Below are 113,587 nucleotides of genomic sequence, written 5' to 3'. Positions count from 1 at the left end.
ATCATGGCGATCCGCGACGGCGTCATCGTCTTCGCCCAGCCGGGCGCGCTTCCCGAGTCCGCGCTGGAGAACCTGATCGAGCAGGTCGAGGCGCTGGACATGGACGACGTCCGCAAGCAGCTGGCCGAGCACAACCACTGAGCCGTCCCCGCGACGGCGCGCGAGGGCCGGGCCCGGTTCGGGTCCGGCCCTTCGTCGTACCCGGGCACCCGCGCATGATCACCGACCTGGGCAGGCGGAACTGACCGTCGGTGGGACCCGGCACGGCCGGTACATCCCGTATCGTCACCACCCGATGGAGACCCTGACCACCCGCGGGCGTGCGACCCGGCTGGGCGCGACCGCCCTCGGTCTCGTCCTGCTGCTGCTCGGCACCTTCTGGGGCAGCGACGACGACTTCCCGTTCGGCCCGTTCCGGATGTACGCCACCTCCAACCCGCCGAACGCCCCCGCCCCGGACACCCGGGTGGAGGGAGTGAACAGCACAGGTGTCGTGGTCGACCTCGACCAGAACGCGACAGGCATCCGCCGCGCCGAGATCGAGGGCCAGCAGGGCCGGTACGCCGCCGACCCGACGCTGCTCGCCGAGGTCGCCGACGCGTACGCCGAACGCCACCCGGACGCCCCGGCGCTGGTCGAGGTCCGCATCGTCATCCGCTGGCAGGGCATCCGCGCCGGCCGGCCCACCGGAAAGCACACCGACGAGACGGTGGTCCGCTGGCAGGTCTCCCGATGAGCGGCTGGCTGACCGAGGCGGTCCCGCGCGGCCGGATCGCCGCCTTCCGCACCCTGATCTACCTCTTCGTCGCCGCCGACCTGGTGGTCTTCACCCCGTGGGTACGCACCAGGGCCAGCGTGCCCGGTGAGCTGTACCAGCCCCTGCTCGTCGGCCGGCTCCTCCCGCTGCCGACGCCGACGCCGACGGTGGTGGCGGTGATCTTCTGGGCGTTGCTGCTGCTCGCCCTGCTCGCCGCGACCGGCCGGGCGCCCCGGCTGCTCGGCTGGGCGGTCTGCGCGCTCTACCTCGAGTGGATGATCATCGCGATGAGCTACGGGAAGGTCGACCACGACCGGTTCGGGCTGCTCGTCGCACTGGCCGTGCTGCCCACCGCCGGCCGGGCCCGCCACGGCGACACCACCCGCACCGAGGCCGGTGGCTGGGCACTGCGGGTCACCCAGATCGCGGTGATCTGCACGTACTTCCTGGCGGCCTGGGCCAAGCTGCGCTTCGGCGGCCTGGACTGGCTGACCGGCTCGGTGCTGGCCCGGGCCATCATCCGACGCGGCACGGACCTGGCGGACCTCGTCGCCCAGGTGCCGTACCTGCTGATCGTCGCCCAGTTCGGCATCGTGGCCTTCGAACTGTTCAGCCCAGTGGTGTTCCTGCTGCCGGCCCGCTGGCGACTGGCCATGGTCGGCTTCTTCTACTCGTTCCACGTGGTGACCATCGCGACCATCACGATCTCGTTCGCGCCGCACCTCGCCGCGATGACGAGCTTCCTGCCGCTGGAGCGGGTCCGCCCGCTGGTCTGGGCCCGCCGGCTCGCCGGCCGCGACACCTCAGGACCGACCTCGGCGGACACCGACACCGCGCCGACGCCGCCAGATCAGGAGCCTGTCTGCGCCGACACTGCGCCGACGCCGCTCGACGATCAGGCCCCGGCGCTCGGGCGGCCGGTCGGCCCGTAGAGCCGCTCCCGGGCCTCCTGCGGCAGGGAGCACGCCGCCGTACCACCGGGAAGCCGGTGCCTGTTGCGCGCCACCCAGCGGTACGCGGGCCAGGCCACCGCGCGGGCCGGCGGAAACCGCAGCCCCGCTCCGGCAACCCGCCAGAGCGGGCCACTCGCGGCGAGCAGCTTCGCGATGGCGTCCGGCCCGGCGGCGCGTGAGCCGTCCGCGCCCACCCACTGCACGGCCTCCTCGCACTGGGTGGCCGTGAGACCGAGCGCGTCCAGGTCGGCGAACTGCCAGGGCACCACCCGGGCGGCGGTGGGGATGCGGCGTTCGATGAACTCCGCGCAGCTCGTGCAGAACGCGCAGTCCCCGTCGTAGACGAAGGTCGACCTCTCCATGGCGTCCATCCTCCCCCGCGGGACCGTCGAGTGGGCTCCGGTGTCCGGCGCGTCACTTGCGCGCAACTCGTACACGTGTTCGAATAGTGGCCATGCGCTGGGACAACCTCACCGCTCCCCCGGCTGAGGGAGACCCCGAGCGGGCAGCGCCAGCGACGCCACCCCTGCCGCTGGCGCTGCCCGGTGCCGTCGTGCGCACCTTCGACACCCCCGAGTTCGCCGGGATGACCTTCTACGAGGTGCAGGCCAAGTCCATCCTCAACCGGGTGCCCGGCCAGTCCCGCGTGCCCTTCGAGTGGACCATCAACCCGTACCGGGGCTGCTCTCATGCGTGTGTGTACTGCTTCGCGAGAAATACTCACACCTATCTCGATCTCGATGCCGGTGCGGACTTCGACAGGCAGGTGATCGTCAAGGTCAACGCCGGTGAGCTGGTCCGGCGGGAGCTGGCCGCGCCGCGCTGGCGGGGCGCGCACGTGGCGATGGGCACCAACGTGGACTGCTACCAGCGGGCCGAGGGGCGTTACCGGCTGATGCCGGAGATCATCGCCGCACTGCGGGACTTCGCCAACCCGTTCTCGATCCTGACCAAGGGCACGCTGATCCTGCGGGATCTGCCGTTGCTACGCGAGGCCGCCAAGGTGACAAGGGTCGGCATCTCCTACTCGGTGGGCTTCGTCGACGAGCAGCTCTGGCGGGGCGTCGAGCCGGGCACGCCGCATCCGAACCGTCGCCTGGACGCGGTCCGCCGGCTCACCGACGCCGGCTTCGAGGTCGGTGTGCTGATGGCGCCGATCCTGCCCGGGCTGAGCGACGGCGACGAGTCGATCGACGCGACCGTGGCGGCGATCGCTGCCGCCGGGGCGACAAGCGTGACCCCACTGGCGCTGCACCTGCGCCCGGGCGCCCGGGAGTGGTACGCGCAGTGGCTCGCTCGGGAGCACCCGCACCTCGCGCCCCGCTACCGCGAGCTGTACCGGGCCGGCGCGTACGCCCCGCAGGCGTACCAGCGGGAGCTGACGGCGCGGGTGCGGATCGCCGCCCGCCGGCACGGGCTGCACCGGGGCGAGCTGGGCGACAACCGTCGCCTGCCCGAGCCGCCCCCACCGCCGGCCGCCGAGCAGCTGACCCTGCTCTAGGGCCTGTCTCATAAGGGCGGTCGAGCCGAGGCGGAGTCCGGGCGGCGATCCGGCAAGGCGCGGATCGTCGTCCGGGCCCGCCGCAGGCCGGCCAGTTCTTATGAAACAGGCCCTATCTCGGCGGCGGCGCTACAGTCGGCGGGTGCGTACCGCTCAGCAGATCCTCGCCGACTCCGCAGTCATCGCCGTCGTGGGCGCGTCGCGCGACCCGCGCAAGGCCGCGCACGGTGTGCCGTTGCAGATGCAGCAGTACGGCTGGCGGATCATCCCGGTCAACCCGACAGTCGACGAACTGTTCGGCGAGCGGGCGTACCCGACGCTTGCCGACATCCCGCACCCGGTGGATCTGGTGGACGTGTTCCGGCCGGCGGCCGACGCCGTGCAGGTGGTCCGGGACGCGGCGGCGATCGGCGCACCGGCTGTCTGGCTGCAACTGGGCATCGTCTCGGCCGAGGCGCGACGGATCGCCGAGGAGGCCGGGATGGACTACGTCGAGGACCGCTGCCTCATCGTCGAGCGCGCCGCCGCCGGCCTGACCCGTCTGTCCTAGTTTCCCGCTGGTCGTACCCTGACCGCATGGTCTTCCTGCGGCTCGGTCGCCTGCCGTCGCTTGGCGATGGGCTCTGGCTGCGCCGAGGCGCGGCTCTGGCGACAGCGGTGGCGGTGACGGCGGGGGTCGCCGGTGGGCTGCTGCTGGTGCCTCCGATCAACTCCGCAATCGTGAGCCTGACGATCTGGCTGACCATCGGCGCCCGGCTGCTGAGCGGGCGGTGGTGGCCACGGCGGGACGGCCACCTGCGCTGGCGCGAGCGTGTCGCCGGCCTGGACAGGGTCGAACCGGGCCTGGTGGCACGTCGGTCGCTCGCCGGGTGGGTCGACCTGGTGGCGGGGGCGGTCCAGTTGCTCGTCATCGGCGGGTGCCTGCTCGCCAGCCTGCCCCCGCACGACCGCTGGGTCGACATTGTCCGGCCGGTGATCGTCGTCGGGTTCGCGGCCTGGACCGGTCGGACGGTCTACGAGGAGGTGCGGTTCACCGGCCGATTGGCGCTCACCGTCAGCGCGATCCGGCACGGACGCACAACTCTGGACTGGACGAACATCGACCGGGTCAGCCCGCACCGACGCAACGGCCGACTGAACGGCGTACGGCTGCGGCCGGCGGTCTGGCGGTCGCTGCGGCCCGCGCCGGTGGTCGGTGGCAGGGACACGGCGGTGCCGGAGGAGCGTCTGATCGCCGCCCTCGACGACTACCGGTTCCGACCGCAGGACCTGGCCAGTGAGCCACGGCAGGGATCGCTCAGAGCTTGTACTCCTTGAGCAGGCCGCGGGAGATGATTGTCTTCTGGATCTCCGAGGTGCCCTCCCCGATGAGCAGGAACGGGGCCTCGCGCATCAGCCGCTCGATCTCGTACTCCTTGGAGTAGCCGTAGCCGCCGTGGATGCGGAACGCCTCCTGGACGACCTCGGCGCAGTATTCCGAGGCGAGCAGCTTTGCCATCCCGGCCTCGACGTCGTTGCGCTGGCCGGCGTCCTTGAGGCGGGCGGCGTTGACCATGAGGGCGTGCGCGGCCTCGATCTTCGTGCCCATCTCGGCGAGCTTGAAGGCGATGGCCTGGTGCTTCGCGAGGGGCTGACCAAAGGTCCTGCGCTGCTGGGCGTACGCGACGGCCAGCTCGAAGGCGCGGATGGAGATGCCGCAGGCGCGGGCGGCCACGTTGACACGGCCCACCTCGATGCCGTCCATCATCTGGTAGAAGCCGCGGCCCACCCTGTCGGCGCCGCCGAGGATTGCCGAGTCGGGCACTGTCACCCCGTCGAGCACCATCTCGGTGGTCTCGACGCCCTTGTAACCCATCTTTTCGATCTTGCCGGGGATGGTGAGGCCGGGGGCGGTCTCGCCGAAGCCCGGCTCCTTCTCCAGCAGGAAGGTGCTCATGTTGCCGTACACCGACTCGGCCCCGGTGTCGGTCTTGACGAGGGTGGCAACCACCGAGGAGTACGCCCCGTTGGTCAGCCACATCTTCTGCCCGTTGAGCACGTAGCTGTCGCCGTCGCGAACGGCCCGGGACGTGATCGCCGAGACGTCCGAACCGCAACCGGGTTCTGACATCGAGAACGCGCCACGCACCTCGCCTGTCGCCATCCTCGGCAGCAGGCGGGACTTCTGCTCGGCGGAGCCGTGCTGGGAGATCAGGTACGCCACGATGAAGTGGGTGTTGACGATGCCGGAGATCGACATCCAGCCCCGGGACAGCTGCTCCACCACGAGGGCGTACGTGAGCAGCGACTCGCCGAGCCCGCCGTACTCCTCGTCGATGGTGAGGCCGAACAACCCCATCTCGCGCATCCCGTCGAGGATGTCGGTGGGGTACTCGTCGGCGTGCTCCAGCCGCTGGGCGTGCGGGATGATCTCCTTGTCGGCGAACTCCCGGACGGTCTCCAGGATCGATCGCTGCACATCGGTCAGGCCGGGCGTCTGGGCGAGTCGGGCCATCTCAGCCTCCGGGGATCCGCGCACTACTCATGGGTAACTGAACGCTCGGTCAGTATCGGCCTCCCGGTCGGCAAGGCCAAGGTGACCAGTCCACACAACACCTGTGAAAAGGTTCACCGCTGCGGGTACCGTCCGGCAAGAAGGACCTTTCCGGCACCGGCAGGAGGAGGACAGCCGTGAGCTACCCGCCACCGTCGGGCCCCCCGGGGGACGAGCCGCCGCCGTCACCCTACGAGCCACCCCGGGACCAGTCGCCGTACGCGCCACCGCCGGCCGGCCAGACGCCGTACCCGCCGCCGCCGGACCAGTCGTCGTACGGGCCGCCGGAACGCTCGCCGTACGGGCCTCCCGCGGACGAGTCGTCGCCGTACGAGCAGCAGAAACCGCACCAGCCGGCGCACTGGGGGCAGCAGCCGCCGTACCCGCCGCAGGGCCCCTACGGCCAGTACGGCCCGCCGCCGTCCGGGCCCGGCCGGGGCACAAACGTGCTGGCGATCCTGTCGCTTGTGTTCGCCTTCGTGTTTCCCCCGGCCGGCGCCGTCCTCGGTCACCTGGCCAAGCGACAGATCCGCACCAGCGGCGAGGAGGGCGACCAGCTCGCCACCTGGGGGCTGATCCTCGGTTACGCCTTCACCGCGCTGACCCTGCTGGCCTGCTGCGGCTGGCTGGCGCTTGTCATCTTCAGCAACAGCGGCGACAGCGGCAGCTACTGACCCGCCGGGCCGATCAGCGGAAGCGCGCCTCCCGGACGCTGTTGCCGCCGTCCACCACAAGCATCTGACCTGTGATGTACGAGGCGGCCGGCGAGCAGAGGAAACTGATGGCCGCGGCGACCTCGTCCGGGGTGCCCGGTCGACCGACAGGCGTGCCCAGACCCTGCTTGATCTCGGCCATCGTGGACGCCGCCGTGTAGATGGTGCCCGGCGCGACCGCGTTCACTGTCACCCCGTCGGCGATCATCTCCATGGCCAGCGCACGGGTCAGCCCGACGACGCCTGCTTTCGCGGCGGCGTACGCGGCCTCGGTGGGCAGGGCATTGACCGGCCCGGCGGTGGCCGCCAGGTTGACGATCCGCCCCCAGCCCCGCTCGGCCATCCCGCCGATGAACGCGCGACTGCAGAGGAACGCTGTGGACAGGTTGCGGTCGATCTCGCCGCGCCACTCGTCGTAGGTCAACTGCGCGACGGGACGCAGCACCCCCTGACTGGCCCGGCTCGCCAGACCGGCGTTGTTGACAAGCACCTCGACGTCACCCAACTGCTCGGCGACTGCGTCGGCCAACGCGCCGACCTCGGACTCGTCGGTCAGGTCCGCGACGAACCCGGTCGCCCCCAGCTCACCGGCCCGCTCGTGGATGCGCCGGGTGGTGCTGACGATGGCCACCCGCGCCCCCAGGTCGGCGAGCCGCCGGGCGGTGGCGTACCCAATGCCGTCCGGGCTGCCGGCCCCGGTCACCAGGGCGACCCGACCGTCGAGCCGCATGGTCACCGGGTCATCGAGGGCGACCGGCTCGTCGGGGCCGGGCGCACCGGCCGGCGTGGCGGCCCGACCGCGGCGGCCCGCACCCGGGCGGCTCACGTCCCGTCGCGGTCGACTGCCGGAACGGTCCGCGGCGCGCGCGTCTATTGCCATGACAGGGATCCTGCCCGTTACGACCGGCCCGAGCAACGCGGCACCCGGGAGCGGGGCCATCGGGTTTGGGTGCCCCTGGCTACTCTGACGGCGCACCCGAGCCGACGGAGAGTTCGCATGACCAATCCCCCACCCCCCGGCGGATGGACCGACCCCACCTGGTCGGCTCAGCCGTCGAGCGCGCCGCCGGACCCGACCCTGGTGGCCGGCCAGCCGATCCCGACCCAGCCCGGCCCCGGCAACCCGTACGCACCTGTCGACCCGTACGCGGGTGGGCAGATGCCGCCGGGGGCGTACGCGCCGCCCGGCTACCCGCCGCACCCCGGTTACGGCTACCCGCCACCGCCGAAGACCAACGGGCTGGCCATCGCGGCGCTCGTGCTGGCCCTGGCCGGCCTGACCACCTGCGGCATCACCGGGCCGATCGGGGCGATCCTCGGTCACGTGGCGCAGAAGCAGATCCGGGCCAGCGGCGAGGGCGGCGAGGGGATGGCGAAGGCCGGCATCATCGTCGGCTGGATCGTCACCGGGCTGATGGTGCTGGGGATCGCGTTCTACGTCGTCGCGATCGTCTTCGCGGTCACGACCGGCAACGACAGCGGCAGCAGCAGCTACTGACCCGGCCGGCGGGTCCGCGTACCGCCGGCTGGTGGGACGGGTCGGCAGCCGGCGGCGGCCGACCCGGCCCGAGGTGTCACTGCGCCGGCGGGGTGAACGACGAGGTACGGCTCATCCCGGCGGCACGGCCCTTGGCGGCGATCACCAGGGCCATCTTGCGGGACGCTTCGTCGATCATCTCGTCGCCGAGCATCACCGCGCCGAGCCTGCCGCCGGCCTCCGAGGTGTAGTGCTCGTAGGCGTCGAGGATCAGCTCGGCGTGGTCGTAGTCGGCCTGCGCGGGCTGGTAGACCTCGTTGGCGGCGTCGATCTGGCCCGGGTGCAGCACCCACTTGCCGTCGAAGCCAAGCGCCGCCGACCGCTTGGCCACCTCGCGGAACGCGTCGACGTCGCGGATCTGCAGGAACGGGCCGTCGATGGCCTGCTTGTCGTGCATCCGCGCGGCCATCAGGATGCGCATCAGGATGTAGTGGTACGGGTCGCCCGGGTAGTCCGGGATCAGTCCGCCGACCACGAGCGACCTCATATTGATCGACGCCATGAAGTCGGCCGGGCCGAAGATGATGGTCTCCACGCGCGGCGAGGCGGCCGCGATGGCGTCCACATTTACCAGACCCGCCGCGTTCTCGATCTGCGCCTCGATGCCGATCCGACCGACCTCGAGGCCGATCGCCTTCTCGATCTGGGTGAGCGTCAGGTCCAGCCACTGCACCTGGGCGGCGGTCTGCACCTTCGGCAGCATGATGCAGTCGAGGTTCGCGCCGGCGCCCTCGACCACCTCGATGACGTCCCGGTAGGTCCACGGGGTCGTCAGGTCGTTGACCCGGACCACACGGGTCTTGCCGGCCCAGTCACCGTCGTTGAGGGCGGCCACGATGTTCTTGCGCGCGTCCGGCTTGGCCAGCGGGGCGACGGCGTCCTCCAGATCGAGGAAGACCTGGTCGGCGGGGAGACCCTGCGCCTTGCCGAGCATCTTGACGCTGGAACCCGGCACGGCGAGGCAGGACCGGCGGGGACGACCGACTGCGGCCATGAGTGCGCTCCTTCCAGCGTCCGGCGGGCACGCCGACGCCACCTGACTTCCGAGGAAAACTTAACGATCCCAAAGGGCGTGGTGACGTCACGGTAACCTCGCGCCATGACCGGGGTGAATGGACCTGTGGAAGATCTCACTGGGCGTCGACTGGTGGTGGTGACCGGGGCCAGCTCCGGCATCGGGTTGGCCGCCGCGGTCGACTTCGCGTGCCGCGGAGACCAGGTGGCGCTGGTCGGGCGGGACCCGGCCCGCCTACAGGCCGCGGCCGAGCGGGTACGGGAGACCTCGGGCGCGCGCCCCGAGCTGTTCCGGGCCGACTTCGCGGTCCTCGACGACGTACGCGGGCTCGCCGAGCGGCTGCGCGACGCGTACGACCGGATCGACGTGCTGGCCAACAACGCGGGGGCCATCGCGCTCCAACCGCTCACCACAGTCGACGGCTTCGAGCTGTCGATCCAGGCCAACCACCTGGCACCCTTCCTGCTGACGAACCTGCTCGCCGACCGGGTGGGCCGGATCGTGGTGACCGCCTCGGGCGCGCACCGCTTCGGCGCGCTCGACCCGGACGACCTCAACAAGCCGCTGCGCGGTTACCGGGCGATGAACGCGTACGGCACCAGCAAGCAGGCCAACATCCTGTTCGCCGCCGAGGCTGCCCGCCGCTGGCCGCACATCCCCACGCACAGCTTCCACCCCGGGGTGGTGCGGACGAGGTTCGCCAACGACAGCCCGATTGTCGCGTTCGGCATGCGGTTCCTGCCGTTCCGCAGCCCGGAGAAGGGCGCGGAGACGCTGGTCTGGCTGGCCAACCAGGATCCGGCCCGGCTCGTCAACGGGGCGTACCACTACAACCGCCGACCACGCCGGCCGTACCGCAAGGCAGCCGACCCGCGGCTCGCGGCCCGGCTCTGGGAAGCCAGCGCCACGGCCGTCGGCATCGATGGGTAGCGTGGCCGTCATGCTGACGCTTGTCGCGATAGTCGAGTATCCGGCCGGGGCCGAGAGCGCCGGGCAGCGCTACGAGGACACCGTGCTGGCGCTGCTCGACCGGCACGGTGGGCGGCTCGAACGACGGCTGCGCGGCACCGACGGGCGGGCGGAGGTGCACGTGATCACCTTCGACGACCGGGCCGGCTACGAGTCGTTCCTCGTCGACCCGGAGCGAGCCGACCTGCGCGCCGCCCTGGGCGACACAGCCCCGAACACCCGGGTGATCGAGGCCCACGAGGTCTGACCGCCGACCGGCCCGCCCCCCTTTCCCTACTTCAGCACGTGGTGACGGCGAGAACAAGACTTGATCTTGGCCTGCTCGATGGTCAGGGTCGGTGGATGGAATTCGATGCGACAGCCACCGCGCGCCGGGCCCTCTGGATCGGTGGTGGGCAGTGGGCCGGCAAGTCCACGGTCGCCGTCAACCTGGCTCAACGCCACGGGCTGACCGCGTACCTCTATGACCGCCACGATGCCCGCGGCCACGACGATCGACGCATCGCCGACCGGGTCCGGCGGGGTGAACCGCCAGCCGGGCCCGATCCGGAAACCACCTGGGTCCGCACTGACCCGACGCGGATGGCGGCCGACACGCTGGCCGCCTTCCCCGGCCGCTTCGCCTGGGTCCTGGACGACCTCAGTGCGCTGGTGCCCGGCCGCCGGGTCGTGGCCGAAGGGTGGGGGCTGCGGCCGGAACTGGTGGCACCGGTCGTCGAATCGTTGCGGCAGTTGGTGGTGTTGGTGCCCACCGCCGAGTTCCGCGCCCGCCAGATCGCCCGACTGCCCCGGGCGCGCGTGGTCGCCGCCGGGGTCACCGACCCGGAGCGGGCACTGCACAACCGGTGGGCACGGGACGAGCTGGTGGCGGCGGACGCGGTGGTGCAGGCCGAACGACTGGGCGTACGGGTGATTCGGGTCGACGGCAGCCTCGACGGCGACCAGTTGACCGACTTGGTGGCGGAGCACTTCGCGGCGTACCTGTGAGAGCCGTCAGCCCTCAAGTGGGGCGGGGTCGGCCGGCAGAGCGGTCGGCGGCGTCGTACGGCGGCCGGCGCGGGCACCGCCAAGCACCACCACCACGACCCCGACCAGCAGCAACGCCATGCCCAGCAGCGCGTACGGGCGGGGCAGCTGACCCAGCCAGGCCCAGCCGAGCAGGGCCGCGCCGGGAGCCTCCAGCAGGATCAGCACACTCACCGTGGTCGCGGGGATCTTCTGCAGGGCGTAGTTGAACATCGAGTGACCGAGCAGTTGGGCGCCGGCCACCAGGGCCAGGATCGCCAGCCAGGTCCGCCCGTCGAAGCCTGTCATCCGGACCCCGCCAACCAGACAGACCACAAGCAGGATCAGGGCGCAGATGCCGTAACAGATGGTCGTGTAGGTGGTGGTGCTGATGCTGGCCCGGGCCCGTTCGCCGAAGGCGGTGTAGACGGCCGCGAACATGCCCCCGGTCACCGCGAGCAGATCCCCGACGACGGCCCGGCCGGAGATGCCCACGTCCGCGCCGGTGGCGATCACCGCTCCGCCGACGGCCACGGCGATGCCGATCCACACCACAGGCGGCAGCCGCCGGCCCTGGGCGCGGGCGATCAGACCCTGCCAGACCGGCTGGGTGGCGACCAGCGCGGTGGCCGCGGCAACGGAGGTGAGCTTGGCGCTCGGCACCCAGGTCGCGAAGTGCCCGGCCAACGCGACGCCGGAGAGGACGCAGAACAGGCCCTCCCGCCGACCCACGCCGACGGCCAGCCTGCGGAACTCCGCCCGGCGCCGGGCCAGCGAGAACGGGCTCAGCACGGCCACCGCGAGCACGTTGCGCCAGAAGGCGATGGCCAGGGCGGGAGCGGCGGCGTACGCGATCAGCGGCGCGGACGACGACACGGCGACGACGGCCAGGCCGACGGCGCCTGTGGTCAGCGGGTCCAGCGGCGGGCGGCGAGATCCAGGGGGCACGGGAAGCAATGGTCACACGATCACGGGCAGCACGGACCGTCAGCGCTCCGTTACGATCACGCGCGTTCGCGCCGACGACCCTCTACCGCCCGGAGGCGCTCCCCATGCCCGGCTACCAGGCGGTGCTGTTCGACTTCTTCGGCACGCTGACCCGTTCGGTCCAGCGCGGCGCCGCGCACCTCGGCACCGCGGAGCTGCTCGGCTGCCCCACCGAGACACTGACCGAGGTGCTGAATCGCACCTACTACGAGCGGGCCAGCGGCCGGCTCGGCAACGCGGAGGCGACCCTGCGGTGGGTGTGCGCCCAGGCCGGCGTACACCCGAGTGACAGTGCGGTGCGGGCGGCGGTGGCGTCCCGGCACCGGGCGATCCGCGCGGACACCCGGCTACGGGCCGACGCGGTGCCCGTGCTGGCGGCGCTGCGCCAGCGCGGCCTGCGCACCGGCGTGGTCAGCGACTGTACGCACGAACTGCCGGCCTTCCTGCCGCAGCTCGCGATCGCGCCCCTGCTCGACGTGCGGGTCTTCTCCGTGCAGGTGGGACGCTGCAAGCCCGACGCGGCGCTCTATCTGACCGCGTGCCGTCGGCTCGGGCTCACGCCGGACGACTGCCTGTACGTCGGCGACGGTGGCAGCCAGGAGCTGACCGGCGCCGAACGGGCCGGGATGACAGCCGTCCGGCTGGCCGCGCCCGACCTGGCCGAGCACATGGTGTTCAACGCGGACCGGGAATGGCGCGGCCGCACGCTCGTGGCCCTGCGCGAGGTGCTCGATCTCGTGGGCACCGCAGCCGAGACTGCCGGCGTGGGCACCTTCGGCGTCGGCTCGGGCGTCGGCGGCCCGGCGGCCTGACCACGACGCCGACCGCACGGGCCAGCGGGCCGGACGGGCCAGCAGGCCGCACGGGCCGCACGGGCCGGCGGGCCGCACGGGCCAGGGTCGCAGGGCCGTGGTGTGCCGGCAGGCCGGTGGATCAGCGGCGGCGGACGCGGTGCAGGCGGAACGGCTTGCGGGTGGCGCGGACCGCCGGAGTCTCCCGAGGCTCCTCGGCCTGCGCGTCGGACGGCAGGCCGACGCCGGTCAACGGCTCACCGGCCGGGGCGAGTCGGTTCACCGCGCAACCCTCGGCGGCCCAGCGGGCCACCAGATCGGCGGTGGGCCCGGGAGCGTTCAGGCGCTTGGCCGCCACCAGCGGCGCGGTGGTGTCCCACCCCTCGGTGCCCGGTGCCAGCCGGGTCACCCGGGCAGGCCAGGTGACGATCCGTCCTCCGTGGTCGCCGCGCAGGGTGACCTGCGCCTCGGTCGCGTCGGCCAGCCCAGGCGCGGCCTGCTCGCCAGGCCCGCTCACCACGAAGAGCGCACCCTCCAGCGGAGCGCACCAGAGCGCGAGCGCCGGCCCACCGGACACGCTGACCCAAGCCACCGCGGCCTTCTTCATCGCCTCGTCGACAAGCGGCGTGCCACCGGAGGCATCCTCGTCCGTCACACGGGCATTCTCCCGCATCGGCACCGTCGCTCAGCCCACGAACGGCGGCACGGCGATCTCGCCCCGGGCCACCGGCATCACCTGGCCGGCGACTGTCGCGCCGACGGCCACACCGTTCGCCGCGGTCACGGTGCAGGCCAGCGCGGACGGGCGGTTCATCTCGATGCCCTGGCGCACCGCGTAGTGCGCCAGGCCGTCGCCCGGAAGCAGGCCGGTCGCCACCAGCCACACCCCGAGCCCGAGCGCCGCCGAACCGGTCGCCGGGTCCTCCGGGACGCCGAGCCCCGGCACGAAGACCCGGGCGTGCGCGGTTTGCGTGCCAGCATCCCAGGAGAAGACGCTGACGTGCGCCACCCCGTACCGTTCCGCCGCCGCCGCGTTCACCCGCGCGCGGGCCACCGCGTCCGGGCGGACCGGCAGGTAGGGGAACTCCAGCCCGCAGCCGGCCACCCGGGGAGCGGGCCCGGCACGGTCGTGGTCGTCGGCGACCAACCCGGCGATCTCCAGCAACGGCTCCGGGTCCAACTCGGGGCCGAGGGTGGGGCTGCCTCCGGTGAGCGTCGCCCCGGACGCGGTCACCTCGATCGGCAGCACACCGGCGCCGCACTCCTGGGTGACCTGCCCCACACCGAACATTCCGCGTCGACTCGCGGTGACCGCCGCGCCGACACTCGGGTGCCCGGCGAACGGCAACTCCTCGGCAGGTGTGAAGATTCGGGCCCGGTAGGTGGCCCCCACCTGCGTGGGTGGCAGCACGAACACCGTCTCGGAGAGGTTGAACTCCAGCGCGAGCGCCTGCATCTGCTCCGTGGCCAGCGCCTCCGCGCCGAACACCACGGCCAGCGGGTTGCCGGCGAACGGGCGGTCGGTGAAGACGTCCACGATCTCGTAGGCCAAGGTCGACATGTTGATAAACACTAGGCGCTTAGGCTGGTGCCCGTGAGCACGCCGACCCGGGTCTACATCGCCCGTCTCGCCGGAGTCGCCGTCTTCGATCCGAACGGCGACCAGGTGGGGCGGGTCCGTGACGCCGTGGGGCGGCTGCGGGCGACCAAACGGCCCCCCGAGGTGGTGGGTCTGGTCGCCGAGATGCCGATGCGCCGACGGATCTTCCTGTCCATCAACCGGATCACCTCGATCGACGCGGACGCGGTGGTCCTCGGCTCCGGCACCCTCAACCTGCGCCGCTTCGAGAAGCGCCCGAACGAGCTGCTGGTGCTCCAGGAGCTGCTGGACCGGCGCGTACAGCTCGAACCGGGCGGCCAGCCCGGCGCGGTGGTGGACGTCGCGATGGAGTGCACGCGCGGCGGTGAGTGGTCGCTCAGCCGGGTCGCGGTCCGCGAGCAGACCGGCCGGCTCAGCCGCCGCGGCCACCTGCACCAGGTCGAGTGGGACCGGGTGCGCGGGCTCAGCGGCATCGCCGACAACCGGGGTACGGCGAACCTGCTCGCCGTCCTGGAGGACATGCGCCCGGCCGACCTTGCCAACGCCCTTCAGGACCTGCCCGACGCACGCCGCAACGAGGTCGCGGCGGCGTTGAACGACGAGCGGCTCGCCGACGTGCTCAGCGAACTGCCGGAGCACGACCAGGTGGAGATCCTCGCCGCGCTGGACCGGGAACGGGCCGCGGACGTGCTTGAGGAGATGGACCCGGACGACGCGGCGGACCTGCTCAACGAGCTGCCCCCACCGGAGCAGGACGTGCTGCTGGACCTGATGGAGCCGGACGAGGCCGACCCGGTACGACAGCTGCTCAAGTACACCCCCGGCACGGCGGGCAGCGTGATGACCTCGGAGCCGGTCATCCTGCCGCCGGACGCCACAGTCGCCGAGGCGCTGGCCCGGATCCGGGAGCCGCAGCTCTCCCCCGCCATCGCCGCGCAGGTCTTCGTGACCCGGGCTCCGCAGAACACCCCGACCGGCCGTTACCTGGGCATGGTGCACTTCCAGGCGTTGCTGCGGGAACCGCCGGCCGACCTGCTGGGCAAGGTGGTGGTCAACGACATCGACCCGCTGCGTCCCACCACCCCGCTGCCGGAGATCACCCGTCGGATGGCCACCTACGACCTGGTCGCCATGCCGGTGATCGACCGGAGCAACCGGCTGGTCGGCGCCGTGACTGTCGACGACGTGCTGGACCACTCCCTGCCCCGTGACTGGCGCGACCGGGACGCCCTGGGCGCCCCGGGCGCCTCCGACGCGGTGCTGGACGGCGACGGTGGCTGAGCAGCGGCGTACGGAGCGGCTCGACCAGCCCCGCGAGCCCCGGGGCATCAAGCTTCCCCGGTTCGACGCGGAGGCGTTCGGTCGCTGGTCGGAGGGCATCGCCCGGGGCATGGGCACCGCGAACTTCATAGTCGTCATGACTGTGGTGATCGCGATCTGGTTCGGCTGGAACACTCTCGCTCCGGCCGAGCTGCGCTTCGACCCGTACACCTTCACGTTTCTCACCTTGGTGTTGTCGTTGCAGGCCAGCTACGCCGCGCCGCTGATCCTGCTGGCCCAGAACCGGCAGGCCGACCGCGACCGGTTGGCGTTGGAGGAGGACCGGCGGCGGGCCACCGCCCAGAAGGCGGACACCGAGTACCTGGCACGGGAGATCGCCGCGCTGCGAATCGCGCTCGGCGAGGTGGCCACCCGTGACTTCCTCCGTTCCGAGCTGACCCGGCTGGCCGAGGAGCTGGACGAGGCGGGGCAGCGCCGGCAACGCCTGGAGCGCCGCCAGCAGGAGAAGGACGGCCAGCAGGAGCGGCGCGCCCAGCGGGCGACCGACGGCCTGGGCCTGGACGAGCCACGCGACGACCTGGACGGGGACTTCGCCCGCGACGCCCGGCCCGACCGCTGATCAACGGTCGGTACCGCTCATCGTTTGGCTCACACCACTCCCGGCCAGCGGTCGGAGCGGATGCCCCGCGACGTAGCATTGCGGGCATGTCAGCACCCGTGAGCACAGTCGAGGACGCGATCCAGGCCGCCCTGGCCACCGTCAACGACCCGGAGATCCGCCGGCCCATCACCGAGCTGGGCATGGTCCGCTCCGCCACGATCGGCGCCGACGGCGTCGTACGGGTCGAGTTGCTGCTCACCGTCGCCGGCTGCCCGCTCAAGGACAAGCTGCGTACGGACATCACAGTTGCCGTCGCGGCGGTGCCCGGTGTGACGGGCGTGGAGATCGACTTCGGTGTGATGAGTCCCGAGCAGCGGCAGTCGTTGCAGTCGCAGCTCCGCGGCGGTGGCGCCAGCGAGGAGCCGGTCATCCCGTTCGCCCAGCCCGGCTCGCGCACCCGGGTGTACGCGGTGGCCAGCGGCAAGGGCGGTGTCGGCAAGTCAAGCGTGACTGTCAACCTGGCGGCGGCGCTCGCCGCCCGCGGGCTGGCCGTGGGCGTTGTCGACGCGGACATCTACGGCCACTCGGTGCCCCGGATGCTCGGCACGGAGGCTCGCCCCACCCGCGTCGAAGACATGATCATGCCGCCGCAGGCGCACGGCGTGAAGGTGATCTCGATCGGCATGTTCACCTCGGGCAACGCCGCAGTGGTGTGGCGCGGCCCGATGCTGCACCGGGCGCTGCAGCAGTTCCTGGCCGACGTCTACTGGGGCGACCTGGACGTGCTCCTGCTCGACCTGCCGCCGGGCACCGGCGACGTGGCCATCTCGCTGGCCCAGCTCCTGCCCAACTCGGAGATCCTGATCGTCACCACCCCGCAGACCGCCGCCGCCGAGGTGGCGGAGCGAGCCGGGGCTATCGCCCTGCAGACTCACCAGCGGGTGGTCGGCGTCATCGAGAACATGTCCTGGCTGGAGCTGCCGGACGGCTCCCGGATGGAGATCTTCGGCGCGGGGGGCGGCACGGCCGTCGCCGAGTCGCTGAGCCGGACCATCGGCGCGCAGGTGCCGCTGCTCGGCCAGATCCCGCTGGACACCCGGGTCCGTGAGGCCGGTGACGCCGGCAACCCGATCGTGCTGGCCGAGCCGGAGTCCCCGGCCGCGCAGGCGCTCGGCAAGGTCGCCGACCGGCTGGCGCTGCGCCGCGAGTCGCTGCTCGGCAAGCCGCTCGGCCTCAAGCCCGCCGGGCGCTGAGCCCCCCGAACACCGTCAGCCCGTCGGCCGCTGCTGGCCGGCGGGCTGAGTCGTGTCGGTAGGTGACCCGGCCAGGCCGCCGCGGCCCGGCACAGCCGGCACGGCCACGGCACGGCCGGCATGGTCAACTCGGGTTTCTGGAAGTCGGGGCATCCGGCGCCGGTTGACACGCCGGCTTCCTGGAAGCCGAGTTGATCAAAGCAAAGGCCAGGCCCGGACGAGTACGAGCCCGGACGAGCCTAGGCCGCGCGGGCGCGAGTCCACGGGCGCGAGTCCAAGGCCGCGGGCGCAAGCCGGGACGAGCCCAGGCCGCGCGGGTCGGTCAGGTGGCGTCGTCGTAGCTGGCGCGGGGAGCCGGCGCCGGCGCGGAGCCGGTGGCCGTGCCGGACCGGGAGCCGTTCGACCGCGGGTCCACGGCGTTGGCCACGTCCTTCAGCTCGTTGTGCACGCCGCTGACGTCCGCGCGCAGGTTGTCGTAGACGCCCTGCATCGGCTTGCGGATCGCCGCCTCGTCCTCCTCGCTGAGGAGGTGCTTGCGAATGAAGGCCTTCGGGTGCAGATCCTCGAGCTGGATGTCGGTGCCCAGCTCGCGACTGAGGTCGCCGGTGGCGTTGCGGGCCATGTTGCGCAGATTGCGCACCATCCGCAGGCCATCGTTGATCACGGCAGGCAGCCGGTCACCAAAGATCAACAGCGCCAGGAGCAGCAGCGCCCCGACTTCCCACATGTTCAGGTTCTCGAACATCCCGCGGGCCTCCTCTCGGCGTCAGCAGCAAGACTACGCACGTCGGACGCCTTTCCGGCAGGGGGTGACGCGCTGTTCACTTGGCATCCGCGGCGAGCGTCACCGACGTGTTCTGCCGAGCGGCCCCCCGCCGGAACTCGACGGTCACCACCGAACCCGGAGCGAACTTGCGGACCAGGGCGATCAGGTCGGTCGGCTCGGTCATCGGCCGGCCGTTGAGCTTCAGGATCACGTCGCCGACCTTCAGCCCGGCCGCGGCCGCCGGCCCGGAGGGCTCCACGGCGGCCAGCCGTACGCCGCCGTTGGCGCCCGCGCCCGGGCCGCCGACCTGGGCGCCGATGACCGTACGCCGGGCCTTGCCGGTGCCGATGATGTCCTGGGTGACCCGCTTGGCCTGGTTGATCGGGATGGCGAAGGCGAGCCCGATGTTGCCGGCCTCCTGCCCCTCGGCCACCAGCGACTTGATCGTGGAGTTGACGCCGACCACCCGGCCGGCGCCGTCGACAAGCGGGCCGCCCGAGTTGCCGTGGTTGACGGCGGCGTCGGTCTGGATGGCCGCGTAGTAGCGCACCGGGCCACCCGGCTCACCGGCCTGCATCGTCCGGTCCAGGGCGCTCACGATGCCGGCGGTGACGGTGTTGGCAAGCGACAGGGGTGAGCCGACGGCGAGCACCGGGTCGCCGACGGCAAGCGCGTCGGAGTCGCCGAACTCCACCGGTCGCAGCCCCGTCCGGTTCACTTTGATCACCGCGATGTCGGACTCCGGGTCCTGACCGACGACTGTCGCCGGAGCGGAGGTGCCGTCGTTGAAGATCACCGAGGCCTTGCCGCTGCTGCCCGCCACCACGTGGTCGTTGGTGATCACGTGACCGTCGGCGCTGGCGATGAAGCCGGAGCCCTCGCTGGTTCCGCCGAGGCTGCTCACCCGGACGGTGACCACGCTGGGCAGGACCCGTTCGGCGACTCCGGCCAGCGACTCCGGCTTGCGCTGGGCCAGCGCCGGCGGGTCCACGGCCGGAGCGCCGAGCACCGTGCCGGCGGCGCCGCCGCGCACCGCGAAGGCGTAACCCAACGCGCCACCGAGCGTGCCCGCCAACAGTGCGGTGATCACCGGAATGAGCAGCAGATGGCGCAGCGTCGGTCGGCCCGGCGCGTCCGGGTCGGTGACCGGTTCGGGTTCGGTCCCGACCGCCACCACCCCGGGCACCACCACCGCGGCGGGCGCCGCCGGGTCGCGCCACGGATCGCCGAGCGCGTCGGACCACCAGGGCGAGGCGCCGGACGCAGCCGTGGGCGCGGTGTCGCTCCCCGGCGTGGTCGGCGACCCCGCCGGCGGGACCCCTGCCCCGGGCGGGCTCGCCGGAGCCGGAGTCTCACCGCCCCGGCGCCAATCCCAGCCGTCGGTCACGTCGGTGCCTCCCAGTCCGTCCCCGGATTCCGCGCGGCGTCGCCCGGCCACGGTTCGGCGCGGTCGAGGCTGACGGAATACCGCTTCCAGGATTGCACGGATGCGCGCGGTGGAGTCAGCGGTTGCGTCCGCCGATCGCGCGGGGACGGAGGCGCGGCTGCGCCTCCCGCCGGTCGCCTCTACGCTCACAGTGCCAACCCGCCCCCGCACCACGCACCGCCCGGAGGTGCCCCATCGCCACGGTCGCCGGTTCCGGCAGTTCGACGACCCAGGCTCAGCAGTTCGCCGAGTCGTACGTGACCGAGGATCTCGTCCTACGGACCGCCCGCAGCCTGGCCCACGAGGTGGGCCTCGACGCGGTCACCCCCGGAGCGGGAGCGGCCCTGCGGCTGCTGGCCGCGGCCGGCAACGCCCGCGCGGTGGTGGAGATCGGCACCGGCACGGGCGTGAGCGGTGTCTGGCTGCTGCGCGGCATGCGCGCCGACGGCGTGCTCACCACAATCGACGTGGAGGTGGAGCACCAGCGGATCGCCCGGCGGATCTTCACCGAGGCCGGCTTCGCCGCCGGCCGCACCCGGATCATCACCGGTCGCGCGCTGGACGTGCTGCCGCGGCTCGCCGACGGGGCGTACGACCTGGTCTTCGTCGACGCCGAGGCGACCGGGTTCCACGCCTGCGTGGAGGCGGCGCTGCGGCTGCTGCGCCCGGGTGGTGTGCTCGCGCTCAACGGCATGCTGGCGCACGGTCGCATCGCCGACCCGGCCGCCCGGGACGCGGAGACGGTGACGGTCCGCGAAGCGATCAAGGCCGTCCGGGAGTCGGAGCACTGGATTCCCGCGCTGCTCCCGGTCGGACACGGGGTGCTCGCCGCCGTGAAGTGCTGACGGTCAGTCGACGTCGGCCAGCCAGCGCAGCAGGGAGCGGACGCCCCAGCCCGTCGCACCGCGTGTGAGTTCGGCCTGGTCGCCGTCCGCCCAGGACGGGGCGGACATGTCCAGGTGCAGCCAGCGGTCCCGGAGTTCGCCTGTGAACTCGCGCAGGTAGAGCGCGGCCAGCACCGATCCGGCGCCCTGGGTGGGCGCGCTGTAGAGGTCGGCGATCTCGCTGCCCAGGTACTCGACGTAGTCGGTGTGCAGCGGCATCCGCCAGGCCGCCTCGCCGGCCGCCCCGATCGCGGCCAGCAGGTCGGCGGCCAGGTCGTCGTTCTCGCTGTAGAGGGCGGCGGTGCGCTTGCCCAGCGCCACGGCGTTCGCGCCGGTGAGGGTCGCCAGGTCGATCAGCAGATCGGGCTTGAGCTGCCGCACCGCGTACGCCAGCGCGTCGGCGAGGACCAGGCGGCCCTCGGCGTCGGAGTTGGTCGTCTCGCTTGTCGTCCCGCCGTAGTGCCGGATCACGTCGCCCGGGCGGAACGCCGAGCCGCTGACCATGTTCTCGGCGAGCGGGGCGAGGGTGGTGACGCGGACCGGCAGGCGCAGCGCCGCCGCGCCGAGGGTGGCGGCGACGACCGCCGCCGCACCGGCCATGTCCTTGCGCATCAGCTTCATCGCCGGCACCGGTTTGATCGAGAGGCCGCCGGTGTCGAAGGTGATGCCCTTGCCGATCAGCACCACGTGGGTGCGCGCGTTCGCGGGATGCCAGTCCATCTCGACCAGCCGCGGGCCGCTGGCCGAGCCGCCGCCCACGGCGAGGATTCCACCGAAGCCCTCCGCGGCCAGTTGGGCCGGGTCGCGCACCGTCAGGCGCAGGTCCGGCAGGTCGGCGGCGGCGGAGGCCACCTGGTCGGCGAACCACTGCGGGGTCTTCACCGAGGAGGGGGTGTTGGTCAGGTCGCGGGCGAGGCGGGTCATCGCGGCGGTGGTCCGCGCCGTGGCCACGGTGGTCTCGTACGCCTCCGGGTCGTCGAGCAGCAGGTCGACGCTGCCGAGCGCGGGAGTGTCGTCGGCCTCGGCCAGCCGGAACCGGTACGAGGCGAGCAGCAGCCCCTCGGTCAGCCCACGGACCGCGTCGGTGGTCACCTCGGCCGGTAGCGCGATAGTGATGTGCGTCTCATCTGCCGCGGAGCGGGCCAGGGCCGCGCCGGCAGCCCGCCAGGACGACTCTCCGCCGTCGCCGATACCGAGCAGCACCAGCCGACCGGGGCTGCGCCCGGGACGCAGGTGGGTGCGGATCTCGCCCGCCCGGCCGCTCAGTCGGGCGACCGGCACCAGCGCGGCAGCCTCGTCGGCGGTGCCGTCCGGCGGCGTCACGGCGACGGGCGCCGGCTCCGCCGAGGCGTCACCTCCGGCTGCACCTCCCGCCGCCTGATCGGTGGGTCGGACGGGCAGGACGAGGACGTCGAGCCGATCGGGCTCGGCGAGCGGACGGATGGCGAGCACGCGGAACCGTACCTCCCAGGAAATGTCGCAGAGTGGGACCGGGCCAGCGCCCGCCCACACCGATGAGACCCTGAGCCACCGGCGATCCCGGTGGCTCAGGGTCCAGGAAACGCTCCGGGCGGCGTACGCCGTCCGGGTCGTCCCTCACTCAGCCGGCGGCTGCCTTCAACGCGTCACCGAGCGCGTTGGCCTCGTCGGGAGTCATCTCGACGACGAGCCGGCCACCGCCCTCCAGCGGGACCCGCATGACGATGCCCCGACCCTCCTTGGTGACTTCCAGCGGACCGTCGCCCGTCCGCGGCTTCATCGCCGCCATGTTGTCTCCCCTCAGACCTACACCAGGGTCGGTGGGTTGCCCCACAGCCACTTCGTCACGACCACCCGCAACGGTCGCGGGGGTGTCGACAGACGATTTTCCCTGATGAACACCGCCGGACCCAAACCGGAGCAGCATTGATGTAACAGCATCTAGCTTATCTTGAGAAGGCCTGTCACAATGTGCGGTCATGCAGGCACGGTCGGCACTCTTCGACCTGTACGGCGACCACCTCCGACCGAGGGGTGGCCGGGCACCGGTCGCCGCCCTGGTCAAGCTACTGGCACCGTTGGGAATCGCGCCGCCCGCCGTTCGCACCGCCGTGTCCCGGATGGTGCGTCAAGGCTGGCTCGACCCGCTCCGGCTGGCCTCCGGACCGGGATATTCGATCACACCAAAAGCTGCCCGCCGACTGGACGAGGCGGCGGCCCGGATCTACCGGACCGGCCGGGTCACCTGGGACGGGCGGTTCGATCTGCTCGTGCTCGACGCCCCGGGTTCCCGGCGGGACCGGCAGCGACTCGCGGCCACCCTCAGCTTCCTCGGCTACGGCACGCTCGACGAGCAGACCTGGGTGGCGACCCGGCCCGCCGAGGACGTCGACCTGTTGCTGGCCGAGGCCGGCATCCGGTTCGAGCGGTTCACGGCCTCGCACTTCTCCGGCACCCCGGGGGCGATGGGCGTCGTCCGCCGCGCCTGGGACCTGGCCGAGATCGGCCGCGCCTACGAGCGGTTCGTCGCCGACCAGCGACCCCTCCTCGGCGCGGTCACCGTGCGCAGCAGCGACGAGGAGGCGTACGCGGCCCGGTTCCGGCTCGTGCACGCGTGGCGTACCTTCCTGTTCCGGGATCCACAGCTGCCCCCGGCGCTGCTCCCCGAGCGCTGGCCCGGTACCGCCGCCGCCAGCTTCTTCGACCGGCACGCGGCCCGCCTGCGTCCGGCCGCCGACCGGTACGTCGAGCAGTGCCTCGACGCCGGCAACCGCATCGTTCGACAGAAGGGTCGTTAGACACGTGACCGAGCCGTTGCTCGTCGACCGGACCGACGCCGTCGTCACCCTCACCCTGAACCGGCCGCAGGCGATGAACGCGCTCGACCTGGCGCTCAAGGAGGCGCTGCGGGACACGCTCGCCGAACTGGAGACCGACAGGTCCTGCCGGGCGGTCGTCCTGGCCGGGGCCGGTGGGGCGTTCAGCGCCGGGCAGGACCTGCGCGAGCACGTGGCCACCCTGGGCAACTCCTCCGGCAAGCCGCTGGACACCGTGCGGGCGCACTACAACCCGATCGCCGCCCGGCTGGCCAACCTGCCCAAGCCGGTGGTGGCAGCGGTCCGCGGCATGGCCGCCGGGGCAGGCGCGTCGCTGGCCTTCCTCGCCGACATCCGGATCGGCGGCCCGAGCACCAGCTTCCTGATGGCGTTCGCCAAGGTCGGTCTGGCCGCCGACACCGGCGCCTCCTGGACGCTGCCCCGGCTGGTCGGCCACGCCAAGGCCGTCGAGCTGCTGATGCTGGCCGAGCCGGTCCGCGCCGAGGAGGCCTGCCGGCTGGGGCTGATCACGCGCCTGACGGACGACGACGAGCAGGTGCTGCCGGTCGCGCAGGAGCTGGCCGCCCGGCTCGCCGCCGGCCCCACAGTGGCGTACGGGGCCATCAAGCGGCAGCTCTCGATCGCCGACGCCGGCACCCTCGCCGACGCCCTCTCGGCCGAGGCGCAGGCCCAGGCGATCTGCGGCGCCACCGCCGACCACCGGGCGGCCACGCTCGCGTTCGTCGCCAAGCAGAAACCGGTCTTCGAGGGACACTGAACGCGATTCGCACCCCGCCCTTACCGTCCTCGTACGCGGGCCGCCTAGCGTCGGACCACATGAGCGATCGTGAAGCGGTGGCGCACCTGCTGCGTCGGGCGACCTTCGGGCCGACCGCCGACGAGGTGGACGCGGCCGAGCGGGCCGGGCCGGCGGCGACCCTGGACAACCTGCTCGCCCCGGCTCGGGCCGACCGGGGCGCGGCGGCCACCCCGCCGCCGACGCTGCCCGCGGACCCGTACGCCGCGTTGACCAAGGAGTCCACCCGCGAGCAGCGGCAGAAGGCCAACGCCCAGCGCCGGGAGCAGCTCCAGCAGGTGACCCTCTGGTGGCTGGACCGGATGGTCGCCGCCGAGGACGGGCTGACCGAGAAGCTGCTCTTCTTCTGGCACGGGCACTGGGCCACGAGCGCGCAGAAGGTCAAGTCGGCGCGGATGATGCTCGGCCAGGTGGACACGCTGCGCCGCCACGGGCGCGGGCCGCTGGCCCCACTTGTCGCCGCGATGGTGCGCGACCCGGCTCTGATCGTCTGGCTGGACGGGCAGAAGAACACCCGCAAGGCGCCGAACGAGAACCTGGCGCGCGAGCTGATGGAGCTGTTCACGCTCGGCATCGGCGCCTACACGGAGGCCGACGTGAAGGCCGGCGCGCGGGCGCTGACCGGCTGGACTGTGGACCGGCGCACGGGCGTCGCCCGCTTCGAGGCCAAGCGGCACGACCCCGGGGAGAAGACGATCCTGGGGCAGACCGGCCGCTTCGACGCCGAGGCGTACGCCGGACTGCTGGCCGCCCAGCCGGCGGCGGCCACGTTCGTGGCCGGGCGGCTCTGGTTCCGCTACGCCGGCACCGACGTCCCGACGCCGGACGGCCTGGCCGGCGCGGACACCGTCGCGACCCTGCGCGCGCTGTTCTCGTCGCCGGCCTTCGCCCAGACCCGGGGCACTCTCGTGAAACAGCCGGTGGAGTGGCTGGTCGGCGCGCTGCGACAGCTCGGCGTCCGGCCCTCGGCTCTGCCGGAGCAGCAGCGCAAACAACTGCTCTCCGGCCTGAACGCGCTGGACCAGGTGCCGCTGCGGCCGCCCAGCGTGGGCGGCTGGCCGGCCGGCGCCGCGTGGCTGACCACCTCGTCGTTGCAGGCCCGGCTCCGGATGGCCGGGATGCTGGCCACCGCGGCCACCCCGGCGGTGCTGGCCCGGCTGACCGCCGCGCCCACCGCCGGCCGGCCGGACGCCCTGGCCCGACTGCTTGTCGTCGACGGCTGGGGCGCCCGCACCCGGGCCGCGCTCACACCGCTGGCCGGCGAGCCGCGCAAGCTGCTGGCAGCCGGCCTGGTCAGCCCCGAGTACACAGTCAGTTGAGCGGAGGAGTCGAGATATGGACGCCCTGACCCGACGCAGGTTCCTGCTCACCAGCGGGGTGGTGGGCGCGGGCGCGCTGGCCGCCGGCGCCGGCGCGTACGGCCTGCGGGACCTGCTGGACACCTCCGGAGACCGTGACCCGCAGTCGCGCACGCTTGTGCTTGTCACCCTGTACGGCGGAAACGACGGCCTGAACACCGTCATCCCGTACGGCGACCCGGCCTACCGGGCGGCCCGACCCGAACTGGCGTACCCCGACGGCGAGGTGCGGCGGCTGGACGACGACTTCGCCCTCAACCCGGCCCTGGAGGGCCTGCACCAGCGCTGGTCGAAGGGCGGGCTGGCGATCGTGCGCGGAATCGGCTACCCGAAGCCGGACCGCAGCCACTTCCGGTCGATGGACATCTGGCACACGGCGCAACCGGACCGGCCCGGCAACACCGGCTGGCTCGGCCGCTGGCTGGACGGGGCGGGCGGCGACCCCCGACTGGCGGTGTCGTTCGAGCCGGCGCTGCCGCCGCTGCTGGCCGGTGCGCACAGCGCGGGCGCCGCCGTACCGGTGACCGACCGCAAGGCCGCCAAGGGGCTCTCGGCGGAGACGCTCGCCGCGTTCGCCGCCGCCGAGGCGGGCGAATCGCCGGCTCAGGCCCGGGCCGCGGCCTGCTTCGGAGACATGCGGTCGGTGGACGAGATGATCCGCCAGGTACGCGACTCCACCGCCACGGAGGCGGACGACCCGGACGGTGAGCAGGCGCCCGCGACGGCCACCGGCGGGGCACGAACCCCGCTGGACGCGCAGCTGGACCTGGTCGCGCAGTGCGTGGAGGCGGAGGTGTCCACGCGGGTCTTCTCGGTGTCGCTGGGAGGCTTCGACACGCACGCCGACGAGAAGCAGTTGCAGGCCGTTCTGCTGGGCCAACTGGACCGGGCGTTGACCGGGTTCGCCGACCGGATGAGTCGCAGCGAGGCCGGCCGCAAGGTGGTGGTGGCGGTCTACTCCGAGTTCGGTCGCCGGGTCCGGGCCAACGCCTCGGACGGCACCGACCACGGCACGGCCTCCGACATGCTGCTGCTCGGCGCTGGGGTGCGCGGCGGCTGGCACGGGGACGCGCCCAGCCTCACCGACCTCGACGACGGCGACCTGAAATACACCACCGACTTCCGGGACGTCTACGCCACGCTGCTGGAGCGGGTGTTGGACACCGACCCCGGCCCGGTGCTCGCCGACTGGCGGGGACGACTCGACAAGCTGTTCTAAGCCGAGCCCGGCTGCTAGTCGTCCTCTTCCGGGTCCTGGTTGGCCGCCGCGCCCAGCACGAACGCCTGCATGGCCAGCTCGTCGCCGGCCGGTGACACGAAGGCGGGCAGCTCGCGCGGCCCCAGCTCCTGCACGTACGACCAGAACAGGCGCACCGCCTCGGCCGGCGTGCCGGCCTCGATCGGCAGGTCGAGGCTGACCAGCCAGGTGCGCCGCGCCGGGGGCGGGCCGAGCTGCTCGGCCAGCGCCCGGAACGCGGCCGGCTCCAGCGCGGTGACCGGCCCGTCGAGGGTGAGCGGGTCGGTCGGCACCGGCTCGTCGAAGGCCCGCCGGGTGTACGTCACGACGAGCGCCCCCGACTCGATGTCGGACTGCGGATCGTCCGGATCCTCGGAGTGCCGCCGCGTCGGCGTGGTGACCCGGCCGAGGGCCACCAGTCGCGGCGGCGCGTCGGCAAGCACCGCCACCCGATCGCCCAGGACGGGACGCCCGACGTCGGTCAGCCCGGTCAGCTCCAGGCTGTCGTGGTGCACGAGCCGCTCGGCCTCGTAACGCTCCGGGGGCAGCAGCACGGCCCAGGTGCCCGGCCCGTCGGCGGGGCCGGCCGCCCCGGCCCGGTACGCGGTCTCGGTCGTCATGCCTGCCATCCCATCACGCCGCCGGTCAGCGGGTGACGTGACAGCCGACGATGTGATCGTCGACCATCCCGGTGGCCTGCATGAGGGCGTACGCGGTGGTCGGCCCCACGAACCGGAAGCCGCGCTTCTTGAGCGCCTTGGCCATGGCTGTCGACTCCGGGGTGATCGGCGCCAGCTCGGCGAACGAGGCGGGGCGGGCCGGCCTGCGCTCCGGCGCGAACGACCAGAGCAGCGCGGACAGCCCGTCGGGCAGCTCCAGCGCGGCGCGGGCGTTGGCGATGGCGGCCTCGATCTTGGCCCGGTTGCGGACGATGCCGGCGTCGGCGAGCAGCCGGGTCACGTCGGCCTCGCCGTAGCCCGCCACTGTGGCGATGTGGAACTCGTCGAAGGCCAGCCGGAACGCCGGGCGTTTGCGCAGGATGGTCAGCCAGGACAGCCCCGACTGGAACGCCTCCAGGGTCATTCGTTCGTAGAGCGCGTCGTCGCCGCGCAGCGGCCGCCCCCACTCGGTGTCGTGGTAGACGGCGTAGTCGGGGGTGCTCGCCCCCCAGGCGCAGCGGGCCAGCCCGTCGGCGCCGATCACCAGGTCACTCACGTCGCACACGCTAGGCCATCGCACCGACAGCCCCGCACCGTCGGGCTCACCCGGCCGGCGGAACGGTCAGGGCAGTCGGCCCTGCTCGACCAGACGGCCGAACCTCTTGAGCGCCTGGGTGAGGCCCAGCTTGGAGCCGGGCCAGAGCACCGGCCACGCCAGTCGACCGGCCCGGCCGCCCGGCAGGTGGAACCACTCGTGCCAGACGACCTGGGTGCGGGTCTCGCCGAGTTGGGTGCAGCGCAGGACACCGGGGCCACGCAGCACCTGGCCGTGGTGCACCACGCCGATCTCGTACGGCTCGTCGACCCGGACCACCCGCATCTCGTCGCGGAGCGTCGCCCGGCCGAGCGCGGTCACCGCCTCGATCCGGCTGCCCTCGCGCCCGTCGCCCTCGACGACCCGGACCTGGGTGAACGGAATCCAGTCCGACTGCCGTTCCCAGGCGAGCAACGCGGCGAAGACCCGGGCCGCCGGGGCGTTGACGATGACCGTGGCGGTCACCTCGCCGGCGCCGGGTTGCGCCGCCTCCTGAAGATCATCAGCGCCCTCCGGGCCGGTCACGCCGACTCCGACCGGACCACCGCGCCGTGCTGCCCGGCATCACCGGCCGGCTCGTCCCCGGCCGGCTCGTCAGCGCTCGGCGTGCGGGCCGTGGGCGCGTCAGCGGCCGGCGCGTCGTCGGTCGGCTTGTGGGCGGCGGTCGGCTCGCTCTCGGCCGGCGCCACCCCGTCGGAGTCGGCCGCGGAGGAGGTGGCGGCGGGCAGGGCGTCCGCCTCGGCCGGCACCGTGCCGTCGTCAGCCGCCGTGCCCTCGGCCGGCGCCGCAGTTTCGTCCGGCTCCGCCGCGGTCGCGTCCGGCACCGCCCCGGCGGCCTGCTCCCGGGCCTGGCGCAGCGCGTCCGCGTCGTCGGTGCGGCCCTCGCGCAACGCGATGACCTCCGCCTCCAACACGCCGATCAGCTCGGACTTGTAGCCGATGTCGTAGGCCGCACGGCGCATCGCCTGGTCGACCTGGGCCATCCGGTACCCGCGCAACCCGGTGTCGAACCGGACCGCGCCCACATCGGATTCCCTCAGTGGCCGGGTGGCCGGCAGGGGGATGGCCTGCGAATCCGGTTCGGTCGACGCGAGACCGGGATCCCGGCCACTGACCAACACCGTCACGCCGAAAACCACCGCCGCGACAGTCAACGCCACGACCAGGAGGAGCAGAAGCTGACCCATGCACTGATCGTGGCACGACAGCCGGCTGGGAGCGACCCCACCACCCCGATCACCATCGACGTCCACGCCCGCCCGGCTCGGCGACCGACCGACCGGCTAGCGTCGGTGACGGCCGGAGCAGCGGCGACGGTGCGGACAGTCGGGAGGCGTCATGGCCGGGGCACTTCGGCTTGGTGGGCGGACGTTCGCCCCGGGTGAGCTGGTGGTGATGGCCATCGTCAACCGCACACCGGACTCGTTCTTCGACCGGGGCGCCACCTTCGGCGCCGACAGCGCGCTGCGCGCCGTCGAGCGGGCTGTCGACGAGGGCGCGGCGATCATCGACATCGGCGGGGTCAAGGCGGGGCCGGGCACCGAGGTGGACGTGGCCGAGGAGATCCGGCGCACGGTCGACACCATCGCCGCCGTACGGGCCGCGTTCCCGGAGGTGGTCATCTCCATCGACACCTGGCGGGCCGAAGTCGCGACGGAGGCGGTGGCGGCCGGCGCGGACCTGCTCAACGACACCTGGTCGGGCGCCGACCCGGCGCTCGCCCGGGTCGCGGCGGACACCGGCGCCGGCCTGGTCTGTTCGCACGCCGGCGGGCTGGTCCCCCGGACCCGGCCGCACCGGGCCGCCTTCGACGACGTGGTCGCCGACGTGGTCGAGACGGTGACCGGGCTCGCCGAGCGCGCGGTGGCGGCGGGGGTACGCCCCGACGGCATCCTCATCGACCCGGCGCACGACTTCGGCAAGAACACCAGGCACTCCCTGGAGATCACCCGGCGGCTTGACGAGCTGACCGCGACGGGTTGGCCGGTGCTGGTGGCGCTCTCCAACAAGGACTTCGTCGGCGAGACGCTGGACCTGCCGGTGGCCGAGCGGCTGGAGGGCACGCTGGCGGCGACGGCGGTCTCCGCCTGGTTGGGCGCTCGGGTGTTCCGGGCCCACCAGGTCGGGCCCACCCGTCGGGTGCTGGACATGGTCGCCTCGATCCGTGGCGACCGTCCGCCCGCGGCGACCCGGCGGGGTCTGGCCTGAGTCGTCCGGTCGGTGCGGCAACCGATGTGAACGGCCGGCGGAGCGGCACGATCGCCGGAGGCCCCGGCGCTCAGGTCCAGCGCAGGATGTTCCTACGCCAGGCGTAGAGGATGCCGAGGGCGAGCACCGCCACGAACACCGCCATCTCCACCACCGTGACCAGGCCGAAGCCGGGCCTGTCGAAGACCACCGCCCACGGGAAGAGGAACACCGCCTCGACCGCGAACAGCACGTACAGATAGGCGTAGACGTAGTAGCGGATCTGCATCTGCGCCCAGTCCGCGCCGACCGGGTCGAGCCCGCACTCGTAGCTGGTCCGCTTGCCGAACGGGTCGGCCGGACGGGCGGGACGTAACACCCGGTTGGCCGAGAACGCCGTCACAAAGAACAGGACACTGACGAGCAGCAAGAGCCCGAGCGTCGCGTACGAGCCCAGGTAACCGGTCACATCGGGAGCCTACCGCCCACCCGAACGGGCCGTCCCAAACACGTTACGGATTTGTTTCCGGGTGGGACTAGTGCACCGAGGCAACTGTTAACGAACATTGGACATCCACCCATGGCACCGGAGGACAGATGGCCCGCGTGAAGGTATCGCCCGAACGCCGGGCTGCGGGGCGACCTCCCGCGCCCCTGCTGGTGACCTCGCTCGCGCTCGGGCTGCTCGCGGCGCTCGCCGCAGCTCCGACCCTCGCCAGCGCGGCGGTGCCGCACACCCACCCGATCGCCGCCATGACGGAGTCGGCGCCCGAACCCGATCCGGACCCGGAGACCAGTCCGGCGGAGGAGCCCACCCCGACCGAGGATCCGGGCGGCGATCCCGCGCCTACCGACCCGGCCCCGGCGACCACCGCGCCACCACCGGAGACGACGCCGCCGGCGCCTCCGCAGACCACCGCGCCGAACGTGCCTTCGGCGCCGACAACCACCGCTCCCGCCCCGGGCGGCAGCACCAGGACGCCGACGCCCGGACCGCCGGCGCCCCCGGTGCCCCCGGTCAACCCGCCCGCGCAAGGTGGCACGCCGGCGCCGAGCCCACTGGGCGTGCAGGTGACCACCGAGGACGTCACCCTCCCCGAGGCGTACTGGAACGCGACAAGCACCACCACCACGCTGCGGGTCACCGTGGCGAACACAGGCACCGCCGCGCAGCGGGTCCGGCTGTCGTACACCCTGCCGGCGGGGCTCAGCGACGCCGGGACGAAGGGGTGCGTCGCCGCGGGCGGTGGCGCGTACCGCTGCGGGGCCTGGACGGCCGAGGCGGGCGTCCGGTTCAGCAGCCTGATCCGGCTGCGGGTCGCCGGCAACGCCTGGGAGCGGATGCCGCTCAGCGGCTCCGTGCAGGTCGTCGCGGACGCGCCGGGGGTGCCCGGCGAGGTGGCCGACGACCAGGGCTTCGCGGTGCTGTTCCCGCCCGGCCCGCCGGTGCCCGGGATCTCGCTGGCCGCGGACGAGGTCGCGTTCGACATCAGCGGCGCGGCGAGCACCCTCGCGGTGCGGCTGGTCAACACCGGCACGGTGGACGCCGCCGGCCTGGTGGAGGTGATCCTGCCGGCCGGGGTGAGCGTGCCGACCCCACCGGCGGGTTGCGTGGCGGTCGAGGCGTCCCGCACCCGGTGCGACGCGGGCCTGTTGGCGGCCGGCGAGACCCGCGAGCTGCGGCTGCCCGTGGAGGCGACCGCCCAGGCCCAGCGGGAGGCGCCGCTGTCCGGGGCGGTGATCGGTCAGCTCGACCCGCGCAACGGCGCGACCCGGCGGGTGCAGATGAGCTTCCGCATCACCGCGGCGGCAGCGCTGGCCACGCCTGTCGTCTCGCCGCCCGCGCCGACCGGCTCCCAGGGCGTACTCCCGGCGGGCGCCACCACCGACGACGACGGTGGCATGACCTCGGTGCAGCGCACCGCGGTCATCCTGATCGCGGTCTCCGCGCTGCTGGTGGTGCTGGCCCTCACGCTCGCGACCACCTCGCTGCGCCGCCGCCTCGGCGGGTCGGCGGCCGAGCCCACCGCTCCGCCCACCGACTGACCGATCGACGACCCGGGCCGTCCCCGGCCGGCGTCGCGGCCGGCCGGGGACGGTGATCTGAATTACGGCGGGCGGGGCGAAACACCGCAATATTGGGCATATTCGGCGTTGATCGGGTCTCAGTCGGCGGACCTCCGGGGAGGGACGGGGGTCCGTTCGACGTAGGCTCTCAGTGAGGAACGACAGCGGACCGGACCAGCCTGGGGCGGTGCGGTACAGCGTTGCGTCAGGGAGGTCCCGTGGCCGGGCAGGGCGAGGTCCCGCAGTCGCGAACGAAGGTGGCACAGTGACCAAGCAGATCCGTCAACTCGACCGAGTGGTCATCCGGTTCGCCGGTGACTCCGGCGACGGCATGCAGTTGACCGGCGACCGGTTCACCTCGGAGACGGCACAGCTCGGCAACGACATCTCCACGCTGCCGAACTTCCCCGCCGAGATCCGGGCTCCCGCCGGCACCCTGCCCGGCGTGTCGAGCTTCCAGGTGCACTTCGCCGACTACGACATCCTCACGCCTGGCGACTCCCCTCACGTGCTGGTGGCGATGAACCCGGCCGCCCTCAAGGCCAACCTGGCCGACCTGCCGCGCGGCGCGGACATCATCGTCAACACCGACGAGTTCACCAAGCGCAACCTGGCCAAGGTCGGCTACCAGAGCAGCCCGCTTGACGACGACTCGCTGGCCGGCTACGTCGTGCACCCGGTGGCCCTGACCTCGATGACTGTCGGGGCGCTTACCGAGTTGCAGGTGTCCAAGAAGGACGCCGAGCGGTCGAAGAACATGTTCGCCCTCGGCCTGCTCTCCTGGATGTACTCGCGACCGTACGAGTCGACCCTGCGGTTCCTGGAGCGTAAGTTCGCGGCCCGCCCCGAGCTGGTCGCCGCGAACGTTGCCGCCTTCCGGGCCGGCTGGAACTTCGGCGAGACCACCGAGGACTTCGCGGTCCGCTACGAGGTCAAGCCGGCCAAGATGCAGCCGGGCACCTACCGCAACATCACCGGCAACGCCGCGCTCTCGTTGGGCCTGGTCGCCGCCGGGGTCCGCTCCGGGCTGCCGGTCTTCCTCGGGGCGTATCCGATCACGCCGGCGTCGGACATCCTGCACGAGCTGAGCAAGCACAAGCGCTTCGGTGTGCTGACCATGCAGGCCGAGGACGAGATCGCTGCGGTCGGGGCGGCGTTGGGCGCGTCGTACGGCGGGGCCCTGGGGGTGACGACCACGTCCGGTCCGGGTGTGGCGCTCAAGAGCGAGACGATCTCGCTGGCGGTGGCGTTGGAGCTGCCGCTGGTGATCGTGGATGTGCAGCGGGCCGGCCCGTCGACGGGGATGCCGACCAAGACCGAGCAGGCCGACCTGAACATGGCGTTGTACGGGCGGCACGGCGAGGCGCCGGTCGCGGTGATCGCGCCGAAGTCGCCGTCGGACTGTTTCTTCGCGGCGTTGGAGGCGGCCCGGATCGCGTTGACGTATCGGACGCCTGTGATCCTGCTGTCGGACAACTACGTGGCGAACGGCTCGGAGCCGTGGCTGCTGCCCGACGTGGAGTCGCTGCCCGACCTGCGGGTCGAGTTCGCCACCGAGCCCAACGGCGACGACGGCACCACCTTCCTGCCGTACCTGCGCGATCCGGAGACCCTGGCCCGGCCGTGGGCGATTCCGGGCACGGCGGGGCTGGAGCACCGGATCGGTGGGCTGGAGAAGGCCGACAAGACCGGTGACATCTCGTACGACCCGGCGAACCACGACTTCATGGTGCGTACCCGGGCGGCCCGGATCGAGACGATTCCGGTGCCGGACATCGAGGTGGAGGACCCGGACGGCGACGCCCGGGTGCTGGTGCTGGGCTGGGGCTCCACGTACGGCCCGATCGGCGCGGCCTGCCGCGGGGTGCGCCAGCGCGGGCTGTCCATCGCCCAGGCGCACCTGCGGCACCTCGCCCCGATGCCGGCCAACCTCGGCGAGGTGCTGCGCTCCTACGACAAGGTGGTCATCCCGGAGATGAACCTGGGTCAGCTCGCCCACGTCATCCGGGCCCGCTACCTGGTCGACGCGATCAGCTACAACCAGGTCCGCGGTCTGCCGTTCACGGCCGCCGAGCTGGAGACGACGCTGGAAGAGGTCCTGAAGAATGTCTGAGCCTGTCGCTCTCAAGCTCACCGCGAAGGACTTCAAGTCCGACCAGGAGGTGCGGTGGTGCCCCGGGTGTGGTGACTACGCGATCCTGGCGGCGATCCAGCAGTTCATGCCGGAGTTGAACATTCCGCGGGAGCGGACGGTGTTCGTCTCCGGGATCGGCTGCTCGTCGCGTTTCCCGTACTACATGAACACGTACGGGATGCACTCGATCCACGGTCGTGCGCCGGCGATCGCGACGGGCCTGTCGGTGTCCCGGCCGGATCTGTCGGTGTGGGTGGTGACCGGTGACGGTGATGCGTTGTCGATCGGCGGTAACCACCTGATCCACGCGCTGCGGCGCAACGTCAACCTCAAGATCCTGTTGTTCAACAACCGGATCTACGGTTTGACCAAGGGTCAGTACTCGCCGACGTCCGAGGTCGGCAAGGTCACCAAGTCGACGCCTGCCGGCTCGGCCGACGCGCCGTTCAATCCGCTGTCGCTGGCCCTCGGCGCGGAGGCCAGCTTCGTCGGTCGGACCATCGACTCCGACCGCAAGCACCTGCAGTCGGTGCTGCGGGCGGCCGCCGAGCACGAGGGTTCGGCGTTCGTGGAGATCTACCAGAACTGCAACATCTTCAACGACGGGGCGTTCGAGCAGCTCAAGGACCCGTCCACCCGGGACGACTACCTGATCCGCCTGGAGCACGGGCAGCCGATCACCTTCGGTGCCGACGGGCAGTTCTGCGTGGTGCACCCGCCGGGCGCGTTCGGGCTGGAGGTCCGGGAGACCAGCTCGGTGCGCCCGGAGGAGATCGTCGTGCACGACGCGACGGTCACCGACCCGGCGTACGCGTTCGCGCTGTCCCGGCTGCCCGGCCTGGACCTGCGCAACACCCCGATCGGGGTGTTCCGGTCCGTGGACCGGCCGTCCTACGACAGTGTGGTCCAGGACCAGCTCGCGGCCGCCAGGGCGACTGTCACCGAGACCCCCGAGCAGCAGCTCGCCGGTCTGCTGGGCAGCGGCGACACGTGGACGATCCTCTGACCCGTCCGACCTGAACGACAGCGGCCGTCCCCGAATCCGGGGGCGGCCGCTGTCGTCGTGCCGTACTGCCTCAGCGCCTGGCGGAGACGGGGGTCCAGAGGTTGTCGATCTCCTTCTCGCTGGCCGCGAGGCTGGCCTCGTGCAGCGGGATCAGCCCGGCCATCGCCGGCACCGACGGCGCGAGGGTCAGCTCCGTGCTGATGAAGCGCGGTTGCAGGCCGGTCATCGACAGGCCGTGCGGAAGCCACTGCTCCGCGTGGTCCCAGCCGTGCCGCGGGGTGCCCTCGCCGTAGCCGCCACCCCGGGTCGCCAGCACCACGAACTCGCGGCCGCCGAGCAGACCCTCCTGGGTCGTCGGGTCGTGCGACAGGCCGGGGACGAGCAGATGGTCGACCCAGGACTTGACGCTGCTGGGGACGCCGAAGTTGTAGAGCGGCAGCCCGAGAAGCACCACGTCGGCCTGCTTCACCTCGTCGACGATTCGCTCGCTGAGCTCCCAGGACTCGCGCTGGGCCGGGGTGTGCTGGTCCGGCGGCGTCATCCGCGCCAGCCCGCCTTCCGAGTCCAGGTGCGGCAACGGCTCGGCGCCCAGGTCACGGTAGGTCACCGTGCCGTCGGGGTGTGCCGCGCGCCAGGCGGCGGCGGCGCGGGCGGTGAGTCGCCGGCTGACCGACCAGTCGCCCCGGATGCTCGAATCGATATGCAGCAGGTTCATGATTCCTCCTCCAAGGATCGTCTGTGTTGCACCAACTATTTATAGCAGGCAGATGTTCCAAGGCGTCGGTAGACTGGGTCACATGTCCGCGCTGCCGTTGAACCCCTCGGAGCACCGCTCAGGTGCCCTGTTGGATCACCTGGCCCGGCGGATGCGACTGCGGGCCGAGTCGGTGCTCGCGCCCCTGGGCCTGCGGCCCCGGCATCTGGTCGCGCTCACGGTGCTGCGCGCGGGCGGTGGCACCAGCCAGCAGGCGCTCGCCACCACCCTGGAGATGGACAGCACCAACATCGTCGGGCTGCTCAACGACCTCGAAGCGAAGGAACTTGTCGAGCGGCGGCGGTCACCCCAGGACCGTCGACGACACGTCGTCGAACTGACCGAAGATGGTGCAAAACGCCTCAAAGAGGCGGAATGTGCCCTCGCCGGTGCCGAGGACGAGGTGTTGGGGGCGCTGGAGCCGGCCGAGCGGGAGACGCTCTACGAGCTGCTCAGGCGTGCCGCCACCACGACACCGATCAGTTGCAGCGCGGCGATCGACGAGGAGCCCGACGCCTGCTGACGCGCGCCAGCGTCAGACAGTCGCCGTGGACTGCGGCCGGTCGTCGCGGACGTGCACAAGCATGTCGCCGGTCTCGATCACCGCACCGGCCCGGTCGGCGAGGGTGACCACCTTGCCCCGCCGGACCAGGGCGATCACCAGCGAGTCCAGCTCACGCGGCGAGCGACCCACCTCGTCCCGTTCGGCCGAACGCATCGCCAGCGCCATGCCCTGCCCCGGCGTGAGCAAGTCCTCCACCACGTCGATAAGCGGCGGTGCCGAGGTGGACAGGCCGAGCAGGCGGCCGGCGGTCGCCGAGGAGACGATCACGTGGTGCGCGCCGCTCTGCTTGAGCAGCGGGGCGTTCTCCGCCTCCCGCGCCGCCGCGATGATCCGGACCTGCCCGGCGGTGAGCTGCCGAACGGTAAGCGCCACCAGCACCGAGGCGTCGTCACTGTCAGTCGCGATGATCACGGCCTTCGCGTTCTTGACATGAGCCTCGTTCAGCACCGACGACCGCGTGGCCGAACCCTCGATGGCCACCAGCCCGGCCGACGTGGCCTGCCGCAGGGCGACGCTGCTGCGCTCCACCACGACGATCCTCGACCGGTCCAGGCCATTCTCCATCAGAGCGTTGACCGCGCTGCGTCCCTTGGTGCCGTAGCCGCAGATGATGACGTGGTCCTTCACGACTCTCCTCCACCGCGACAGGCGACGGCCGGTCCGGTACTGCTCGGTCAGGACTTCCAGGGTGGTGCCGACCAGGATGATCAGGAAGAGCACCCGGGCCGGGGTGACGAACAGGACGTTTACCAGCCGGGCCGACGGCGCCGCGGGGGTGATGTCCCCGTAGCCGGTCGTGGAGAGCGAGACGACCGCGTAGTAGAAGCAGTCGAGCAGGGTGAGGCCGTCCTCGTTGACGTCGCGGTAGCCGTCCCGATCCAGGTAGACCGCCGCCACCACGGCGAAGACCAGGCCCAGGGCGGCAGCGAGCCGGAGGCTCAGCGCGCTCAGCGGGCCCCGGCGCTGCGCGGGAAAATGGATCACCGTCGAACCTGTTCCGCCGCCGTCGCCTGCACGACCACAACATAGCGGGTACGTCGTGGACTGAGCGCCCGGGTCGCGCCGACGCACCACCGCCAACGGCCGACCCGATCCGCAGGGGTCGGTAGGCAGGGCCGACAACCGGCATGATGGGGGTGTTCCTCCGACGACCGCGAGAGCGAGGTCCGCATGTCGTTGCTGCGACGAGTTATCGGCGGGGTGCTGCGCCGGCTGCGCCAGAGCCAGGGCCGCACACTGCGCGAAGTGGCCGCGTCCGCCGGGGTCTCCGTGCCCTATCTGTCCGAGGTCGAGCGGGGCCGCAAGGAGGCCTCGTCGGAGGTGCTCGCGGCGATCTGCCGGGCACTCGGCATCCGCCTGTCCGACCTGCTCGAACAGGCCCGCGACGACCTGCGCCGGGTCGAACCGCGCATCCCCGCCGCGCCCCGGGCGGCGCTGGCCCGGCTGGAGCGGGTGCCGTCGGCGCGCACCGAGACCGGTTCGACCTTCCGGATCGGCTTCCAGCCGAGTGGCTCGACGCCACCCGTGGCCGCCGTCCCGGCCCCCGTCCGGCAGCCGGCCGGGCCGGTGCTGCGGCTGGGCGGGCCGATCCTGCACGTCGGCGGTCCGGCATCGGCGGTCGGGTCGACAGTCGGCGGGGCAGGGCTGCGGGTTCGGCTGATCGCCTCCGCGCCGGCCGGGCGCTCCGGCCCGCGTACCGCCAAGATGCTGGCCTGCCGTCGGGCCCGGGCGGGCCGGCGGCGGCTGACCCTGGTGTAGGCCGGCCGGGTTCTGCCCTGGGCGGATCTGCCGGCGGCAGAATCCCTGGCCGGCGGCCGGGCGTCGCCGCACGCTTGAGGGGCCGGTCCCCCGGGCGGTCCCCCGCCCGCCGGCACGGTGGAGGGCGGCGGCAGATGATCGGGTACGGCGTGCTGATGCGGGACGGCGGACAGCCGACCTTCGGTGATCAGGTGTTCGAGCGGCTGTTGCGGGAGCGGATCGTCTTCCTCGGCAGCGAGGTGACCGAGGAGTCGGCCAATCAGATCTGCGCGCAGATCCTGCTGCTCGCCGCGGAGGACGCCGACCGGGACATCTACCTCTACATCAACTCGCCGGGCGGCTCGGTGAGCGCCGGAATGGCGGTGTACGACACGATGCGCTACGTCCGCAACGACGTGGCCACCCTGGCGCTCGGGTTCGCCGGCTCGATGGGGCAGTTCCTGCTGTGCGCGGGCGCGGCCGGCAAGCGGTTCGCGCTGCCGCACTCGCGGATCATGATGCACCAGCCCTCCGGTGGGATGGGCGGCACCGCCGCGGACATCACCATTCAGGCGGAGAACATGCTGCACGTGAAGCGGACGATGCAGGAGCTGATAGCCCAACACAGTGGACGGACGCTCGACGAGATCCAGCGGGACTGGGACCGGGATCGCTGGTTCACCGCCGAGCAGGCCCAGGAGTACGGCCTCATCGACCGGGTGCTCGCCCGAGCCGAGCAGCTACCGGCAGACTGACCCGACGCGGCAGGCACCCCCGGGTGGTGCCCGTTGGTTAGGGTCACGTCTATGCGTCGACTGATCCCTACCCTTTCGATTGCCCTCGCCGCCGTCCTCGTGGCCGGCTGCGGCACCACCTCCGACGACACCGGAGGGTCCGGGCCCTCCGCCGCGCCCGCCACGACCAAACTCGAACCGGTCGCCGCCGTCCGGCAGGCCATGGACCGCAGCCTCGCCGGCACGGTCACCATGGACGCCTCGGTCAAGGCCGGCAACCAGTCGATCACCCTCAGCGGCAAGATGGACCCCGCCGCCAAGGCGATCCACGTCACCGGCAACGCTCCGGAGCCCATCGAGGCCCGGCTGATCGGCGACGCCGCCTACATCAAGTCGGACTCGCTCGACGGCGACAAGCCCTGGATGAAGATCGACCTCAACAAGCTCCGGCCGGCCAGCTCGCTGCGCCAGTCGTTCGACCTCAAGGCGCAGACCGGCATCATCGGCGGCATCGTGACCGCCCAGGAGGTGAGCCCCGGCCACTACAGCGGCACCGCCGACCTGAACAAGGCCGCCGAGGCCGCCGGCCCGGACGGCGGCATGCGCGACGGCCTGGAGTCCACTGCCAAGCTGGCGAAGGACCCGAAGGCGATCCCCTTCGAGGCGACCGTCGACGCCGACGGCCGGCTCACCGCGCTGTCGTACACGATCGCCACGAAGAGCGTCGGTGCTCTCGTCACGGACATGAAGATGAGCGGCTTCGGCGAGCAGGTCTCGGTGACCGCGCCGCCCGCCGGCGACACCGAGGCGGCCTCCGCGGAGATGTACAAATTCCTCTGACCCCACGACGACGCGGTGCCCTCCGGACGATCCGGAGGGCACCGCTGTTTTCTGGGGTCTGCTGTGGGCCTGCGCGGTAACGTTTCGCCGCGCTGTCCCGTCCTTGGGGTGACAACCACAAGGAGGATCCATGTTCGCCGCTTACGTGACAGTCACCATCATCGCTTCGGTCTTCACCGCCATCGCCGCGGTCACCTACCTGATCGGCCACGACTATCCCAAGGCCCAGGCGGACATGAAGCGGGTGCCTCATTCGTGGCTGCCGGTGCTGGGCCTGTTGCTGGCGGCGGGCTCGGCGGGACTGCTGGTCGGGTTCGCCGTGCCACTGCTGGGGACACTCGCGGCCGTGGGCCTCGTGCTGTATTTCGTCGGCGCGCTGATCGCGCACCTGCGGGTCGGGTCTCGCAAGCTCCTGGGCTGGGCGGTCTTCTTCGTCACCGTGCTGGCCGCGCTGGCCGTGAACCTGGCCTACCGCCTCTAGGTGGGCTTCCGAGCCGCCCTGCTCCGCTACGAGTACGAGCCGATCGGTGTGGCGTCGTCCCGGGTGGGGCCGACGGCCAGACGGTCCCCGATGGTGCGCTGGAACTCCTGGAAGGCGGTCAGGTCGGTGAGGCCGTCGCCGTCGACCACGTGAACGAAGGTGACCCCGTCGGCCAGCCGGAAGGCGCTGTACCGCAGGCCGGGCGGTGCCGTGGCCGCCAGTTCGGCGAAGACGTTCTCAATCAGACGCTGGTTCTCGTCTGCCGCGTCGGGCTTGGTCTCGTAGCGGATCACTGTTGCGCTCATCGGGCCCTCCCTGCTGGTTTCACTGTCACTGGTACTGACCGCGCGAAACCTGGAAACTCATCGCCACGACTACTCCGGCCCCTGGCGGCTGTGTGCTGGGCCTGACCCCCGGTGCGCGGCGTGCTGTCATTGCGGGGGAGCACTCCCCGGACTCGGCATCGCGTCGTAGGACGTGGTCCTGGGCCGGGGGCTCTGGTTGCCCGTCAGGAGCCGATCGAGGAGATGCCGTGAACCTGGAGGACGAGTTCGCGCAGTACCGGGGTGAGCTGGTCGCGCACTGCTACCGGATGCTCGGCTCGCTGCACGACGCGGAGGACGCGGTCCAGGAGGCGTACCTACGTGCGTGGCGGGGGTTCGCCGAGTTCGAGCAGCGCTCATCGGTGAAGACCTGGCTCTATCGGATCGCTACGCGGGTCTGTCTGAACGCGTTGCAGCACAGCAGCCGTCGGATGGTGCCGTCAGCGTTGGGGGCCCCTGGCACCGATCCCGACCACCTGGAGGCGCAGGCGCTGGAGGCGACCTGGCTGGAACCGTTCCCGGATCTCATGCTGAACGCCGACCCGGCCCTCGTCGTGGGGACCCGGCAGAGCCTCAGACTGGCGATGGTTGCCGCGCTGCAGCACCTGCCACCGCGGCAGAGAGCAGTACTGATTCTGCGGGAGGTCCTCGCGTGGCAGGCGTCCGAGGTGGCGGAGCTGCTCGATACGACGACAGCGGCGGTGAACAGTTCGCTCCAGCGGGCGCGTGCGGAGCTGGCCAAGCTGGCACCGGCCGAGGAGCAGTTCAGCGAACCGGACGAGCCCGCCCGCCGTGCGCTGCTCGACCAGTACGCCACGGCCTTCGAGAAGACCGATCTGGTCGCGTTGGAAGGTCTGCTGACCCAGGACACCCGGTGGGAGATGCCGCCGATCCCCACCTGGTTCGACGGTCGCAAGGACGTACTGCGCCTGCTGACGGCGAAGCTGCTGCCCGGGGACGGGCAGCGCATCATGGTGGAAACCTCAGCGAACGGTCAGCCCGCGTTCGCCTGCTACACCCGCGGACGAGACGGCACCTTCCACGCGCACACGCTGCAGGTGCTGACCCTGAGCAAGGCCGGCGTCTCCGCGGTGCTGGCGTTCCACCGAGCCGACCTGTTCCCCCTCTTCGGACTGCCGATCGACAGGCATTCGCAGGAGTGAAGGCGCCAGGCCAGCACCGGGCCGCACGGTCAATCACCCGGCAGGTGTCCACTCGCCTACTTGTCGCTGACGAAGGTCCCGCGTCCGGTGAACGTGACGACCAACCCGCGCTCCCGGAGCAGTCGCACTGCCGACCGGACCGTGCCGCGAGCGACGCCGTACTCCTGCTGGAGCGTGGACTCACTCGGAAGGGGCTGGCGCGGCTTGAGCTTCCCGCTCTCGATTTGCTTGGCGAGGGCATCCGCGAGCTGGACATAGAACGGCACCGGAGACATCTCGTCAACCATGATCCGCAGCCTATGGACGGGCCGCACAGGATGTGCGTCGGGTACAGGCTGCCCGTCCTAGACGTGGTATACAGGCTGTACAGGTTGGTCTACGGTGGGTTGCAGAGAAGCGACCGGCTGTGGGAGGTCAGGTGCGAATAGTCCGGTTCGACGATTACGTGCTGTCGGTGGCGATGACCCTCGCGCGCCGGCACCGGCCGGTCTGGTCGTGGAAGCGGTGGCGGAACGTCTGCCGATGCGGCGCCGAACTGCCCTGCCGCTCCCGTCACCGCATTCCGATCCACCGGGGGCACTGGCCGGGTGAGGGCCGATGACCCGGCACGGACCGATCCTGCCCCTCTGGCTGTGCGAGACGTGCGACAGGCCGTGGCCCTGCGCCATCCGCCGAGAGGAACTGTTGGGCGAGTACGCCGACTCGTCGTTCACGCTGGCCGTCTACATGGGCACGCTTCTGGTGTCCGCCGAGCGGGACATGAGCTGGGCTCCGCCGGGCGCGCTCCGCCTCCGCTTCCTCGCCTGGCTGCCGTGAACGCGCTCAACCCCGGCGACCTGCTGCTGATTGGGCCGGCATGCTCGCCGCAGTTCACCGGAGACCGTGCGCTGCGACTCCGGCTCGTGTCCGTCGGGGAGATCGACCCGTACAGCGGCTGGATGTGGTTGACGGGCTACGTCCTGGATGTCAGGGGTGACGCCACCGCCAAGCGGGAGCTGTACGTCCAGCGCGCCGGCATCGTGGTCGAGAGGAGGGCTCCGGCTCCAACGCTCGTGGGTCGGAAACCGTACGCCAAGCCTCGCCCCAGACCCGCCCGCGCACGAACCGCCTAGCACCACGAGAGTGCGATCCCCCATCGTTCCTCGTTGTCCGCCCTGATCGCCGCTCAGCTAGACGAGTAATTCCTGACCCTGGCTGGGGCGGTGGGCGCAGCTGGCGGCCGGCGGTGACCGTCTGTCACCTGCGTGGGGGCGGACGCGGTCGTCAGCGGTATACCTCAGAGTCATATTCATACCTCTGAGGTATACCGCTCAACAGCACATCGACACGGCCGGCAACCACAGCGGATCGCCAGCGCCCTCCGCCGCAGCCCCAGCCCCGTCTTGACCTAGGGCTTGGGTCCGCAGCTCCATCTCGTCGACGATGGCGCCGGCCTGGGCGCGGACGCCCGCCGCCGCGCCTCCGGTCGCCTCGTGCAGGGCGGCCAGCGCGTTGAGCGCGCGGGCCTGAACCAGACGTTGTCCCGATTCGTCGGCCAACCGGGCCGCCTCGCCGGCCGCCGCGAGCGCCTCGCCGAGTCGCTCCAGTCGGGCGAGCGCGCACGACTCAAGCAGGCGTACGCGGGGCAGATCGAGCGGGCTGGACGCGGTGGCCAGCTCGCCGGCCCGCTCGAGCCACGGCAACGCCGCACGGGGTCTGTCGTCGGTCAGGCGCACCGCTGCCTCGCCGATCAGCACCTGGGTCATCGACTCGGCGAGGCCGAGCCGGTCGGCTACCCGGTGCGCCGCGGCGAGCTGCGCCCTGGCTTCGGTGATCCGGCCGGCGGCCCGGTCCAGGTTGGCCAGTCCGACCAGGGAGGCCACCAGGCAGCTCTGGCTCTCGGCGCGCTCGGCCAGCTCGATCGACTCCGCGAAGGCCGATCGGGCGAGCGCGCTGCGACCGAGGTCGCTGTGTACGTGGCCGAAGACTTCCATGATCATCGCGCGGGCGTACATCGAGCCGGTCTCGGCGGCCACGAGCAGCGCTTCCTCCAGTAGCGACAGCGCGGGGGCGAACCGGGCCCGTTCCCGGTTCACCAGGGCGAGGTTGACCAGCACCAGGGAGCGCAGGTGCGGATCCACCCGACGGGCGAGCGGCAGCGCCGCCGTCAGCGCCTCGTCGGCTTCCGGCAGCCGGCCCAGGGTGATGTGGGCGGAGGCCAGGCTGTTGAGGCAGGCCGCCTCGCCTCGCACGTCGTCCAGTTCGCGATAGAGGGCCGCCGCCTGGCGGTAGTGGGCCTGTGCCTCCTTGAGGTGCCCCATCTGCTTGAGGACCAGCCCGACGCCCTGGACCGCCTGGGCCTGCCCCGCTCGCCACCGCGCGTAGGCGGCGACCCGACCCGCCTCGCTGAACTCGCTGAACGCGCCCGGCAGCTCGGCTATCCGCCATTTGGCCCGGCCGAGTGACACCCGCATCGCGGCCTGCCCCAACAGGTCACCGTCGAGCTCGGCGGCCAGCAGCGCCGTACCCGCCACGCGGATGTAGTCCGCCGCCGGGCGGCGATGCAGGAGGAAATCCCGCAGCGCGTCGACAAGCAGCCAGGCGTAGCGGCGTGGCCCGCTCTCCGCGACGTGGGCGATCACCACCGCCATGTCCTCCCACTCGCCGTCAAACCACGCCTGGGCCGTGGCCGGGTCGGAGAACCGCCGCGCCTCGACGATGGCGTCGACCGGTCCGAGCGGCGGCCGCGGCACGTACCACCCGCTCACCCGGGCCGCCGCGACCGCACTGCCGAGATAGTGGTCGAGCATCCGGCGAAGCCCGGCCAGTCGGTTCCCCTCGGTCTCCTCCAGACCGAGGCGCTGCGTGACGTACTCGTGAATCAGGTCGTGCCAGCCGAAGCGCCCGGCCCCCGTCTGACGGACGAGATGCAACCGAGCCGCGGCCCGTAACGCGTCTTCCACGGTTCCCGCGTCCAGACCGGAACCGGCCGCCACCGCGGCGACCGAGCGGGCAGTTCCGGGCGCCAGGCCGACGGCGCGCAGCACCGCCTTCTCGGCGTCGGACAACACGCTGTAGGACGCGTCGAGCGCCGAGCGGACGGCGGTCCCTTCAACCCCCTCGACCCGCAGCCGGGCGAGCCGTCCGCGCTCCACGAGTTCCGACACCAGCCGGCCGACGCTGCCCGGGCCGGCGTCCTCGGCGATGCGGGACGCGGCCACGCACAGCGCCAGCGGGAGCCGGTCACACAGCTCGACGAGCCGCGCGACGGCCTCCGGCTCGGCCGACGTCCGCGCCGCGCCGACCGCCCGGCCGATCAGGGCGACCGATTCCCCCGGCGCCAGCACATCGCAGCTGAGCACCCGGGCCCCGGTAGTGGCCGCCAGTCCGGTCAGCCGGTCGCGGCTGGTCACCAGGGTCGACGAGTGGGTGGTGCCGGGCAGCAGATCCCGGATCTGCCCCGCGTCGGCGACGTCATCGAGGACGAGGAGGATCTTCCGCTCCGAGAGAAGCGTGTGGTACTGCGCCGTCTGGCCGGCGAGGGTCGGCGGGATGTCCTGCGGACGGCAACCGAGACCCTGCAGGAGGAGCGGGAGCGCCTCGGCGACGCCCATGCGCTCGCCGCCGTCGAAGCCGCGCATGTCCAGAAAGAGCTGGCCGTCCGGGAAGTCGCCGGCCGAGGCGTGTGCCCAGCGCAACGCCAGAGTGGTCTTGCCGGCACCGGCCGGACCGGTGATCACGACGACCGGCTCGCCGGTGCGGTGGAGTTCGTCGAGCTGGCCGAGTTCTTCCGCGCGGCCGACGAAGAGGGTCGTCACGGCCGGCAGCTGCCGGGGCACGAGCGGGCCGCCGGGGCCGATGGTCGGTTCCGGCGCGGCGGCCCTCCCGGGAGCCAGGTCCGGCAGCGTTCCCGCCAACACCTGCAGCTGGAGCCCGGCAAGCCGGGTGGAGGGCTCGATACCCAGCGTCTCGACGAGCGCACCCCGGAAGGTCGAGAAGACCTCCAGCGCCTCGGCCGAGCGGCCGTCGCGGTAGAGCGCCTCCATGAGCAGGGCGTGCGGACGCTCCCGCAACGGATGGTCCCGGACGAGCCGGGTCAGTTCGGCGACGGATTCACCGTGCCGGCCCAGGGCTATCGTCGCCTCGAGCCGACCCTCGGTCGCCACGGCCCGCAGTTCCTCCAGCCGTTGCCGCTCCGGGGCCGCGGCCAGATCGGGAATCGGTGCCCCGCGCCACTCGCCGAGCGCCCGGTCGAAGCCGTCGAGCGCCTCGACCCAGTTCCGCAGCGCCGCCGCCTTCGTCGCCGCTTCCAGGGACTGCTCGAACTCCAGGATGTCGATCCGGGCCGGATCGACGCTGATCAGGTAACCGGGGCTTCGGGTGATGACGGCGCCGGCCGCATCCGGTCCCAGCAGCCGTCGGATCTCGGCGATCAGGGAACGCACCCGCGCGGCCGCCGCCACCGGCGGCCGGTCGCCCCAGAGCGCGTCCACCAACCGGCCGACGGAGACCACATGATTTGCGTCGAGCAACAGCGCCGTGCACAGCGTCCGCTGCTGGCTGGTCAGCGTCAGCAGGCGATCGCCGATGCTGACCTCGAGCGGGCCCAGCAGCCTAAAACTGAGCGCCTCTAAGGACATGGGCTGAAGATACGACCACCGAATCTTGGTGTCACTGTCCGCACCGTCACAACGCAACGGTCCGGATGGCCGCCGCCGGCCGGTCGGCCGACGGCGGCCTAACGGCCGGTGGTCGCATCGAAGGGCAGCCGGAGGGCGGTCATCGTGCCCAGGTCGGCGTTGGTCAGTCGGACGCCCTCGAGTTCGGCGTCGGTCAGCGACCGGCGAAAGATCCGGAACTCGTCCAGCGAGCCGCTGAGTGGTTCACCACCGCCGGGCTTGCCGCCGAGCTGGAAACCGTCCACCGCGAACGCGTCGCCGTAGGTCGGGGAGCCCACCGGGACGACGCTGCTGCCCCGGGTGACGCCGTCGATGATCAGCGACAGGGTGCCGGCCGAGCGCCGCAGGGCGACGTGGTGCCACCGGTTGTCGCCGAAGGCCGCGGCCGAGGAGGTGTCGGGTGCGGAGACCGTCGTCGTCGCGGTCTCGGTCTGGAGGAGGACGTACAACCGATCCTGGGCGGGCTGGGCGCGCAGCCAGAGCTGCCGTCGCGAAGCGCCCACGCCGTACGCCCAGAGCACCACCTGATCGGTCTTGGCGCTGGTCGGGGTGTACCTGAGCCAGGTGGAGACGGTGAAGTCACCCGAACCCAGCGCCGTGGCCGCAACGTATGGCAGTTGCACCGTGCCGCCGGTGCCGCCCACGGTCAGGGCGGCCCCGAACTTGCCGCCGGTCGTGGTGGTCGCCCCGGCGCGTAGGTAGGCGTCGCCACAGTGCACTGACGAGTCGGGGGTCGCCGGGCCGCTGGCCGGGGACGGCACCACCACGTTGTGGGCCTGGGTGTAGGCCGACTCGAAGGTCCACCGCACCGCCGGGTTGTCCTTCGGGTACCTGACGGCCGCCATGGAGCGCAGCTCCGCGGCGCTCAGCGCGCGGTGGTAGAGCCGGAACTCGTCGAGGTTGCCGGTCAGCACGTCGGCACCGTCCGGCCGGGAACCCAGGCGCAGCCCGTCGATCCCGGCCGCCGCGTTCGCGGTGACCGATCCGGTGAGCCCGGCGGCGCTGGCCGGTGTGCCACCGTCCACGCTCAACTGGACCTGTCCACCGGAGCGGGTCAGGGCGAGCAGGTGCCAACCCTGATCACCGAAGGCGGTCGCCGACGAGCCGTCTTTCAGCCCGACGCCGACCTGTCCGGCGTCGGTCTGCACCAGGGCGTACAGCCGATCCTGGGCGGGTTGGGCCCGCAACCAGACCTGCCGCTGCTCAGCACCCAGGCCGTACGCCCAGACCAACACCTGGTTGGGGCTGGCGCTGGACGCCGTGTACTGGAACCAGGTCGTGAAGGTGAAGTCACCGGAGCCGACGTCCAGGGTCGGCCGGAAGGGGGTCTGCACCCCGGGATGGGCACTGTTGACGGCAAGCGCCTTGCTGTCGATGCGGCCGGCCGCCAGGCTCGGCGCGCCGCCGAGCAGGGTGGCGCTCGCGCAGTGCCCGGACACATCGTCCTCGATGGCCACCCGGGTCCGGGTCGGCGGGGTCGCGGCGTCGATTACCTGGAACGGCAGGCGCAGCCCGAGCGCCTTGTTGACCGCGGCCTCGGGATCGTCGTCGAGCACGGCGGTGTTGGCGGCGTACAACTGGTCGAGCTGGTCGCCGGTCAGCGCCTGCCGGTAGAACCGGAAGTCGTCGAGGGCACCGGTGAACGGATCGGCGGCGGTAGCGTCCGGCCGGGCGCCCAGCCGTAACCCCTCGACGCCGTCCTGCGGGCTGCCGGTCACCGAGCCGGCGACACCGGTCGCGGAGCCGGAACGCGTGCCGTCCACGGTGAGGGTGACCTGGCCGCCCGAGCGGACCAGGGACAGGTGGTGCCAGGCCCCGTCGCCGAACCCGGTACCGACGGCATCGGTCACGGCGACAGTGGTCCGACCGCTGACGCCCTGCACCCAGGCGAAGAGCCGGTCCTGCGACGGCTGGGCGCGCAACCACAGCTGTGGCTTGTCGGCGCCGACCCCGTATCCCCAGAACAGCACCTGGTCAGGGCTGGTACTGCCGGCGTGGTAGCTGAACCAGGTGGAGTAGGTGAAGTCGCCGGCACCCGGGTCCACCGTCCTGGCGAACGGGACGTCCAGGTAGTCGCCGGTGCCGTCCAGCGACAGGCCCTGCCCGAACCGGCCGGCAGCCAGCGCCGCGTTGCCACTCAGGTACCCGTCGTTTGCCTCCGGCGTGGCGTCCGGGGTGGTCGGTGCCGCGGCCGGGGAGGTCTGCGGGGAGACCAGACCGGTGAAGGTGCCCGGCAGCCCGAGCTGACTCGGGGTGAGGCGGGTGAACCGGATCTCGTCAGCGGAGAACCCCGAATTTCCGAACTCGTCGGTGTTCGCCCCACCCTCGTAGAGCACGCCGATCTCGCCGTCGGACAGCTCGGCCAGGTCCGAATAACCCGAACGGTCATTGGTGATCAGTCCGTGGGACGGGGTCTTCCACGTCACGCCCTGGTCCGTGGAGTACCGGATCTGCAACAGCTTGCGGTCGGTCGGGTCGGCCGGACCGGAGTAGATCAGGGTGTCTCCGGGCTGGCTCTGGCGGACCGAGCGCAGGGTGAGCACGGCGCCCTGCACATCGGGTCCCACAAGCGAGGGGACCGCGGTGAAGGCGGGCATGGCAGCGTCGGTACTCACCGCCCTGGCGCGGTGGTTGCCGGAACCGCCGATCTGGTTGCGAGCCTCGGCGTAGATGCTCCCGCCGGGCAACTCGGCCACGGACACCTCGCCCGGATTCATCACCCCGGGGACGTACGAGTTGGCCGCCGGACCGGCGTGCCAGGTGGTGCCGTGATCGTCGCTGTAGAGCACACCGGCGTTCACTGTGGTCGAGTCGGGGACCTGGTGGGCACCGACGACGAGGCGGCCGGCGTGGGCGCCGTTCCTGAGCTGGATGCCGTGGGACGGCCCGGTCGCGAACCAACCGTCGGTGCTCCCGCTGAACGTCGTGCCCAGCGCTCTCGGCGCTGACCAGCTGATCCCGTCGTCGTCGCTCTCCTGAAGCCACGGGAGGCGGTCGCCGGTGATCGTCACCGGGTTGGAGGTGCTGATCAGGAAGATCTGGCCGGTGGTCTCGTCGACCACCGGTGCCGCGTTGCCCCGGGTGAACGGGGCGTCGGCGTCGGTGTCACTGCCCGTCAGGACGACTCGGATCGGCCCCCAGGTGCGACCGTTGTTGGTGGAGCGACGCACCACCAGGTCGATGTCGCCGCGGTCCGCACAGGACGGCGACTTGCGCGCCTCGGCGAACGCCAGCAGGCTGCCCGCCGCCGATTTGACCATGGCCGGGATCCGGTAGCAGCCGTAACCGCCGGTACCGCTGCGGAAGAGCACCTGCTGTACGCCGACGGCCGCGGTGGACAGGGTCACCGAGCCCAGCGCCGGGGCGGCGACCCCCGCGCCGGCCCCGAGGACCAGAACCGAGGTCAGCCCTGCGGCAAGCCGCGCCATCCGGCGACGGCGACTTTCACGTGACTTGGGCAAGGCTGATCCGCTCTCTTCGGCTGGTTCGACCACGATCGACGACCGGCGTGCCGTGACCTCGGCGGCCGAGGTCACGGCACGGTCGGCCCTACTGCGGGGTGTAGAAGTCCGGGGTGCCGTTGCGGTCCCGGCACACGATCAGCAGGTAGTCGTCGTTCACGTTGTGGTACGCCAGGATCGTCGGATCGGCGGACTCCGGAACGTCCCCCTGAACCGTCTTGATCCAGTCGCCCCAGACGTCGGTTCCCGTCGCGGTCTCCGTGACCTGGTAAAGCTGACTGTCGGTGCCGCGAACGACCACCGTGGCCCGGCCGGTGGTCGGGGCGATCACCGCGGCCGGCGCACCGGCGAACGCGGGGATCGGCGTCGCCGAGTCCGCGGCGATCGTGCCGGTCGTCTGCCAGTCCGCCGGCCAACCGCCGTTGATGTCCTGAAGCTTCGACACGATGGTGCCGGCGGACGAGCGGGCGAAGACCTGCAGTTGGAAGCCCGGCCGAGCCACCACGGCCGGGGTGCCGGCGAGCCCGTTACCGCCGAGGCTCGTCCAGGACGACAGGGAACCGTCGTCGTAGTACTCGATCGTCTTGACGGCGCCCTGGGTGTCGACTCCGAAGACCCGCAATCCGTTCTGCACCCGGATCGCCGTCAACGTGGCCGTGAGGTCCTGGTCGCCCAGGCTCCGCCAGTACGGCACGGTGCCGGTCTGCGCGTACGCCCACAACCGGCCGTCCACGTCGACGGCGAACTGCACGACCGTCCCGCCCGCCAGTTTCCCGGCGATCGGGGCGGCGGCCATCGAGCCGCCGAGGTTGCTCCACGGGTTCCAGGCCGGGCCGCCCGCAGTCGTCTCGGCGTCCGACCAGATGTTGCCGTCGCGGAACTGCGCCGACACCTGAATCCGACCGTCGGCCAGTGCCGCCAGCGCCGGCGGCCCGGAGAACCGCTCGCCACCGGAGATGACAGTCCACTTCGTGGAGTTGAAGCTGTCCAGATCCGACTGGTGCCCCCAGCGGACGTTGCCGCTGTTGTCGACGTAGGCGTACTCGAGCGCACCCACCCCGCCGGCGACGAGCGGCGGTCCCTGCAGCACCGCCACCGGGGTGTTCAGCGCCACCGGCGTGGCGGGCAGCGGGTCGGCGAACCAGCCCTGCAGGTCGACGACGATGTGGGCGGTGCCGGAGCTGCCGTTGCGGATCCGGATCTTGCCGTCGGTGCCCGGCTTGAGCACCATGGCGTTCTCCCGCCAGACGCCGGCCTTGAAGTCCATCACTGTCGTGCCAGGCTCGGTCTCGCCGACCGGCCACACCTTCAGGTAGCCGGCCGCCACCGGGGTCACCACGACGCTCAGCGCCGCACCGGCGATCCCCCGGGTCGGCAACCCCCAGGTGCCGCCCAGCTGGACGTCGATCGTGCCGTTCGCCGGGACCGGCAGGCCGGCCCCGACCGTACGGGTGTTGACCAGGCGACCGGCCACCGGGCGCAGGCCGGCACCGGCGGTCGGGCTGGCCGAGAAGTAGCCCGTCACGTTGACCATCACGTCGGCCGCGGCGGAACCCTTGTTGGTGATGACCACCTTGCCGGTGCTGGGGAGCGCGAGTACGGCGGCCGACTGGGTGGTGCCGGTCTCGTAGTTCAGCAGCGGGTGGGCACTGCCGCCGGACGGCCCGACCGACAGCCAACCGGCGGTGGTGGCGCCCAGCACGGACACGTTGGCCACGGCGGCGGCGGCACCCGCCGGTACCGGGGTGCCGGTGATCGTCACGGTTCGGCTGCCCCCGGCGGGAATCTTGCCGGCGGTTGTGCCCAGCCCGCTGCGGGTGTCGATCAGGCGGGTCGTGGCGGTCGGCACGAACCCGCCGCCCGTGCTGCCCTGGACGGACTTGAAGTAGCCCTGCGCCTCCAGCACGATGTCGGTCGCGCCGGAGTTGTAGACCGAGATCTTCCCGGTCGCGCCGACCTTCACCACGGCCACGGTCGAGATCTGTTCGCCGACTCCGGCGGACAGCGTGGTCACGTTCGGCCGGGTGATCCCGTCCGGCCAGACCTCGAGGAAGGTCGCCACGGTCGGCTTGAGCGCCGCGACCCGGACCAGGACCGCGCTCACCCCCGAGGTGGGCACCCCGCCGACGCCGAGGGCGGCGACGGTGGTGGTGCTGCCGGCGGCCCGGACGCCCTTGGTCGCGCCGGTCCCGCTGCGGGTGTCCAACAGCACGGCCGTGCCGGCGACCGGTACGAAGTCGCCGCCCCCGCCGGCCGCGTCGGCTCGCGCCGCCGGGGTGTGCACGAGGGCTGTCGCCGGCAGGGCCGACGCCAGCATCGCGGTCAGGGCGATCAGGACGCGTGCCACGTCCCGCCTCCGCCGGCCGGTTGTCAGTGCTCTCATGAAGTCGTTCTCTCCTCGCGATGACGTGTTTCCGGTGGCTGATCGATCGGTCGGCTACGGCTTGGGGGGTTTCTTGGTCGGCCACGCGTCGTGGACGATGTTGAAGACGCAGGTGCTCAGGTTCAGCGCCCCCACCCCGAGCCCGACCCGGTTGCCGAGCGTCCAGTAGCCGACGGCGCCCGAGGTGACCGGCATGACCACACATCGGAGGGTGGCTCGGCCGGCGTTAGCTTTGACGTACCGCAGGGGGTCGGTCAGGTAGTGCTCCGTGACCCAACCGAGCCCGTTGCCGGTCCGCTCGACGACCGGGCCCACCGCCCGCGCCGCAAGCTGTCTGCACTTGCTCAGGTCGAAGTTGTGGACCAGCAGGTCGCTGTCGCCGGCCACCACGTAGAAGGTGTGCAGGGTGTCGACGGTCAGGTTGTAGACCGTCTGGTACCGGTTCTCCTGGTGCAGCGCCAGCACGACCGCGGTGTGGTGGTCGTCGGTCTTGATCCGCGCGCCGGGCACCAGGTCCTTCGCGGTCACCCAGCGGTGCTGGTCGGCCACCCAGAACGGGTGACCGTCGGTCGCGGTGACCGTGCCGGTGGCGTCGCCCGCCGAGCCGTCGGTGTCGACGGTGATCTCGGTCATCGCCTTGCGGCCGTTCCCGGTGATCACGTCGGTGACGGTCTCGGCGGCGGTTCGGCCGGTGGTCGGGTCGGTGGCCTCGACCCGGTCCCCGATCCGTACCTCGCTGATCTGCTTGCTGCCGCCGTCGGCCAGCCTCACCGGCGTGTCGCCGGTGAAGCTGTTGCCGGCTGCCGCGCACGACGCCGAGACGGTCTTCGTGGCGGCACTCGCCGTCGTCTCCGCCGCCGCGCGCCCGGCCGTCCTGGCCGCGCTGACCGCGGCGGTGCCCTCGCCGCCGGTGAACAGGCCGCCGATGTTCACCGCGGTCCAGCCGCAGGCGGCCCAGTCCCGGTCCGCGTAGCTGCGTTGCATGTTCTCGTCGGAGAGGCAGCTGTTCGCGTCGTCGTAGACCGACTTCGCCGTGTCCACCAGCGTGTTGCCGATCCCCTTCACGAGGTCGCCGTTCGTGATGGAGTCGCCGAGGCTGCCCCAGTCGATGTGCTTCAGGTCGCCGAGCGAGAAGCTGCCGCCACCGCCACCGCCGCTGAACGAGACCTTGCCGGTACCGGACGAACCGGCGGAGACGTTGGTGATCGGTGAGCCGGCCGCCCGTACCGCCTTCTGGTAGACCTCGTCGGTGCCGTTGCGGGCGTCGGCGACGACGTCCTTGGTCCCGGAGACCGACTTCGCCGGCAGGTGCGGCGTCGAGGAGATCACGCTGCCGCTGGGCAGTGCCGGGGTGCGGGCCGCCCGGCTCACCGGCCGGCCGGAGTTCTTGGCCGAACTGGCGTTGCTGGCGCGGGCCGCGTCGCTGACGGCCTTCGCGTGGTCGTAGGCCCGCTGCCGGGCGGCCGCGGGGTCGTAGCAGGCGCCGCAGCCAGAACCACCACCGCCGCCACCACCACCGGAACCTCCGTGTACGGCGGCCGGCGCGTAGGAGGGATAGCTCACGTGCGGGTTCGGACTGCAGCAAACCTGCTGCGACTTCTGGTGCGCAACCCTCTCCTGGGCCCGCGCCTGCGCCGCGATGGCGTCGGCCATCTTCTGACTCGCGCCGGTGAGCTGGCAGACCAGGTCACACCCGTCGAGTACCTGGTAGTAACGGCAGACGGGCAGCCAACCCCACTTGAGGTGACAGCGGTACACGGAGCGGTGGCCGTCCGGGTCGGTGTAGTTCAGCGGCGCGGCGTTGCCGTAGGTGTACCGGTTGGCGCCGACCGACGCTCCACCGTCGTAGCTGACGTCGTCGCGGGAGTCGAAGGCGCCGGTGCCGGGGTTGTACCAGCGGGCGCCCATGTCGACCTGACCTGTGGCGTCGTCGGTCCAGTCACCCTGGAAGCCGAGCGAGCCGGTGTCGCCGGCGGTCGCGGTGACCTTTCCGAACGGGTCGTAGGCGGTGGAGTCGGGCAGCTTGCTCAGCGTCCCGTCGGTGGGGTCGAAGGCGCCCACCACGTCACCGTGGTCGTCGGTCAGGCTGAGCCGCTGGGTGCTGCCCTTGCCCGTGGCGAGCAGTTCGTCGCCGGGTCCGCGGGCGTACTTCTCGACGCCGTCGGACACCACCTCGTCGCCCTGGCCGGCGTAGGTGAAGGTGGCGCCGTTGCGGGCGGCGACCCGGTCGAGCCCGTCGTAGGTGTAGGTCTGCGCTCCGGCGTTGAGCAGCCGGTCGAAGGCGTCGTAGGAGAACTGCTCGGTGAGGCCGGAGCTGGTCCGGCTGCGCAGGCTGCCCCGGGCGGTGTAGGTGTAGGTGTAGTCGCCGTCGGACCGGAGCCGGTTCCGCTCGTCGAAACTGGCGGTCTTCGCCCCCGCCTTGATCCGGTTGCCCGCGTCGTCCCAGTCGTACGGCGTGGTCGTGCCGCCGTCGGTCTGTCCGGTGAGCCGGCCCGCCAGGTCGTAGGTGTAGGTGCGGGCGCCGGCCCCGGCGGTGCCGGCGGTCGTCTCGCCGCGCAGCCGGTCGGCCAGGTCATAGTCGTAGGTGGTGGCGGACACGCTCTGCCCGGCCTGGTTGGCCAGCGTGTCGGACTTGCTGCGGCCGAAGTCGTCGTAGCCGAAGGTCCGCAGCCGGCCGGCACCGTAGTCGATCGTCTTGACCGCGCCGGCCGCGTCGTAGCCGATCTTCTGGGTGGCGCCGGTGAGCCCGTCCTGGATGGCGGTGAGCCGGGCGTTGGTGTAGGTGTACACCGCGGCGCCGGTGCTGTCGGAGCGGCTGGTCCGGTTGCCGTCACCGTCGTAGCCGAAGGCGGCGGTCCCGCCGGGACCGGTGGTGCCGAGCAGGTTGCCCCGGTCGTCGTAGTCGTAGGCGTTGGTGCCGGAGGCCGCGTTGACGTCGAGCACCTGCCCGGCCAGGTCGTAGTGGACCGTGCGGGCGGCGGTGTTCGCCTCGGCGCCGCTGCCGATCTCGCCGGACAGCCGGTTCGCCGCGTCGTAGGTCCGGGTGCGCTGCACCCCGCCCGGCTGGATCAGCCGGCGCGGGTTGCCGGCGGCGTCGTACGCCGTGGTGAAGGTGCGGTCCGCCGCGGCCGGCTGGGCCGAGGTGGACGGCTCGATCTGCAACTCCGGCAGACCCAGCGAGTTGTACGTGGTGACCGTGACGTTCTGCCGCCCGTCGGTGTACCGGGTCGGGTCACCGGCGGCGTCGTAGCCGAACGTGGTGGTGATCGACTTGCCGGTGTTGACCGGCTCGATCTGCCGGATCAGCTGGTTCGCCGCGTCGTACGCGTAGGTGCTGGTTGTCGTCAGCGCGTCGGTGACGTCGGTGCGGTTGCCGGCCAGGTCGTACCCGTAGCTCCTGGTGCGCAGCACCGTGCCGTCGGGCTTGCGGTCCGACTCGGCGGTCAGTTGTCCGAACAGGTCGTAGCTGCTCTGATGGGTGCGGCCGAGGCCGTCGCTGGCCCGTACCTGGCGACCGGCGTAGTCGTAGCCGAGCTGGGTCACCACGTTGGCCGAATCGGTCGACTTGGTCGGCTGGCCGAGGGTGTCGTAGCCGGTCACCACCAGGGCGCCGGTGGGCGACAGGGTCGATGAGACGTTGCCGGCGTCGTCGTATCCGGTGCGGGTGACGAGGGTCCGGGCCGACGGCTTGCGCTCGTACGCGGTGCTGGTGACCGGCCGGTCGAGGTCGTCGTAGGTGGACTCGACCCGGGCACCGAGCGGGTCGACGGTCGCCAGCGGCATGCCGGTGCGGGTGTAGGAGTAGCTGGTGACCGCCCTCTCGTCGTTGGTCGACGCCGGCTTGTCCAGCGTCACCAACCGGTTGAGCTGGTCATATCCGGAGCGGGTCACGTTGCCGCGGGGGTCGGTGACCTCGACGACGTTGCCGTTTGCGTCGTACTTCATGCGGCTGATCGGGATGACCGCCTCGGCCGGGGCGGGCGGCTGGTAGCTGGGTGCGGTCGAGGTGATCGCCCGGCCCACGCGGTCGTAGCCGGTGCCGGAGACGTTGCCGACCGGGTCGCGCAGCTCGGTCTGCTCGTCGAACGTGTCGTAGCCGGTCGTCGTGACGGGCCTGGCGGTGGCCGCCGGTTGGCCGTTGCTCTCCACCGACACCGGCGCGCCCATGGTGGTCACGGGCCGGCCCAGCTCGTCGTACGTGTAGCTGGTGGTGAAGGCCGCCGGGTCGGCACCGGTCGCGTTGCCGCGCGGATCGGTCCAGGCGGTCTGCAGGCCACGCTGGTCGTAGCCGTACGTGGTGCGCCGGGTGGTGCCGCCGTCGCTGGTCCGCTCCTCGATGAGGTTGTCGCCGTCGTCGTAGCTGCGGTCCACGGTTTCGGTGACCACCGCCACCGTCCAGGGGACGTTGGACGGCTTCCCGGTCCGGGTGACCCGGGTGACGTTCCCGTTGCCGTCGTACGTGCTGGTCTCGGTGCGGGCCAGCCCGCCGGGGTCGGCGGTGGTCGAGGTGACCCGGCCGAGCCTGTCGACGGCCAGCCGCGTGGTCGTCAGACCGTTGCCGGTGACCTGCTGGGTGAGATGGCCGGCGCCGTCGTAGCTGTCCTGTTCGAGAACGAAGTCGCGGCTGCTGCCGTCCGGGTTGTGGAAGTTGCGCAGCACCGCCCGGCTGGCCAGGCCGTCCTTGTAGTACTCGTACTCGGTGCGGCGGCCCATCGCGTCGGTGTCACTCGCCAGCCGGCCGCCGAAGTCGTAGCTGTAGGAGTGCAGCACCAGGTAGTCGCCGGTGGCCGGGGCCGGGACACCGGCCGGGTCGCTGTGCCAGTCCCGCAGCCGCACCTCGGCGAGGGCGTTGCGGGCGGTGAAGGCGTAGTCGTACCGGTTGCCGTTGGGGTCGGCCTCCGAGGTCCGGTTGCCGAAGACGTCGTAGTTGTAGGCGGTCTGGCCGCCCTCCGCGTCGGTGACCAGCGACGGGCGGTTGTGCTCGTCGTACTCGACAGTGGAGGCCCGGGCCGCGTCGGGGCCGACCGCGTCGGCGACCTCCACCTTCGTGCCGTTGCCGTCCAGGTCGTACGTGTCGGTGGTACGGCGCTGGTGCCGTACCCCGGTCACCGCGTCGGTGGTCGCCGGTTCGGTCATGACGAGCGGGCGGGACATCGCGTCGTAGGTCTGCGTGGTCAGCACGCCGTTGGGATAGCTGTCGGAGATCTCCTTCACCGAGACCTGTCGGCCGAGGGCGTCGTAGGTGTACTCGGTGACGAGACCGGACGGCTGAATTGTCCTGGCCAGGTCGCCGTTGGCGTAGTAGGCGTACTGGGTGACCTTGTTCCGGCCGTTGATTGAGCTGGCCTGGAGGCCGGCCGGCGGTGAGCCCCCGCCCACCGCGGCCTCGGCGCCCGTGGTGTACGTGTTCTTCAACAGGGTGCCGTCGGGCAGGGTCTGCGACGCGAGTTGGCCGCTTGAGTGGTAGGTGTAGGCGGTGCGGTACGTGTTGTCGGTGGCGCTGGCCGACCGGGCGTCGCGAACCTCGGTGGGCCGGTCGTTGCGGGGGTCGTACGGGTTGGTGACCGCCGGGTAGGTGCTGTAGCTGGTGTGGCACTCGGTCGCGGTGCGGCAGGTCTTCTGCGAGGTGACGTTGCCCCGGTCGTCGTAGGTCAGCCAGACGCCGTCGCCGTTCTCGTCGATGACGGTGCTCAGGTTCCCGAACTCGTCGTAGGAGAAGCTGCGGATGCTGGTGCCATCGGCGTCGTACCGGACGAAGACCGGTCCACCGGAGTCGCCGGGGATGACGGTGCAGAACGCCGGGTCGTTCGGGTCGGGTGCGGTGCAGGTCTGCACGGGCGGCGACGGGGGCGGGGTGGGCTCCCCCGGCTGGTCCTCGTCGCGGGTCTCGATGCCCAGCGGCAGGCCGATCCGCAGCACCCAGCCGCCGATCGCGTCGTACTCGTAAAGGCTGGGTCGGTTGGCGGGGTCGAGCACCTCGACGCTGCGCCGCAGGTCGGTGGCGTTGCCGTAGACCGTGGGCCGACCGATTCGCCAGGTGCCGCCGTTGTCGTCGGTGTACTCCTTCACCCGGTCGGTGCCCACGTCGTAGCTGGCCGACGAGGCGACCTTGCCGCTCGGCAGGGTGACCTTGGCGAGTTGGTCGGCCTGGCCGGCGCCGGCCCGGTAGTGCGCGGCGACCGAGGGCGGCCCGAGCGGGCCGGAGTAGATCGCGACGTCGTCGATCGCCCCCGAGAAGGAGCGCTGAGCCACGCTGCCCCAGCCCGGCCAGGATCCCGGGGTGCTGGCGTATGCCGCGCCGATCTGGTTGAAGGTGAGCAGCGAGGCGTCGATCGTCCGGCCGGTGAGCTCGCCGGCCTTCGACCCGTCCAGGTAGAGGGTCTGGGTGGTGCCCATCGCGGAGAGCACCGCGTGGTGCCACCGGCCGTCGACGACCGTATTGGCCGAGGCGATCGGGGCGACGGCGCCGCCGGCGAACTGGCCGTGCAGCTTGCCGTCGGTGCCGACGTAGAGGATCGGTACGCCGGTGCTGGCGGCGGTGCCTACGGCCTTGTCCTGGTATCCGAGCAGCGGTCCGCCGCCGCCGGTGGACGAGGCCCTGAACCAGAGTTCGACCGCGCTGTCCCGGCTCTTCTTCAGGGTGCCCTTGGGCAGGTCGACCCGCGAGGAGGTGCCGTTGAACGTCGCGGCGGTGTCGGCGGTGCCGGCCAGCGGGCCGGTCGTGCCGAGGGTGACCCCGGAATAGGTGCCGGCGTCCTTGCCCAGGTTGACCGCGACCTCGCTGCCGGCCGCGGTGCCCTCGGCCTCGCCGAGCCGCCAGTACGCCTCGGGTCCCGAGTCCAGCACGGCGCTGCGGTAGTGCGAGCCGGCGCTGTAGTCGTAGCCGGTGCAGCCGGTGTCCGGCGCGCACACCTTCGTCAACAGGTCGCCGCTGTAGGTGTACGACCAGGTGGGCGTCGTGCCGTTGACCGGGTCGGTGTGCGCCGCGGTGATGTGGTTGCCGGTCCAGCCGAAGGTGAGCGCGCGGCCGGCGGTGTTGGTGCGGCTGTTGGACACCTGGGCCTTGGCCAGCTTGCCGGTGGTGAGGTCGTAGGTCAGTACGATCGCCCGCCCGGCCATGTCGGTGATCCGGTTGAGCCGACCGTTGACGGAGAACTGGTAGGTGGTTCCGGCGTTGTCGAGCAGCTTCCACGAGCTGCCGTCGTTGGTCAGTGACGCGATCCGACCCGTAGGCGCGGCGTAGCTGCCGTCGGCGTTGCGACCGAACCGCACCGCCTGCCCATCCGGGTAGGTGACCACAACGTTGCCCGAGCCGTCGTCGTCGGTGACGAGCCGCATGTCGTACCGCGTGGTCCAGCCGGCCCCGAACAGCCCGTCGCGGCGCGGGTCGAGGCTGTTGTAGGTGCGGACCAACCGCAGCTCGGGCCCGACCGTCGCCACGGTCGCATCCACCGCCGAGGTCGTGTAGTTACCGCTCTGCGGGTCGTACTCCTGGTCCTCGGTCGCGTACGGCGCACCCGCCAGCCCGCCGGTGATCTCCGGCTGTGGTACCGCGGTCAGCACGGCCGAGTACGGCGAGATCACCTCGGTGGTGGCGTCCTTGACGTACGTCCGCCACAGGTAGGTCTGGCTCCAGCGCAGCGTGGCGACCGGCACGGTCCACGCCGTACCAGCCTGATATCCCGAGTTGACGCAGTTGACCGGCTTGCCGGCGGAGTCGCTCGCGCAGACCTCGAACTTGAACTTCAACGAGACGCTTGGTGGGGCGTCGACGTCGAGCGCCCGCGCCCACAGCTGCGGGGTCAGGGTCGGCACCCGATAGCCATTGGGCGGGTACAGCTCCTGCACCACCGGTGGGATGTCGAAGACCTCCAGCACCAGCCGGATCGGCGGCACCTGCTGGTCGGTGAAGACCGGTCCGCCGTTGCGGACCATGGTGAAGTCGAGGAAGTACTTCCCCGGCGGCAGCGCCTTGATGGTCGCGTCCAGGGTCACCCGGCCGTTCCGCGCGACCGTGCCGGGCAGGCTCGCCGACCGCTGCTGGGTCACCGCCGCCCCGGTCTGCGCGTTGTACGCCCGGTACGCCAGGTAGTAGTCGGCGGGAGCCCAGGCCGCCGCGCTCTTGTTGGTGACCGTGACCTTGATCTTCCCAGCCTGGTTCTGCAACACGACCGGGTTCGGCACCGGGTTCGGGATCGAGTACGTCGCGTTGTACGGGCTGTGCGTCACGTACAACCGGGGCGGGTTGGCCGTCGCGGTTCCGGTGAACCATTTGCCGGACCGGGTGTCGGACGTGGCGGCCCGCACCGAGAGCCCGTAGTTGGACGTGGTGCCGTCGACCCAGCGCTGTACCAGGTCCCGCCCGCCCGAACCGAGGTTGAACAGCTCACCGGCGGTGGGGCAGGCCGACGACGACTGCCCGAACCCGATGTAGCCGTGCGCGAACGACCGGCTGGTCAGTGCCGCCCCGACCGCCGGGCCCGGGTAGGAGTACCCGGAACCACCGGACCAGGCGCCGGTCACCGGGTGCACGGTGACCGATCGCGAGCTGCACGAGGCGGCGTCGTAGTTCACCAGCCAGAGCTGGGCGCCGAAGATGGTGTGGTACTGGAGCCGGGAGACCAGATCGGTGAACTTCAGGTAGGACGCCGTCGAGGCACCGCCGACGTTGCCCGCCAACAGGTGGTCGGTGCCCGCTGCGGAACTGCCGCCCTGGACGTACATGCTGTCGGTCGCGGCGGCGCCGTCGACCGGCAGCTGCACGGTCGGGTCGACCAGCACCGGGTACACCCGCGCCGGGTCACGCAGCCAGTCGGCGTCGAGGCGGACCTCCAGCGCCGGCCCGCCGCCGGAGTCGACCAGGTGGTAGCTCACCGCACGCGACCGGGCCGGGCCGGCCGCGCCGGAGCGCGAGTCCACCATGTCGCCGGCCGGGATGACGGCGCGCGGGGTGCCCGCGGCGTCGCTGAGGACCACCTGTCCGCCGGTCACCGCCGCGGTCAGCCCGGTCAGCCGCAGCGGGAAGAGGTACGACGCCTGGGCCGCCGGCGAGGTCAGCACCAGCGTCTCCTTCACGCCGCTGGGCTGGGACGCCAGCCGGACGTCGACGTGCGGGCGGACGCCGGCGTAGGTGAGGACGCTGCCGTCGGCGGCGACGGAGCCGGGGACGTCGGCCGCGCCGGCGATCCCGTACGCGGCGGTGTGCGTGCCGTCGACCGCGATCCGCACCAGGTCGGCCGCGTCGGACCGGGCGGCGAACCGCAGGTCCACCGGGCCCGCGCCGTTGTGCCATCCGGAGGTGGCGTCCCGCGATGCCACCAGCCGGGTGTCGATCGGCTGCCAGTCACCATTCGCCGTGCGGTAGTTGATCGGGGTTTCGGAGAACTCGGTGGTCTGGGTGCCGTCGCCGTTGTCGTAGGTGCGCTCGTTTGCGGTGCGGGCCGCGGGCAGTTCCCGGCTCTTCGCGGGGTCGAAACCGCGCGGCGCGGCGGCCGTCGGCGACGCGGCGACCGAGGCGCTGTTCAGCTTCGGCTGCGAGGTCACCGAGGGGTAGCGGCTGCGCAGGGTGGCCGGCAGCGTGCGGTTCGCGGGCGCGCCGTCGAGGTGGCTGCGGTCCGCCGCGACAGATCCCCACTGCTGCTTCGGGCCGGGCGGTGGTGGTGCCGCGGCCGAGGCGTCCCGGCCGCGTTCCGGCACCGGTAGCTGGCCGGCGCTCCCACTCACCGCGCCGGCCAGCAGCGCCACGGTGACCCCGACCGCGACGAGCTTGCTCTGCCCGACCGCCGACAGCAGGCCCACCAGGCCGGCTGAGCTTCTGCTCAGTCTCCGTGACATGTGTCCCTCGTTCCGCTCAGGTATTCGAAGGGTCGGGCCTCGACACGTCGCACCGCGCGACGCGTGGGAGGTGGTCGGCCCAGCTAGCCGGCGAGCACTCCGGTCAGGACCGGGTACCAGCGGTCGGACATCTTGGCGTAGCCGGCGTCGTTCGGATGCAGCTCGTCGACGAGGTCGGCGGCGACCAGATTGGTCGTGTCGACCAGTCGGACATGGTCGCCCTTCGCGGCCACGATCCCCGGGATCGTCGCGTTGTACGCGTTGATCCGCGTCTGGGCGGCGGCGTTGTTCGACCGGATGATCTTCGCTACCAGAACGTAGACGCCGGGGCGGGCGGCGAGGATCTGATCGATCAGGGCGCTGAGCCGGTCGGGCGCGGTGGCGACCTGGTAGTTGCGGTACATGTCGTTGCTACCGATGTGCAGCAGCACCACGTCCGGCTGGTACGTGCTGATCCAGCCCGTGGCGTTCGCCTGGAGCTGGTTGATCTGCCAGCCCTTGTGTCCCTCGTGGTCACCGTCCCCGACAGCGCCGGACAACTGGGTACCCACGAAGTCGGGGGCGTAGTTGCCCTCGTTTCGCAGCCGCAGCCAGAGTGGACCCCGGTACCCGGAGTCCGTGGTGCTGCCCTGGCCCCAGGTGATGGAGTCGCCCATCGGCATGACCTTCACCGCCCGGGCCCCGGCGGGACGCTCGAACCAGCCCTGGAGGTCCACGATCAGGTGGATGGGGGCGGTGCTGCCGTTCCTGAGGCGGATCTTCCCGTCCGGGCCGGGCCGGAGCACCACCGTGTTCGTCCGCCAGTTTCCGGCCTGGAAGTCCATCAGGGTCACGGGAGGCTCCGGTTCGGCCACCGGCCACGCCATGAGATATCCGGCCTGCTCCGGCGTGACGGTCAGGTGCAGCACCGCACCCGCGACACCGGTCGCGGGCAACCCGCTGGCCCCGGCCACCTGGACGTCGACCGTGGCACCCCCGGCCAGCGGCACGCCCGCGCCCGCCGTACGGGTGTTGAGCAGCCGGCTGTCCACCGGGCGGAATGGGGCGCCGCCACCGGCCACGCCCGAGAAGTAACCCTCCAGGATCACCACGAGGTTGATCGCGGCGCTGCCCTTGTTGTAGAAGGTGACCCGGCCGTCGGCGGCGAGCTTGATGGTCGCACCCGACTGGGTCGAGCCGGCGACGTAGTTGATGGCGCCCTTCCCGAGGGCCGTGCCCGGCGGCGCCGAGCCCACCCAGCCGCCGGTCGTCGCGCCCGGCACGAGCAGGTTCACGTACGCCGCTGCCGCGCCGGCGGGCACGAAGGTGCCGGCGATGGTGACCGTCCGGCTGCCGCCCGCCGGGATCGTCCCGGTCGTGGTGCCCAGCCCGCTGCGGGTGTCGATCAGCCGGGTGAGCGTGACCGGTACGAAGCCGCCCGGGGCAGGGGCCGCCGTCGTGGTGAAGTACCCCTGCACCTCGACGCCGACCTGCGTCTCGCCCCACCGGTTGTAGACCGCGATGCGGCCGTTCCCGCCCGGTACGACGACGGCGACGTTCGAGATGTTCTCGCCCGCCGCGACGTTGAGCGTGGAGAGATCCGCCGATCGCTGGGTCCCGTCGGGCCACAGCGCCAGGTAGGTCGACGCGGTCGGGTTGCTGGTCGAGACGCGCGCCAGCACCGCGCTCACGCCGGTGGACGGAATCCCGCCGACGCCGAGCACGGGGAACGTGGTGGTGGAGTCCGGTCCGCGGGCGCCCGTCACGCCGCCGGTACCGTCCCAGGTGAACAGGACCCCCACCGGTGTCGCGAAGGGTACGTAGTTCGCGGGCGCCGCCTCGTCGGTGGCCGCCGAGACGGTGGCCTGCGCCTCGGCCGTCCCGCCGGCCAGGCGGTCGCCGCCGGACGCCTCGGCCCTCGCCGCCGGCCCGCCGGCCGTCAGGATCGTGGCCAGCAGGCCCAGGCAGAGCGCGAACGCCCACCGTCGACGCCCGGACACGGATGGGACTCCCACGGTTGTTCCTCTTCTCGGCCGCCCGTGACCGTTGCCGGTCGCAGTGGTGTCAGGCAGGCGACGGTGCCGGCTCACGACGGTCGCACCGCTCCGCGGGGCCGGGGAGCGGTGCGAGTCGAATCATGGCAACGGCGTGCATGATTCCCGCCTGCTGCGCGCATGCCGGTCCGAACGCCTGTGGACAGCGGGCTGGTCCGGGGTCGTTACCTGGCACGGGGCGGGCTCGGTCTTGCCCGAGCCCGCCCCGCCAACCTCGTACGATCCTGCCGGCAACCGCGAATCAGCGTTGCAGGGTCAGCAGTCCGGGCCGGTAAGGCAGGAGGCCGTAGTCGCCGCGTCCGGGCCCGCCGCAGGCCGGCCAGTTCTTATGAAACAGGCCCTAGGCGCTGGCCGGGCCACGACCAGGCACGAGCGTCGCCCCCGTGGCCCACGCCGGACCGGATAGGCAGGGGCCGTCCCCGGCATGCCCCACCACGGAACCGCTAGAACCCGATCGCCCACCAGCGCTAGTGAGGGGTTTTTCGGGGGCGATTCCAAACTACATAGATAAACATCAAGGCCCTGGTCAGCTTCTTGCTGGTCAGGGCCTTGTTTCGGTGCCCCCGGCAGGATTCGAACCTGCGACACACGGTTTAGGAAACCGATGCTCTATCCCCTGAGCTACGGGGGCGCGAGTGGTCAGTGTAACGACCTGCGGGTCCACCCGCGTTGGCAGGGAGTGACCCGCGTTGACCTGCGTTGACCGGCGAACCGCACCAACCGACGACCACACGCTGACCACACCAGGCGAGGCAGCGACCATGATCGTTTGACCCCGGTTGACCTGAAGTGGCGCGGATTGACCCGGGGGTGACCTCCGCTGGAGACCGCACGGCGACCACATCACCAAGATTAACGGGGACCCATCCGCGTCTGACCGGAGTCACGTCTTCGGCCTCCATCAACGAAACTACTCATGATTTGCAAGATCGTGTCGTAGCGGGTCGCCGTATGAGCATGCACCTGCTCATGCCGTGGTAAGTGTGCGGGATCGGCACCACGGGTCGATGCAGCGACTCTGCGACTGTTGGCGTTCATCGGACGACGCACTCGCGCTCGCGCCGCCATTGGCCATCGCCTGAGCCTTCTGCTGCACCCGGCATGGTGGGCTTGATAGGGGCAGAGAAGAGGGCGTGGCCGTGGCGGCGAAGATAGAAGGCTTCGATCGCCTGGTCGAACCGTTCCGGACGGAACTGTTGGCGTACTGCTACCGAATGCTCGGCTCGGCTCCGCTCACGACGCGGCGGACCTGGTCCAGGGCACGTGCCTGAGGGCGTGGCGGGCGCGGGAGCAGTACGGCGACACTCGCAGCTCACTGCGCACCTGGCTTCACCGGATCGCGACAAACGTCTGCCTGACGGCCCTGAAGGTTCGCAGCCGCCGGCCGCTGCCGTCGGGGCTGGTGGCCGAGTCGGATCCGCTCGGGCCGCTGCTGGCCCCTGCGATTCGCGGTTGAGCACGCTAGCCCTGTCCCGGCTGAGGTGGGACGGGGCTAGCGTGTTCAACGTGCCGGGGTCGGAGTGGCGTGGGCGCCGGAGGCATCATATCGGCTAACCAGCAGGCGATCGAGGACCCTATGGTCAAGGGCCTGCTGGGTCGTCTCGTCTTTGTTCGGACTCGCCGCGGCAGCGTCCTGAACGGCCCTGCCTCGTCCCCCACATTCGGAGTGACGACGAGCAGGGGATGCTTCGGCCCGCCGCGCTGAACAGGTCCACTGGCTGCGCCGGCGGCCGGCGTACGGGTGATCAGCTTGACTGGTGGCCGGTGAGCATGTGCCGTCTCGCCCAGGCGGTGATTGCGGCGGCGATGGCCTCGGGTTGGTCCTCGGGCGCGTGGTGACCGGCCGGTCCACCGTGCTGGATCTCCAGCGCGGCCATGTTCGCCCTGCACCAGTCGGTCAGTTCGGGCCGGATGAGCAGGGTTGGCGAGGAGTCGAAGGTGATCAGCAACTTGGGTACCTCGCTGCTGGCCAGCCACTTTCCGTACCGCGTGACCCGTTCGGTGACGTCCGCGGGTTCTCCGTCCAGGGGCAGCGAGCGGGCCCATTCCAGGATCGGGCGACGGCTCTCGCGGGTGGGGTAAGGCATCCGGTAGGCCCGCAGGTCTTCGTCGGGTACGGGGTTGAGCACCCCGCCGGTGAAGGCCGACTCCAGGAAGAGGTTCTTGTCGAGCACCAGCGTCTCGCCCTGCGGTCCGCGCATGGCCTCGGCGCGCGACCGCGGCCCGTCGCCCAGTTCGCTCCAGGACATGGGTCGCACGATCGTCTCGAAGAAGGCGACACCACGGACCCGGCCGGGATGGCGGGCTGCCCAGTCGAAGGCGAGCGCCCCACCCCAGTCATGGCCGACGAGCACCACCTCGTCCAGGGCCAGTCGCTCGAACCAGGCGTCGAGGTACTGGGCATGGTCGGCGAACCGGTACGGCAGGTCGGGTTTGCCGGAGCGGCCCATGCCGATGAGGTCGGGGGCGAGGAGACGGGCGGGCAGGTCGACCGCGGGCAGCACTTTGCGCCAGAGGTGGGACGAGCCGGGGTTGCCGTGCAGGAACACCAGCGGCGTACCGCTGCCGACCTCCTCGTGGTACATCGTCGAGTCCAACACGCTTGTGACGGGCATGGTCGCGCTCCAATCGTTTATGTCACTAACGTTCGTCTGACTAACGTAAGTTAGATCGTTAGAGTGACTAACGCAAGAGGTACAATGACGCCGTGAGCGACAGCACGCCCGAGATGGCCGGCGCGGCCCGACTGCGCAGACTGCCGACCCGACTCCTGTCGCTGGCCGCGACCTACTCCGACCGCCGGGTGAACGAGGCGCTCGGGCGGGCGGACGCTCGCAAGTGGCACTACGCCGTGCTCGCCACACTCGACGAGTTCGGCCCCGTCAGCCAGGCCGAGTTGAGCAATCGCACCAGCATCTACCGCAGCGACCTGGTCGCCGTCATCAACGAACTGACCGAGCAGGGCCTGGTAGAACGCTCAGCGGACCCCGCCGACCGGCGCCGGAACCTCATTACCCTGACCGGGCAGGGACACCGACAACTCCTCAGGCTGGGCGAGCTGCTCGCCGACATCGAGAACGAGGTGCTCGCACCGCTGAGCCCAGCGCAACGCGACCAGCTCACCCACCTGCTCACCGCCGTCCTACACCACCGCACTCAAAAAAGCTGGCCAAAGGACAGCGACCCTGCGGGGTAGGCGCTCCTTCACTCCACGTCACCTGCCCCGCAGGATGAGGTCTTTGCGGGCGCGGACCGCTGCGAGCACCTCGCGCGGCGCTCGGTGCGGCGACCCGGACCGGTAGGGCGGTTGCGGGTCGTACTCGTGGGCGAGCTGAATGGCTTGGGCGCCGCCTCGCCGGGTGGGTCTCGGCCACCGGCATGGGTGTGCCGGGTACGGGGGCAGCGTCGGGTCGGCCGCTGGGACCGGCCCGGCCCAGAGGGCACATCTGACCTTTGGGGAGTACCCGTCAGTCGCCCGCCTCTTGCGCGCCGACTCCGCACGGCGATGGCGCGAACAGCAAAGTGGCGAGCCGCCGAAAGAACTGATGCCAGCGCGAGTGAGGTGGCGCCTCGTGCGGCACGGCGGGGTGGACGGGCAGGGCGGGTGGGGCACCGCCGTGACCCCCCGGCGGATGCGCCGACGCCATCCGTCCCGGCTGCCGGAAACACCAACTGGGCTGGGTTACGAGCGGTGGACGGCCGGGACGACAGCATCGCATGTGGTCCTGCGGCTACGCATTGACCGTCTTTGATATCGGTTGTTAACATATGACGTCTGATGAATGTTGCCGCCGTCACACCCTCGAAAACTCAGGCGACGTCCTCGTCAACGTTCCGCTTCCTGCCCTTCGATCGTCACCACCGGGGCGGCTGGGGCCGCCGCTGCGCCACTCGGCTTGATGAAGGAGACACGATGTCTGAAGTGACACGCCGGAAACTACTCGGAGCCGGCGCGGCTGGGGCTGGTGTCATGCTGCTGCCGACGGGTTGGACCGCACCCGCTCGGGCCGGGTCGATTGCACCCCCACAGGTGCTGGCAGCCAACGACTTGGCGTTGTGGTACGACGAGTCGGCGGGTACGGATTGGTTGCGGGCTCTGCCGATTGGTAACGGCCGGTTGGGCGCGATGGTGTTCGGGAATGTCGACACCGATCGGCTGCAGCTCAACGAGGACACGGTGTGGGCCGGTGGCCCGTATGACTCGGCCAACACCCGTGGGGCCGCCAACCTGGCGGAGATCCGGCGGCGGGTCTTCGCCGATCAGTGGACGCAGGCGCAGGATCTGATCAACCAGACCATGCTGGGCAGTCCGGTCGGGCAGTTGGCCTACCAGCCGGTCGGCGACCTGCGGCTGACCTTTGGCAGTGCCAGCGGGGCGTCGCAATATCAGCGGACCCTCGATCTGACCACGGCCACCGCTACCACCAGCTACGTGCTCAACGGGGTGCGGTTTCAGCGTGAGGTGTTCGCCAGCGCGCCGGACCAGGTGATCGTGATCCGGTTGACCGCCGACCGGGCAAACGCGATCACGTTCACCGCCACGTTCGGCAGCCCGCAACGGACGACAGTGTCCAGCCCGGACGCCGCCACGATCGGTCTCGACGGTGTTTCCGGCAGCATGGAAGGCATCAACGGGCAGGTCCGGTTCCTCGCTCTGGCCAATGCCGCCGTGAGCGGCGGCACGGTCAGCAGCTCAGGTGGCACGCTGCGAGTCTCCGGCGCGACAAGCGTCACCCTGTTGGTGTCGATTGGTTCCAGTTACATCAACTACCGGACCGTCAACGGCGACTATCAGGGCATCGCGCGGGGGCACCTCGACGCGGCCCGCACCATCGGCTTCGACCAGTTGCGCAGCCGACATGTAGCCGACTATCAGGCGCTGTTCAACCGGGTGTCGCTCGATCTGGGACGCACGACGGCGGCCGACCAAACCACCGACGTCCGGATCGCGCAGCATGCGAGCGTCAACGATCCGCAGTTCTCGGCGCTGCTGTTCCAGTACGGTCGGTACCTGCTGATCTCCTCCTCGCGACCGGGCAGCCAGCCGGCGAACCTGCAGGGGATCTGGAATGACCAGATGGCTCCGTCCTGGGATTCCAAGTACACACTCAACGCGAACCTGCCGATGAACTACTGGCCGGCCGACACCACAAACCTGGCCGAGTGTTACCTGCCGGTCTTCGACATGATCCGAGATCTGACGGTGACCGGCGCCCGCACTGCTCAGGTGCAGTACGGCGCAGGGGGTTGGGTCACCCACCACAACACCGACGCGTGGCGCGGCTCGTCGGTGGTCGACGAAGCCCTGTGGGGAATGTGGCAAACCGGCGGCGCCTGGCTGGCCACCATGATTTGGGATCACTACCAGTTCACCGGAGACGTCGAGTTTCTGCGCACCAACTATCCGGCCATGAAAGGCGCTGCCCAGTTCTTCCTCGACACGCTGGTCAGCCACCCGACGCTCGGCTACCTCGTTACCAATCCGTCGAACTCGCCCGAGCTGCGTCATCACACGAACGCCAGCGTGTGCGCGGGGCCGACAATGGACAACCAGATCCTGCGTGATCTGTTCAATGGCGTCGCACGGGCCGCCGAAGTCCTCAACGTGGATGCCAACTACCGCGCCCAGATACTGACTGCCCGGGACCGGCTAGCGCCGACGCGGGTCGGGTCCCGCGGCAACATCCAGGAATGGCTCGCCGACTGGGTGGAGACCGAGCGGACTCACCGGCACGTCTCCCACCTGTACGGGCTGCACCCCAGCAACCAGATCACCAAACGCGGCACACCACAACTGCACCAGGCCGCACGACAGACCCTTGAACTGCGCGGCGACGACGGCACCGGCTGGTCACTCGCCTGGAAAATCAACTATTGGGCTCGGCTGGAAGACGCCACCCGCGCCCACAAGCTCCTCGGCGACCTCGTACGCACCGACCGGCTCGCACCGAACATGTTCGACCTGCACCCGCCTTTCCAGATCGACGGCAACTTCGGTGCTACCTCAGGCATCGCCGAAATGCTGCTACAAAGCCACAGCGGCGAACTTCACCTTCTGCCCGCACTACCACCCGCCTGGCCAACCGGGCAGGTCACCGGGCTCCGGGGTCGCGGCGGGTACACCGTCGGCGCCGCTTGGAGCAGCAGCCAAATCGAACTCGTCGTCGTCCCCGACCGCGCAGGACCCATCCGCGTTCGCAACCGGATCTTCGCCGGCACCTTCGAACTGCACGACGAGACGAGCGGCAACGTCGTCCAGCCGACGCGGATCGATACCGATCTCGTGGAGTTCACCGGCCAGGCCGGCCACACCTACCGCGCGTCCGGGGTCAACTCGGGGCCTGTCGAGACTGGTGCGTACTACCGGCTCGTGGCCCAGCACAGCGGCAAGGCCGCCGACATCAACGGTGCGTCCACCGCCGCCGGCGGGTTGTTGATCCAGTGGCAGAGCAGCAGCGGACAGAACCAGCAGTTCGAGTTTCTGCCGGCGGACGCGGGCCACTTCCGGATCAGGGCACGGCACAGCGGCCTGTTCCTGCAGGCCGCCAGCAGCAGCACTGGCGCCGACATCACCCAGCAACCCGACGCACCCAGCGCCGCCAGCCAACAGTGGCGGGTCGACGACCAAGGCGGCGGGGTAGCCAGACTCATCAACCGGCAAAGCGGTCTGGCGATGGACGTTTGGCAGGCTTCGACCGCCGACGGTGCGCGCATCTCCCAGTGGACCCCCGGCACCGGCGCCAACCAGCGATTCAAACTCCAACGGATCTAGAGCCTGTCCCATCACCACAGATCACGCAGGTCAGGTTGGTCCACTGCGCCTCGGTCAATCGAGTGAGTTGTCAGCGCCGCCTCAATCGCGGCTCTGACACTCACTCGCCGAGTGATCGTGGTGGTAGGTCACGGTGTGGCGAGGACGCTTACGGGGGGAGGTCGAGGTTCGGGCGGCCGTACACCTGTCGCTTGATCGTCCTGATGCGGTGTCGCCCAACTGACAGCCAAGGGAACCGACCTGACACGCCGAGCGGACCCGGCCGCACTCGCCGTCGAGCAGCGCCTGGCCGCCGCCTTCACCGCCGACGAGCGGAATGCGTTCATCGAGCACCTGGAACGGGCTATCACCACGCTGGCCCCCCACCACCGCCTCGACAAAGCACCAACGCCTCAGTCCGACGACGAACCCTCGTAGCGTCGTGCCCTGTCCGATCGGGGTTGCGATGAGGTTGTCGGTGAAGGCCACCCATCAGACAGCTGATGGCAGCGAGCCGCTCGGCGATCATCGGAGCTTGTCCGGGTCGAGAATCATGTCGATGGCGACGATGCGCTCGTCGTAAACGGTGAAGCCGACGACGGCGACGGGCCTGCCGCGCCTGTCGCGGGCGACGACCCCGGCGGCTCCATTGACCAGTGCGGGAGCGCAGAGGCGCGCGAACCGTGGCCCGGCGTCGGCCGCACGGGTGGCCACGGCACGGGCACCGGCGAGCACTGCCGGTGCGAGCCGTGCACGGCGTCCGTGGTCGGAGCGGAACACCACGTCGGGATCCAGCAGGGTCAGCAGGGCGTCGAAGTCGCCGGCGCGGGCTGCCGCCAGGAACGCGTCGACGACACGACGCTGGGCGGGCAGGCCGGCCCTGGGCTGCGGAGCACTCTCGCGCAGTCGCCGCCGGGCTCGGCTGGCAAGCTGCCTGGTGGCCGCCGGTGTACGTCCCACGACGGCGGCCACCTGCTCGAACGGCATGCCGAACATGTCGTGCAGCACGACCGCGAGCCGTTCGGCGGGCTCGAGGCTGTCCAGCACCACGAGCAACGCGATGCCTACCGCGTCGGTGTGCAGGCTGGCTTCCTCCGGATCCCCGTACTCGCTTACCAGCGGCTCCCAGGTTGCGCTCAACTGCTCGCGGCGCGCTTGCCGGGCCCGCAGCATGTCGATGCACACCCGCCCGACGAGCGTGGTCAGCCACGCCGCGGGATTGGTGATCGCGGTCGGGTCGGCGCGCGTCGTGCGCAGCCACGCCTCCTGCAACGCGTCGTCGACCTCGGCTTGTGAGCCCAGCAGTCGATAGGCGACGGCCCGTAGACGCGGACGGTGCTGCGCCAACTGCTCGGCGAACCACTGCTGGTCGTCCATCTCCCTAGTTCCCGAACGCTTCCCGCCGCAGCATCGCCCACAGCGTCGGAGTGCCCTCGGCGGTGGTGACGGCCGCGGTCCGCCTGATCCAGGCGGTGTCGGTTGCCTGGGCCAGCAGACAGGCCGCCAGGTCGGCTCGGCTGGTGAAGATACCGTCGGAGCGACTCTCCGCGAGCCGGTAGCGGGTGACGCTGTCGCTGTCGAAGAGCCCCGACGGGCGCACGATCGTCCAGTCGAGGTTGCTGTCCCGCACCATCTTCTCCATGGTGCGCATGTCGTCATAGGTGGACTTGCCGATCGTGGCGGTGACCAACGGCTGGATGATGCGGTTGAGCAGGAATCCGCCCTCGGCATGGTGATGCGGCTCGGTGGCGCTGGAACTGACGACGACGAGCCGCCGCACACCCTCGCGACGCATCGCGGCCAGGACCGTCGCGGTGCTGCGGCTGTAGAGCCGCACCGGTCGCCGAGTGAACGGCGTGCCAAGCGTCGACAGCACCACGGCGGCACCACTCACCGGGACCTCGACTGTGGCATCGGCGGCCACCACCTCCAAGCCGGGACCGCTGACCGGGAACGACTGCGGCTGCCGGGTCACCGCCCGTACGTCGTGGCCGGCGTCCAGCGCCTGCTGTACGAGGCGACGGCCCGTGCCCCCGTTCGCGCCGAGAACGACGATAAGCATCAGGTGTGCTCCCTTCCGAGTGGCTTCGAAAGGAACGTCGATCCGCACGGTTCGTTTGTGACAAACCGCAGGCCAGGTCAAGGCGGGTCACTGCCCGCGCAGCGCCCGACTGACTGTCGTTCTCAGCCGGGGGATTTCCCGGGCAGGCGTTCAGGAGGTGCAGAAGGACGCCCGTTCGGTCAGCCCGAGCTCCGTGCAGTCCCATCCGGTGCCCTGGTCCTGGAGTCGCCAACCCGTGCCGGCCGTGTAGTGGAACAGGTAGATGAAGTTGTTGTCGTCCGGACGTTGCACGTCGACGGCAGCCCACGTCTCGACGCACTCCACCGGCCTGGAAGCGAAGGACCAGCCCGCCGGCAGCTCGACCAGGGTGCCGAGGCTCTGCATCGACGGACAGGTGGGACTGTGGGGGTCGACACTTGTGGGGGTGGCTGCGGGCGGCAGCAACGGGTCGGGCCGGTGGAGGGTGGCGAAGGCGACCGTACCGCCGATGGCGAACACCGCCGCCACCGCGGCGCCGGTGGCGACCGCCCTGCGTCGTTGCACCTGCCGCGATCTGCGCAGGGTGCGTTCGTACATGTCGGCGGTGCCGCCGAGCTCGCTCAGATCGGACATGGCCTGACGCAGCGGCCCGAGGTTGTCGGTCATCAGGCCTCCTCCATCACGGCCGAGAGCAGGTCCGGCGCTATCTGCCGCATGCGGGCCAGCGCCTTGCTGGTTTGACTCTTGATTGTTCCGACCGAGCACTGCAGCAGATCCGCGGCCTCGGCCTCGCTGCGGTCCTCGAAGAACCGTGCCACAAGCACGGCCCGTTGCCGCTGCGTGAGTTGGGCGAGAGCCTGGTGCAGGGCAACCTTGAGATCGGTACGGCGAGCATGGTCACTGCCGGGCTGGGCCACGTCGGCCAGTTCCCCGGGCAGGGACTCGGCTACCTTGCGGCGCCGCCACCAGCTCACCTGCTGGTGGTACATGGCGGTGCGGGTGTACGCCTCGAAGTGCCCGGGATCATTCAGCCGCCGCCGGCCCCGATGGGTGCGGGCCAGCGCATCCTGCACGAGGTCCTCCGCGAGGTGCCGGTCACCGGTCAGCAGGAACGCCGTTCGCAGCAACGCCGGTGAGCGGGTCCGCACGAACTCACAGAAAAGATCGTCCATGGAGTCCGGCATGACCCGCTCGTTCCCCCCACGTACCCAAAGTCCTTCAGGCAGCGGCGGCGTCGATGCGGCCGAATGTCTGTGGCGCACACCATAGCCGGTGTGCGCCACAGCAAGCGACAGCGGTCACCCGCTCAGGAGATGCAGAACGGCGCCTCCTTGAGGCCGAGGTCGACGCAGTCGTAACCGCTGCCGTCGCCGTAGTACTTCCAGCCCGTGCCGGCCACGAAGTGGAACAGGTACCAGCCGTCACCGGCGTTCGGGCCCTGCGGATCGGCTCCCGCCCAGTCCTTGACGCACTTGACACTGCCGAACGTCCAGCCCTTCGGAAGCTCGACCAGGGCCTGGAGAGTCTTCGCCGAAGGGCACTTGACACTCGTGGCCGTACCGCTCGATGGCTTCGATGCCGGCTTCGGCGCCGGCTCATCCGGATCCGAGACACAGAACGGCGCCGGCTCGCTGAGGCCGAGATCCTTGCAGTCCCAGTCGCTGCCCTGGTCGTAGTACTTCCAGCCCGTGCCGGTCACGAAGTGGAAAAGGTAGAGGCCGTCAGCCGCGGTCGGACCCTCCGGATCGGCAGTAGCCCAGTCCTTGAAACAGCTCACCTTCGTGAGGGACCAGCCCTTCGGCAGCTCGACAAGCGTCTGAAGGGTCGTCACCGGGGGACAGCCGGCAGCACCGGCCGCCGGGGTAGCCGCAGCGGGCGACGCACCGGGGGTGCCAGTGGCCGCAGCAGCCGACGTCGGAGCAGATGCGGTGGGGCGGGGACCAGTCGACCCACCGGAGTCGCAGGCGGACAGTCCAATAAGGACAGTGGCAACGGGCAGCAGCAGGAGGTGACGTGCAGACATTTTCCGGACCCCTATGGATCGTGGCGATCGTCGCTTACACAGGGGTACATGCGATCCATCGTCCGCAGGTTGCCGCCAACCAGAAATATTCTTCGAAATCTTCGACGACCCCGCTCAGGCGGTGTTCACCGCAGGTCATGCCCAGTGGCTTCTGGCGCCCGCCGGCCATGCCCAGGGCCAGGAGTTCCGCGACCCACGGCCGCCCCTTGGGAGATCCGGTTGTGGCCAGCCAGAAAATCTATGCTCAAACGGCTAGACATTCTTGAGGGCCAGAGATACTGTTCCTAGGGTAGAGAGCAGAGAGACGCAAAGACGCAGACGGATCGCCCGGCCGTGAGGTCACGACGGGCGTCGGGAGCAGGACCCTGATCCCGCTCCAGAACGGCAGTAAGCACGTCAGCCCCGGCGTGATGCGCGACGGGGCACCGCAGGTGGGGCCGAAGAACCGTTCAGGGCTCCAGCTGATGTTCGCCGTACGTGTGTGGGGCCGTGAAGTTGCGTGGGCTCCGACACCGGCGGACCGCACGTCGGCAAGTTGGAAGAAATGCAGAGGAAAGGGAGGGCCGTACACCGTTGGATCGCCCGCCGTCGGCCGTCATCTCAGGCCGGGCGGACACCGCAGTTTCCATCGAACGAGAGGTGGTCTCCGGTCACGCATATGCGATCCTCGCACCCGTTGCCGTCAGTGACGGCTGGTGTGGATACGAAGAGCCGACGTTCCTGTCGGCAGATGGTGTTCTGACCCGTAACCCTGGGCCCCGGCGCTTACGCGCCGGGGCCCTCGACATGGAGGTGACATGGGGCGAAACCCCGAAGACATGTTCGGCGACGAGGACTACCCCGCCTACACCATCGGGCAGGCTGCGGAGATGCTCGGCACCACGCAGGATTTTCTGCGCCGGCTGGACGAGGCGAAACTGATCGACCCGCACCGCTCCAGCGGCGGGCACCGCCGTTACTCGCGCTACCAGCTGCGCCTGGCCGCCCGGGCCCGCGAGATGGTCGACGGCGGCACCGCCCTGGAGGCGGCCTGCCGGATCATCATCCTGGAGGACCAACTTGAGGAAGCCCTCCGGCAGAACGAGAAGCAGTAGTAGGGGTTGCTGACCGCACCATGTCGAGTGATGTCGTCGGCGTTCCGCGCCCCTCACGGGCCGGGCACGACAGGGCCCGGGCCCGGCATGCCAACCCACCTGTCGTTACGGCCCCACGTCGACGGCAAGGCCCGCGGCGGACTCAGTCGGGGCACAGCTCTCTGCCTTCGCCTGGAAGATCTCCCGCTCTTTGGCGTTGCGGGTGAGCGCGGCGGCTCGCACGTACTCCTGCCGGGACTCGGTCGTCCGGCCGAGCTTCGCCAGGAGGTCGGCGCGTACGGCGGGAAGCAGCGGGTACTGGTCCAGCGCCCCACTCGCCTGCACCCGGTCAGCAATGGCCAGTCCCTCGGCCGCTCCCTGGGCCATTCCGACCGCGACCGCCCGATTCAGCTCGGCAACAGGTGACGGCCACACGTGGGACAGCACCAGATAGAGTGCCGCGATTCGTGACCAGTCCGTCTCCTGCGTAGACCGGGCTCGGGCGTGACAGGCTGCGATTTCGGCCTGCAGCACGAACGGTCCGAGTACACCGCCGATCTCCTGCGCCCGTGCCAGGGCGGCGAGGCCGCGCCGGATCAGCAGGCGGTCCCAGCGGGTCCGGTCCTGGTCACCGAGCAGGATTGCCGCACCGGCTCCGTCGGTGCGCGCCCACGTCCGCGACGACTGGATTTCCATGAGCGCCACCAGCCCGTGCACCTCGGCCTGATCCGGCATCAGTCCGGCCAGCACCCGCCCCAGCCGCAACGCCTCCCGGCAGAGGTCGGGCCGCATCCAGTCCTGGCCGGCGGTCGCCGAGTATCCCTCGTTGAAGATCAGGTACAGGACTTCCAGGACCGAGGTGAGCCGCTGGGCGAGCTGATCCGGTGGCGGGAGTTCGAACGGCACCCGTTTGGCGGCCAGGGTGCGCTTGGCCCGCACGATCCGTTGACCAACAGTCGGTTCGGCGACGAGGAAGGCCCTGGCGATCTCCTCGGTGCTCAGCCCGCCCACCACGCGCAGGGTGAGCGCGGTACGCGCCTCCGTCGACAGCACCGGATGGCAGGAGATGAAGATCAGCCGCAGCAGGTCGTCGCCGACGTGGTCGTCCAACGCGTCGTCCACGGCCTCCTGCTCGTCGACCGGGACGATCTCCAGAGCCCGGCCAATTTCGGCGAGCTTCTCGCCGTACCGGATCCGCCGCCGGACCAGGTCGATCGCCCGGTGTTTGGCGGTGGCCATCAGCCATGGCCCGGGATCTCTCGGCACGCCCTGCTTCGGCCACTGTTCAAGCGCGATGACCAGGGTGTCCTGGGCGATCTCCTCGGCCAGGCCGACGTCTCGCACGATCCGGGTCAGCTTCGCGATGAGCTGAGCCGCCTCGATCCTCCAGACCGCCTCGACAACGCGATGTGGATCGGTAGCCGTCATGGCTACCGATCCAACCACCATCCAGGTGCTCGCCCGCTCATCCCTGCGGTGCGAAGTCCTCCGGCCCGAAGACCCGCGAGACCTCAGCCTCCCCCTCCCAGCCCTGCCACAGGTCACGGTGCAGCCGCATGAACCGGCCGGCCCACTCGACAGCTTCCTCCTTGGAGCGGACGTCGTACACCACGTAGCTGATCAGCTCCTTCGCCTCGGCGAAGGGACCGTCGACGACGTTGACCGCACCGGCGGTGACCGCGATCCGGGCGCTGTTCGCGGTGGGGGCGAGCCCACCCATGTCGAGCATCACGCCGGCGTTCGTCGCGTCCATACCGAGTTTCGCGATGGCCTCCATCAGTTCGGCGGGCGGCGGGCCGTCGGGCTGCGCTGCTTTGAGAATCACCAGATATCGCATTTCTTCTCCTCGTGATCTGTGCACTTCGGGTTGGCTCGGAACAAGTCTGGTTCGACTGTGCTGACGATCAGTGCCGCGACACGCGCCGGTAGCGATCGATCGCGACGGCTGCCTGCCAGCCCGAGATCAGCAGTACGGCAGCGGTGAAGGCGAGGAGGCTCCAGGCGGCGCCGGCACCCGCGGTCAGACCCAGGAAGGCGGCGCCGAACACCACGCCGACGCCCCGCGAGGACCTGGCCCAACCAGCGGCGCCCTCGGCGGCGAAGCGGCGGGCCAGCACGAAACACGCCGCGATCAGGCAACTGAACCCGACGGCTCCGGCAGCGAAATGACCGTAGCCGTGCCAACTGATCGTCCCGGGACCGTCCGGCGTGCCGACCGGGAAGCCCAACGCCGGGTCCGCGCGCAGCAGACCGGCCGCAATCAGGCTCACGCCGTACGCGCCGATGAGCCTCGGCGCCCAGCGCGCCCCGGGCCCACTCTCCAGTGCCCGACGCAGTCCGACCGCGAACACGATCGTCAGCAGGCCGCTCACCAGGAAGTTCGTGATGTGGATCCAACCTCGGTCACCGTTGCTGAGCATGCTCCACGCGTGTCGTGTCGGGTCGAATCCGGACCGGGTGAACACCTCGACCAGCGACACCGCGACGTACAACGGGCCGGCGATGACGCCGTACGCCAACAGGGACTTCGTGACCCTGACCGCCGGGTCGCAGGTCGTCACGGTCGACGCGGTGGTGGTCATCTGCTCGGTCATGATCGTTGCCCTTCGCGGCGGGCCGGCTTGTCCGGCCCTTCACCCAGTCCCTCGAACGACCAGACCCGACTTCGACAACCCACTCCAAGATTTTTTCGAGAGCGCGATGACCAGCCTCTGCCGTGTTCGGCGCAGGCTCGGTCACGGCGTTGTGTACAGCCCCGCAGCCGTCGTCGACCGGCTACGAGTGGGATGCACGGGCGGCGCGGCGACGCTCGGTGAGCCGTCGGGCCTTCACCGCATTGCCGCAGTCGGCCATGCGGCACCAACGGCGGGAACCGCTGCGACTCTTGTCGAGGAACAGCCAGCCACAGCCACCTTCGCGCAGCGGGCAGCGGCGCAACCGGGTCAGGTCGGCTGTCAGCATGACGTCGAGGGCGGCCTCGGCGATCCTGTCGGGCACCGTCATGGCCGGCACGGTGCCGTAGGCCAGACGTACGCGCGACGGGTCGAGCACCAGCCGCGCTCGGGCGGCCGCCCCGGACCAGCGCTGATGGAGTGCGACAAGCGCGGCGCCGGCCGCGACGGAGTCTCCCGTCGAAGCACCGTCGGCATCGGTGACCACCGCGAGCAGCACCAGATGAAGCGCTTCCCGGATGTCCCGCACAGCGGCCAGTCCCGCGTGCGCCGCCGCGGGCTCGTCGCGCCACGCCTGGTCGACCTGGTCGGCCTCCGCGTCGCCGAGCACGCCCACCCGGACCGACCAGCGCAGCAGGGCCGAGCTGTCGGACAGAAAGTCGTGCGGCGACGCGCCCCCTCGCTCGAGTGTGTTGACCAGATCGAGCGCGGGATGCCCGCCGACCAACGGAAGCTGGCACACGTCGAGCGGCATGCCGGCAACGCTACCACCCAAGCCGTCGATGGGGGTTGGTCGATAGCGCCGTCGAGGAGGCGCTTCACTCCCGGTTCACCTCGGTGTTTGGGCACGGCGAGGAATTCCCGATCGTCTATGCTACCGTCAAAACCCGATTAGCCGGAATCACATATGGAGGTAGGCGATGACGCACCAACGACGTGCGGTCTACGCACTCGCCGCGTTGTCCGCCGCCACCTTCTGTTACGTCACCACCGAGGTCCTCCCGATCGGGCTGCTCACGCTCATCGCGCCGGACCTGGGGCGTTCGAGGTCCGAGGCCGGTCTGCTGGTGACCGGATACGCCGTGGTGGTCATGATCGTGGCGCTCCCGCTGACCCGGGTCACTCGACGGGTGCCCCGGCGTCCGCTGCTCGCCGGCACCCTCGGTGTGTTCGTCGCGGCGACGACGGTGTCGGCCTTCGCAACCTCCTACGAGATGTTGCTCGCCGCCCGGCTGGTCTCCGCCACCACAAACGGTGTCTTCTGGGCGGTGGTGTTCCCCGTGGCGATCTCGATGTTCCCCGCGAACATCCGCGGTCGAATCGTGGCTCGCCTGTCGATCGGCAACGCTCTCGGGCCGGTCCTCGGCGTGCCGCTGAGCACCTGGTTGGGCGGTCAGGCCGGGTGGCGGGCAGCCTTCGTCGCGATGGCAATCCTCGGCTTCGTCATCTGCGTCGCAGTCGTCCTGCTCCTGCCGAGCGTCACACCGCGACAGAGTGCCGGCGACATCGGGTCGATGCCGGATCGACACCGCTTCGTCGTGCTCCTCGTCGCCACCGTCCTCGTCGTCACCGGCGCCATGGGCGCGTTCACCTACATGACGGTTTTCCTGCTCGACGTCAGCGGGTTCGCCGCAGCGTCCCTCGGCATGCTGCTCTTCGTCCAAGGCTCGTTCGGCGTCGTCGGCACCTGGGCGGTCGGCCGGATCCTGGACCGGTTTCCGCTCGGTGCCGTGCTGGGTCTGCTCGGGCTCATCACCGCCGCGATGCTCGGCATCTACGGGGTTGGCACAAACCAGGCACTGACGATTCCGTTGCTTGCCGTGGCGGGAATGTCGTTCAGCTCGCTGATCGCGGGAATCCAGCACCGCATCATGCAGGTGGCCCCGTCGACCACCGACCTGGCGTCGGCCAGTCTCAGCGTCGCGTTCAACTTCGGCCTCGCGGCCGGCTCGCTCATCGGTGCGGGCCTGCTGGCGACGGCCGGGGTGCGCGTCATCCCGTTGTTCGGAGGGCTGCTGACGGCCGGGGCGTTCGCGTTGCTCGCCTGCCACGAGCTGTCCCGCAGGAGACGGGGAGAGCACGAAGCTGCCGGTCGCGATCCCGAGCGACAGCCGGTCGGGCAACCCGCAGGTCACTCCTGAGTCCCTTGACCTGCGGCGCCACGGCGGGAACGCTGCGGCCCACGACACAGCGGCTGCGGCGCATCGGCCTGCTCACCCGTCAGGGCCGTCCCGTGCCGGCGGCCTGCCCGCTCGCCCGGGTCGCGGCGTCCTCCTGCGTCGCGGCCCAGGTGGCGAGCAGTTCCAGGCCGTCACCGGAGCTGGTGCCCGGCTCGGCGGAGTAGGTCAGGACCGTCAGGACGTCGTCGCCGGACAACTCCAGCACTTCGAAGGTCAGGTCCAGATCCCCGATGACCGGGTGCCGGAACCGCTTCGCGCCGTGGCGGTGCACGTACACGTCCTGGGCGGCCCACCAGGCGCGGAAGGGCTCGCTGCGCATCGACAGCTCACCGATCAGGTTCATCAGCGCCTGATCGTCCGGGTGCCGTGCGGCGGCGGTGCGCAGCGCGGCGACGGCGGAGCGGGCCACCTGCGGCCACTCCGGGTAGAACGCCTGCGCGTGCGGGTCCAGGAAGATGAACCGCATCGAGTTCACCGGCAGCGCCGCGTGCGCGGCGAACATGGGCGCGTAGAGGGCCCTGCCCAGCGAGTTCACGGCGAGGACGTCGAAACGGTGGTTACGCAGGAACGCCGGCACACCCATCGAGCGCAGGACTCGGCGGATCGCCGGCCGGATCTCGGGGGCCCTGTCGCGGCCGGCGCGGGCGCGGGCCGGCCGGGGACCGGCGGCACGGGCGAGATGGTGCAGGTGAGCGGTCTCGGTGTCGTCGAGCCGCAGCGCGCGAGCAATGGCGTCCAGGACGCTGTCGGACGCACCGGCGAGGTTGCCGCGCTCCAGGCGGGTGTAGTACTCGACGCTCACGCCGGCCAGCGCGGCGACCTCACCGCGGCGCAGCCCGGCGACGCGCCGGTTACCGTACGCGGGGATGCCTGCCTGCTCCGGACTGACCTTGGCCCGGCGGGAGGTGAGAAACGCCCGGACCTCACTGCGGTTGTCCATGTTTCCCAGGTTAGGCACCCCGTCCGGCAGGAGAGGGTCCCTGCCAGTACCCGTTTGAGCAGTGGCTCCCCGGAAACCTCACAGCGGTGTGTGCTTGAGGGGACGGTGTGGCGCTGACACCCACGCAGAACCACGACGCAGAACTGAAAGGAACGGCACCCCCCGCCACCTTCGACAGGCCGATCCCCGAAGCCTGATCCGCCCCGGGCCCGTTGCCCGCCTCGCCGGTCAGTGGGCCGTCCATTCGAACAACGACAGGGAGAACAGCATGCGCACGGTGCAGTTGGGCGAGCTTGAGGTTGCCCGCATCGGTCTGGGTGCGATGGGAATGTCGCACGGCTACAGCGGTGCCGGCAGCGACGATGCCGAGTCGATCCGCACCATCCACCGGGCTCTCGAACTGGGTGTCACCCTGATCGACACCGCGGAGATCTACGGCCCGTACGTCAACGAGGAGCTTGTCGGTCGCGCCCTGCAGGGCCGCCGCGACCAGGTAGTGCTCGCCACCAAGTTCGGCCTCGTCTCCCACGACGGTCGCGTCCCCGGGGGCCTGGACAGCAGCCCGGACAACATCCGCACGGCGGTCGAGGGCTCGCTGAAGCGTCTCGGCACCGACCACATCGACCTGTACTACCAGCACCGCGTCGACCCGAGCACCCCGATCGAGGACACCATGGGCGCCCTCGCGGCCCTGGTGCGGGAAGGCAAGATCCGCTACATCGGGCTGTCCGAGGCGTGGATCGACACCATACGACGCGCCCATGCCGTACACCCGGTCACCGCCCTGCAGTCCGAGTACTCGCTGTGGACCCGTGACCAGGAGCAACTCCTTCCCGTGCTGCGCGAGCTGGGGATCGGACTTGTGGCGTACTCCCCACTCGGACGTGGCTTCCTCACCGGTGCCCTACGGTCTCCGGCGGACGTCGAGCGCCTCGACGACAGCGACTTCCGGAAGAACCATCCGCGCTTCACCGGGGAGAACTTCAAGCGCAACCTGCGCATCGCCGACCAGGTCCAGGAGGTCGCCGACCAGGTGGGCGCGACCTCAGGACAGGTAGCCCTGGCCTGGCTGCTGACCCAGGGCGACGACATCGTCCCCATTCCCGGCACCAAGCGGGTGAGCCGCGTTGAGGAGAACGTCGCCGCGGACACCGTCACGCTGACGCCCGAACAGGTCGCCACCCTCACCGCGCTGCCCGTTGCGGAGGGCGGTCACCACACCGACGAGCAGATGCGGGTGATCGAGCGCTGACCGGCCCGGTCAACCCTGCCGCTGGCCCCGTGCCGTTCGCTCGTCAGGCCGGCCCGTCCGGTGCGTACCCCAGGCAAGGAAGCGGGCCCGGCGGGGAGGGCGATCCTCCGCGCCGGGCCCGCATCGGGTGGGGTCAGGCGGACGCGCAGATGGCCGCGGCCGGGCCGGTGCCGGTGCCCTGGAAGCCGAAGTTGGTCGACTGGCCGGCGCCTACCTGTCCGTTGTAGCTCACGTTGCTGAACCGGACGGTTCCGCTGGTGCCGCTGGCCTGGGCGCTCCACACGCCGGTGATCGCGCTGCCGCCGGGCAGCGTGATGGTCACGGTCCAGCCGTTGATGGCCGCGGAGCCGGCGGTGACAGTCACGCTCGCGGTGAATCCACCGTTCCACTGGTTGAGCACCACCGAGGCGGAACAGCCGTTACCGGTCGGCGGCGGCGTGGTGGGCGGAGCGGTGGTGGGCGGAGCGGTCGTCGGCGGAGCGGTCGTCGGCGGAGCGGTCGTCGGCGGCGCGGTCGTCGGCGGAGCCGTGGTCGGAGGCGCGGTCGTCGGCGGAGCGGTCGTCGGAGGCGCGGTCGTCGGCGGATTGGGCGCGCCGTTGGCCAGGCTGAAGGCCAGGTCGGGCTGGAACGAACCGGCAGTGAAGCGGCAGCCGTCCGCCTCCCCCGGCGGCTTCACCCAGAGGTACGCGTCGATGTTGGCGTCGCCGGTGTTGGTGGTCGGGTACGGGCCGATGCGCCTGTCAGAGTTGTCGTCTCCGCACCAGTCCCCGCTGGCGCCGCCGTTGCGGCTGGTGTCGATGACCTGGCGCTTGCCCGAGATGCCCATGCCGTTGAGGGAGGAGATGACGTTCCGGCCGAAGTTCGCCTCGTTCGAGGTGGAGTTGAAGTTCGACACGTTCGTGAAGAAGCCGTCGGCGTACTGCACGCCTGCCGCCCGAAGCCGATTGGCCGTCTCGCCTGCGCTGTTCCAGGTGGAGTGGCCGCCGTCGAGGTAGACCTTGGCGTTGGAGTTACCCGACTTGATGGTCCGGGTGGCAGTCGAGATCGCCTGGTTACGGGCGTTGAGCTCGCCGCTGCTCAGGCACGTCTGCAGGGCGAGGGAGTCGGTTTCCAGGATGATGATGACGGTCTGGTTGCCCAGCCCGCGGGCGAAGTTCGACACCCACGTCTGGTACTGGTTGAGGTCCGGCGCACCACCGGCGCTGGCTCCGCCGCAGTCCCGGTTGGGGATCTCGTACACCGACAGCACCGGGATCTGCTGCGCCGCGTTGGCGGCGCTGACGAATCCGGAGACCTCGGACTGCACAGTCGACGGGTTGAAGTTGGCGAACCAGCGTGCCTGCGGCTGGCTCGCGATCTTGTCGCGGATGACCGCGGCACGCGAGTCGCCGGGGTTGGCGGCGACCCAGCGGATGACCGCCGAGCTCGGGTCGCGATAGAGCGATCCGGACAGCGTGCCGGCGGAGGCGCTGCCGACGGCGAGGCAGACGCCGACGGCGGTGGCGCCCGCGACGGCGGCCACGCTTGTGGCCGCCGATCTGCGGCGGAGCGACGAGAGGATAGCCACGACGTGTTGCCTCCTGGTCACATTGACGTTTCCAAGTTTGTGGGAGCGTTCCCATGGACGGTAGCGGAGGCGCGCGTCGCTGCCAAGACGTGGAGACTTATCGATGAGCTAACGGGCCGCGTCGGGGTGTCGAGGCCGGCGCAGGGTCTGCGCGGTGCGCGGGGCTGATGTCGGGACCGGGGAAGCGATCCGCCCCGGCCCGGACCCGTCACACCGGGTCGGCGGCCCGCAGCCGTGGCCACCGCTGCTCCGTCCAGGCCCGCAACAACCACTCCATCGGCCCGTACCGGAACCTGGCCATCCACGCCCCGCTGACGGCGAGCTGCACACCGTAGATCGCGACCGCGACGAGTACGACCACCGGAGGGGCGACGGCGCCGGCGAGGCCCAGACCGACGCCCGTGAAGACCAGCACGCAGAGCAGCGACTGACCCAGGTAGTTCGACAGGGACATCCGGCCTGCCGGCGCGAGTACGGCCGCCACCCGCCGCCCCCGGTCGGTCTGGAAGAACTGGAGCAGGCTGGCCGCGTACGCGGCTGCGAGCAGAGGCGCGGTGAGGACGCCCACGGTCAGCCCGGTCAGGTTGGCGGTGCCCCCGCCCGAGGCGAAGACCACGGCGCCGGCCAGGCCGATCGGGTAGCCCAGCTGCTGCACCCGGCGCAGGAGCTGCCGGTTCCCGCCGACGTCGGTGAGCAGCCGACGACGCCCCGCCGCGTACCCGAAGAGGAAGGCCGAGAAGGCGAGCGGCCCCTGCACGAGGAGCGTGCCGACCATCGCCGGCAGTTGGCGTACGTGCTCGGCGATCAGCGAGCCGATTCCGCCCTGAAGCGCCTCGGTGGAGCGCTGCCCTTCGGCAAGCGCCGCCGCCGGGTCGGTGACCAGCTGGGTACCGCCGACTGCGGCGAGCGCGAGGACGAAGCCGATCCCGCCGGTCACCAGCACGGCGGCGCGCAGCGCGGTCCCGACACCGACTCCCCGCATGGCGAGCAGGACCAGACCGAGCAGTGCGTACGTCGTCAGGATGTCGCCCTGGAACAGCAGCACCGCGTGCAGGATGCCGAGCACGAAGAGGCCGACCAGTCGTCGCCGGAACCGTGGGGCGAAGTCGACGTCGCGCCGTGCGGCGGAATCGAGCTGGAGCGTGAAGCTGTAGCCGAACAGGAAGGAGAAGAGCAGGTACGCCTTCATCGCGAGGAGCAGCTCGACAAGCCACCGGACCGCCTGGTCGCCCCACGAGTCGTACGCGGGATCGGGAACCAGGTGGAAGGAGTGGCCGGAGGCGAAGAAGGCGATGTTGACGACCAGGATGAGGAGCAGCGCCACGGCACGCAGGGCGTCGACGTCGACGATCCGTGGTGGCGTGGCGGACGACGCTCGATTCCTGGCGGGCGGGTCTTCGAGGGAAGGATGCACGGGCCACCTCCGGAGCGACGGGAGTCGTGTCGAGGACTCTCCTTCGACGCTAGGAAGTGGGCCGTGGAGATGACAGCCAGTGAGCCTGAAGGCTGCCGGTGGGGCAGGCCCTACCCGGGCTCTCTCCGGACCGCAACCTGCCGGACACGGCATTGACATATTTCACTGTGCGATCTAGCGTCGGGCCGAATCGATTCGACGACCACCTGGTCGCGCGTGGGCGACGAGACCAGTGGCGAGAGCCTGTGGCGATGAGCCGGCCGGGCGCCGTGGCCACCTCGCGCCTTCCGGAGTTTCGTGCGCGGCGAGTGTGGCCGGCGGGGGCGACCAGGAGTGGCGTGCCGTGGCGGTGTGGGAGTCGCCGTGGACCCGTGTACCTGAATCAGTTCGTGCCGAGTGGCGGGAGCCCCATCATGACAAGACGTAGACCCATCCTTGGTTCACTCGCGACGGCGGCGGTTCTCGTCGCGACAGTGGGCGTGACGGCGCTGACCGGTGGTCTGCGCACCACCGCGTCGGCCGCGGACATGGCACCGGCCGCAGCGACCGCCGGGTGCGGCAAGGCGCCCACGTTGACGAGCGGTCAACGGTCCATCCAGAGCAGCGGCCAGAACCGTAGCTTCATCCTGCGGATCCCGGACAACTACGACCGGAACCATCCGTACCGGTTGATCTTCGGATTCCACTGGAACGGCGGCACGATGAACGACGTCGACGGCGGCGGATCCGACGGCGCGGCCTGGTCCTACTACGGGCTGCGGCAGCAGGCGAACAACAGCACCATTTTCGTCGCCCCCCAGGGCAACGGCAACGGCTGGGCCAACCCCGGCGGCCAGGACGTCACATTCGTCGACAACATGATCAGCCTGATCGAGGCGGACCTGTGTGTCGACACGACGCAGCTCTTCGCGCTCGGCTTCAGTTACGGCGGAGGCATGAGCTATTCACTTGCCTGCTCCCGGGCCGGTGTCTTCCGCGCCGTCGCCGTCTACTCCGGCGGGCAGCTCAGCGGGTGCGGCGGCGGCACCCAGCCGATCGCGTACATGGGCATCCACGGCATCGGGGACCCCGTGCTCAACATCTCGGCCGGGCGGTCCCTGCGGGACACGTTCGTACGGAACAACGGGTGCACCGCGCAGAGCCCGCCCGAGCCGCGAGCGGGCAGCCTGACCCACATCACCACCACCTACTCCGGCTGCCGGTCCGGCTATCCGGTGGTGTGGGCCGCCTTCGACGGCGGACACACCCCCGGCCCGGTGGACGGCGGTGGGGACAGCGGCGCCAGGACCTGGACCAAGGGCGAGGTGTGGAGGTTCTTCACCCAGTTCGGCAGCACCGACCCCACGCCGAGCCCGACAGTGTCGCCGACCGCGAGCCCGACCACCCCGCCCCCGGGTGGCACGTCGGCCCTGCGCAACGGGACCTCCGGCCGGTGCCTGGACGTCAACGGCGCCGCGCAGACCAATGGCACGGCGGCGATCATCTGGGACTGCCACGGCCAGAGCAACCAGAGCTGGACCTCGACCGCGGCCGGGGAGCTGCGCGTCTTCGGCGGCAAGTGCCTGGACGTCAACGGCGCCAGCACCGCGAACGGCAGCTCGGTGATCATTTGGGACTGCAACGGCCAGTCCAACCAGCGGTGGCGGTTCAACGCCGACGGCTCGATCACAGGCGTCGGTTCGGGCCGGTGCCTGGACGTGGTCGGCAACGGTACGGCCAACGGCACGCGCGTCCAGATCTGGGACTGCAACGGCGGGGCCAACCAACGATGGAGCCGAAGCTGAGACCGGCGGGACAACTGTAGGGATCTCCGCGGCACGCATCGGCGGCCGAGCCACCCGCTCGGCCGCCGCACCGCCGACAGACATTCATCGGATCTCTTTCTCATCTCCCGATGCGTCTGCCGCCGGAACTGACGGCATTGATCAACAAATGCCCCCTGGTGGGGCGTTGACCGCCGATCGATCCGGTGCCTAACATATGACGTCTCTGCATTAATGATCTTCGATAGGCGGCCCCTGCGGTACGGGCAACTCGACGTGCGCCGTACGACCTCGGGGTCGAACCTGCCTGGGGAGGCGAGCCAGATGTTCGACAGAGAGAGTCATCGGCGCAGCGCTGGCGAGGGCGGCCCACGCCGCCGGTCATGGCGGAGCACGTGGCGTCCACGTCGGTTGGCCGCTTCGGCGGCAGGGGCGGTGGTGCTTGCGGCAGCCGTGCTGACCGGGTTCGCCTCCCCCGCCCAGGCGGCGACCGCCATCACGATCAACGGCGGATCCGGCGGACGGGCGCTCGACGGGATCGGCGCGGTAAGTGGTGGTGGCGGCAACAGCAGGTTGCTTATCGACTACCCGGAACCCCAGCGCAGCGACATCCTGGACTACCTGTTCAAGCCCGGCCGCGGCGCCGCCATGCAGCTGCTGAAGACGGAGATCGGCGGGGACACCAACTCCACCTCCGGCGCGGAGCCCAGCCACGAACACACCCGGGGCAGCATCAACTGCAACCGGGGCTACGAGTGGTGGCTGATGGAGCAGGCGAGGTCGCGCAACGCCAACATCGCCCTGGCCGGCCTGGCCTGGGGAGCGCCGGGCTGGATCGGGAACCGCAACTTCTGGTCCACCGACTCGATCGACTACCTGGTGGCCTGGCTGGACTGCGCGGCCACCCACGGGCTGACCATCAACTACCTCGGCGGGTGGAACGAGAAGGGCTACAACGCCACCTGGTACAAGAACCTGCGCTCGGCCCTCAACTCCCACGGTTACAGCAGCGTGAAGATCGTCGCCTCGGACGACTTCGGCTGGGGCGCGGCGGACGAATCGCTGCGCGACCCGGCGTTCGCCAACGCCGTACAGGTCTTCGGCAGCCACTACGTCTGCGGTTACCGCAGCGCCCAGACCAGCTGCCCCAGCTCCGGCAACGCGGTGTCCACAGGCAAGCAGCTCTGGGCCAGCGAGAACGGCTCCGACGACTACAACGCCGGCGCGCAGGCCCTCGCCCGGGGCATCAACCGTGGCTACATCGACGGCAAGATGACCGGCTACATCAACTGGCCCGCCATCGCCGCGATCACCCCCAACATCCCCTGGGCCACCACTGGCGTGGCGGTGGCCCAGCAGCCCTGGTCCGGTGCCTACTCCATCGGCAAGAACACCTGGGTGATGGCGCAGACCACCCAGTTCACCGCCCCGGGCTGGCGCTACCTCGACTCCTCGAGCGGCTACCTCGGCGGCAACCGCAACAACGGCAGCTACGTCTCGCTGAAATCCACGAACAACAGCGACTACAGCACCATCATCGAGACGATTGACGCCGGCTCCGCGCAGACCCTCGACTTCACAGTCACCGGAGGGTTGTCCACAGGCGCCGTGCACGTCTGGTCGACGAACGTCCGGTCGAACAACACCGCCGACCACTTCGTCCGGGGCAGCGACATCACGCCGAGCGGCGGGCGCTTCTCGCTCACCGTCCAGCCCGGCTACGTCTACAGCATCACCACCACCACCGGCCAGGGTAAGAGCACGGCGACCAGCCCGGCCGCGGGCAACCTGCAACTGCCGTACAGCGACACCTTCGACAGCTACGCCGTCGGGCGCGAGGCGAAGTACCTGATGGACCAGCAGGGCTCGTTCGAGATCGCCGGCTGCGCGGCTGGTCGCGCTGGCCAGTGTGTACGCCAGATGTCGGAGCAGACGCCGATCTTCTGGACGTCTGGACAGGCCGAGCCGTACACCCTGTTGGGCGACCTGTCGTGGCGCAACTACACGGTCTCCTCGGACGTGCTGCTGGAGAAGTCGGGCTACGCGCAGCTCATCGGACGCGCCAACACGTACAACCACCAGGGGCCGCAGAACCTCAACGGCTACTACTTCCGGGTGACCGACGGTGGCGCGTGGTCCATCCGGAGCAACAACACAAGCGGCAACTGGCGCACGCTGGCCAGCGGAAACACCTCGGCGCTCGGCACCGGCCGCTGGCACAGTCTGTCGCTGACGCTCAACGGGAGCACGCTCAGCGCGTCCATCGACGGCAACACCGTCGGTACGGTCTCCGACTCGACCTGGGTCGCCGGCCAGATCGGGTACGGCACGGGTCAGGGAGTCACCGCCCAGTTCGACAACCTCAGCATCACGCCTGTCGGCAGCTCAGGGAATCCGGGTGCGACCACGGCGATCCGTGGCGCCGGCTCGAACCGGTGCCTGGACGTCAACGGCGCCAGCCAGGCCGACGGCTCGGTCGTGCAGATCTGGGACTGCAACAGCGGCGCCAACCAGCAGTGGACGCTGACCTCGAGCAACCAGCTGACCGTCTACGGCAACAAGTGCCTCGACGTGGCGGCTACCGCAGCGGGAAGCCGCGCGCGGATCGTGACCTGCAACGGCGGTGGTGGCCAGCAGTGGCGGGTCAACGCCGACGGCACGATCACCGGGGTCGCGTCGGGGCTCTGCCTGGACGTCAACGGTGCGGGCACCGCAAACGGCACCGCCGTCCAGATCTGGACCTGCACCGGTGGCAGCAACCAGCAGTGGATCCGCGGCTGACCGACTGACGTCCGCACGAGGACGCCTGCCCGATTCGAGACTGCCGGCCGCTCAGGTGAGCGGCCGGCAGTCGTCCGTCGGGCAGCCCGACCGCGCCAGGGAGGCCAGCCCTGGCGCGACGAAAACGTCAGCTACCCGGCAGGCGTACCGGCCACCAGTGCCAGCGGGTCGGTGCGGATGCCGAAACGGTCACGCAACGCCCGGCGTGCCGCGTGCACACCGCACATGCCGTGCACCGCCTGCCCCGGCGGAGTGGAGGCCGAGCACAGGTACACCCCGGGCAGCGGTGTCCGGTACGGGTCCCAGCGGGCCACCGGTCGGGCGACCATCTGCCGGACTGTGGTCGCCCCGCCGGAGATGTCGCCACCGAGGTTGTTGGGGTTGTACGCCTCCTGCCGGTCGGCACGAATGACGTGCTCGGCGAGGATCAGGTCGCGGAACCCGGGCGCGAACCGCTCAACCTGTGCCGTGACCTGCTCCCGGACGTCGCGGGTGGAGCCGTTGGGCACGTGCGCGTACGTCCAGAGGACGTGCCGCCCGGCGGGCGCTCGTCCCGGGTCGACGACGCCGGGTTGGACGGCAAGCACGTACGGTCGGTCCGCGTGCCGCCCGGCCACCACCGCCGCCTCCGCGGCCACCGCCTCCGTGGACGAGCCGACCAGGTGCAGCGTGCCGGCCTGGGCGCATTCGGGCGCCGCCCAGGGCACCGGTCCGGCCAACGCGAAATCCACCTTGCAGGCCGCGCCACCACGCCGAAAAGCGCGCAGTGCGCGGGCGTAGCGTGCGGGAAGGCGACCGGCGGCAAGCCGCAGCAGGTTTGCCGGCGCCACGTCCAACAGCACGGCCCGGGCCGGTGGCAGCTCCGCAAGGCACTCGACTCGGTGGTCGATGTGGATCCGGCCACCACGGCGACGCAGTTCGTTGGCGAGCGCGTCGCTGATGCGCTGGCTACCGCCCTCCGGAATGGGCCAACCAACCGCGTGGGCCAGCGCAGCGAGAACCAGGCCGACGGCGGTGGCGGCCACACCGCGGGCCGGGGCGATGGCGTGCGCGTTGACCCCGGTGAGCATCGCGGGTGCCACGTCCCCCGCGAAGCGGGCCCGCCACCAGGGCGCCGCCTGGTCCAGCACCCGCAGCGCCAGCCGGACAGCGGTGCCCGGATGCGCGGGAGGACGGCGCATGTCGCTCAGCGCGGTACCGGCCAACTCCGACCAGTGCTCGGCCAGCGGGCCGAGCAGCGACCGCCACGCCCGGCCGTCGGCCCCCAGGCCGGCAACGGTCCGGTCGAGGTCCCGCCAGGCGATCCCGGCGCGACCGCCGTCCAGCGGGTGGGCGTACGCGACCTCGGGCTGACGCAGGTGCACACCGCGCGTGGGCAGGTCGAAGGCCCGAAAGAACGGTGACGCGAGCGCCATCGGGTGCACCGCCGAGCAGACATCGTGGTGGAAGCCCGGCAAGGTCAACTCCTGAGTACGGGCACCGCCGCCCACCGTGGCGTTGGCCTCGTACATCTCGACCTGGAGCCCGGCCCCCGCCAGCACCAGTGCCGCGGCGAGCCCGTTGGGGCCGGCGCCGACGACCACCACGTCAACGCCGCCGCCCCTGCTTCCGCTCCTGGTCACAGCCCGACCTCGGTCAGTCCGCGCTCGTCGGATCCGGACCGGGGCGTAACGGCGATCAGGCTGTCCTCATGCGGGTCCCTGTCCCTGGTCACGCGGGAATCCCGAATTCGTGCCGCCCGCCTGTTCGTCAGCAACCGGTCGGCCACCGTCGCCACGCCACGCGAGGTCGCGCAGAGCACCGCACCTATCATGATCAGCGCGAAGCTGACGATGCCGAGCTGGATCATGATGCTGACATGCAGTGCCACGCTTATCGCCAACGCACACACCTGTAGGACGTTGCGCCTGACCAGGAAGACGGCGAGTGTCGCCTCGGCGAGGATGCTGCCCCAGGTGGTGGCCACCGCCAGCAGAGCCGTGCCTGTCGACCAGATGACGAGGTCAGCGAACAGCCCGGCGGCACCGAAGTTCTCCATCCGAGCGACGTAGTACGTTGCCGTACCCTCCTGCCACGGCGCTACGGACAGCTTGGCGACCGCGCTGTTGAGGTAGACGTAGGCCATTTGCAGCCGCAACCCCCACAGGCCGGCCCAGGCGACACCTTGCAGGATCGACGCCGAGGCACGTACCCGGGGGCGTTGCCAGTGCCAGACGCGACGATCGTTCGCGCAGGCGAGCACAAGGAAGAGTGTCGCCACCATGGCCACCGCTTCGCCGCCGTCGGGCAGTGAGATCGAATTGTGGATCGACAGCGAGACCCAGAGGTGGAGCAGCGAGGTGAAACGGGGCAGCAGTCCGGAGGCCACCACCAGGAGCATCCCCAATAGACACCAGGTCACCAACTGCCGCTGTGAGTCATCGGCCAGGCAGTAGACGGACAGTTGCTCCGGCAACCCGGCGCAGTCGACTGCCACCTCCTCACCGCCCACCGGCACAAAGAGATAGGCGGCGGGTGTGAAGAGGAGAACCGACGCCTGGGCCAGGGCGATCAGGGTGCGACCCGCGCCGAGGAGCCGGGACTCGGCCGGGAATGCGTAGATCGCGCGGGCAAGGCGCTCCCTGATCGCGCTCATGAGCAGTCCGCGTTCACAAGTGCGGCCCGCACATCGAGCCGCCAGCCGTCGTAGTCGTCCCGGAACGCCCAGGGCACCGGCTTCGTCTCCACCAGAAGCACCTTCCCGCAGAGGGTGGCGACGGGGGAGAAATTCGTCACCGGGCGCGGATTGTCCCGCCCGGCGACATTCGTGAGGCAATCCGTGTCGTCAGCACAGTCGCTCCATTCCTGAACCTGGTTCGCCAGGCTGGCCAACTCGGGTCCCTGGGCGCGTTGCCGACGGCTCAGTCCGTACATGTTGCTCCTTTGTGAATTCGGGAGCAGCGAGGCGAATTCGAGCGTCCCATTCGGACCCACCCGGTACGGAACGAACTCCGGGTCGCTGGGGGGCTTGGTGAAGAAACCCCAACTCTGGGGCAGCAGGCGAGACGAGAATGACCGCAGTGGGCCCCCGTCACGGGACGAGAGCACATTGCTGGGGAACGAGAAGAAGATCGAGACCGCGAGCATGAGGAGTACGAGCGCCATGGTCACCGCTCCGGCCGCCACCGCCCGTACCGATTCTTGCGGAGCCGCCGCCGGCGTTGCCCCGTCCGCACGGTGCGGACGAGACAACGCCGGCGTCCCGCTAGGGGATCCTGCGCTCATGCCAGGGCGTCGGTGAAAGCATTGACGAGGATGTCGCGCTCGAACTGGGAGCCGGCCGCCGAGCCGTCCTCCAGGTACCAGGTGACCAGCGCGACCGTTGCGAGGGCGAAGGTCGCGACGCCCACGTTCGCGTAGGCGACGGCGTTGGCCACGCCTACGGCGTTCGCGTAGATGGCCACGTTCGCCCCCATGTAGAACCAGCCGGCCTGGGTGGTGAAGGTGGACTTGCCAGAGACCGCGTTTCCACCCTGGGCGCGGATGAACTCGTTGAACGAGACGGAGAAGACCCGGAGCCCCTCGTTCACCCTCGTGGGATCGCCGGACTGCAACGGCTTGGCGGTCGCCTCGTGGAAGTCACGATCGTGCTTCAGGTAGGCGGTCACGATGGCGTCGAGTGCCGCATCGTCCGTGTGCGGCTTCGCCGGGTCGAAGCCCAGAATCCGGACCAGTTCCGGGTGTTGTTCCGCGACGGGTCCCTGGGCTGCCAGCAGCAGCTCCAGGAGCTCGGAATCCGTGTATCGCTGCAGAGACCTGGTGGCCGACTTCAGCGTGGCGCGACCGGGGTTGTCCGCGGCCACTGCCGAGGACTTCGCGTCACCCGTGACGGAGGTGGCGGGACCCGCGACAGCGGCCGGTGCGCCGATGGTGCCGATGGCAAGCGTCAACGACGCGGCCACCGCGGTGGCCACCAGTCGGTTCTTCGTGTTTCGCATGTCTCCCCATTCTCTTCGGTCTACTTGTTGCTGGATGCCGATCCGATGGTTCGTCGCGCGGAGCGGTTTGCCTCGGAAACCGCGATGAGCATTACGACGAGAACCACGACGTAACCGCTGAGCGCGATGATGATTGGGGCTGGGGTGCGATTCTCCGCCGTCCCGATCCCCAGCGAGATCACGACGGCGAGGATGCCTGATCCGTATCCTGCGATCGCCGCGCCGAGCAACCAGGGAGCGGCGGCTCGGTGCCCGGCGTGCCATGCGACCTCCGTCGACATGGTCGCCTTCGTGCGTATACCCACAGCCGCATTTCGATCGAGCCGGCCGTTACGTGTCTGCGCCATCACGAAATGCAGCACACCTGACAGGATCAGCAGGCCGGCGCTGATCGCGATATCCGCAGTCCGATCCATGACCCTCCTTCCGCTCGGTCGGTGACAGGCGATGGTCGCGCCCCGCCGGGATCAGCGGACCAATCGAAGCAAGAATCGACGCCTCCAACAATGAATTCAGGCTGTTCGGGGCCGTTCAGCACTGTTCGGAGCAGAATCGAACGCGGCAGGACGATCGCGCGAAACATAGTCGGACGTCGCTGTTTTCACCTGGCGCGAGAGTGGAACGTCGTGCGACGGCGTCGGGCCGCGACGTGGACGGGCAGCCCTTGTCGATTACCACTCCCCTGGCCGCCGTCGTCGGCGGACTCCATGTCGGAGGGTCAGGGCGTATCGTGTGCTGGCCGCGCCGCACCTGTGTCACTCTCGGGGGCGGCTGGCAGCCGTCACACGGGGGAGGTCTGATGGCGCAGTTTCCCAGCGGTGATTTCGACGCGGCGACCGAGCGGTTCGTCGCCTCCTGGTCGGCGGGCATCTCCGAGCGGGCCGCCCGGGCACAGGAGTTGTCCGAGCGGGTGGCGGCGATGTCGGCGACAGCCGAGGGCGCGGACGGCGCGGTCCGGGTGACAGTCGCCGCGTCCGGGGCCATGACCGACCTCCGACTCGACAATCGGGTACTCGGCTGGCGGGCGGACGAGATCGCCACCGAGGTGCTGGCGGTGATGCGCCGGGCGCAGGGACAGTTGGCACCGCAGGTGGCGGAAGCCGCCGCGGAGACCGTCGGCGCCGACTCCGAGACCGCCCGCGCCGTCGTCGGCAGCTACGAGTCGCGCTTCCCCGAGGTGACCGAGGAGGACGAGCCGGGGTACGCCGGATGGGGTGACCGTGGGCGCTGAGGCAGCCGGGTTCGAGATCACCACGGCGGCGGTGACCGGGCACGCCCGCTCCGTCGACCGGATCGCCGAGGCGATCGGCGCCGCACACGACGCGGGGGCGCAGCTGCGGATGGGTGCCGGAGCGTACGGGCAACTGCCCGTCTGCCAGGCGATCCCCTTTCTGTTGGACGTCGTCCAGGGCCCGGCGGTGGAGGCGCTCGCGGCGGCGCGGGAGGCGTTGCACAGCGCGGCCGGGGCGCTCGACGGGACTGTGGACGCCTACCACCACGTGGACGGAACGATCTCCGCTGCGCTCGGGCGGATGCACAGGTGAGCACCGACGTGGCGAACCCGCTGATCGCCGCCCGGCAGGACACCACCACCGCGTACAGCGGCGTCGGCCTCGTCGAGAGCCTTGTCGACCTGCGCCACGGCATCGAGAGCGGGTCCTGGGTCGACTCGACGATCGGCGGGTTCGGCACGTCGATGGAGGTGCTGGCGACCTGCGTCGACCCGATCGGGTCGGTCGTCTCGTGGGGGGTCGCCTGGCTCATCGAGCACGTCAAGCCGCTCTCCGACGCCCTCGACTGGTTGGCCGGCGACCCGGACCAGATCACCGCGTACGCGCAGACGTGGCACAACGTCTCCCGGCACGTCACCGGTCAGGTCACCGCCCTGTCCGAGGCGGTGCGCTCCGAGATCGCGACCTGGACGGGTCCCGCGTCCGAGGCGTACCGCCGCTACAGCGACGAGCACCTGCGCCACCTCGCCGGCCTGGCGGACGCCTCGGGTCTGCTCGGCACCGTCGTCGAGGGCGCGGGCCTGCTGGTTGCGCTGGTCCGGGAGCTGGTCCGGGATCTGATCGCCGACTTCGTCTCGGTGCTCGCCGTCCGGCTGTGGGAGTGGCTCGCCGAGGCGGGGCTGACCCTGGGCTTGGCGACCCCGCTGGTCGCGGCGCAGGTGTCCACGCTTGTCGCCAAGTGGGCCGCCAAGATCACCGGGTTGCTCACGGCGCTGGCCCGCAGTGTCAGCCGGCTCCGGCCGATCCTGTCCCGGCTCGGTGACCTGCTCGACACCCTCCGCACGGCGCTGCGCGGCCTCCGGCGTACCCCGGGCGGGTCGAGTCCTTCCGACATGCCGACCCCCGGCCCGGCGGCGCGCGGCTACACGGATCCGGCCGGCGGCGGACAGCCGCCGCCGTGGGCCCGGCAGGACGACTGGCCACCCGACGTCGACCGCGAGCCGGGGCCTCCCGGCGGCGGCCCGGCGCACGGCGGACCGCCGGGCGCACCGCCAGCGGCGGGCGGGTCAGGCCACGCCGGAGGACCGCCGCCCGGCGGCGGCCCAGGACACGACAGCGGACCAGGACACGACGGCGGCCCAGGACACGACGGCGGACCAGGACACGACGGCGGACCAGGCCATGACGGCGGTACGGCGCACGACGGCGACGAGCCGCCGGACACCGACGGACCCGACACGGCGGATCCCGGGTCCAGCACCGATCCGCTGGTGCCCGATCATGCGAGCGAGGCCGAGTTGCGGCTGCTCGGCAGGGAGGTGCACAGCATGACCGAACTCGACCCCGGTGGGCATGTCAACGACGCGTACGACGTGACGTTCACCGACGGAACGCACGGCGTGTACAAGCCGAACGTGCCGGAGAACGAGTTCGTCCAGGTGCGTTCCACAATCCCGGAGAACCAACTTGCCGCCCGGGAGGTCGCCGCCTCGCGCCTGGACGAGGATCTGGGCTTCGGCCTGGTGCCCACGACGGCCCGGTGGGACGGTCCGCACGGGGCCGGGTCGATGCAGGAGTTCGTGGAGAACGCGAGCCCGGGTCGTCCGGCAGGCGACTACCCGGTCGCGGAGGGCGAGCGGATGGCGGTGCTCGACTACGTCAGCGGCAACACCGACAGGCACATGGGTAACTACCTGACCGGCCCCGACGGCCGCCTGGTCGCCATCGATCACGGCTACTCGTTCCCCGAGTCGAACGGCGAGCCGCTGCGCTCGGACTTCGTTCGGCAGCAGATGAACCAGCCGCTCAGCCCGGAGACGATGGCCCGGATCCAGGCCACCGACCCGGCCGTGCTTGCCGACCGGCTGCGCGGCACCGGCCTGAGCGAGCAGGCGCTGTCCGGTGCGATGGACCGCTTCAACGAGATCCGCAGCCGAGGCATGATCACGGGCGAGGCGTGGAACGCCTTCCGTCCGCCGAGCCCGTGGTGAGTGGAGGAGCCGTGGTGAACCAGGAGGCAGAGATGACCGAGCAGGCGCTGACCCGGGTGGCGCTGTACACGTTCGCCCAGCACACCAACCGGCGGGTCGCCGAGTTCCGTTGGCAGCCGGGCCAAGCGGTGTCGCTTACCGTCCTCGACCCCGAGTGGGGCGCCCTCGCCCAGGATTTCTACGACAACGGTGTGCCGGTCGGCGCGGAGCGGGTGCCGCCGGAGGCCGGTCCGGACTTCATGCGCGCCCTGCTGCAACGCTTTCGGATGAGCTACTACAAGTTCGTGGACGAGAGCGACTGAGCCGCCACCGCACCGGTCCGACAGCCGCTGCCTCACCATCGCTCCGCCGCACGGCGGCCTCGCCGTCCTCCCCGTACTCTGGCCACCGTCAGCGGGCGACGAACCAGGGGTCATCCGGCGAAGGCGTACAGGAGAGGGGCGACCACGGCATGACGGCGATATCGGGCCAGCGGTCGACTGCGGTGCGTGCCGGGGAGGCGGCCGAGGAGGATCTGCGGGCGCTGTTCGGGCAGTCCATCGCCGTGTTCGCGTCACTCGTGGGGCCCACGCACGTGGTGGAGACGGCGAACCCCGCGTTCTTCGCCACAGTCGGTGAGGAGCGGGCGCGCACCGGGGTTCCGGTCGCCGAGATGATGCCCGAGTTGGCCGGTCAGGGCTTCGTCGAGCTGCTGGACGGGGTCTACCGCACGGGTGAGCCCTACACGGGTCGAGACGCCCGGATCGTGATGGGGACCGGCCCGCACGCGCGGGAGGCGTTCTTCGACTTCACCTACGAGCCGCGCCGCGACGCCGGCGGCACCGTGACCGGCATCCGCGTGATCGGTGTGGAGACCACGCAGGTCAAGCACGCCCAACGGCTGATGGCCGAGCACCGGGCCATGCTGGAGCAGATCGCCCGCCAGGCGCCCCTGGCCGAGGTGCTCGACGGGATGGCGCGCTGCATCGAGAACCTCGCGCCGGACCAGGTGCTCGTCTCCGTGCTGCTCGCCGATCCGGACGGCCGGCACCTGCGCCACGGCGCCGCACCGAGCCTGCCCGAGTTCTACAACCAGGCCATCGACGGGATCGCCACAGGTGAGGGTGTCGGCTCGTGCGGCACGGCCGCGCACCGGCGGGAGCCGGTAATCGTCACCGATATCGCCACCGACCCGTTCTGGGACGACTTCCGCGACCTGGCCGAGCGGGCCGGACTCGCCGCCTGCTGGTCGATGCCGATCCTGGCCCGTGACGGCAGCCTGTTGGGCACCTTCGCGATGTACCACCGCACCCCGCGCGTCCCGCAGGACGCCGATCTGGCTCTGGCCCGCGTCTTCGCCGACACCGCGGCTCTGGCCATCGAACGCCACCACGTCGAGCAGGCGAAGACGGCCGCCGAAGCACGCGCCAAGGAAGCGAACGAGGAGCTGGCCAAGGCGGTACGCGCCGAACGGCAGCTGCGCGCCGAGGCCGAGCAGCGCGCCGCCGCCTCGGCGGAACTCGCCGACCGGATGCGCGCCGCCGCGGCCGCGCAGGCTGCCCGACCGCACCCCGAGCACTGCCAGCTCGGCGGCGCCCAGGGGTGCACCGAGCCGGCGAAGATCAAGATCGCCGACTCGTGGGGCGATGCGGCGTGGGGCTGTGACGCCCACGTCGAGGAGGCCATCCTCAACGTACGGTCGGTGTTCATCGCGAGCGAGGAGCTCGGCGGCCTGGCCGCCTACGTCCACCGCTGACCGCCCCGGCGCGCACCAGCCGGGACGCTTGTGCGCCAGGCCCGGGCGCGACGCCGGGGGTCAGGCCGCGACGGCCGCCCGGACGTCGTCGTCGGCGGCGCGCAGCCGTGCCGCGGCCTCCTCGGCGGTGCAGTGGGCGAGCAGCAGCACGATTGCCGTCTTGGCGTGCCCGTGTGCCGCCGCGAGGGCCCGCGCGGCCGCGTCGAGGTCGGTGTCGGCGGCCTCGGCGACGATCCGGCGTGCCCGGTCGACGAGCTTCTCGTTGGTGGCGTTCATGTCCACCATGAGGTTGCCGTAGACCTTGCCGAGCCGGGCCATCGTCGCGGTCGAGAGCATGTTGCAGACGAGCTTCTCGGCGGTGCCGGCCTTGAGCCGGGTGGAGCCGGTGAGGACCTCGGGGCCGGTGGGCACCTCGATGGCGACGTCGGCGTGCCGGCTGATCACCGCGTCGGTGTTGCAGGCGACGGAGACGGTGGCCGCTCCGCGCGCGCGGGCGTGCGCCAACCCACCCACCACATAGGGTGTACGGCCGCTGGCCGCGAGCCCGACCACCGTGTCGCGGTCGGTGAGGCCGATCGCGTCGAGGTCGGCGACGGCGCCGGCGGGGTCGTCCTCCGCGCCCTCGACGGCGACGCCGAAGGCGCCCGCCCCGCCGGCGAGCAGGCCGAGAACCCGGTCGGGCGGCGTACCGAAGGTGGGTGGGATCTCGACGGCGTCGAGCATGCCGATCCGGCCGCTGGTGCCCGCGCCGAGGTAGATCAACCGGCCACCCCGGCGCAGCGACGCCACGACGACGTCGACGGCGGCCGCGATGTCCGGCACGGCCCGGCGAACGGCGTCCGCGACCGAGCGGTCCTCGTCGTTCATGGCGAGGAGCAGTTCGGTGGGCGACATCCGGTCGAGGTCGGTGGTCTTGTCGTTGCGGGTCTCGGTGCCGAGGGTGCTGAGGTCCATCCGGTGTTCGTTCCTCTCGCTGGTGTTCAGCCGCCGAGTGCCACCGGGCCGTCCTGCTGGGCCGACGCGCCCTCTATCAGCAGGCTGAAACCACAGCGTAACCAGCCCGGAGGGGCACTGGCAAAAAGTTTCGAGTTACTGTGGGCCAACGTCACTTATTGACAACCGCTGGGTGGGGAGTGAACCGTGCGTCAACTCGACCTTGTCGTGATCGTGCTGTATCTCGTGGTGATCGCCTTCGTCGGACTACGCCTGTCCGGGAAGCAGAAATCCGCCAAGGACTACTTCGTGGGCGAGGGCCGCCTGCCGTGGTGGACTGTCTCGTTCTCGGTGGTCGCCACCGAGACCAGCGTGCTGACCGTGATCAGCGTGCCCGGTGGCGCCTACAGCGGTCAGGGGTTCGGCAACGTCGAGCTGGCCCTGGGCTACGTCATCGGTCGCGTCGTCGTGGCCACGGTGCTCATCCCGCTCTACAAGCGGGGTGGGTTCGTCAGCGCCTACCAGTACCTCGGTGAGCGGTTTGGCCTGAAACTTCAGGGTCTGGCCTCGATCACGTTCGTCTTCACCCGCCTGCTCGCCGAGGGCGTCCGCCTCTTCGCCTCGGCCATCCCCATCAAGCTGCTGCTCGACGAGTTCGGCCTGCACGTCGGCTACCAGGCAATCATCGTGGTCCTCACCCTCATCACAGTGGTCTACACCTACCTCGGTGGCATCAAGGCGGTCATCTGGACCGACGCCATCCAGATGGGGCTCTACCTGGGCGGAGCGATCCTCGCCATCGCGGTGCTGAGCCACGCCGTCGGCTTCGACGGCTACTCGCAGGCGCTGGACGCCGGCAAGTTCCAGCTCTTCGACACCAACTTCACCCTCGCGCACGTGCTCACCAGCCCGTTCGCCCTGCCGACCGCGATCATCGGTGGCGCGATCTTCGCGATGGCCAGCCACGGCTCGGACCAGCTGATCGTCCAGCGCATTCTGTCCACCCGCACGCTGCGCGAGGGGCAGAAGGCGATGATCTCCTCGGGCGTCTTCGTGGTCATCCAGTTCGCCGCGTTCTCCCTGGTCGGCGCGCTGCTGTGGTCGTACAACAAGGGTCAGACCTTCAAGGAGCTGGGCCTGGCCAGCAGCGACAACCTCTACCCGAGCTTCATCCTGCACGCCCTGCCGGTGGGCATCTCGGGTCTGCTGGTGGCAGGCATCCTCGGCGCCGCGATGGGTTCGCTGTCGTCGGCGCTGAACTCCATGTCGAACTCGACAGTCGCCGACTTCATCCACAGCTTCTTCCGCAAGGTCCCGTCCGACGACGCGATGCTCCGGCTCGCCCGGGTGATGACCCTGGTCTGGGCGGTGCTGATGGCGATCTTCGCCTGCGCGTTCAGCTCCAGCACCGGAAACGTCTACCTGACCGGTCTGACCATCGCCGGCTACACCTACGGCGCGCTGCTCGGGGCCTTCCTGCTCGGCCGCCTCGTCACGCGGGCCAACCAGGTCGACGCGTTCATCGCCTTCCTCGTCACCGTGGCGGTGATGACCTACATCGTCCGCTACGTCAAGATCGATGTGACGACGGCCGGGACCACCACCGCTACCGCCATCGCCGCGCAGTGGCTGGTGCCGATCGGCGTCCTGATCACCCTGGCCGTCGGCACCGTGGCCAGCCTGTTCCACCCGGCCCCGGAGACCCCGTACGACCACGGACGACGCGACGAGGTCGACGACGACGTGGCGACGACGCCGGCCGGCCGGGCATGAAGGAGGGCGTGATGCGCGTGATCGGCCTGATGTCCGGAACCTCCTACGACGGCATCGAAGTCGCCGCGGCCGAGTTCGACCTGAGCGGTGACTCCGTGCGGATGCGACCGCTGGGCCGGCTCAGCCACCCGTACCTGGAGCAGTTGCGCACCCGGATCGCCGCGGCCCTGCCACCCGCCACGACCACCACCGAGGCGATCTGCGTGCTCGACACAGGCATCGGCCAGACCTTCGCCGAGGCGGGCGTGCGAGCCGTCGCGGAGCTGTGCGACGGCCGCGCCGACCTGGTCGTCTCGCACGGGCAGACGATGCACCACTGGGTCGAGAAAGGTACGGTCCGCGGCACCCTCCAGCTCGGTCAGCCGGCCTGGATCGCGGAGGCCACCGGCCTTCCGGTCGTGTCCGACCTGCGCAGCCGCGACGTCGCCGCCGGCGGCCAGGGCGCTCCCCTGGTCGCCCTGTTCGACGCGCTGCTGCTGCGGGGCCTGCCCGGTGTCCCCGCCGCCCTGAACCTCGGCGGGATCGCCAACATCACAGTCGTCGCGCCGGACGCGGATCCCCTCGCGTTCGACACCGGTCCGGCCAACGCGCTCCTCGACGCCGCCGCGCGGCACTTCAGCGGCGGCGCCGAGGAGTACGACCGGGACGGGCGCGGCGCGGCGGCCGGGCAGGTGAACCCGGCACTGCTGCGTCGGCTGCTCGACGAGCCGTACTACCGGCTCGCCGGCCCGAAGAGCACAGGCAAGGAGCTGTTCCACAGGCCGTACCTGCTCGCCGCCCTCGCCGACGCGCCCACCCCGGACCCGAACGACGTGCTTGCCACACTCACCCGGCTGACGGCGGTCACGGTGGCCGACGCCTGCCGGGCGCACGGCGTCACCCGGCTCGTCGTCTCCGGCGGCGGCGCGCACAACCCGACGCTGATGGGCATGCTCGTCGACGAGCTACCGGGCGTCGACCTGACCTCCAGCGACGAGGTGGGTGTCGCCTCGGACGCCAAGGAGGCACTTGCCTTCGCGCTGCTGGGGTACCTGACCCTGCACGGGCTGCCGGGCGCCCTGCCCTCGGGCACCGGCGCGCGACACGCCTCGGTGCTCGGCAGCATCACCCCCGGCCGCCGACCGCTGCGGCTGCCCGCGCCTGTCGACACCGCTCCGGACCGGTTGCTGATCACCGCCGACTGACGACCACCCTCCCGGGAGGATCCGCCCATGAGCACCGTCCTACCCGCGCCGACCACGGCCGGCGTCCGCGCCCGCGAGGTCGCCGACCTGCTGCGCTCGCGCCTCGACGATCCGACCCGGGCCAGCGCCGAGCTGCCCCGGCGGCTCGCGGCGGCGCACGACGCCTCGCCGTACCTGTTCGAGCCGCAGGCAGTGGTGCGCGCCGCCTCGGCGGCCGAGGTGGGCGCGTTGATGGTCGGTGCCAGGGAGGCCGGCGTGCCGCTGACCCTGCGCGGCGGCGGCACCAGCCTCGCCGGGCAGGCCGGCGGCGCGGGCGTGCTCGTCGACGTGCGCACCGACTGGCGGCACGCCGAGGTGCTCGACGACGGCCGTCGCATCCGGCTCCAGCCGGGCCTGACGATCCGGCAGGCGAACGCCCGACTGGCCCGCTACGGCCGCCGGCTCGGACCGGACCCGGCCAGCGAGGCCGCCTGCACGGTGGGCGGCATGGTGGCAAACAACTCCAGCGGGATGACCTGCGGCACCACCGACAACGCGTACCGCACCATGGAGTCGCTGCGCTTCGTCCTCCCGTCCGGCACCGTCGTCGACTCCGCCGCGCGCGACGCCGACGACCGGCTGCGCGCCGCCGAGCCCGAGCTGCACGCCGGACTGCTGCGGCTGCGCGACCGGGTCCGCGCGACGCCAGGGTCGCGGGCCACGATCGAGCGGCTGTTCGCCATGAAGAACACAATGGGGTACGGGCTGAACTCGCTGCTCGACCACGACAGCCCGGTCGAGATGCTGGCCCACCTGATGATCGGCAGCGAGGGCACGCTCGGATTCGTGGCCGAAGCCGTCTTCCGTACCGTCGAGATCCATCAGCACGCCGCCACCGGCCTGCTGATCCTGCCCGGTCTCAGCGCCGCCACCGACGCGCTGCCCGCCCTGCTCGCGGCCGGCGCCCGTACCGCCGAACTCCTCGACGCCGCCGCGCTGCGGGTCAGCCAGCGCGACCCCGACGCGAGCCCGGCCCTGCGCGGCCTGACTGTCGCCGGGCACGCCGCCCTGCTCGTCGAGTTCGCCGAGGACAGCGCGGAGCGGCTGGCCGCGACGCTCGCCGACGCCCAGCCGGTGCTCGACCGGCTGCCCGCCGTCACCGGCACCGAGCTGACCCGCGACCCGCGCGAACGGGCCGCGCTCTGGCACCTGCGCAAGGGCCTCTACACGGCGGTCGCCGGCGCCCGCCCGCCCGGCACCACTGCCCTGCTGGAGGACGTCGCGGTGCCGATGCCACGCCTGACCGGCACCTGCGACGGGCTGATCCGCCTGTTCGAGCGGCACGGCTATCCCGACGCGGTGATCTTCGGGCACGCCCGCGACGGCAACCTGCACTTCATGCTTACCCAGTCCTTCGACACACCTGCCGAGATCGACCGCTACGCCCGGTTCACCGACGACATGGTGGACCTCGTGCTGGCCGAGGGAGGCACGCTCAAGGCCGAGCACGGCACCGGCCGGGCCATGGCCCCCTTCGTCCGCCGGCAGTACGGCGACGAGCTGTACGACGTGATGGGTGAGCTGAAGCGGTTGTGCGACCCGAGCGGCCTGCTCAACCCGGGTGTGCTGCTCAACGACGACCCGACGGTGCACCTGCGGCAGCTCAAGGCCGTCCCGACTGTCGATCCGGAGCTGGACGCCTGCGTGGAGTGTGGCTACTGCGAGCCGGTCTGCCCCACCGCCGACGTCACCACCACGCCCCGACAGCGCATCGTCCTGCAACGGCAGATCGCCCTCGCCACCGCCGCCGGGGACGAGGAGCGCCGCCGGGAGCTGACCACCGACTACGAGTACGCGGCGGTGGACAGTTGCGCCGCCGACAGCCTCTGCGTCACCGCCTGCCCGGTCGGCATCGACACGGGCGCGGCGATGAAACGGCTGCGCGCCGAACGGCACAGTCCACGCGCCCAGCGCACCGCGCGTGGTGTCGCCCGGCACTGGAAGGGTGCCGTGGCGGGAGTCCGGGTCGGGCTGAACTCCGCTCATGCCGTGCCGACACCGCTCACCCGCGCCGCCACCGGGGTGATCCGTTCCCTCGGCGCGACCGAACTCGTACCACAGTGGAGCGCCGACATGCCGCGCGCCGGCGGGCCCCGCCCCGAGCCGCGCAGCGCGCCGGACGCCCGGGCGGTGTTCTTCGCGGCGTGCATCGGCAGCGTCTTCGCAGCGGAGGGCGGCACGTCCGGCGGCTCCGCGGCGGCGTTCCTGCGCCTGTGCGAGCTGGCGCGGGTGCCCGTCGTCGTGCCTGCCGAGACGGCGGGCCTGTGCTGCGGGACGCCGTGGCAGTCCAAGGGCTACCCGGCCGGCCACCGCGAGATGGCCGAGCGCACACTCGCCGCGCTGTGGACGGCGAGCGACCAGGGCCGCCTGCCGATCGTGTGCGACGCGTCGTCGTGCACACACGGGTTGACCCAGTTGACAGCCGCGCTGGCCGAGGAGGACCGGGCCCGGTACGCCGCTCTGCGCTTCGTCGACAGCGTGACCTTCACCGCCGAGCACCTCCTGCCGGCGCTGCCCGAACCCCGACGTCTGGGCTCGCTGGCCCTGCACCCCACCTGCTCCACCGTGCACCTGGGCGGCATCGACGACCTGCACACAGTGGCCCGGGCGGTCGCCGAGACCGTGACCGTGCCGGACAGTTGGGGGTGCTGCGCGTTCGCCGGCGACCGGGGGCTGCTGCACCCCGAGGTCACCGCCGCCGCCACCGCCGCGCAGGCCGCCGAGGTCAACGAACGCGACCACGACGCGTACGCCTCCTGCAACCGCACCTGCGAGATGGGCATGAGCCGGGCGACCGGGCAGCCGTACCGGCACGTGCTCGAGGTGCTCGTCGAGGCGATCGAGCCGCCGGCCTAGCTAGCCCGCGCGGCGCAGCAGCGCGGCGGCGAGCAGCCCGCCGGCCAGGACCGCCGCCGCGCCCACCAACTGCCCCGTCTCCAGCGCGGAGGCGAAAGCGCTTGTCACGGCCGCTCGTTGCGGCCCGTCGGCGGCGGCGAGAGCCGCGGGGTACGACTGGGCGCCGGCCAGCCCGGCGGGCAGCAGCGCGGCGAAGCGGGCGTTCAGCACGGCGCCGAGGACGGCGACGCCGAGACTGCTGCCGACCTCGGTCATGGTCCCGTCCACACCCGCGCCGGCGCCGGCCTTCTCGGCCGGGATCGCGCTCATCACCGCCTCCACGATCGCGGGGTTCGCCAGGGAGCAACCGACGCCCATGACGAGCAGGCCGCCGAGCAGCACCGCGTACCCGTCGGAGGACACGAGGGTCACTGCAGCGAGGCCGGCCGCGAGCAACGCCATGCCGACGGCGATGGCGGCGGCCAGTCCGAGACGGCGGATCACGGCGGCGGCGACGCCGCTGACGTTGAGCAACACGATGGACAGGGCGAAGGGCGCCATCCGCAGGCCCGCCTCCCAGGCCGGGTAACCGCGGACGAACTGCAGGTGCTGGGTCAACAGGAACAGCGCGCCGGTCGCCCCGAAGGTGATCAGGACGACGCCGGAGACCGCGCCGACGAACCGGCGGTCCCGGAAGAAGTGCATGTCCAGCATGGGGTGGGTGATCCGCCGCTCCCAACTGACGAACAACCCGAGCAGGACCACGCCGACGACAGCCGCGCCGACCACCTCGGTCGACACCCAGCCCCGCTCCGGCCCGGCGATGATCGAGAAGACGACGGCGGTGAGCCCGGCGGTGGAGAGCGTGGCACCCCACACGTCGAGTCGGCCACCACCCGGACCACGGGACTCCGGCACGAGCACCCGGCCGACGAGCAGGCAGGCCAGCACGATGGGGACGTTCAGCAGGAAGATTGCGCCCCACGGCAGGTGGGCCAGGATGGTGCCGCCGATCGGCGGCCCGACCGCGAAGCCCAAGGCGCTGGTGGCCGCCCAGATGCCGATCGCCCGGGACCGTTCCGGGCCGTCGAAGACCTGCATCGCCACCGCGAGCGTCGAGGTGACAAGCAGGGCCCCGCCGACGCCCATTCCCGCCCGGGCGGCGATCAGTTGACCGCTGGTGCTCGCGAGACCGGCCACCAGCGAGCCGAGTCCGAACAGGACGAGCCCGGCGAGCAGCATCCGCCGCCGGCCGTACCTGTCGGCGGCGGCCCCCGCCGTGAGCAGCAACCCGGACAACACCAGGGCGTACGCGTTGATCATCCACTGCACGTCGGCGGTGCTGGCGTCCAGCTCGGTGGTGAGCACCGGCACCGCAACGGTCAGCACCGTGTTGTCCAGCACCACGACGAGCTGGGCGACACAGAGGACAGCCAGGATGAGCCAGCGGTGCGGCATTCGGGTCGCCGCCGTGGTGACGGCGACCGGCTGGACGAGTGTCACACCGCTGCCCGCACGCTGTCGGCCGACGGGCGCTCGGTGGCCGGCTCGGTGGCCGGCTCGGTGGCGGTTGGCGTGCGGGGAAAACGCCGCTGGTGCGCGAGGCCGAGCGCGACCCCGGCGGCCACCAGCACGATGGCGGCGACCGCGACCGGCGGGTAGCCGATCCGGTCGGCCGCCGCCAGGCCCACCGACGCGGCCACGAACGAGCAGACCAGACCGAACGACGACAGGACTGTGAAGTCGGTGCCGCCGGTGCCCGGTCGTGAGTAGTCCATGTTGACCGTGTAGAGCACGACGTTGGCGATCGTGTAGGCCACCATGAACAAGCAGAGCGCGGCGATCGTCCCGCCCAGCGGCGCGCGGCCGTTCAACAGCGGCAGCAGCGTCGCCGTCGACACCGCGAGGGTCACGCCGCCTGCCACGAGCATCCTGCCGCGCCCGAACCGCCCGATGCCCACACCGGCGACCAGGCCGGCAACGATGGCCGGCGCGCTGGTCACCACGCCGGTCACCACGCCGATCCGGCCCAGCGACCACCCGGCGTCCACCAGGGCGGGCGTCACCAGGGCGTACGCCATGCCCGCGCCGACGTAGACAAGCGGCACGACGCCGAAGGTCCACCACCGGCAGCCGGGCTGACCGAACACCGACAGCAGCGCCCGGTAGGCCGTGCCGACGCGTTCCACCCGATCCGTCCGGGCGGGCTCGGAGAACCGCCACACCACAAGCAGGCCGACCGCTGTCAACGCCGCCAGCAGGCCGACCGCCGACGCCCAGCCGAACCGGTCGTAGACAAGCACGCAGGCGCCGCCGCCGAGCAGGTTGCCGAGGTAGCTCGCCGCCACCTGGATGCCGTTGCCGGTCCCCCGGTCCGCCTCGCCGAGCATCCGTACGGCGACGGCGTCCACGGCGATGTCCTGCGTGGCGGAGAAGAAGACGTACGCGGCGCAGATGGCGATGACCGGGCCGAGCGCGTCGGCCGGGCGGGAGAACGGCAGCAGCGCCAGCAGAGCCAGCACCAGGGCGCTCTGCAGGACGAGGAGCCAGGACCGGTAGTGGCCGCGACGCTGGGAGCCGTAGCGGTCGAGGATCGGTGCCCAGAGAAACTTGATGGGCCAGATCAGGCCGACTACCTGCAACAACGCGAGGGTGTCCAGGGAGGTGCCGCCGTCACGCAGGATGGCTGTCAGCCCGACGGTGATGAAGCCGATGCCGAGGTACTGAGTGACGTACAGCGCGGTCAGGGTGCCGAGTCGGCCTCTCACGGCGCTCTCCAGTAGCCGAGCGAGGTCAGCCGGTCCTTGTCGACGCCGAGCGTCCGGCGGATGTGTCGGGTGATGCCGCGGGTGGTGGCCGCCTCGCAGGCCACCCAGTAGTGCGCGGCGTCGTTGGCGGGCAGATCGGAGCGGACCCGTTCGACGAGGTGTCGGCCGTCCGTGTCCCGGGGGACCCAGGTGATGGCATGGTGTGCCCGGGCACGCGGCGTGAGGGCCTTCTCGCCCTCGTGGGCGTACTCAAGCCAGACCGTCGCCGGGATGTCGGCGTTGGCGTCGAGCAGGCTGTTCACCGCCGGCAGGGACGCCGCGTCGCCGACGAGGTAGAGGTGCTCGGGCGCTGGGTCGGGCAGTTGGAACGCGCTGCCCTGGACGGTGGCGACGATTGTGTCGCCGACCTGCGCCGTGGTTGCCCAGCGGGCCGCGCAGCCGTCGTGGATGGCGAATTCGAGGCTGAACCGGCCGTTCGCGGGGTCGGGGTCGACAAGCGTGTACGCCCGCTGATGTGCCCGGCCGTCGTTGTCGAACCACAGCCGGACCCACATCGTGGGGTGCACCCCGCACGCCTCCAGCAGGCCGCCGTCGTCCAGGAGCAGCCGCTGGTAGTGCCCGTCCACCGACTCGGTGGCCCGCACCGTCAACTGAAAGTCCCGGCCTCCCATGGCCTTGAGGACCAGGGCTTCCCAGTTCCGTTTCACGCACCCCTCCAGGTAAGGCGAGCCTTTAGTTAGGGGAGGGTAACCTAACTCGCGCCGCGCGTGGAACGCGTGTCCCCCTCACGTCAACCCGGGCGCGATCACCCCGACCAGCGAAGGACCCCGCGACATGACATACCAGGAGAAGATCACCGAACTCGGCGAGCTGACGTTGACGCCCGTCGCGCCCGACCGGGACGCCGCGCTCCTGCACGGGTGGGTCACCCTCCCCCGCAACTCGTTCTGGGGCATGGGCTCACACACCGTCGACCAGGTCCACGAGATCTACACCTTCGTCGACGGCCTGCCCACCCACCACGCGTACCTGATCAGGATCGACGGCGAGCCGGTCGGCCTGTTCCAGAGCTACCAGCCCGAGGCGGACCCGGTCGGCGAGCGGTACGCCGTACAGCCCGGGGACGTCGGGATGCACCTGCTGCTCTGCCCCGCCCGTCACCTCGCCCGCGGCCTGACGAACGCCGTCGGCCCCGCCCTGGCCCGTTTCCTGTTCAGTGACCCGGCCGCCCAGCGGATCGTGGTCGAGCCGGACGTCCGCAACCACCTCGCGCTGCGCCGACTGGAGATCGAGGGCTTCACCTTCGACGCCGAGATCGACATGCCGGACAAGCGCGCGCGACTGGCGTTCCTCACCCGCTCCCGGTTCGAGTCAGACCACCCGACGCCCGCCTGACCGGCCCCGCGCCGGCTCAGTTGGCCGGCGGAGCACCGGTCCCGCCGGGCTGACGTGCCAGAGCGTCCAGCTCGGCGGCCCGCGCCTCCTGGATCCGGCCGGCCAGGGTCCGCACCTCCGGGCTGCCCCCGGCGGTCTGCTCACCCCGGCACAGCACGACTGTCTGCGCGAGGTGCGCCCGGAGCAGACCGACCGCCCGGGTGGGCACCTCGGCAGCGGGTGCGGCTCGCAGCTCGGCGAGAGCGACGTCGGTGACCATGCCGGGCATCTGATGCCCCGCATGGATGTTCTGTTCCGGCCTGTTGCCGGCGGCCAGCAGCCCCCGCAGTTCCACCGACTCGGCCCGGTGCGCCGCCCGGATGTCACCGAGGACGGCGCGCAGCGCGGGGTCGGCGCCCGACGGACGGGCGTCGAGCGCGTCGATCAACGCGAGCGCGCCCTCGTTCATCGGAAGCAGTAGCTGGATGAAGGCGTCATCGGTGCCGTTGAGCAGCACCGGCGAGGTCGGCGCGGGAGCCGCCGACGCAGGCGTTGGAGCCGCCGACGCAGGCGCGGCGGTCGGGTCGACGCCGCCCGCATTCCGGGCCAGACCGACGGCCAGCGCCGTCGCGGCCAGAGTCACCACGACGCCGACGATCCGCCCGGCCCGGCCGGCCCGGCCGGTCAACGCGCGGCCTGGAACGCGCGGCCGATCACTGTTGCCCTGGTGCCGTCACTGAACAGCCCGGACCGGTCCTTGTCGGTGGCGGGCAGGCCGAACCAGGCGTAGCGCTGTACATAGGAGAGTTGGCCGAGCATGCCGGTGGCCGCGGTGAGGAAGGCCGCCTGCTGCTCCTGGCTGGGAAACTGTTGACGCCCGCCGTCGTAGCGGATCAGCGCGAACTCGGTCAGCCAGATCGGCTTGCGGTACCGCTGGTAGACGGCCTGGAGGTACTGCCGAAGCTGGTTCACCGCCGCCGCCGTCGTGAAGTCGGCGCCGTACCAGTGCAGGGTGATGAAGTCCACCCGGTGACCCCGGGCCTCGGCGCCGGTCATGAACCGGTCCAGCCAACCCTGCTGGTCCGCGCCGCCCCAGGCGACCGCCGGGCTGCCCAGCCTGCTGCCCGTCGCCATCAGTTGCGGCCACAGGTCCAGGGCCTGCCCGACTGTCATGTTCGCCTGTTCGGGTAGGTCCGGCTCGTTGAAGGTGAGCAGGTAGGGCCCGGCGGCCCTGGCCCGGGTCAACTCCGCGGCGGTGACGTTCTCCGCGCTGCGGATCATGGGCACGAACGTCGCGCCGCGCGGAGTGCTGATCCCCGGGTGCTGGGTTCCCCAGGTGTAGTACCAGCCGGCCTTCGAGCTGGCCAGCGCCTGGCTCGCTCCGGCGAAGTTCCACACCCCGACGCCCTTGCGCGCGGAACTGACCGCCGGTGCGACCGGGGCCTTCGACGAGGGACGCGCGCTCGGTGACGGCGTGCGGCTCGGGGAGGCGGAGGCAGAGGCGACGGCGGTGGGCGACGCGGGTGCCGGCGGCGCGGCCCAGGAGGGCGCGGCGACCGGATCGTCAGGCAACGCCACCACCAACGTGGTGATCGCGAGGACCGCGGCGACCACTCCCCCGGCCAGGTAGGGAACCAGGCCGCGGGGAGCGTGCACCGCAAGCTCGGCGACGCCCGGTGGATGCGGTACGGCGGCCGGGGGCACTGTCGCGCTCGGGAGCTGGGCGCTGAGGCCGGCGGGCAGCGGCAGCAGCGGCATGCCGGCGAGCAGCCGGTCGATCGGCAGGAACGCGGCGCCCAGACGCCCACAGAACGCGCAGTCACGGACGTGGCGGGCCAACCGCTTGCGCCACAGCGGGCTGGGAGTGCCGTCCCACTCGGCCGCCACCGCGCCCAGGTCCGGGCAGCCGGGACGGGCACGAAGCGCGCGGACGACGCCCCGGGCGCTCTGGATCTGCTCCTTCATCCGGTGGATGCGCACGGCGACGTGCCCCGGCGACAGACTCGCGGCCTCGGCGATCTCGGCACGTGTCAGCTCGCCGGTCTCCTCCAGCCACCAGAGCGAGAGCAGTTCCTGGTCGTCGGGATCGAGCCAGCGGGTCGCTTCGGCCACCTCACGTCGCTGGTCGGTGAGGCCGAGCCGGAGGATCGTCATCCCGGCGAAGTCGGAGGCCGGGTCGGGCACGTTGTGAATCGCGTCGAGCCCGGCGTCCCGGTCGAGCGCGACGCGGCGACGCTGGTCCCAGTCGCGCACCTGACGGATGGTGATCGCCACGAGCCAGGACCGGTACGCCGCCGGGTCGTTGAGCGCGGGGAGGTGCCGGATCACCCGTACGAGAGTCTCCTGGACCACGTCGTCGACGTCGGCGTGGCCGCGCAGCGCGCGCCCGACGATGTTGTAGACCAGCGGAAGCGAGGCCGCCACGACGTCGTCGAGAGCGCGCCGGTCGCCCTGTCGAGCCGCGACGACCAGCCCGGGATCGGGTGCTGCCCGACCGGCTGACGACATGGATCCCACTCCTCCTGCGCTCGGTCCGGGCAGCGCGCGTGCGCGCTGCCCGCCTCGTGATCGGAGACGAGCGGCAGCGGGGTCAGATTACGGTTTTCTCCTCGGACCGGTCGGGCCGGGCGGCCGGGGCGTCGGCCTCGGCCTCCGCAGCGAAGGGGGTACGCAGGCG

99 protein-coding genes, 1 tRNA gene and 1 pseudogene (2 of these 101 cut by a window edge) are annotated in these 113,587 nt (G+C 71.1%); 49 read left to right on the top strand and 52 right to left on the bottom strand.

All coding sequences use genetic code 11. From position 1 onward, the window contains the following. The 3 genes from trxA to OOJ91_RS24880 all read left to right on the top strand — a co-directional run. On the top strand, positions 1-141 hold the 3' end of the coding sequence (trxA, locus tag OOJ91_RS24890; protein WP_007455291.1) for a thioredoxin. Its footprint begins 222 nt before the window's first position; the window shows 141 of its 363 coding nt (coding positions 223-363); its start codon lies off the left edge, out of view; it ends in the stop codon at positions 139-141. A 154-nt stretch (positions 142-295) separates the two neighbouring features. Beyond that, positions 296-736 carry a hypothetical protein gene (locus tag OOJ91_RS24885; RefSeq protein ID WP_266248646.1) on the top strand — a complete coding sequence of 147 codons (441 nt, stop codon included), beginning with the start codon at positions 296-298 and terminating at the stop codon, positions 734-736. Further along, entirely contained in the window at positions 733-1,689 is a 957-nt protein-coding gene (locus tag OOJ91_RS24880; RefSeq protein ID WP_266248645.1) for an HTTM domain-containing protein, read from the top strand. Before OOJ91_RS24885 ends, OOJ91_RS24880 begins: the two co-directional genes overlap by 4 nt. Here the strand turns inward: OOJ91_RS24880 and OOJ91_RS24875 are convergent. Further along, entirely contained in the window at positions 1,653-2,072 is a 420-nt protein-coding gene (locus OOJ91_RS24875) for a thiol-disulfide oxidoreductase DCC family protein (protein ID WP_266248643.1), read from the bottom strand. The two genes, OOJ91_RS24880 and OOJ91_RS24875, sit on opposite strands and share 37 nt — an antisense overlap. A gap of 92 nt (positions 2,073-2,164) precedes the next feature. Between OOJ91_RS24875 and OOJ91_RS24870 the strand changes: the two genes are divergently transcribed. The 3 genes from OOJ91_RS24870 (at position 2,165) to OOJ91_RS24860 (ending at position 4,528) form a co-directional block, all read left to right on the top strand. Continuing rightward, complete coding sequence (locus OOJ91_RS24870; protein ID WP_266248641.1) at positions 2,165-3,211, top strand: Rv2578c family radical SAM protein; 1,047 nt, start codon at positions 2,165-2,167, stop codon at positions 3,209-3,211. A gap of 142 nt (positions 3,212-3,353) precedes the next feature. Continuing rightward, entirely contained in the window at positions 3,354-3,761 is a 408-nt protein-coding gene (locus tag OOJ91_RS24865) for a CoA-binding protein (protein ID WP_266248639.1), read from the top strand. 26 nt (positions 3,762-3,787) lie between these two features. Beyond that, positions 3,788-4,528, top strand: a complete 741-nt coding sequence (locus OOJ91_RS24860) for a hypothetical protein (RefSeq protein WP_266248638.1) — start codon at positions 3,788-3,790, stop codon at positions 4,526-4,528. Here OOJ91_RS24860 and OOJ91_RS24855 read toward each other — a convergent pair. Next, entirely contained in the window at positions 4,509-5,705 is a 1,197-nt protein-coding gene (locus tag OOJ91_RS24855) for an acyl-CoA dehydrogenase family protein (RefSeq protein ID WP_266248637.1), read from the bottom strand. The two genes, OOJ91_RS24860 and OOJ91_RS24855, sit on opposite strands and share 20 nt — an antisense overlap. Positions 5,706-5,881: 176 nt before the next feature. Here OOJ91_RS24855 and OOJ91_RS24850 point away from each other — a divergent pair, with 176 nt between their 5' ends. Beyond that, on the top strand, positions 5,882-6,418 hold the full coding sequence (locus OOJ91_RS24850; RefSeq protein ID WP_266248636.1) for a DUF4190 domain-containing protein: 537 nt from the start codon (positions 5,882-5,884) through the stop codon (positions 6,416-6,418). A gap of 13 nt (positions 6,419-6,431) precedes the next feature. Here OOJ91_RS24850 and OOJ91_RS24845 read toward each other — a convergent pair whose 3' ends face one another. After that, positions 6,432-7,337, bottom strand: coding sequence for an SDR family NAD(P)-dependent oxidoreductase (locus OOJ91_RS24845; RefSeq protein WP_266248634.1), 906 nt, complete (start codon positions 7,335-7,337; stop codon positions 6,432-6,434). A 117-nt stretch (positions 7,338-7,454) separates the two neighbouring features. On the opposite strand from OOJ91_RS24845, the gene OOJ91_RS24840 reads away from it, so the two are divergent. Next, positions 7,455-7,955, top strand: coding sequence for a DUF4190 domain-containing protein (locus tag OOJ91_RS24840; protein ID WP_266248632.1), 501 nt, complete (start codon positions 7,455-7,457; stop codon positions 7,953-7,955). 76 nt (positions 7,956-8,031) lie between these two features. Here OOJ91_RS24840 and OOJ91_RS24835 read toward each other — a convergent pair whose 3' ends face one another. Then, positions 8,032-8,988, bottom strand: a complete 957-nt coding sequence (locus tag OOJ91_RS24835; RefSeq protein WP_266248631.1) for an HpcH/HpaI aldolase/citrate lyase family protein — start codon at positions 8,986-8,988, stop codon at positions 8,032-8,034. A gap of 126 nt (positions 8,989-9,114) precedes the next feature. Between OOJ91_RS24835 and OOJ91_RS24830 the strand changes: the two genes are divergently transcribed. The 3 genes from OOJ91_RS24830 to OOJ91_RS24820 all read left to right on the top strand — a co-directional run bounded on the left by OOJ91_RS24830 (position 9,115) and on the right by OOJ91_RS24820 (position 10,965). Continuing rightward, positions 9,115-9,939, top strand: a complete 825-nt coding sequence (locus OOJ91_RS24830; protein WP_266249835.1) for an SDR family NAD(P)-dependent oxidoreductase — start codon at positions 9,115-9,117, stop codon at positions 9,937-9,939. Positions 9,940-9,949: 10 nt separating this feature from the next. After that, positions 9,950-10,225 (top strand): hypothetical protein, encoded by a 276-nt coding sequence (locus OOJ91_RS24825; RefSeq protein WP_266248629.1) that lies wholly within the window; start codon positions 9,950-9,952, stop codon positions 10,223-10,225. Between the two features lie 95 nt (positions 10,226-10,320). Then, positions 10,321-10,965 (top strand): hypothetical protein, encoded by a 645-nt coding sequence (locus tag OOJ91_RS24820; protein ID WP_266248627.1) that lies wholly within the window; start codon positions 10,321-10,323, stop codon positions 10,963-10,965. A gap of 6 nt (positions 10,966-10,971) precedes the next feature. Here OOJ91_RS24820 and OOJ91_RS24815 read toward each other — a convergent pair whose 3' ends face one another. Then, the gene (locus OOJ91_RS24815) at positions 10,972-11,931 is read right to left on the bottom strand and encodes a DMT family transporter (RefSeq protein ID WP_439117102.1); all 960 of its coding nucleotides are present in this window, start codon (positions 11,929-11,931) and stop codon (positions 10,972-10,974) included. Positions 11,932-12,035: 104 nt separating this feature from the next. Between OOJ91_RS24815 and OOJ91_RS24810 the strand changes: the two genes are divergently transcribed. Then, positions 12,036-12,782, top strand: coding sequence for an HAD family hydrolase (locus OOJ91_RS24810; RefSeq protein WP_266248624.1), 747 nt, complete (start codon positions 12,036-12,038; stop codon positions 12,780-12,782). A gap of 121 nt (positions 12,783-12,903) precedes the next feature. On the opposite strand, the gene OOJ91_RS24805 is transcribed toward OOJ91_RS24810, so the two are convergent. Both OOJ91_RS24805 and OOJ91_RS24800 read right to left on the bottom strand, forming a co-directional pair. Beyond that, entirely contained in the window at positions 12,904-13,434 is a 531-nt protein-coding gene (locus tag OOJ91_RS24805; protein WP_266248623.1) for a hypothetical protein, read from the bottom strand. Between the two features lie 12 nt (positions 13,435-13,446). Next, positions 13,447-14,322, bottom strand: coding sequence for a PhzF family phenazine biosynthesis protein (locus tag OOJ91_RS24800; protein WP_266248621.1), 876 nt, complete (start codon positions 14,320-14,322; stop codon positions 13,447-13,449). Between the two features lie 33 nt (positions 14,323-14,355). On the opposite strand from OOJ91_RS24800, the gene OOJ91_RS24795 reads away from it, so the two are divergent. The 3 genes from OOJ91_RS24795 (at position 14,356) to OOJ91_RS24785 (ending at position 17,496) form a co-directional block, all read left to right on the top strand. Then, positions 14,356-15,642, top strand: coding sequence for a magnesium transporter MgtE N-terminal domain-containing protein (locus OOJ91_RS24795; protein WP_266248620.1), 1,287 nt, complete (start codon positions 14,356-14,358; stop codon positions 15,640-15,642). Beyond that, complete coding sequence (locus OOJ91_RS24790; protein WP_007455258.1) at positions 15,635-16,261, top strand: DUF1003 domain-containing protein; 627 nt, start codon at positions 15,635-15,637, stop codon at positions 16,259-16,261. Before OOJ91_RS24795 ends, OOJ91_RS24790 begins: the two co-directional genes overlap by 8 nt. A gap of 86 nt (positions 16,262-16,347) precedes the next feature. Next, on the top strand, positions 16,348-17,496 hold the full coding sequence (locus OOJ91_RS24785; RefSeq protein WP_266248618.1) for an Mrp/NBP35 family ATP-binding protein: 1,149 nt from the start codon (positions 16,348-16,350) through the stop codon (positions 17,494-17,496). Positions 17,497-17,818: 322 nt separating this feature from the next. On the opposite strand, the gene OOJ91_RS24780 is transcribed toward OOJ91_RS24785, so the two are convergent. Together OOJ91_RS24780 and OOJ91_RS24775 are read right to left on the bottom strand one after the other, a co-directional pair. Continuing rightward, the gene (locus OOJ91_RS24780) at positions 17,819-18,241 is read right to left on the bottom strand and encodes a preprotein translocase subunit TatB (protein ID WP_266248616.1); all 423 of its coding nucleotides are present in this window, start codon (positions 18,239-18,241) and stop codon (positions 17,819-17,821) included. Between the two features lie 76 nt (positions 18,242-18,317). Continuing rightward, positions 18,318-19,649 (bottom strand): S1C family serine protease, encoded by a 1,332-nt coding sequence (locus tag OOJ91_RS24775; protein ID WP_439117101.1) that lies wholly within the window; start codon positions 19,647-19,649, stop codon positions 18,318-18,320. Positions 19,650-19,945: 296 nt separating this feature from the next. Here OOJ91_RS24775 and OOJ91_RS24770 point away from each other — a divergent pair, with 296 nt between their 5' ends. After that, positions 19,946-20,533 (top strand): O-methyltransferase, encoded by a 588-nt coding sequence (locus tag OOJ91_RS24770; RefSeq protein WP_266248614.1) that lies wholly within the window; start codon positions 19,946-19,948, stop codon positions 20,531-20,533. A 3-nt stretch (positions 20,534-20,536) separates the two neighbouring features. Here OOJ91_RS24770 and OOJ91_RS24765 read toward each other — a convergent pair whose 3' ends face one another. Next, positions 20,537-22,024 carry a leucyl aminopeptidase family protein gene (locus OOJ91_RS24765; RefSeq protein WP_266248612.1) on the bottom strand — a complete coding sequence of 496 codons (1,488 nt, stop codon included), beginning with the start codon at positions 22,022-22,024 and terminating at the stop codon, positions 20,537-20,539. 148 nt (positions 22,025-22,172) lie between these two features. Beyond that, positions 22,173-22,340 carry a DUF3117 domain-containing protein gene (locus OOJ91_RS24760; RefSeq protein ID WP_007455245.1) on the bottom strand — a complete coding sequence of 56 codons (168 nt, stop codon included), beginning with the start codon at positions 22,338-22,340 and terminating at the stop codon, positions 22,173-22,175. Positions 22,341-22,530: 190 nt separating this feature from the next. Between OOJ91_RS24760 and OOJ91_RS24755 the strand changes: the two genes are divergently transcribed. The 4 genes from OOJ91_RS24755 to OOJ91_RS24740 are packed head-to-tail and all read left to right on the top strand — an operon-like array spanning position 22,531 to position 26,761. Then, positions 22,531-23,349: a PaaX family transcriptional regulator gene (locus OOJ91_RS24755; protein WP_007455243.1), complete on the top strand. Its 819-nt coding sequence runs from the start codon at positions 22,531-22,533 to the stop codon at positions 23,347-23,349. A gap of 4 nt (positions 23,350-23,353) precedes the next feature. Beyond that, complete coding sequence (locus tag OOJ91_RS24750; protein ID WP_266248589.1) at positions 23,354-24,145, top strand: enoyl-CoA hydratase-related protein; 792 nt, start codon at positions 23,354-23,356, stop codon at positions 24,143-24,145. Positions 24,146-24,204: 59 nt separating this feature from the next. Beyond that, entirely contained in the window at positions 24,205-25,503 is a 1,299-nt protein-coding gene (locus OOJ91_RS24745; protein WP_266248587.1) for a DUF1800 domain-containing protein, read from the top strand. 16 nt (positions 25,504-25,519) lie between these two features. Further along, positions 25,520-26,761: a DUF1501 domain-containing protein gene (locus OOJ91_RS24740; RefSeq protein ID WP_266248585.1), complete on the top strand. Its 1,242-nt coding sequence runs from the start codon at positions 25,520-25,522 to the stop codon at positions 26,759-26,761. 14 nt (positions 26,762-26,775) lie between these two features. On the opposite strand, the gene OOJ91_RS24735 is transcribed toward OOJ91_RS24740, so the two are convergent. The 4 genes from OOJ91_RS24735 to OOJ91_RS24720 form a co-directional block, all read right to left on the bottom strand. Next, positions 26,776-27,399, bottom strand: a complete 624-nt coding sequence (locus tag OOJ91_RS24735) for a hypothetical protein (RefSeq protein ID WP_266248583.1) — start codon at positions 27,397-27,399, stop codon at positions 26,776-26,778. A gap of 25 nt (positions 27,400-27,424) precedes the next feature. After that, entirely contained in the window at positions 27,425-27,994 is a 570-nt protein-coding gene (locus OOJ91_RS24730; RefSeq protein WP_323178564.1) for a DNA-3-methyladenine glycosylase I, read from the bottom strand. Positions 27,995-28,060: 66 nt separating this feature from the next. Continuing rightward, positions 28,061-28,558, bottom strand: a complete 498-nt coding sequence (locus tag OOJ91_RS24725; protein WP_266248581.1) for an SRPBCC family protein — start codon at positions 28,556-28,558, stop codon at positions 28,061-28,063. Further along, positions 28,555-29,220 carry a DivIVA domain-containing protein gene (locus tag OOJ91_RS24720; RefSeq protein ID WP_266248579.1) on the bottom strand — a complete coding sequence of 222 codons (666 nt, stop codon included), beginning with the start codon at positions 29,218-29,220 and terminating at the stop codon, positions 28,555-28,557. Before OOJ91_RS24720 ends, OOJ91_RS24725 begins: the two co-directional genes overlap by 4 nt. A 151-nt stretch (positions 29,221-29,371) precedes the next feature. Here OOJ91_RS24720 and folP point away from each other — a divergent pair, with 151 nt between their 5' ends. Further along, entirely contained in the window at positions 29,372-30,241 is an 870-nt protein-coding gene (folP, locus tag OOJ91_RS24715; protein WP_266248577.1) for a dihydropteroate synthase, read from the top strand. Positions 30,242-30,311: 70 nt separating this feature from the next. Here folP and ndhC read toward each other — a convergent pair whose 3' ends face one another. Further along, positions 30,312-30,689: an NADH-quinone oxidoreductase subunit A gene (gene ndhC, locus OOJ91_RS24710; RefSeq protein WP_007455225.1), complete on the bottom strand. Its 378-nt coding sequence runs from the start codon at positions 30,687-30,689 to the stop codon at positions 30,312-30,314. 128 nt (positions 30,690-30,817) lie between these two features. On the opposite strand from ndhC, the gene OOJ91_RS24705 reads away from it, so the two are divergent. The 3 genes from OOJ91_RS24705 (at position 30,818) to OOJ91_RS24695 (ending at position 35,427) form a co-directional block, all read left to right on the top strand. Beyond that, the gene (locus OOJ91_RS24705; protein WP_266248574.1) at positions 30,818-32,266 is read left to right on the top strand and encodes a hypothetical protein; all 1,449 of its coding nucleotides are present in this window, start codon (positions 30,818-30,820) and stop codon (positions 32,264-32,266) included. Positions 32,267-32,552: 286 nt separating this feature from the next. Continuing rightward, a complete protein-coding gene (locus tag OOJ91_RS24700; protein WP_266248572.1) occupies positions 32,553-34,400 on the top strand; it encodes a 2-oxoacid:acceptor oxidoreductase subunit alpha in 1,848 nt (615 codons plus the stop codon). Then, on the top strand, positions 34,393-35,427 hold the full coding sequence (locus OOJ91_RS24695) for a 2-oxoacid:ferredoxin oxidoreductase subunit beta (RefSeq protein ID WP_266248570.1): 1,035 nt from the start codon (positions 34,393-34,395) through the stop codon (positions 35,425-35,427). Before OOJ91_RS24700 ends, OOJ91_RS24695 begins: the two co-directional genes overlap by 8 nt. 70 nt (positions 35,428-35,497) lie before the next feature. Here OOJ91_RS24695 and OOJ91_RS24690 read toward each other — a convergent pair whose 3' ends face one another. Beyond that, positions 35,498-36,142 carry an FMN-dependent NADH-azoreductase gene (locus OOJ91_RS24690; RefSeq protein ID WP_266248568.1) on the bottom strand — a complete coding sequence of 215 codons (645 nt, stop codon included), beginning with the start codon at positions 36,140-36,142 and terminating at the stop codon, positions 35,498-35,500. An 82-nt stretch (positions 36,143-36,224) separates the two neighbouring features. Between OOJ91_RS24690 and OOJ91_RS24685 the strand changes: the two genes are divergently transcribed. Beyond that, positions 36,225-36,704, top strand: a complete 480-nt coding sequence (locus OOJ91_RS24685; RefSeq protein WP_266248566.1) for a MarR family winged helix-turn-helix transcriptional regulator — start codon at positions 36,225-36,227, stop codon at positions 36,702-36,704. Between the two features lie 12 nt (positions 36,705-36,716). Here the strand turns inward: OOJ91_RS24685 and OOJ91_RS24680 are convergent, their stop codons facing one another. Then, on the bottom strand, positions 36,717-37,730 hold the full coding sequence (locus OOJ91_RS24680) for a potassium channel family protein (protein WP_007455218.1): 1,014 nt from the start codon (positions 37,728-37,730) through the stop codon (positions 36,717-36,719). Positions 37,731-37,916: 186 nt separating this feature from the next. On the opposite strand from OOJ91_RS24680, the gene OOJ91_RS24675 reads away from it, so the two are divergent. From OOJ91_RS24675 to OOJ91_RS24660, 4 genes are all read left to right on the top strand, one after another. Further along, the gene (locus tag OOJ91_RS24675) at positions 37,917-38,504 is read left to right on the top strand and encodes a helix-turn-helix domain-containing protein (protein WP_266248563.1); all 588 of its coding nucleotides are present in this window, start codon (positions 37,917-37,919) and stop codon (positions 38,502-38,504) included. Positions 38,505-38,638: 134 nt separating this feature from the next. Next, positions 38,639-39,238, top strand: a complete 600-nt coding sequence (locus OOJ91_RS24670; protein WP_266248561.1) for an ATP-dependent Clp protease proteolytic subunit — start codon at positions 38,639-38,641, stop codon at positions 39,236-39,238. A gap of 51 nt (positions 39,239-39,289) precedes the next feature. Beyond that, positions 39,290-40,057 (top strand): hypothetical protein, encoded by a 768-nt coding sequence (locus OOJ91_RS24665; RefSeq protein WP_266248559.1) that lies wholly within the window; start codon positions 39,290-39,292, stop codon positions 40,055-40,057. A 130-nt stretch (positions 40,058-40,187) separates the two neighbouring features. Continuing rightward, a complete protein-coding gene (locus OOJ91_RS24660) occupies positions 40,188-40,538 on the top strand; it encodes a DoxX family protein (protein WP_266248557.1) in 351 nt (116 codons plus the stop codon). Between the two features lie 26 nt (positions 40,539-40,564). Here the strand turns inward: OOJ91_RS24660 and OOJ91_RS24655 are convergent, their stop codons facing one another. Then, the gene (locus OOJ91_RS24655) at positions 40,565-40,843 is read right to left on the bottom strand and encodes a hypothetical protein (RefSeq protein ID WP_266248556.1); all 279 of its coding nucleotides are present in this window, start codon (positions 40,841-40,843) and stop codon (positions 40,565-40,567) included. A 206-nt stretch (positions 40,844-41,049) separates the two neighbouring features. Between OOJ91_RS24655 and OOJ91_RS24650 the strand changes: the two are divergent. Then, positions 41,050-42,024, top strand: a pseudogene (locus OOJ91_RS24650) (sigma-70 family RNA polymerase sigma factor); the annotation flags it as partial. A 56-nt stretch (positions 42,025-42,080) separates the two neighbouring features. Here OOJ91_RS24650 and OOJ91_RS24645 read toward each other — a convergent pair. Then, a complete protein-coding gene (locus OOJ91_RS24645; protein WP_007455206.1) occupies positions 42,081-42,311 on the bottom strand; it encodes a GntR family transcriptional regulator in 231 nt (76 codons plus the stop codon). A 310-nt stretch (positions 42,312-42,621) separates the two neighbouring features. Here OOJ91_RS24645 and OOJ91_RS24640 point away from each other — a divergent pair, with 310 nt between their 5' ends. Both OOJ91_RS24640 and OOJ91_RS24635 read left to right on the top strand, forming a co-directional pair. Beyond that, positions 42,622-42,840, top strand: coding sequence for a hypothetical protein (locus tag OOJ91_RS24640; RefSeq protein WP_266248552.1), 219 nt, complete (start codon positions 42,622-42,624; stop codon positions 42,838-42,840). Then, positions 42,837-43,136 carry a hypothetical protein gene (locus OOJ91_RS24635; RefSeq protein WP_266248550.1) on the top strand — a complete coding sequence of 100 codons (300 nt, stop codon included), beginning with the start codon at positions 42,837-42,839 and terminating at the stop codon, positions 43,134-43,136. Before OOJ91_RS24640 ends, OOJ91_RS24635 begins: the two co-directional genes overlap by 4 nt. A gap of 198 nt (positions 43,137-43,334) precedes the next feature. On the opposite strand, the gene OOJ91_RS24630 is transcribed toward OOJ91_RS24635, so the two are convergent. The 6 genes from OOJ91_RS24630 to OOJ91_RS24605 form a co-directional block, all read right to left on the bottom strand. After that, positions 43,335-46,643 (bottom strand): AfsR/SARP family transcriptional regulator, encoded by a 3,309-nt coding sequence (locus OOJ91_RS24630; protein ID WP_266248548.1) that lies wholly within the window; start codon positions 46,641-46,643, stop codon positions 43,335-43,337. A gap of 98 nt (positions 46,644-46,741) precedes the next feature. After that, complete coding sequence (locus OOJ91_RS24625; protein ID WP_266248547.1) at positions 46,742-50,110, bottom strand: sialidase family protein; 3,369 nt, start codon at positions 50,108-50,110, stop codon at positions 46,742-46,744. Between the two features lie 121 nt (positions 50,111-50,231). Next, the gene (locus OOJ91_RS24620) at positions 50,232-52,526 is read right to left on the bottom strand and encodes a hypothetical protein (protein WP_266248545.1); all 2,295 of its coding nucleotides are present in this window, start codon (positions 52,524-52,526) and stop codon (positions 50,232-50,234) included. A 54-nt stretch (positions 52,527-52,580) separates the two neighbouring features. Further along, positions 52,581-62,360, bottom strand: coding sequence for an RHS repeat-associated core domain-containing protein (locus OOJ91_RS24615; protein WP_266248544.1), 9,780 nt, complete (start codon positions 62,358-62,360; stop codon positions 52,581-52,583). Positions 62,361-62,443: 83 nt separating this feature from the next. After that, positions 62,444-64,354: an SGNH/GDSL hydrolase family protein gene (locus tag OOJ91_RS24610; protein ID WP_266248543.1), complete on the bottom strand. Its 1,911-nt coding sequence runs from the start codon at positions 64,352-64,354 to the stop codon at positions 62,444-62,446. 597 nt (positions 64,355-64,951) lie between these two features. Further along, positions 64,952-65,024, bottom strand: a tRNA-Arg gene (locus OOJ91_RS24605). Positions 65,025-65,597: 573 nt separating this feature from the next. On the opposite strand from OOJ91_RS24605, the gene OOJ91_RS24600 reads away from it, so the two are divergent. Beyond that, a complete protein-coding gene (locus OOJ91_RS24600; protein WP_439117127.1) occupies positions 65,598-65,849 on the top strand; it encodes a sigma factor in 252 nt (83 codons plus the stop codon). Positions 65,850-66,138: 289 nt separating this feature from the next. Here the strand turns inward: OOJ91_RS24600 and OOJ91_RS24595 are convergent, their stop codons facing one another. Then, positions 66,139-67,008 carry a haloalkane dehalogenase gene (locus OOJ91_RS24595; protein ID WP_266248542.1) on the bottom strand — a complete coding sequence of 290 codons (870 nt, stop codon included), beginning with the start codon at positions 67,006-67,008 and terminating at the stop codon, positions 66,139-66,141. Between the two features lie 92 nt (positions 67,009-67,100). On the opposite strand from OOJ91_RS24595, the gene OOJ91_RS24590 reads away from it, so the two are divergent. Both OOJ91_RS24590 and OOJ91_RS24585 read left to right on the top strand, forming a co-directional pair. After that, positions 67,101-67,589: a MarR family winged helix-turn-helix transcriptional regulator gene (locus OOJ91_RS24590; protein WP_266248540.1), complete on the top strand. Its 489-nt coding sequence runs from the start codon at positions 67,101-67,103 to the stop codon at positions 67,587-67,589. Between the two features lie 717 nt (positions 67,590-68,306). Beyond that, positions 68,307-71,165 (top strand): glycosyl hydrolase family 95 catalytic domain-containing protein, encoded by a 2,859-nt coding sequence (locus OOJ91_RS24585; RefSeq protein ID WP_266248538.1) that lies wholly within the window; start codon positions 68,307-68,309, stop codon positions 71,163-71,165. An 81-nt stretch (positions 71,166-71,246) separates the two neighbouring features. On the opposite strand, the gene OOJ91_RS24580 is transcribed toward OOJ91_RS24585, so the two are convergent. From OOJ91_RS24580 to OOJ91_RS24555, 6 genes are all read right to left on the bottom strand, one after another. Then, entirely contained in the window at positions 71,247-71,633 is a 387-nt protein-coding gene (locus tag OOJ91_RS24580) for a hypothetical protein (protein WP_266248537.1), read from the bottom strand. A gap of 36 nt (positions 71,634-71,669) precedes the next feature. Beyond that, positions 71,670-72,521, bottom strand: coding sequence for a sigma-70 family RNA polymerase sigma factor (locus OOJ91_RS24575; RefSeq protein WP_266248536.1), 852 nt, complete (start codon positions 72,519-72,521; stop codon positions 71,670-71,672). Between the two features lie 4 nt (positions 72,522-72,525). Then, a complete protein-coding gene (locus OOJ91_RS24570) occupies positions 72,526-73,206 on the bottom strand; it encodes an NAD(P)-dependent oxidoreductase (protein WP_266248534.1) in 681 nt (226 codons plus the stop codon). Positions 73,207-73,356: 150 nt separating this feature from the next. Beyond that, positions 73,357-73,851 carry a hypothetical protein gene (locus OOJ91_RS24565; RefSeq protein WP_266248532.1) on the bottom strand — a complete coding sequence of 165 codons (495 nt, stop codon included), beginning with the start codon at positions 73,849-73,851 and terminating at the stop codon, positions 73,357-73,359. After that, complete coding sequence (locus OOJ91_RS24560) at positions 73,851-74,369, bottom strand: SigE family RNA polymerase sigma factor (protein WP_266248531.1); 519 nt, start codon at positions 74,367-74,369, stop codon at positions 73,851-73,853. Before OOJ91_RS24560 ends, OOJ91_RS24565 begins: the two co-directional genes overlap by 1 nt. 122 nt (positions 74,370-74,491) lie before the next feature. Next, on the bottom strand, positions 74,492-75,016 hold the full coding sequence (locus OOJ91_RS24555; RefSeq protein WP_266248530.1) for a hypothetical protein: 525 nt from the start codon (positions 75,014-75,016) through the stop codon (positions 74,492-74,494). Between the two features lie 989 nt (positions 75,017-76,005). On the opposite strand from OOJ91_RS24555, the gene OOJ91_RS24550 reads away from it, so the two are divergent. Then, on the top strand, positions 76,006-76,302 hold the full coding sequence (locus OOJ91_RS24550) for a helix-turn-helix domain-containing protein (RefSeq protein ID WP_266248528.1): 297 nt from the start codon (positions 76,006-76,008) through the stop codon (positions 76,300-76,302). A gap of 105 nt (positions 76,303-76,407) precedes the next feature. Here the strand turns inward: OOJ91_RS24550 and OOJ91_RS24545 are convergent, their stop codons facing one another. The 4 genes from OOJ91_RS24545 to OOJ91_RS24530 form a co-directional block, all read right to left on the bottom strand. After that, a complete protein-coding gene (locus tag OOJ91_RS24545; RefSeq protein ID WP_266248527.1) occupies positions 76,408-77,709 on the bottom strand; it encodes an RNA polymerase sigma factor in 1,302 nt (433 codons plus the stop codon). A 37-nt stretch (positions 77,710-77,746) separates the two neighbouring features. After that, positions 77,747-78,118 carry a YciI family protein gene (locus tag OOJ91_RS24540; RefSeq protein ID WP_266248526.1) on the bottom strand — a complete coding sequence of 124 codons (372 nt, stop codon included), beginning with the start codon at positions 78,116-78,118 and terminating at the stop codon, positions 77,747-77,749. A gap of 67 nt (positions 78,119-78,185) precedes the next feature. Continuing rightward, the gene (locus OOJ91_RS24535; RefSeq protein WP_266248525.1) at positions 78,186-78,875 is read right to left on the bottom strand and encodes a DUF998 domain-containing protein; all 690 of its coding nucleotides are present in this window, start codon (positions 78,873-78,875) and stop codon (positions 78,186-78,188) included. A 181-nt stretch (positions 78,876-79,056) separates the two neighbouring features. After that, positions 79,057-79,707: a CGNR zinc finger domain-containing protein gene (locus OOJ91_RS24530; protein WP_266248523.1), complete on the bottom strand. Its 651-nt coding sequence runs from the start codon at positions 79,705-79,707 to the stop codon at positions 79,057-79,059. Between the two features lie 166 nt (positions 79,708-79,873). Between OOJ91_RS24530 and OOJ91_RS24525 the strand changes: the two genes are divergently transcribed. Continuing rightward, positions 79,874-81,094, top strand: coding sequence for an MFS transporter (locus OOJ91_RS24525; RefSeq protein WP_266248520.1), 1,221 nt, complete (start codon positions 79,874-79,876; stop codon positions 81,092-81,094). Between the two features lie 79 nt (positions 81,095-81,173). On the opposite strand, the gene OOJ91_RS24520 is transcribed toward OOJ91_RS24525, so the two are convergent. Next, positions 81,174-82,073 (bottom strand): helix-turn-helix transcriptional regulator, encoded by a 900-nt coding sequence (locus tag OOJ91_RS24520; RefSeq protein ID WP_266248518.1) that lies wholly within the window; start codon positions 82,071-82,073, stop codon positions 81,174-81,176. Positions 82,074-82,341: 268 nt separating this feature from the next. Here OOJ91_RS24520 and OOJ91_RS24515 point away from each other — a divergent pair, with 268 nt between their 5' ends. Beyond that, positions 82,342-83,325 (top strand): aldo/keto reductase, encoded by a 984-nt coding sequence (locus tag OOJ91_RS24515; RefSeq protein ID WP_266248516.1) that lies wholly within the window; start codon positions 82,342-82,344, stop codon positions 83,323-83,325. A gap of 133 nt (positions 83,326-83,458) precedes the next feature. On the opposite strand, the gene OOJ91_RS24510 is transcribed toward OOJ91_RS24515, so the two are convergent. Together OOJ91_RS24510 and OOJ91_RS24505 are read right to left on the bottom strand one after the other, a co-directional pair. Beyond that, positions 83,459-84,892, bottom strand: a complete 1,434-nt coding sequence (locus tag OOJ91_RS24510) for a glycoside hydrolase family 6 protein (protein ID WP_266248514.1) — start codon at positions 84,890-84,892, stop codon at positions 83,459-83,461. 208 nt (positions 84,893-85,100) lie between these two features. Beyond that, positions 85,101-86,306, bottom strand: a complete 1,206-nt coding sequence (locus tag OOJ91_RS24505) for a DUF418 domain-containing protein (RefSeq protein ID WP_266248512.1) — start codon at positions 86,304-86,306, stop codon at positions 85,101-85,103. 413 nt (positions 86,307-86,719) lie between these two features. Between OOJ91_RS24505 and OOJ91_RS24500 the strand changes: the two genes are divergently transcribed. Together OOJ91_RS24500 and OOJ91_RS24495 are read left to right on the top strand one after the other, a co-directional pair. After that, positions 86,720-88,090, top strand: a complete 1,371-nt coding sequence (locus OOJ91_RS24500; protein ID WP_266248510.1) for a lectin — start codon at positions 86,720-86,722, stop codon at positions 88,088-88,090. A gap of 303 nt (positions 88,091-88,393) precedes the next feature. Beyond that, positions 88,394-90,850: a ricin-type beta-trefoil lectin domain protein gene (locus OOJ91_RS24495; RefSeq protein ID WP_266248509.1), complete on the top strand. Its 2,457-nt coding sequence runs from the start codon at positions 88,394-88,396 to the stop codon at positions 90,848-90,850. Between the two features lie 131 nt (positions 90,851-90,981). Here the strand turns inward: OOJ91_RS24495 and OOJ91_RS24490 are convergent, their stop codons facing one another. From OOJ91_RS24490 to OOJ91_RS24470, 5 genes are all read right to left on the bottom strand, one after another. Then, entirely contained in the window at positions 90,982-92,472 is a 1,491-nt protein-coding gene (locus OOJ91_RS24490) for a phytoene desaturase family protein (protein ID WP_266248508.1), read from the bottom strand. Beyond that, positions 92,469-93,485, bottom strand: coding sequence for a sporulation-delaying protein SdpB family protein (locus tag OOJ91_RS24485; RefSeq protein WP_266248506.1), 1,017 nt, complete (start codon positions 93,483-93,485; stop codon positions 92,469-92,471). Before OOJ91_RS24485 ends, OOJ91_RS24490 begins: the two co-directional genes overlap by 4 nt. Further along, positions 93,482-93,994 carry an SdpA family antimicrobial peptide system protein gene (locus OOJ91_RS24480; protein WP_266248505.1) on the bottom strand — a complete coding sequence of 171 codons (513 nt, stop codon included), beginning with the start codon at positions 93,992-93,994 and terminating at the stop codon, positions 93,482-93,484. Before OOJ91_RS24480 ends, OOJ91_RS24485 begins: the two co-directional genes overlap by 4 nt. 116 nt (positions 93,995-94,110) lie before the next feature. Continuing rightward, on the bottom strand, positions 94,111-94,827 hold the full coding sequence (locus tag OOJ91_RS24475) for a hypothetical protein (protein ID WP_266248504.1): 717 nt from the start codon (positions 94,825-94,827) through the stop codon (positions 94,111-94,113). 20 nt (positions 94,828-94,847) lie between these two features. Next, the gene (locus OOJ91_RS24470; RefSeq protein WP_266248503.1) at positions 94,848-95,243 is read right to left on the bottom strand and encodes an SdpI family protein; all 396 of its coding nucleotides are present in this window, start codon (positions 95,241-95,243) and stop codon (positions 94,848-94,850) included. Between the two features lie 383 nt (positions 95,244-95,626). Between OOJ91_RS24470 and OOJ91_RS24465 the strand changes: the two genes are divergently transcribed. The 5 genes from OOJ91_RS24465 (at position 95,627) to OOJ91_RS24445 (ending at position 100,004) form a co-directional block, all read left to right on the top strand. Then, positions 95,627-96,058 (top strand): YbaB/EbfC family nucleoid-associated protein, encoded by a 432-nt coding sequence (locus OOJ91_RS24465; RefSeq protein ID WP_266248502.1) that lies wholly within the window; start codon positions 95,627-95,629, stop codon positions 96,056-96,058. Then, the gene (locus OOJ91_RS24460) at positions 96,048-96,371 is read left to right on the top strand and encodes a hypothetical protein (RefSeq protein ID WP_266248501.1); all 324 of its coding nucleotides are present in this window, start codon (positions 96,048-96,050) and stop codon (positions 96,369-96,371) included. The genes OOJ91_RS24465 and OOJ91_RS24460 overlap by 11 nt, the downstream gene beginning before the upstream one ends. Next, positions 96,368-98,269: a hypothetical protein gene (locus tag OOJ91_RS24455; RefSeq protein WP_266248500.1), complete on the top strand. Its 1,902-nt coding sequence runs from the start codon at positions 96,368-96,370 to the stop codon at positions 98,267-98,269. Before OOJ91_RS24460 ends, OOJ91_RS24455 begins: the two co-directional genes overlap by 4 nt. A gap of 14 nt (positions 98,270-98,283) precedes the next feature. After that, positions 98,284-98,571 carry a hypothetical protein gene (locus tag OOJ91_RS24450; RefSeq protein ID WP_266248499.1) on the top strand — a complete coding sequence of 96 codons (288 nt, stop codon included), beginning with the start codon at positions 98,284-98,286 and terminating at the stop codon, positions 98,569-98,571. A 149-nt stretch (positions 98,572-98,720) separates the two neighbouring features. Further along, complete coding sequence (locus tag OOJ91_RS24445; RefSeq protein ID WP_266248498.1) at positions 98,721-100,004, top strand: GAF domain-containing protein; 1,284 nt, start codon at positions 98,721-98,723, stop codon at positions 100,002-100,004. Positions 100,005-100,064: 60 nt separating this feature from the next. Here OOJ91_RS24445 and murQ read toward each other — a convergent pair whose 3' ends face one another. Next, complete coding sequence (gene murQ / locus OOJ91_RS24440; protein WP_266248496.1) at positions 100,065-100,958, bottom strand: N-acetylmuramic acid 6-phosphate etherase; 894 nt, start codon at positions 100,956-100,958, stop codon at positions 100,065-100,067. 186 nt (positions 100,959-101,144) lie between these two features. Between murQ and OOJ91_RS24435 the strand changes: the two genes are divergently transcribed. Genes OOJ91_RS24435 through OOJ91_RS24425 form a run of 3 tightly spaced genes read left to right on the top strand, consistent with a single transcriptional unit; the run spans position 101,145 to position 106,789 of the window. Then, positions 101,145-102,710 (top strand): sodium:solute symporter, encoded by a 1,566-nt coding sequence (locus OOJ91_RS24435; protein ID WP_266248495.1) that lies wholly within the window; start codon positions 101,145-101,147, stop codon positions 102,708-102,710. A gap of 11 nt (positions 102,711-102,721) precedes the next feature. Further along, positions 102,722-103,894 (top strand): anhydro-N-acetylmuramic acid kinase, encoded by a 1,173-nt coding sequence (locus OOJ91_RS24430; protein ID WP_266248493.1) that lies wholly within the window; start codon positions 102,722-102,724, stop codon positions 103,892-103,894. Positions 103,895-103,921: 27 nt separating this feature from the next. Next, positions 103,922-106,789, top strand: a complete 2,868-nt coding sequence (locus OOJ91_RS24425; protein WP_266248491.1) for an FAD-binding and (Fe-S)-binding domain-containing protein — start codon at positions 103,922-103,924, stop codon at positions 106,787-106,789. On the opposite strand, the gene OOJ91_RS24420 is transcribed toward OOJ91_RS24425, so the two are convergent. From OOJ91_RS24420 to OOJ91_RS24410, 3 genes are read right to left on the bottom strand one after another with little or no spacing between them, the layout of a single operon-like run. Next, the gene (locus OOJ91_RS24420; protein ID WP_266249832.1) at positions 106,790-108,226 is read right to left on the bottom strand and encodes an MFS transporter; all 1,437 of its coding nucleotides are present in this window, start codon (positions 108,224-108,226) and stop codon (positions 106,790-106,792) included. A 41-nt stretch (positions 108,227-108,267) separates the two neighbouring features. Then, entirely contained in the window at positions 108,268-109,536 is a 1,269-nt protein-coding gene (locus OOJ91_RS24415) for an MFS transporter (protein ID WP_266248490.1), read from the bottom strand. Then, complete coding sequence (locus OOJ91_RS24410) at positions 109,533-110,243, bottom strand: siderophore-interacting protein (RefSeq protein ID WP_266248489.1); 711 nt, start codon at positions 110,241-110,243, stop codon at positions 109,533-109,535. The genes OOJ91_RS24415 and OOJ91_RS24410 overlap by 4 nt, the downstream gene beginning before the upstream one ends. 127 nt (positions 110,244-110,370) lie before the next feature. Between OOJ91_RS24410 and OOJ91_RS24405 the strand changes: the two genes are divergently transcribed. Continuing rightward, a complete protein-coding gene (locus OOJ91_RS24405) occupies positions 110,371-110,931 on the top strand; it encodes a GNAT family N-acetyltransferase (protein WP_266248488.1) in 561 nt (186 codons plus the stop codon). A 16-nt stretch (positions 110,932-110,947) separates the two neighbouring features. Here OOJ91_RS24405 and OOJ91_RS24400 read toward each other — a convergent pair whose 3' ends face one another. The 3 genes from OOJ91_RS24400 to OOJ91_RS24390 form a co-directional block, all read right to left on the bottom strand. After that, complete coding sequence (locus OOJ91_RS24400; RefSeq protein WP_266248487.1) at positions 110,948-111,556, bottom strand: DUF305 domain-containing protein; 609 nt, start codon at positions 111,554-111,556, stop codon at positions 110,948-110,950. Positions 111,557-111,594: 38 nt separating this feature from the next. Further along, positions 111,595-113,418 (bottom strand): sigma-70 family RNA polymerase sigma factor, encoded by a 1,824-nt coding sequence (locus tag OOJ91_RS24395; RefSeq protein WP_266248486.1) that lies wholly within the window; start codon positions 113,416-113,418, stop codon positions 111,595-111,597. An 82-nt stretch (positions 113,419-113,500) separates the two neighbouring features. Further along, positions 113,501-113,587: the final stretch of a hypothetical protein gene (locus OOJ91_RS24390; RefSeq protein ID WP_266248485.1), read on the bottom strand. The gene runs 96 nt beyond the window's last position; the window shows 87 of its 183 coding nt (coding positions 97-183); the start codon falls outside the window, past its right edge; the stop codon is at positions 113,501-113,503.

The organism is Micromonospora lupini (assembly GCF_026342015.1).
GTDB lineage: Bacteria > Actinomycetota > Actinomycetes > Mycobacteriales > Micromonosporaceae > Micromonospora > Micromonospora lupini_B.
Note: the sequence above shows the minus strand (reverse complement) of the source record. Positions and strands in the feature narration are given on the sequence as shown.

Coding starts and splice junctions, on each gene's coding strand:
- OOJ91_RS24810 (WP_266248624.1), top strand. CDS start 12,036: ATGCCCGGCTACCAGGCGGTGCTGTTCGACTTCTTCGGCACGCTGACC.
- OOJ91_RS24465 (WP_266248502.1), top strand. CDS start 95,627: ATGGCGCAGTTTCCCAGCGGTGATTTCGACGCGGCGACCGAGCGGTTC.
- OOJ91_RS24575 (WP_266248536.1), bottom strand. CDS start 72,521: ATGGACGACCAGCAGTGGTTCGCCGAGCAGTTGGCGCAGCACCGTCCG.
- folP (WP_266248577.1), top strand. CDS start 29,372: ATGGCCGGGGCACTTCGGCTTGGTGGGCGGACGTTCGCCCCGGGTGAG.
- OOJ91_RS24625 (WP_266248547.1), bottom strand. CDS start 50,110: ATGGCGCGGCTTGCCGCAGGGCTGACCTCGGTTCTGGTCCTCGGGGCC.
- OOJ91_RS24870 (WP_266248641.1), top strand. CDS start 2,165: ATGCGCTGGGACAACCTCACCGCTCCCCCGGCTGAGGGAGACCCCGAG.
- OOJ91_RS24670 (WP_266248561.1), top strand. CDS start 38,639: ATGATCGGGTACGGCGTGCTGATGCGGGACGGCGGACAGCCGACCTTC.
- OOJ91_RS24430 (WP_266248493.1), top strand. CDS start 102,722: ATGCGCGTGATCGGCCTGATGTCCGGAACCTCCTACGACGGCATCGAA.
- OOJ91_RS24885 (WP_266248646.1), top strand. CDS start 296: ATGGAGACCCTGACCACCCGCGGGCGTGCGACCCGGCTGGGCGCGACC.
- OOJ91_RS24495 (WP_266248509.1), top strand. CDS start 88,394: ATGTTCGACAGAGAGAGTCATCGGCGCAGCGCTGGCGAGGGCGGCCCA.
- OOJ91_RS24675 (WP_266248563.1), top strand. CDS start 37,917: ATGTCGTTGCTGCGACGAGTTATCGGCGGGGTGCTGCGCCGGCTGCGC.
- OOJ91_RS24740 (WP_266248585.1), top strand. CDS start 25,520: ATGGACGCCCTGACCCGACGCAGGTTCCTGCTCACCAGCGGGGTGGTG.
- OOJ91_RS24500 (WP_266248510.1), top strand. CDS start 86,720: ATGACAAGACGTAGACCCATCCTTGGTTCACTCGCGACGGCGGCGGTT.
- OOJ91_RS24640 (WP_266248552.1), top strand. CDS start 42,622: ATGACCCGGCACGGACCGATCCTGCCCCTCTGGCTGTGCGAGACGTGC.
- OOJ91_RS24840 (WP_266248632.1), top strand. CDS start 7,455: ATGACCAATCCCCCACCCCCCGGCGGATGGACCGACCCCACCTGGTCG.
- OOJ91_RS24520 (WP_266248518.1), bottom strand. CDS start 82,073: ATGGACAACCGCAGTGAGGTCCGGGCGTTTCTCACCTCCCGCCGGGCC.
- OOJ91_RS24480 (WP_266248505.1), bottom strand. CDS start 93,994: ATGGCGCTCGTACTCCTCATGCTCGCGGTCTCGATCTTCTTCTCGTTC.
- OOJ91_RS24535 (WP_266248525.1), bottom strand. CDS start 78,875: ATGACCGAGCAGATGACCACCACCGCGTCGACCGTGACGACCTGCGAC.
- OOJ91_RS24665 (WP_266248559.1), top strand. CDS start 39,290: ATGCGTCGACTGATCCCTACCCTTTCGATTGCCCTCGCCGCCGTCCTC.
- OOJ91_RS24735 (WP_266248583.1), bottom strand. CDS start 27,399: ATGACGACCGAGACCGCGTACCGGGCCGGGGCGGCCGGCCCCGCCGAC.
- OOJ91_RS24585 (WP_266248538.1), top strand. CDS start 68,307: ATGTCTGAAGTGACACGCCGGAAACTACTCGGAGCCGGCGCGGCTGGG.
- OOJ91_RS24860 (WP_266248638.1), top strand. CDS start 3,788: ATGGTCTTCCTGCGGCTCGGTCGCCTGCCGTCGCTTGGCGATGGGCTC.
- OOJ91_RS24825 (WP_266248629.1), top strand. CDS start 9,950: ATGCTGACGCTTGTCGCGATAGTCGAGTATCCGGCCGGGGCCGAGAGC.
- OOJ91_RS24855 (WP_266248637.1), bottom strand. CDS start 5,705: ATGGCCCGACTCGCCCAGACGCCCGGCCTGACCGATGTGCAGCGATCG.
- OOJ91_RS24875 (WP_266248643.1), bottom strand. CDS start 2,072: ATGGAGAGGTCGACCTTCGTCTACGACGGGGACTGCGCGTTCTGCACG.
- OOJ91_RS24695 (WP_266248570.1), top strand. CDS start 34,393: ATGTCTGAGCCTGTCGCTCTCAAGCTCACCGCGAAGGACTTCAAGTCC.
- OOJ91_RS24660 (WP_266248557.1), top strand. CDS start 40,188: ATGTTCGCCGCTTACGTGACAGTCACCATCATCGCTTCGGTCTTCACC.
- OOJ91_RS24880 (WP_266248645.1), top strand. CDS start 733: ATGAGCGGCTGGCTGACCGAGGCGGTCCCGCGCGGCCGGATCGCCGCC.
- OOJ91_RS24595 (WP_266248542.1), bottom strand. CDS start 67,008: ATGCCCGTCACAAGCGTGTTGGACTCGACGATGTACCACGAGGAGGTC.
- OOJ91_RS24835 (WP_266248631.1), bottom strand. CDS start 8,988: ATGGCCGCAGTCGGTCGTCCCCGCCGGTCCTGCCTCGCCGTGCCGGGT.
- OOJ91_RS24720 (WP_266248579.1), bottom strand. CDS start 29,220: ATGGGTCAGCTTCTGCTCCTCCTGGTCGTGGCGTTGACTGTCGCGGCG.
- OOJ91_RS24525 (WP_266248520.1), top strand. CDS start 79,874: ATGACGCACCAACGACGTGCGGTCTACGCACTCGCCGCGTTGTCCGCC.
- OOJ91_RS24615 (WP_266248544.1), bottom strand. CDS start 62,360: ATGTCACGGAGACTGAGCAGAAGCTCAGCCGGCCTGGTGGGCCTGCTG.
- OOJ91_RS24800 (WP_266248621.1), bottom strand. CDS start 14,322: ATGTCGACCTTGGCCTACGAGATCGTGGACGTCTTCACCGACCGCCCG.
- OOJ91_RS24540 (WP_266248526.1), bottom strand. CDS start 78,118: ATGCGATATCTGGTGATTCTCAAAGCAGCGCAGCCCGACGGCCCGCCG.
- OOJ91_RS24405 (WP_266248488.1), top strand. CDS start 110,371: ATGACATACCAGGAGAAGATCACCGAACTCGGCGAGCTGACGTTGACG.
- murQ (WP_266248496.1), bottom strand. CDS start 100,958: ATGGACCTCAGCACCCTCGGCACCGAGACCCGCAACGACAAGACCACC.
- OOJ91_RS24745 (WP_266248587.1), top strand. CDS start 24,205: ATGAGCGATCGTGAAGCGGTGGCGCACCTGCTGCGTCGGGCGACCTTC.
- OOJ91_RS24620 (WP_266248545.1), bottom strand. CDS start 52,526: ATGAGAGCACTGACAACCGGCCGGCGGAGGCGGGACGTGGCACGCGTC.
- OOJ91_RS24565 (WP_266248532.1), bottom strand. CDS start 73,851: ATGACCGACAACCTCGGGCCGCTGCGTCAGGCCATGTCCGATCTGAGC.
- OOJ91_RS24475 (WP_266248504.1), bottom strand. CDS start 94,827: ATGCGAAACACGAAGAACCGACTGGTGGCCACCGCGGTGGCCGCGTCG.
- OOJ91_RS24645 (WP_007455206.1), bottom strand. CDS start 42,311: ATGGTTGACGAGATGTCTCCGGTGCCGTTCTATGTCCAGCTCGCGGAT.
- OOJ91_RS24550 (WP_266248528.1), top strand. CDS start 76,006: ATGGGGCGAAACCCCGAAGACATGTTCGGCGACGAGGACTACCCCGCC.
- OOJ91_RS24425 (WP_266248491.1), top strand. CDS start 103,922: ATGAGCACCGTCCTACCCGCGCCGACCACGGCCGGCGTCCGCGCCCGC.
- OOJ91_RS24805 (WP_266248623.1), bottom strand. CDS start 13,434: ATGCGGGAGAATGCCCGTGTGACGGACGAGGATGCCTCCGGTGGCACG.
- OOJ91_RS24785 (WP_266248618.1), top strand. CDS start 16,348: ATGTCAGCACCCGTGAGCACAGTCGAGGACGCGATCCAGGCCGCCCTG.
- OOJ91_RS24515 (WP_266248516.1), top strand. CDS start 82,342: ATGCGCACGGTGCAGTTGGGCGAGCTTGAGGTTGCCCGCATCGGTCTG.
- OOJ91_RS24570 (WP_266248534.1), bottom strand. CDS start 73,206: ATGCTTATCGTCGTTCTCGGCGCGAACGGGGGCACGGGCCGTCGCCTC.
- OOJ91_RS24630 (WP_266248548.1), bottom strand. CDS start 46,643: ATGTCCTTAGAGGCGCTCAGTTTTAGGCTGCTGGGCCCGCTCGAGGTC.
- OOJ91_RS24395 (WP_266248486.1), bottom strand. CDS start 113,418: ATGTCGTCAGCCGGTCGGGCAGCACCCGATCCCGGGCTGGTCGTCGCG.
- OOJ91_RS24560 (WP_266248531.1), bottom strand. CDS start 74,369: ATGCCGGACTCCATGGACGATCTTTTCTGTGAGTTCGTGCGGACCCGC.
- OOJ91_RS24685 (WP_266248566.1), top strand. CDS start 36,225: ATGTCCGCGCTGCCGTTGAACCCCTCGGAGCACCGCTCAGGTGCCCTG.
- OOJ91_RS24545 (WP_266248527.1), bottom strand. CDS start 77,709: ATGACGGCTACCGATCCACATCGCGTTGTCGAGGCGGTCTGGAGGATC.
- OOJ91_RS24845 (WP_266248634.1), bottom strand. CDS start 7,337: ATGGCAATAGACGCGCGCGCCGCGGACCGTTCCGGCAGTCGACCGCGA.
- OOJ91_RS24755 (WP_007455243.1), top strand. CDS start 22,531: ATGCAGGCACGGTCGGCACTCTTCGACCTGTACGGCGACCACCTCCGA.
- OOJ91_RS24485 (WP_266248506.1), bottom strand. CDS start 93,485: ATGAGCGCGATCAGGGAGCGCCTTGCCCGCGCGATCTACGCATTCCCG.
- OOJ91_RS24780 (WP_266248616.1), bottom strand. CDS start 18,241: ATGTTCGAGAACCTGAACATGTGGGAAGTCGGGGCGCTGCTGCTCCTG.
- OOJ91_RS24690 (WP_266248568.1), bottom strand. CDS start 36,142: ATGAACCTGCTGCATATCGATTCGAGCATCCGGGGCGACTGGTCGGTC.
- OOJ91_RS24420 (WP_266249832.1), bottom strand. CDS start 108,226: ATGCCGCACCGCTGGCTCATCCTGGCTGTCCTCTGTGTCGCCCAGCTC.
- OOJ91_RS24820 (WP_266248627.1), top strand. CDS start 10,321: ATGGAATTCGATGCGACAGCCACCGCGCGCCGGGCCCTCTGGATCGGT.
- OOJ91_RS24470 (WP_266248503.1), bottom strand. CDS start 95,243: ATGGATCGGACTGCGGATATCGCGATCAGCGCCGGCCTGCTGATCCTG.
- OOJ91_RS24655 (WP_266248556.1), bottom strand. CDS start 40,843: ATGAGCGCAACAGTGATCCGCTACGAGACCAAGCCCGACGCGGCAGAC.
- OOJ91_RS24705 (WP_266248574.1), top strand. CDS start 30,818: ATGGCCCGCGTGAAGGTATCGCCCGAACGCCGGGCTGCGGGGCGACCT.
- OOJ91_RS24445 (WP_266248498.1), top strand. CDS start 98,721: ATGACGGCGATATCGGGCCAGCGGTCGACTGCGGTGCGTGCCGGGGAG.
- OOJ91_RS24760 (WP_007455245.1), bottom strand. CDS start 22,340: ATGGCGGCGATGAAGCCGCGGACGGGCGACGGTCCGCTGGAAGTCACC.
- OOJ91_RS24530 (WP_266248523.1), bottom strand. CDS start 79,707: ATGCCGCTCGACGTGTGCCAGCTTCCGTTGGTCGGCGGGCATCCCGCG.